Origin of the sequence: Pseudomonas sp. Eqa60, from assembly GCF_018326405.1 — a bacterium.
Taxonomy (GTDB): Bacteria; Pseudomonadota; Gammaproteobacteria; order Pseudomonadales; family Pseudomonadaceae; genus Aquipseudomonas; species Aquipseudomonas protegens.
This window is the reverse complement of sequence record NZ_AP024342.1, coordinates 4,383,150-4,495,395: the sequence shown is the minus strand read 5'-3', so window position 1 is coordinate 4,495,395 and position 112,246 is coordinate 4,383,150. Positions and strand designations below refer to the sequence as shown.

108 protein-coding genes and 3 pseudogenes (2 of these 111 only partly in view) are annotated in these 112,246 nt (G+C 61.4%); 46 read left to right on the top strand and 65 right to left on the bottom strand.

Annotated elements, in window-relative coordinates:
- Together KI242_RS20225 and KI242_RS20220 are read left to right on the top strand one after the other, a co-directional pair.
- Window positions 1-1,044: the 3' portion of an HlyD family efflux transporter periplasmic adaptor subunit gene (locus KI242_RS20225; RefSeq protein WP_077934493.1), read on the top strand. It extends 159 nt beyond the left edge of the window; only the last 1,044 of its 1,203 coding nucleotides appear in the window; its start codon lies off the left edge, out of view; the stop codon is at window positions 1,042-1,044.
- Between the two features lie 77 nt (window positions 1,045-1,121).
- Window positions 1,122-2,651: a DHA2 family efflux MFS transporter permease subunit gene (locus tag KI242_RS20220; protein ID WP_065363234.1), complete on the top strand. Its 1,530-nt coding sequence runs from the start codon at window positions 1,122-1,124 to the stop codon at window positions 2,649-2,651.
- A gap of 146 nt (window positions 2,652-2,797) precedes the next feature.
- On the opposite strand, the gene KI242_RS20215 is transcribed toward KI242_RS20220, so the two are convergent.
- From KI242_RS20215 to KI242_RS20200, 4 genes are all read right to left on the bottom strand, one after another.
- Entirely contained in the window at window positions 2,798-3,631 is an 834-nt protein-coding gene (locus tag KI242_RS20215) for an IS3 family transposase (protein ID WP_169894174.1), read from the bottom strand.
- Complete coding sequence (locus tag KI242_RS20210) at window positions 3,628-3,924, bottom strand: transposase (RefSeq protein WP_092308884.1); 297 nt, start codon at window positions 3,922-3,924, stop codon at window positions 3,628-3,630. The genes KI242_RS20215 and KI242_RS20210 overlap by 4 nt, the downstream gene beginning before the upstream one ends.
- A 147-nt stretch (window positions 3,925-4,071) precedes the next feature.
- On the bottom strand, window positions 4,072-4,824 hold the full coding sequence (locus KI242_RS20205) for a UDP-2,3-diacylglucosamine diphosphatase (protein WP_011062202.1): 753 nt from the start codon (window positions 4,822-4,824) through the stop codon (window positions 4,072-4,074).
- Window positions 4,821-5,324, bottom strand: coding sequence for a peptidylprolyl isomerase (locus KI242_RS20200; RefSeq protein WP_011062201.1), 504 nt, complete (start codon window positions 5,322-5,324; stop codon window positions 4,821-4,823). Before KI242_RS20200 ends, KI242_RS20205 begins: the two co-directional genes overlap by 4 nt.
- 270 nt (window positions 5,325-5,594) lie before the next feature.
- On the opposite strand from KI242_RS20200, the gene KI242_RS20195 reads away from it, so the two are divergent.
- Window positions 5,595-7,295, top strand: coding sequence for a glutamine--tRNA ligase/YqeY domain fusion protein (locus tag KI242_RS20195; protein ID WP_053159451.1), 1,701 nt, complete (start codon window positions 5,595-5,597; stop codon window positions 7,293-7,295).
- A gap of 18 nt (window positions 7,296-7,313) precedes the next feature.
- On the top strand, window positions 7,314-8,696 hold the full coding sequence (gene cysS / locus KI242_RS20190) for a cysteine--tRNA ligase (RefSeq protein WP_053159449.1): 1,383 nt from the start codon (window positions 7,314-7,316) through the stop codon (window positions 8,694-8,696).
- A gap of 68 nt (window positions 8,697-8,764) precedes the next feature.
- On the opposite strand, the gene KI242_RS20185 is transcribed toward cysS, so the two are convergent.
- From KI242_RS20185 to KI242_RS20070, 24 genes and pseudogenes are all read right to left on the bottom strand, one after another.
- Window positions 8,765-9,082: a transcriptional regulator gene (locus KI242_RS20185; RefSeq protein ID WP_053152691.1), complete on the bottom strand. Its 318-nt coding sequence runs from the start codon at window positions 9,080-9,082 to the stop codon at window positions 8,765-8,767.
- Window positions 9,069-9,419, bottom strand: coding sequence for a hypothetical protein (locus tag KI242_RS20180; RefSeq protein WP_053152689.1), 351 nt, complete (start codon window positions 9,417-9,419; stop codon window positions 9,069-9,071). The genes KI242_RS20185 and KI242_RS20180 overlap by 14 nt, the downstream gene beginning before the upstream one ends.
- 237 nt (window positions 9,420-9,656) lie before the next feature.
- On the bottom strand, window positions 9,657-11,120 hold the full coding sequence (gene nuoN, locus KI242_RS20175; protein WP_011062196.1) for an NADH-quinone oxidoreductase subunit NuoN: 1,464 nt from the start codon (window positions 11,118-11,120) through the stop codon (window positions 9,657-9,659).
- 7 nt (window positions 11,121-11,127) lie between these two features.
- Entirely contained in the window at window positions 11,128-12,660 is a 1,533-nt protein-coding gene (gene nuoM / locus KI242_RS20170) for an NADH-quinone oxidoreductase subunit M (protein ID WP_019092840.1), read from the bottom strand.
- Between the two features lie 39 nt (window positions 12,661-12,699).
- The gene (gene nuoL / locus KI242_RS20165) at window positions 12,700-14,553 is read right to left on the bottom strand and encodes an NADH-quinone oxidoreductase subunit L (RefSeq protein WP_011062194.1); all 1,854 of its coding nucleotides are present in this window, start codon (window positions 14,551-14,553) and stop codon (window positions 12,700-12,702) included.
- Complete coding sequence (gene nuoK, locus KI242_RS20160) at window positions 14,550-14,873, bottom strand: NADH-quinone oxidoreductase subunit NuoK (protein ID WP_011062193.1); 324 nt, start codon at window positions 14,871-14,873, stop codon at window positions 14,550-14,552. Before nuoK ends, nuoL begins: the two co-directional genes overlap by 4 nt.
- A gap of 4 nt (window positions 14,874-14,877) precedes the next feature.
- On the bottom strand, window positions 14,878-15,378 hold the full coding sequence (gene nuoJ / locus KI242_RS20155) for an NADH-quinone oxidoreductase subunit J (protein ID WP_011062192.1): 501 nt from the start codon (window positions 15,376-15,378) through the stop codon (window positions 14,878-14,880).
- Window positions 15,379-15,387: 9 nt separating this feature from the next.
- Window positions 15,388-15,936, bottom strand: coding sequence for an NADH-quinone oxidoreductase subunit NuoI (nuoI, locus tag KI242_RS20150; protein ID WP_003223795.1), 549 nt, complete (start codon window positions 15,934-15,936; stop codon window positions 15,388-15,390).
- An 11-nt stretch (window positions 15,937-15,947) separates the two neighbouring features.
- Window positions 15,948-16,955, bottom strand: a complete 1,008-nt coding sequence (nuoH, locus tag KI242_RS20145; RefSeq protein ID WP_011062191.1) for an NADH-quinone oxidoreductase subunit NuoH — start codon at window positions 16,953-16,955, stop codon at window positions 15,948-15,950.
- A pseudogene (nuoG, locus tag KI242_RS20140) lies at window positions 16,952-19,665 on the bottom strand (NADH-quinone oxidoreductase subunit NuoG). The gene nuoH and the pseudogene nuoG overlap by 4 nt, the downstream one beginning before the upstream one ends.
- A 137-nt stretch (window positions 19,666-19,802) precedes the next feature.
- Complete coding sequence (nuoF, locus tag KI242_RS20135) at window positions 19,803-21,158, bottom strand: NADH-quinone oxidoreductase subunit NuoF (protein ID WP_011062189.1); 1,356 nt, start codon at window positions 21,156-21,158, stop codon at window positions 19,803-19,805.
- Window positions 21,155-21,652: an NADH-quinone oxidoreductase subunit NuoE gene (nuoE, locus tag KI242_RS20130; RefSeq protein ID WP_011062188.1), complete on the bottom strand. Its 498-nt coding sequence runs from the start codon at window positions 21,650-21,652 to the stop codon at window positions 21,155-21,157. The genes nuoF and nuoE overlap by 4 nt, the downstream gene beginning before the upstream one ends.
- A gap of 2 nt (window positions 21,653-21,654) precedes the next feature.
- On the bottom strand, window positions 21,655-23,436 hold the full coding sequence (nuoC, locus tag KI242_RS20125) for an NADH-quinone oxidoreductase subunit C/D (RefSeq protein WP_011062187.1): 1,782 nt from the start codon (window positions 23,434-23,436) through the stop codon (window positions 21,655-21,657).
- Window positions 23,437-23,506: 70 nt separating this feature from the next.
- The gene (locus tag KI242_RS20120; RefSeq protein WP_011062186.1) at window positions 23,507-24,181 is read right to left on the bottom strand and encodes an NADH-quinone oxidoreductase subunit B; all 675 of its coding nucleotides are present in this window, start codon (window positions 24,179-24,181) and stop codon (window positions 23,507-23,509) included.
- Between the two features lie 10 nt (window positions 24,182-24,191).
- Window positions 24,192-24,605, bottom strand: a complete 414-nt coding sequence (locus tag KI242_RS20115) for an NADH-quinone oxidoreductase subunit A (protein WP_011062185.1) — start codon at window positions 24,603-24,605, stop codon at window positions 24,192-24,194.
- Between the two features lie 605 nt (window positions 24,606-25,210).
- Window positions 25,211-26,536, bottom strand: a complete 1,326-nt coding sequence (gene aceA / locus KI242_RS20110; RefSeq protein WP_011062184.1) for an isocitrate lyase — start codon at window positions 26,534-26,536, stop codon at window positions 25,211-25,213.
- Between the two features lie 515 nt (window positions 26,537-27,051).
- Window positions 27,052-27,807 carry a secretin N-terminal domain-containing protein gene (locus KI242_RS20105; protein WP_011062183.1) on the bottom strand — a complete coding sequence of 252 codons (756 nt, stop codon included), beginning with the start codon at window positions 27,805-27,807 and terminating at the stop codon, window positions 27,052-27,054.
- Between the two features lie 178 nt (window positions 27,808-27,985).
- A complete protein-coding gene (locus KI242_RS20100; RefSeq protein WP_041119052.1) occupies window positions 27,986-28,408 on the bottom strand; it encodes a GNAT family N-acetyltransferase in 423 nt (140 codons plus the stop codon).
- Entirely contained in the window at window positions 28,401-29,567 is a 1,167-nt protein-coding gene (locus KI242_RS20095) for a cupin domain-containing protein (protein WP_041119050.1), read from the bottom strand. The genes KI242_RS20100 and KI242_RS20095 overlap by 8 nt, the downstream gene beginning before the upstream one ends.
- 83 nt (window positions 29,568-29,650) lie before the next feature.
- Window positions 29,651-31,021 carry an adenylosuccinate lyase gene (gene purB, locus KI242_RS20090; protein ID WP_019092906.1) on the bottom strand — a complete coding sequence of 457 codons (1,371 nt, stop codon included), beginning with the start codon at window positions 31,019-31,021 and terminating at the stop codon, window positions 29,651-29,653.
- A gap of 119 nt (window positions 31,022-31,140) precedes the next feature.
- Window positions 31,141-31,764 carry a high frequency lysogenization protein HflD gene (hflD, locus tag KI242_RS20085; RefSeq protein ID WP_011062179.1) on the bottom strand — a complete coding sequence of 208 codons (624 nt, stop codon included), beginning with the start codon at window positions 31,762-31,764 and terminating at the stop codon, window positions 31,141-31,143.
- Window positions 31,761-32,894: a tRNA 2-thiouridine(34) synthase MnmA gene (mnmA, locus tag KI242_RS20080; RefSeq protein WP_053159443.1), complete on the bottom strand. Its 1,134-nt coding sequence runs from the start codon at window positions 32,892-32,894 to the stop codon at window positions 31,761-31,763. Before mnmA ends, hflD begins: the two co-directional genes overlap by 4 nt.
- 71 nt (window positions 32,895-32,965) lie before the next feature.
- A complete protein-coding gene (locus KI242_RS20075; RefSeq protein WP_053152686.1) occupies window positions 32,966-33,412 on the bottom strand; it encodes an NUDIX hydrolase in 447 nt (148 codons plus the stop codon).
- Window positions 33,413-33,559: 147 nt separating this feature from the next.
- A complete protein-coding gene (locus KI242_RS20070; protein WP_053159441.1) occupies window positions 33,560-35,785 on the bottom strand; it encodes an NADP-dependent isocitrate dehydrogenase in 2,226 nt (741 codons plus the stop codon).
- A 504-nt stretch (window positions 35,786-36,289) separates the two neighbouring features.
- Between KI242_RS20070 and icd the strand changes: the two genes are divergently transcribed.
- The gene (icd, locus tag KI242_RS20065) at window positions 36,290-37,546 is read left to right on the top strand and encodes an NADP-dependent isocitrate dehydrogenase (protein ID WP_011062175.1); all 1,257 of its coding nucleotides are present in this window, start codon (window positions 36,290-36,292) and stop codon (window positions 37,544-37,546) included.
- 79 nt (window positions 37,547-37,625) lie between these two features.
- Here icd and cspD read toward each other — a convergent pair whose 3' ends face one another.
- Window positions 37,626-37,889: a cold shock domain-containing protein CspD gene (gene cspD / locus KI242_RS20060; RefSeq protein ID WP_019092905.1), complete on the bottom strand. Its 264-nt coding sequence runs from the start codon at window positions 37,887-37,889 to the stop codon at window positions 37,626-37,628.
- Window positions 37,890-38,107: 218 nt separating this feature from the next.
- Here cspD and clpS point away from each other — a divergent pair, with 218 nt between their 5' ends.
- Together clpS and clpA are read left to right on the top strand one after the other, a co-directional pair.
- Window positions 38,108-38,470, top strand: coding sequence for an ATP-dependent Clp protease adapter ClpS (clpS, locus tag KI242_RS20055; protein WP_011062173.1), 363 nt, complete (start codon window positions 38,108-38,110; stop codon window positions 38,468-38,470).
- A 29-nt stretch (window positions 38,471-38,499) separates the two neighbouring features.
- Entirely contained in the window at window positions 38,500-40,770 is a 2,271-nt protein-coding gene (clpA, locus tag KI242_RS20050; protein ID WP_011062172.1) for an ATP-dependent Clp protease ATP-binding subunit ClpA, read from the top strand.
- 127 nt (window positions 40,771-40,897) lie between these two features.
- Here clpA and infA read toward each other — a convergent pair whose 3' ends face one another.
- The 4 genes from infA to trxB all read right to left on the bottom strand — a co-directional run bounded on the left by infA (window position 40,898) and on the right by trxB (window position 43,686).
- Window positions 40,898-41,116: a translation initiation factor IF-1 gene (gene infA, locus KI242_RS20045; RefSeq protein ID WP_002553999.1), complete on the bottom strand. Its 219-nt coding sequence runs from the start codon at window positions 41,114-41,116 to the stop codon at window positions 40,898-40,900.
- Window positions 41,117-41,216: 100 nt separating this feature from the next.
- Window positions 41,217-41,924 (bottom strand): arginyltransferase, encoded by a 708-nt coding sequence (locus tag KI242_RS20040; RefSeq protein WP_015636288.1) that lies wholly within the window; start codon window positions 41,922-41,924, stop codon window positions 41,217-41,219.
- 58 nt (window positions 41,925-41,982) lie between these two features.
- The gene (gene aat / locus KI242_RS20035) at window positions 41,983-42,663 is read right to left on the bottom strand and encodes a leucyl/phenylalanyl-tRNA--protein transferase (RefSeq protein WP_015636287.1); all 681 of its coding nucleotides are present in this window, start codon (window positions 42,661-42,663) and stop codon (window positions 41,983-41,985) included.
- Between the two features lie 72 nt (window positions 42,664-42,735).
- Window positions 42,736-43,686 (bottom strand): thioredoxin-disulfide reductase, encoded by a 951-nt coding sequence (trxB, locus tag KI242_RS20030; RefSeq protein WP_212805478.1) that lies wholly within the window; start codon window positions 43,684-43,686, stop codon window positions 42,736-42,738.
- Window positions 43,687-43,981: 295 nt separating this feature from the next.
- Here trxB and KI242_RS20025 point away from each other — a divergent pair, with 295 nt between their 5' ends.
- From KI242_RS20025 to cysG, 6 genes are all read left to right on the top strand, one after another.
- Window positions 43,982-46,390, top strand: a complete 2,409-nt coding sequence (locus KI242_RS20025; protein ID WP_015636285.1) for a DNA translocase FtsK — start codon at window positions 43,982-43,984, stop codon at window positions 46,388-46,390.
- Between the two features lie 68 nt (window positions 46,391-46,458).
- Window positions 46,459-47,082 carry an outer membrane lipoprotein chaperone LolA gene (gene lolA, locus KI242_RS20020; protein WP_011062167.1) on the top strand — a complete coding sequence of 208 codons (624 nt, stop codon included), beginning with the start codon at window positions 46,459-46,461 and terminating at the stop codon, window positions 47,080-47,082.
- A gap of 33 nt (window positions 47,083-47,115) precedes the next feature.
- Complete coding sequence (locus KI242_RS20015; RefSeq protein ID WP_015636284.1) at window positions 47,116-48,441, top strand: replication-associated recombination protein A; 1,326 nt, start codon at window positions 47,116-47,118, stop codon at window positions 48,439-48,441.
- The gene (gene crcB, locus KI242_RS20010; RefSeq protein WP_011062165.1) at window positions 48,438-48,812 is read left to right on the top strand and encodes a fluoride efflux transporter CrcB; all 375 of its coding nucleotides are present in this window, start codon (window positions 48,438-48,440) and stop codon (window positions 48,810-48,812) included. Before KI242_RS20015 ends, crcB begins: the two co-directional genes overlap by 4 nt.
- Before the next feature lie 16 nt (window positions 48,813-48,828).
- On the top strand, window positions 48,829-50,109 hold the full coding sequence (gene serS, locus KI242_RS20005) for a serine--tRNA ligase (RefSeq protein ID WP_015636283.1): 1,281 nt from the start codon (window positions 48,829-48,831) through the stop codon (window positions 50,107-50,109).
- A complete protein-coding gene (gene cysG, locus KI242_RS20000; protein ID WP_011062163.1) occupies window positions 50,110-51,504 on the top strand; it encodes a siroheme synthase CysG in 1,395 nt (464 codons plus the stop codon).
- A 71-nt stretch (window positions 51,505-51,575) separates the two neighbouring features.
- Here cysG and KI242_RS19995 read toward each other — a convergent pair whose 3' ends face one another.
- From KI242_RS19995 to tusD, 6 genes are all read right to left on the bottom strand, one after another.
- Complete coding sequence (locus KI242_RS19995; protein WP_015636282.1) at window positions 51,576-52,577, bottom strand: glutathione S-transferase family protein; 1,002 nt, start codon at window positions 52,575-52,577, stop codon at window positions 51,576-51,578.
- 88 nt (window positions 52,578-52,665) lie between these two features.
- Window positions 52,666-53,667: a glycosyl transferase family protein gene (locus KI242_RS19990; RefSeq protein ID WP_015636281.1), complete on the bottom strand. Its 1,002-nt coding sequence runs from the start codon at window positions 53,665-53,667 to the stop codon at window positions 52,666-52,668.
- The gene (locus tag KI242_RS19985) at window positions 53,664-53,999 is read right to left on the bottom strand and encodes a TusE/DsrC/DsvC family sulfur relay protein (protein WP_015636280.1); all 336 of its coding nucleotides are present in this window, start codon (window positions 53,997-53,999) and stop codon (window positions 53,664-53,666) included. Before KI242_RS19985 ends, KI242_RS19990 begins: the two co-directional genes overlap by 4 nt.
- Window positions 53,996-54,292 (bottom strand): sulfurtransferase complex subunit TusB, encoded by a 297-nt coding sequence (tusB, locus tag KI242_RS19980; RefSeq protein WP_015636279.1) that lies wholly within the window; start codon window positions 54,290-54,292, stop codon window positions 53,996-53,998. Before tusB ends, KI242_RS19985 begins: the two co-directional genes overlap by 4 nt.
- Window positions 54,292-54,654: a sulfurtransferase complex subunit TusC gene (tusC, locus tag KI242_RS19975; RefSeq protein ID WP_015636278.1), complete on the bottom strand. Its 363-nt coding sequence runs from the start codon at window positions 54,652-54,654 to the stop codon at window positions 54,292-54,294. The genes tusB and tusC overlap by 1 nt, the downstream gene beginning before the upstream one ends.
- A 1-nt stretch (window position 54,655) precedes the next feature.
- Complete coding sequence (gene tusD, locus KI242_RS19970; protein ID WP_019092899.1) at window positions 54,656-55,048, bottom strand: sulfurtransferase complex subunit TusD; 393 nt, start codon at window positions 55,046-55,048, stop codon at window positions 54,656-54,658.
- Between the two features lie 189 nt (window positions 55,049-55,237).
- Between tusD and KI242_RS19965 the strand changes: the two genes are divergently transcribed.
- On the top strand, window positions 55,238-55,984 hold the full coding sequence (locus KI242_RS19965) for an SDR family oxidoreductase (protein WP_220803054.1): 747 nt from the start codon (window positions 55,238-55,240) through the stop codon (window positions 55,982-55,984).
- A 15-nt stretch (window positions 55,985-55,999) separates the two neighbouring features.
- Here KI242_RS19965 and KI242_RS19960 read toward each other — a convergent pair whose 3' ends face one another.
- The 3 genes from KI242_RS19960 to KI242_RS19950 form a co-directional block, all read right to left on the bottom strand.
- Complete coding sequence (locus KI242_RS19960) at window positions 56,000-56,704, bottom strand: YoaK family protein (RefSeq protein WP_011062155.1); 705 nt, start codon at window positions 56,702-56,704, stop codon at window positions 56,000-56,002.
- 42 nt (window positions 56,705-56,746) lie between these two features.
- Window positions 56,747-57,082 carry a DUF6388 family protein gene (locus KI242_RS19955; protein ID WP_015636275.1) on the bottom strand — a complete coding sequence of 112 codons (336 nt, stop codon included), beginning with the start codon at window positions 57,080-57,082 and terminating at the stop codon, window positions 56,747-56,749.
- Window positions 57,083-57,143: 61 nt separating this feature from the next.
- Window positions 57,144-57,599: an RDD family protein gene (locus tag KI242_RS19950; protein ID WP_212805477.1), complete on the bottom strand. Its 456-nt coding sequence runs from the start codon at window positions 57,597-57,599 to the stop codon at window positions 57,144-57,146.
- Between the two features lie 184 nt (window positions 57,600-57,783).
- Between KI242_RS19950 and KI242_RS19945 the strand changes: the two genes are divergently transcribed.
- A complete protein-coding gene (locus KI242_RS19945) occupies window positions 57,784-58,536 on the top strand; it encodes an outer membrane beta-barrel protein (RefSeq protein ID WP_011062152.1) in 753 nt (250 codons plus the stop codon).
- 72 nt (window positions 58,537-58,608) lie between these two features.
- On the opposite strand, the gene KI242_RS19940 is transcribed toward KI242_RS19945, so the two are convergent.
- Complete coding sequence (locus tag KI242_RS19940) at window positions 58,609-59,517, bottom strand: LysR family transcriptional regulator (protein WP_011062151.1); 909 nt, start codon at window positions 59,515-59,517, stop codon at window positions 58,609-58,611.
- A gap of 125 nt (window positions 59,518-59,642) precedes the next feature.
- Here KI242_RS19940 and KI242_RS19935 point away from each other — a divergent pair, with 125 nt between their 5' ends.
- The 8 genes and pseudogenes from KI242_RS19935 to KI242_RS19900 all read left to right on the top strand — a co-directional run bounded on the left by KI242_RS19935 (window position 59,643) and on the right by KI242_RS19900 (window position 67,286).
- Complete coding sequence (locus KI242_RS19935; protein WP_011062150.1) at window positions 59,643-60,791, top strand: muconate cycloisomerase family protein; 1,149 nt, start codon at window positions 59,643-59,645, stop codon at window positions 60,789-60,791.
- A 10-nt stretch (window positions 60,792-60,801) separates the two neighbouring features.
- A complete protein-coding gene (gene catC, locus KI242_RS19930) occupies window positions 60,802-61,092 on the top strand; it encodes a muconolactone Delta-isomerase (RefSeq protein WP_011062149.1) in 291 nt (96 codons plus the stop codon).
- A 51-nt stretch (window positions 61,093-61,143) separates the two neighbouring features.
- Entirely contained in the window at window positions 61,144-62,073 is a 930-nt protein-coding gene (gene catA, locus KI242_RS19925) for a catechol 1,2-dioxygenase (protein ID WP_011062148.1), read from the top strand.
- A gap of 136 nt (window positions 62,074-62,209) precedes the next feature.
- Window positions 62,210-63,165 (top strand): annotated as a pseudogene (locus KI242_RS19920) (AraC family transcriptional regulator).
- 221 nt (window positions 63,166-63,386) lie between these two features.
- Window positions 63,387-64,751, top strand: a complete 1,365-nt coding sequence (gene benA, locus KI242_RS19915; protein ID WP_123430485.1) for a benzoate 1,2-dioxygenase large subunit — start codon at window positions 63,387-63,389, stop codon at window positions 64,749-64,751.
- On the top strand, window positions 64,748-65,236 hold the full coding sequence (gene benB, locus KI242_RS19910) for a benzoate 1,2-dioxygenase small subunit (protein WP_011062145.1): 489 nt from the start codon (window positions 64,748-64,750) through the stop codon (window positions 65,234-65,236). Before benA ends, benB begins: the two co-directional genes overlap by 4 nt.
- 10 nt (window positions 65,237-65,246) lie before the next feature.
- Window positions 65,247-66,260 carry a benzoate 1,2-dioxygenase electron transfer component BenC gene (gene benC / locus KI242_RS19905; RefSeq protein WP_041119025.1) on the top strand — a complete coding sequence of 338 codons (1,014 nt, stop codon included), beginning with the start codon at window positions 65,247-65,249 and terminating at the stop codon, window positions 66,258-66,260.
- A gap of 252 nt (window positions 66,261-66,512) precedes the next feature.
- Window positions 66,513-67,286, top strand: a complete 774-nt coding sequence (locus KI242_RS19900; protein WP_169893184.1) for a 1,6-dihydroxycyclohexa-2,4-diene-1-carboxylate dehydrogenase — start codon at window positions 66,513-66,515, stop codon at window positions 67,284-67,286.
- A gap of 75 nt (window positions 67,287-67,361) precedes the next feature.
- On the opposite strand, the gene KI242_RS19895 is transcribed toward KI242_RS19900, so the two are convergent.
- Both KI242_RS19895 and KI242_RS19890 read right to left on the bottom strand, forming a co-directional pair.
- Window positions 67,362-67,904, bottom strand: coding sequence for a hypothetical protein (locus tag KI242_RS19895; protein ID WP_015636266.1), 543 nt, complete (start codon window positions 67,902-67,904; stop codon window positions 67,362-67,364).
- A gap of 326 nt (window positions 67,905-68,230) precedes the next feature.
- Window positions 68,231-68,992, bottom strand: a complete 762-nt coding sequence (locus tag KI242_RS19890; RefSeq protein WP_169893182.1) for an SDR family oxidoreductase — start codon at window positions 68,990-68,992, stop codon at window positions 68,231-68,233.
- A 444-nt stretch (window positions 68,993-69,436) separates the two neighbouring features.
- On the opposite strand from KI242_RS19890, the pseudogene KI242_RS19885 reads away from it, so the two are divergent.
- A pseudogene (locus KI242_RS19885) lies at window positions 69,437-69,990 on the top strand (sulfatase-like hydrolase/transferase); the annotation flags it as partial.
- A 763-nt stretch (window positions 69,991-70,753) separates the two neighbouring features.
- The gene (locus tag KI242_RS19880; RefSeq protein ID WP_212805476.1) at window positions 70,754-71,389 is read left to right on the top strand and encodes a hypothetical protein; all 636 of its coding nucleotides are present in this window, start codon (window positions 70,754-70,756) and stop codon (window positions 71,387-71,389) included.
- A 22-nt stretch (window positions 71,390-71,411) separates the two neighbouring features.
- Here the strand turns inward: KI242_RS19880 and KI242_RS19875 are convergent, their stop codons facing one another.
- Window positions 71,412-71,825 (bottom strand): very short patch repair endonuclease, encoded by a 414-nt coding sequence (locus KI242_RS19875; RefSeq protein WP_212805475.1) that lies wholly within the window; start codon window positions 71,823-71,825, stop codon window positions 71,412-71,414.
- A 29-nt stretch (window positions 71,826-71,854) separates the two neighbouring features.
- Here KI242_RS19875 and dcm point away from each other — a divergent pair, with 29 nt between their 5' ends.
- From dcm to KI242_RS19850, 5 genes are all read left to right on the top strand, one after another.
- Complete coding sequence (gene dcm, locus KI242_RS19870) at window positions 71,855-73,456, top strand: DNA (cytosine-5-)-methyltransferase (RefSeq protein WP_212805474.1); 1,602 nt, start codon at window positions 71,855-71,857, stop codon at window positions 73,454-73,456.
- Window positions 73,457-73,544: 88 nt separating this feature from the next.
- Window positions 73,545-74,990, top strand: a complete 1,446-nt coding sequence (locus KI242_RS19865; RefSeq protein ID WP_212806392.1) for an ATP-binding protein — start codon at window positions 73,545-73,547, stop codon at window positions 74,988-74,990.
- A 13-nt stretch (window positions 74,991-75,003) separates the two neighbouring features.
- Window positions 75,004-77,820, top strand: coding sequence for a Z1 domain-containing protein (locus KI242_RS19860; RefSeq protein WP_212805473.1), 2,817 nt, complete (start codon window positions 75,004-75,006; stop codon window positions 77,818-77,820).
- Window positions 77,820-78,833 (top strand): PD-(D/E)XK motif protein, encoded by a 1,014-nt coding sequence (locus KI242_RS19855; RefSeq protein WP_212805472.1) that lies wholly within the window; start codon window positions 77,820-77,822, stop codon window positions 78,831-78,833. Before KI242_RS19860 ends, KI242_RS19855 begins: the two co-directional genes overlap by 1 nt.
- Window positions 78,833-80,641: an AIPR family protein gene (locus KI242_RS19850; protein WP_212805471.1), complete on the top strand. Its 1,809-nt coding sequence runs from the start codon at window positions 78,833-78,835 to the stop codon at window positions 80,639-80,641. Before KI242_RS19855 ends, KI242_RS19850 begins: the two co-directional genes overlap by 1 nt.
- A 531-nt stretch (window positions 80,642-81,172) precedes the next feature.
- Here KI242_RS19850 and KI242_RS19845 read toward each other — a convergent pair.
- Window positions 81,173-81,454, bottom strand: coding sequence for a fructose-bisphosphate aldolase (locus KI242_RS19845; RefSeq protein ID WP_212805470.1), 282 nt, complete (start codon window positions 81,452-81,454; stop codon window positions 81,173-81,175).
- A 528-nt stretch (window positions 81,455-81,982) separates the two neighbouring features.
- On the opposite strand from KI242_RS19845, the gene KI242_RS19840 reads away from it, so the two are divergent.
- The 5 genes from KI242_RS19840 to KI242_RS19820 all read left to right on the top strand — a co-directional run bounded on the left by KI242_RS19840 (window position 81,983) and on the right by KI242_RS19820 (window position 85,144).
- Window positions 81,983-82,951, top strand: coding sequence for a hypothetical protein (locus KI242_RS19840; protein WP_212805469.1), 969 nt, complete (start codon window positions 81,983-81,985; stop codon window positions 82,949-82,951).
- 37 nt (window positions 82,952-82,988) lie between these two features.
- Window positions 82,989-83,636 (top strand): hypothetical protein, encoded by a 648-nt coding sequence (locus KI242_RS19835; protein WP_244868145.1) that lies wholly within the window; start codon window positions 82,989-82,991, stop codon window positions 83,634-83,636.
- Between the two features lie 86 nt (window positions 83,637-83,722).
- Window positions 83,723-84,205, top strand: coding sequence for a DUF4265 domain-containing protein (locus KI242_RS19830; RefSeq protein WP_183001025.1), 483 nt, complete (start codon window positions 83,723-83,725; stop codon window positions 84,203-84,205).
- Window positions 84,206-84,552: 347 nt separating this feature from the next.
- A complete protein-coding gene (locus KI242_RS19825; protein WP_123430749.1) occupies window positions 84,553-84,870 on the top strand; it encodes a transcriptional regulator in 318 nt (105 codons plus the stop codon).
- Window positions 84,860-85,144 carry a helix-turn-helix domain-containing protein gene (locus tag KI242_RS19820; protein ID WP_015636246.1) on the top strand — a complete coding sequence of 95 codons (285 nt, stop codon included), beginning with the start codon at window positions 84,860-84,862 and terminating at the stop codon, window positions 85,142-85,144. The genes KI242_RS19825 and KI242_RS19820 overlap by 11 nt, the downstream gene beginning before the upstream one ends.
- A gap of 187 nt (window positions 85,145-85,331) precedes the next feature.
- On the opposite strand, the gene KI242_RS19815 is transcribed toward KI242_RS19820, so the two are convergent.
- The 3 genes from KI242_RS19815 to KI242_RS19805 form a co-directional block, all read right to left on the bottom strand.
- Window positions 85,332-87,515, bottom strand: a complete 2,184-nt coding sequence (locus KI242_RS19815; protein WP_212805468.1) for a TonB-dependent siderophore receptor — start codon at window positions 87,513-87,515, stop codon at window positions 85,332-85,334.
- A 231-nt stretch (window positions 87,516-87,746) separates the two neighbouring features.
- A complete protein-coding gene (locus tag KI242_RS19810) occupies window positions 87,747-88,025 on the bottom strand; it encodes an Arc family DNA-binding protein (protein WP_053152634.1) in 279 nt (92 codons plus the stop codon).
- 190 nt (window positions 88,026-88,215) lie between these two features.
- Window positions 88,216-89,079 (bottom strand): hypothetical protein, encoded by an 864-nt coding sequence (locus KI242_RS19805; RefSeq protein WP_212805467.1) that lies wholly within the window; start codon window positions 89,077-89,079, stop codon window positions 88,216-88,218.
- Between the two features lie 264 nt (window positions 89,080-89,343).
- On the opposite strand from KI242_RS19805, the gene KI242_RS31870 reads away from it, so the two are divergent.
- Both KI242_RS31870 and KI242_RS31865 read left to right on the top strand, forming a co-directional pair.
- Window positions 89,344-90,075, top strand: a complete 732-nt coding sequence (locus KI242_RS31870; RefSeq protein ID WP_244868144.1) for an alpha/beta fold hydrolase — start codon at window positions 89,344-89,346, stop codon at window positions 90,073-90,075.
- Between the two features lie 80 nt (window positions 90,076-90,155).
- Window positions 90,156-91,016: a hypothetical protein gene (locus KI242_RS31865; RefSeq protein ID WP_244868143.1), complete on the top strand. Its 861-nt coding sequence runs from the start codon at window positions 90,156-90,158 to the stop codon at window positions 91,014-91,016.
- Window positions 91,017-91,090: 74 nt separating this feature from the next.
- Here the strand turns inward: KI242_RS31865 and KI242_RS19795 are convergent, their stop codons facing one another.
- The gene (locus tag KI242_RS19795; protein WP_053152632.1) at window positions 91,091-92,482 is read right to left on the bottom strand and encodes an aldehyde dehydrogenase family protein; all 1,392 of its coding nucleotides are present in this window, start codon (window positions 92,480-92,482) and stop codon (window positions 91,091-91,093) included.
- A 101-nt stretch (window positions 92,483-92,583) separates the two neighbouring features.
- On the opposite strand from KI242_RS19795, the gene KI242_RS19790 reads away from it, so the two are divergent.
- Window positions 92,584-93,462 (top strand): LysR family transcriptional regulator, encoded by an 879-nt coding sequence (locus KI242_RS19790; protein WP_015636242.1) that lies wholly within the window; start codon window positions 92,584-92,586, stop codon window positions 93,460-93,462.
- A gap of 146 nt (window positions 93,463-93,608) precedes the next feature.
- Window positions 93,609-93,851, top strand: a complete 243-nt coding sequence (locus KI242_RS19785; protein WP_015636241.1) for a hypothetical protein — start codon at window positions 93,609-93,611, stop codon at window positions 93,849-93,851.
- 64 nt (window positions 93,852-93,915) lie between these two features.
- Here KI242_RS19785 and KI242_RS19780 read toward each other — a convergent pair whose 3' ends face one another.
- From KI242_RS19780 to KI242_RS19755, 6 genes are all read right to left on the bottom strand, one after another.
- Window positions 93,916-94,536: a LysE family translocator gene (locus tag KI242_RS19780; protein ID WP_011062117.1), complete on the bottom strand. Its 621-nt coding sequence runs from the start codon at window positions 94,534-94,536 to the stop codon at window positions 93,916-93,918.
- Between the two features lie 84 nt (window positions 94,537-94,620).
- Window positions 94,621-95,022 (bottom strand): hypothetical protein, encoded by a 402-nt coding sequence (locus KI242_RS19775; protein WP_015636239.1) that lies wholly within the window; start codon window positions 95,020-95,022, stop codon window positions 94,621-94,623.
- Between the two features lie 113 nt (window positions 95,023-95,135).
- A complete protein-coding gene (locus tag KI242_RS19770) occupies window positions 95,136-95,945 on the bottom strand; it encodes a type II CAAX endopeptidase family protein (RefSeq protein WP_244868142.1) in 810 nt (269 codons plus the stop codon).
- A 7-nt stretch (window positions 95,946-95,952) separates the two neighbouring features.
- A complete protein-coding gene (locus tag KI242_RS19765; protein ID WP_015636237.1) occupies window positions 95,953-96,597 on the bottom strand; it encodes a hypothetical protein in 645 nt (214 codons plus the stop codon).
- Window positions 96,598-96,735: 138 nt separating this feature from the next.
- Window positions 96,736-97,764: a hypothetical protein gene (locus KI242_RS19760; protein WP_212805466.1), complete on the bottom strand. Its 1,029-nt coding sequence runs from the start codon at window positions 97,762-97,764 to the stop codon at window positions 96,736-96,738.
- A 104-nt stretch (window positions 97,765-97,868) separates the two neighbouring features.
- Window positions 97,869-98,867: a bile acid:sodium symporter family protein gene (locus tag KI242_RS19755; RefSeq protein WP_015636235.1), complete on the bottom strand. Its 999-nt coding sequence runs from the start codon at window positions 98,865-98,867 to the stop codon at window positions 97,869-97,871.
- Between the two features lie 85 nt (window positions 98,868-98,952).
- Between KI242_RS19755 and KI242_RS19750 the strand changes: the two genes are divergently transcribed.
- Window positions 98,953-99,750 carry a helix-turn-helix transcriptional regulator gene (locus tag KI242_RS19750; protein WP_015636234.1) on the top strand — a complete coding sequence of 266 codons (798 nt, stop codon included), beginning with the start codon at window positions 98,953-98,955 and terminating at the stop codon, window positions 99,748-99,750.
- 174 nt (window positions 99,751-99,924) lie between these two features.
- On the opposite strand, the gene KI242_RS19745 is transcribed toward KI242_RS19750, so the two are convergent.
- From KI242_RS19745 to KI242_RS19730, 4 genes are read right to left on the bottom strand one after another with little or no spacing between them, the layout of a single operon-like run.
- Window positions 99,925-100,377: a response regulator gene (locus KI242_RS19745; protein ID WP_015636233.1), complete on the bottom strand. Its 453-nt coding sequence runs from the start codon at window positions 100,375-100,377 to the stop codon at window positions 99,925-99,927.
- Complete coding sequence (locus KI242_RS19740) at window positions 100,374-102,701, bottom strand: ATP-binding protein (RefSeq protein ID WP_174824011.1); 2,328 nt, start codon at window positions 102,699-102,701, stop codon at window positions 100,374-100,376. Before KI242_RS19740 ends, KI242_RS19745 begins: the two co-directional genes overlap by 4 nt.
- On the bottom strand, window positions 102,698-103,366 hold the full coding sequence (locus tag KI242_RS19735) for a response regulator transcription factor (protein ID WP_011062112.1): 669 nt from the start codon (window positions 103,364-103,366) through the stop codon (window positions 102,698-102,700). Before KI242_RS19735 ends, KI242_RS19740 begins: the two co-directional genes overlap by 4 nt.
- On the bottom strand, window positions 103,363-104,523 hold the full coding sequence (locus KI242_RS19730) for a sensor histidine kinase (RefSeq protein ID WP_019094128.1): 1,161 nt from the start codon (window positions 104,521-104,523) through the stop codon (window positions 103,363-103,365). The genes KI242_RS19735 and KI242_RS19730 overlap by 4 nt, the downstream gene beginning before the upstream one ends.
- 173 nt (window positions 104,524-104,696) lie before the next feature.
- On the opposite strand from KI242_RS19730, the gene KI242_RS19725 reads away from it, so the two are divergent.
- Window positions 104,697-105,218, top strand: coding sequence for an SgcJ/EcaC family oxidoreductase (locus tag KI242_RS19725; RefSeq protein WP_212805465.1), 522 nt, complete (start codon window positions 104,697-104,699; stop codon window positions 105,216-105,218).
- 46 nt (window positions 105,219-105,264) lie between these two features.
- Here KI242_RS19725 and KI242_RS19720 read toward each other — a convergent pair whose 3' ends face one another.
- Window positions 105,265-106,266: an AraC family transcriptional regulator gene (locus tag KI242_RS19720; RefSeq protein WP_011062109.1), complete on the bottom strand. Its 1,002-nt coding sequence runs from the start codon at window positions 106,264-106,266 to the stop codon at window positions 105,265-105,267.
- 246 nt (window positions 106,267-106,512) lie between these two features.
- On the opposite strand from KI242_RS19720, the gene KI242_RS19715 reads away from it, so the two are divergent.
- Window positions 106,513-107,286 carry an EAL domain-containing protein gene (locus KI242_RS19715; RefSeq protein ID WP_011062108.1) on the top strand — a complete coding sequence of 258 codons (774 nt, stop codon included), beginning with the start codon at window positions 106,513-106,515 and terminating at the stop codon, window positions 107,284-107,286.
- Window positions 107,287-107,313: 27 nt separating this feature from the next.
- Here the strand turns inward: KI242_RS19715 and KI242_RS19710 are convergent, their stop codons facing one another.
- Window positions 107,314-107,703, bottom strand: a complete 390-nt coding sequence (locus KI242_RS19710) for a YceK/YidQ family lipoprotein (protein WP_011062107.1) — start codon at window positions 107,701-107,703, stop codon at window positions 107,314-107,316.
- A gap of 60 nt (window positions 107,704-107,763) precedes the next feature.
- On the bottom strand, window positions 107,764-108,063 hold the full coding sequence (locus KI242_RS19705; protein ID WP_011062106.1) for a YceK/YidQ family lipoprotein: 300 nt from the start codon (window positions 108,061-108,063) through the stop codon (window positions 107,764-107,766).
- Window positions 108,064-108,155: 92 nt separating this feature from the next.
- On the opposite strand from KI242_RS19705, the gene KI242_RS19700 reads away from it, so the two are divergent.
- Window positions 108,156-108,467 (top strand): hypothetical protein, encoded by a 312-nt coding sequence (locus tag KI242_RS19700; protein ID WP_015636227.1) that lies wholly within the window; start codon window positions 108,156-108,158, stop codon window positions 108,465-108,467.
- On the opposite strand, the gene KI242_RS19695 is transcribed toward KI242_RS19700, so the two are convergent.
- Window positions 108,468-109,004, bottom strand: coding sequence for a DinB family protein (locus KI242_RS19695; RefSeq protein ID WP_123430499.1), 537 nt, complete (start codon window positions 109,002-109,004; stop codon window positions 108,468-108,470).
- Window positions 109,005-109,243: 239 nt separating this feature from the next.
- Between KI242_RS19695 and KI242_RS19690 the strand changes: the two genes are divergently transcribed.
- The 3 genes from KI242_RS19690 to KI242_RS19680 all read left to right on the top strand — a co-directional run.
- Window positions 109,244-110,518, top strand: coding sequence for a cystathionine gamma-synthase family protein (locus KI242_RS19690; RefSeq protein WP_123430500.1), 1,275 nt, complete (start codon window positions 109,244-109,246; stop codon window positions 110,516-110,518).
- A 153-nt stretch (window positions 110,519-110,671) separates the two neighbouring features.
- Entirely contained in the window at window positions 110,672-112,108 is a 1,437-nt protein-coding gene (locus tag KI242_RS19685) for an amino acid permease (RefSeq protein WP_041752397.1), read from the top strand.
- 41 nt (window positions 112,109-112,149) lie between these two features.
- Window positions 112,150-112,246, top strand: partial view of a LysR substrate-binding domain-containing protein gene (locus tag KI242_RS19680; RefSeq protein WP_011062101.1) — the beginning only. 794 nt of this gene lie beyond the right edge of the window; only the first 97 of its 891 coding nucleotides appear in the window; the start codon lies at window positions 112,150-112,152; its stop codon lies beyond the right edge, outside the window.

The following is a 112,246-nucleotide window of genomic DNA, read 5'->3' as shown; positions in this document are numbered from 1 at the left end:
ACCGATGACGCCTACGTCAACGGCAACGTCGTTGAAATCACTCCGCTGGTGACCGGTACCGTGGTCAGCATCGGCGCCGACGATGGTGACCTGGTCCACGAAGGTCAGGTGCTGATCAACTTCGACCCCAACGATGCCGAAGTCGGTCTGCAAAGTGCCCAGGCGAAACTGGCGCGTACCGTGCGTCAGGTTCGCGGCTTGTACAGCAATGTCGACGGCATGAAAGCCCAGGTCAACGCGCAACAGGCCGAAGTGCAGAAGGCTCAGGACAACTTCAACCGCCGGAAAAACCTTGCCGCTGGCGGCGCGATTTCCCAGGAAGAACTGTCCCACGCCCGCGACGACCTGACCTCGGCGCAAAACGCCCTGGCCAACGCCAAGCAGCAGTTGAAAACCACCAGTGCACTGGTCGATGACACCGTGGTCTCGTCGCACCCGGACGTGATGTCGGCGGCTGCGGATCTGCGCCAGGCCTACCTGACCAATGCGCGCAGCACCCTGATCGCGCCGGTCACCGGTTACGTTGCCAAACGCACCGTGCAGCTCGGCCAGCGAGTGCAACCGGGTACGGCGTTGATGGCGGTGATCCCGCTGGATCAACTGTGGATCGATGCCAACTTCAAGGAAACCCAATTGCGTGACATGCGCATCGGCCAGCCTGTGGACATCGAGTCCGACATCTACGGCAGCAGCGTGAAATACAGTGGCACCGTCGACAGCCTCGGCGCCGGCACCGGCAGCGCGTTTGCTCTGTTGCCCGCGCAGAACGCCACCGGTAACTGGATCAAGATCGTGCAGCGTGTGCCGGTACGGATTCACATCAACGCCGAAGAACTGGCCAAGCACCCATTGCGGGTTGGGCTGTCGACCAATGTTGAAGTGAACCTGCATGACCAGAGCGGCCCGGTACTGGCGCAGCAACCGCAGCAAAAGGCTTCGTTCAGCACCAACGTCTACGACCGGCAGTTGGCCGAAGCCGACGCGATGATCGCTCAGCTGATCCATGACAACAGCGCTGTGGTCAGCAAAACCGCGCAACGCTGATTCGCCACTGACCCTGTGGGTGCGAGCATGCTCGCCCCGCAGGGGCGCAGCGCCACCCCGGTTCCAAAGGATTCGCGATGAGCAATAACGCTTCTTTCACGCCGCCCAGCCTGTTGCTCAGCACCATCGGCCTGTCGCTGGCGACCTTCATGCAGGTGCTCGACACCACCATCGCCAACGTGGCGTTGCCGACGATTTCCGGCAACCTTGGTGTGAGTTCGGAGCAGGGCACGTGGGTGATTACCTCGTTTGCCGTGAGCAATGCGATTGCGTTGCCGCTGACCGGCTGGCTCAGCCGGCGCTTTGGCGAGGTAAAACTGTTTCTCTGGGCGACGATGCTGTTTGTGCTGGCCTCGTTTCTCTGCGGCATCTCGACCTCGATGCCTGAGCTGATCGGCTTTCGTGTGCTGCAAGGCCTGGTGGCCGGGCCGTTGTACCCGATGACGCAAACCCTGCTGATCGCCGTTTATCCACCCGCCAGGCGCGGCATGGCTCTGGCATTGCTGGCAATGGTCACGGTGGTGGCGCCGATTGCTGGTCCCATTCTTGGCGGCTGGATCACCGACAGTTACAGCTGGCCGTGGATTTTCTTCATCAACGTTCCGATCGGCATTTTTGCGGTGATGGTGGTGCGTTCGCAGCTGGCCAAGCGCCCGGTGGTCACCAGCCGTCAGCCGATGGACTACGTCGGGCTGATTTCGCTGGTCATTGGCGTCGGCGCGTTGCAGGTGATCCTCGACAAGGGCAATGACCTGGACTGGTTCGAGTCGAACTTCATCATCATCGGTGCGGCGATTTCGGTGATCGCGCTGGCGGTGTTCATCATCTGGGAAATGACCGACCAGCATCCGGTGGTCAACCTGCGGCTGTTCGCGCACCGCAACTTCCGCATTGGCACGATAGTGCTGGTGCTGGGTTACGCCGGGTTCTTCGGTATTAACCTGATCCTGCCGCAATGGTTGCAGACCCAGATGGGCTACACCGCGACATGGGCCGGGCTGGCGGTGGCACCGATCGGCATCCTGCCGGTGCTGTTGTCACCCTTTGTTGGCAAGTACGCGAACAAGTTCGACCTGCGCCTGCTGGCCGGGCTGGCATTCCTGGCCATTGGCCTGAGCTGCTTCATGCGTGCCGGTTTCACCAATGAAGTGGACTTCCAGCACATCGCCCTGGTGCAATTGTTCATGGGCATCGGCGTGGCGCTGTTCTTCATGCCGACCCTGAGCATCCTGATGTCCGACCTGCCACCGCACCAGATCGCCGACGGCGCTGGCCTGGCAACCTTCCTGCGGACTCTGGGGGGCAGTTTTGCGGCGTCGCTGACCACCTGGATCTGGATTCGCCGGGCAGACCAGCATCACGCTTACATGAGCGAAAGCATGAGCATCTTCGATTCGGTCACCCGGGATGCGCTGAACAATCTCGGAGGCGCGAGCACCAAGGCTTACGCGCAGCTGGATCAAGTCCTGACCAGCCAGGCATACATGCTCTCGACCGTGGACTACTTCACCTTGCTGGGCTGGGGCTTCATGGGACTGATTCTGCTGGTCTGGCTGGCCAAGCCGCCATTCGCTGCCAAGGCCGGCCCAGCCGCGGCGGGGCATTGATGCCTTTCGTCGCAGGCGCTGGCGTCCGAAAGGGTCATGCAAGGCTTGCTGGCCCCTTCGCCGGCAAGCCGGCTCTTACGGTAGGGCATTTGTTGTAGGAGCGGGCTTGTAGTGGTCCAGCTTTTTTGGACCACTCTGTAGGAGCATTAGGCCGCCAGCCTTTCAAAAGCAGCGGGCGGCAGATCGTTTGAGGCGCTGTGGCAACGCCGATGGTTGTAATGGGCAATGAAATCCATCACATCCTTCTGCGCCTCGAAATGATTCTGGTAGCCATTTTCAGGCGACCAGTCGTGTTTCAGTGTCCGGAAATAACGCTCCACCACCGCGTTGTCCCAGCAGTTTGCGCGTCGACTCATGCTCTGCACGATCTGCTTCTCAGCCAGGTATTCGACAAAGCGATCCGCGGTGTATTGGCAGCCCTGGTCCGAGTGGAATACCAGCGCTGAACCAGGTCGACGTATGCCAACAGCCAGCCGCAACGCCTTGAGCGACAGCTCGGCATCGGCGGTCCTGGAAAAGGCCCAGCCGACGATCCGACGTGAAAACAGATCCATCACGATTGCCAGGTACAGCCAGCTTCCACCGACGCGAATATAAGTGATGTCTCCGGCCCAAAACGTATTGGGCGATGCAGGATTAAAGCGACGATCAAGGACATTGGCTGCGGTATTGCTGGGCTTTCCGGTCCGACGATAGTGAGCGTAACGGGCTCGTCGTCTGACCAGACCAAGGTTTTTCATCAGACGGCCCATACGATGGCGTCCAACCACGACGCCCTGCTTTTTAAGCTCCCTGGCAAATCCCCGGGCGCCCAGGGCACCTCGATGCTCCCGGTGCAACTGCCGAATGGTCTTTTCCAGTTGCCGCTCGACCCCAGGCTCAGACCGGGCCAAGTGCTTGGCGTAATAGCTGCTGCGAGGCACGCCCAGAAGTCGGCAGCAGTGCCGAATGGAGAGCTGTCCTTTCAAACCCTCGATCATTTGATTCGGCTGAACAGCACCTTCAGATGAGAGGGCAATTGCTTTTTTAGGACGCTATTCTCGGCTTCCAGCAGGGCGAGCCTGGCCTGCAGTGAGTCAATCAGTTCCTGGTCCTGAGGGCGTGTGGGCAGCAAGGCTCCTTCATGCTCCTTGCGCCATCTGGCGACCCAGCGTCGCAGGGCTGTAGGCCCAACCCCGGTTTGCTCACACGCCTTAGGCACCGAGTAATTCATTTCCACGACCAGGCGAATAGCTTCAGCCTTTTCTTCAGCGCTAACAACCCGAAATCCCATGATGCTTCCTTAGGTTGAAACTCCTACAGAGTGGTTCAGGAATATTGAGCCACAACAGCTTGCCAGGGAAGGCGTCCGACAGGGCCATGCAAGGCTTGCTGGCCTCTTCGCTGGCAAGCTGGCTCCTACGGCAGCGAGGGCGTCCGTTCAGGGCGAACCGGGCAGCGCCAGTTGCGTCGGTACGAAATCGAACGCCGCCAGTTGGAAACCCTGCTCATCCACCTGCAGCGCCCAGCCCTGACGGTCCCAGTCCCCCAGCACAATGCGCTTGGCGGCTTGTTCGCCGATCTGCAGCTTGTGGATCGCCGGGCGATGGGTGTGGCCGTGAACCAGGGTGCGCACCCCGTGTTCCTGCATGACCTGCGGTACCTGGTCCGGGGTCACATCGACAATGTCGTTGGCCTTCATGCGGGTCTGGGCCCGGCTTTCGTTGCGCAGCTTGCGCGCCAGCTTGCGCCGGGTGCCCAGGGGCAGGTGGCGCAGAATCCACAGGCTCAGCGGGTTGCGCAGGTAGCGGCGCATACGCATGTAGGCTTCGTCACGGGTGCACAGGCTGTCACCGTGCATCAGCAATACCGGCTCGCCGTAGAAGTCGACGACGCTGGGATCCTTGAGCAGGGTGGCGCCGGCCGCCTTGCAGAAGGCCTTGCCGAGCATGAAGTCGCGATTGCCATGCATCAGGAAGATCTGCGTGCCGCTATCGCTGAGCTCGCGCAATGCCTGGCAAATGGAAAGCTGGTAGGGGGTCATGGCATCGTCGCCGATCCATACCTCGAAAAAGTCCCCGAGGATGTACAGCGCCTCGGCGGCGCGGGCGCGCCCACCGAGTAATTCCAGAAACGCCCGGGTGATGTCCGGGCGCTCCTCTTCCAGATGCAGATCTGAAATCAGCAGTATCACTCAATGATCTCGGCTTTCTCGATGATCACGTCGTCTGCGGGTACGTCCTGGTGGCCGGACTTCATGGTGGTGGCCACGCCCTTGATCTTGTCGACCACCTCGGTGCCGGCGATCACTTTGCCGAATACGGCGTAGCCCCAGCCCTGCACGGTCTTGCCGCTGTGGTTGAGGAAGCTGTTGTCGGCAACGTTGATGAAGAACTGCGCGGAAGCCGAATGCGGCTCCATGGTGCGGGCCATGGCAACGGTGTACTTGTCGTTGGAAAGGCCGTTGTCCGCTTCGTTCTGGATGCTTGGACGCTTGTCTTTCTTTTCTTTCATGCCAGGTTCGAAGCCGCCGCCCTGGATCATGAAGTTACCGATGACGCGGTGAAAAACGGTGTTTTCATAGTGACCGGCTTTCACGTATTCGACGAAGTTGGCCACGGTCAACGGGGCTTTCTCGGCGTTCAGTTCCAGCACGATCTCGCCGTGGTTGGTGGTCAGTTTGACTTGGGTCATGGTCGGTACTCTTTATAAGGAGAAGCGTTTTCAAGAAAATCCTGGGTGGCGGGGCACGCATGGGGTCCGCACCGATTTGGCCATCCAGCAGCCAAGGAGCGCAGTTTAGCGTGACCGCCACGAATTTCGAGGCTGTTTTTTCACTTGGGTGCCATTAATAGCCGCAGTTTTAAAGCTGCGCTCTGTCAGGCACTTGACAGCATCGGCTATGATATCCGTTTTGATTTATCAGGCCGCACCTGGCCGCGCACTTGTACGTTCAAGGATCCTATGAGCAAGCCCACTGTCGACCCTACCTCGAATTCCAAGACTGGACCGGCCGTACCGGTCAACTTCCTGCGCCCGATCATCCAGGCGGACCTGGACTCGGGTAAGCACACACAGATCGTGACCCGCTTCCCTCCGGAACCCAATGGTTACCTGCACATCGGTCACGCCAAGTCGATCTGCGTGAACTTCGGTCTGGCCCAGGAATTCGGTGGTGTCACGCACCTGCGTTTCGACGACACCAACCCGGCCAAGGAAGACCAGGAATACATCGACGCCATTGAAAGCGACGTCAAGTGGCTGGGTTTTGAGTGGTCCGGCGAAGTGCGTTATGCCTCGCAGTACTTCGACCAGTTGCACGACTGGGCCGTGGAACTGATCAAGGCGGGCAAGGCCTATGTCTGCGATCTGACCCCTGACCAGGCCAAGGAATACCGCGGCAGCCTCACCGAGCCAGGCAAGAACAGCCCGTTCCGCGAACGTTCGGTTGAAGAGAACCTGGACTGGTTCGCCCGCATGCGTGCCGGCGAATTCCCAGACGGTGCACGGGTGCTGCGGGCCAAGATCGACATGGCCTCGCCGAACATGAACCTGCGCGACCCGATCATGTATCGCATTCGCCACGCCCATCACCATCAGACTGGTGACAAGTGGTGCATCTACCCCAACTACGACTTCACCCACGGCCAGTCGGACGCCATCGAAGGCATCACCCACTCGATCTGCACCCTGGAGTTCGAAAGCCACCGTCCGCTGTACGAGTGGTTCCTCGAGCACCTGCCGGTGCCCGCGCACCCGCGCCAGTACGAGTTCAGCCGCCTGAACCTGAACTACACCATCACCAGCAAGCGCAAGCTCAAGCAACTGGTGGACGAGAAGCACGTCAATGGCTGGGACGACCCGCGCATGTCGACCCTGTCGGGCTTCCGCCGCCGCGGCTACACCCCGGCATCGATCCGCAATTTCTGCGAGATGGTTGGCACCAACCGCTCCGACGGTGTGGTCGACTACGGCATGCTGGAATTCAGCATCCGTCAGGACCTCGACGCGAATGCCCCGCGTGCCATGTGCGTGCTGCGTCCGTTGAAAGTCGTGATCACCAACTACCCGGAAGGCCAGGTCGAGAACCTCGAACTGCCGCGTCATCCGCAGAAAGAAGAACTCGGCGTGCGCCAGCTGCCGTTCGCCCGTGAAATCTACATCGACCGTGACGACTTCATGGAAGAGCCGCCAAAGGGCTACAAGCGCCTGGAGCCGAACGGCGAAGTGCGCCTGCGTGGCAGCTACGTGATCCGTGCCGATGAAGCGATCAAGGACGCCGAGGGCAATATCGTCGAGCTGCGTTGCTCCTACGACCCGGACACCCTGGGCAAGAACCCTGAAGGCCGCAAGGTCAAGGGCGTGGTCCACTGGGTGCCGGCTGCCGCCAGCGTCGAGTGCGAAGTGCGTTTGTACGATCGTCTGTTCCGTTCTCCGAACCCGGAGAAGGCCGAGGACAGCGCGAGTTTCCTGGACAACATCAACCCTGACTCCCTGCAAGTGCTCACTGGTTGTCGTGCCGAACCCTCGCTGGGCAACGCACAGCCGGAAGACCGTTTCCAGTTCGAGCGCGAAGGCTACTTCTGCGCGGATATCAAGGACTCGAAACCAGGCGCTCCGGTATTCAACCGTACTGTGACCCTGCGCGACTCCTGGGGTCAGTGATTCAGTCAAGGAACTAACGTGCTAACGATCTACAACACGCTCACCAAGAGCAAAGAAGTCTTCAAGCCGCTGGATGGCAACAAGGTGCGCATGTACGTGTGCGGCATGACCGTGTACGACTACTGCCACCTGGGGCACGGCCGCAGCATGGTGGCCTTCGACCTGATTACCCGCTGGCTGCGTTTCAGCGGGTATGACTTGACCTATGTGCGCAACATCACGGATATCGACGACAAGATCATCAATCGTGCCAATGAGAACGGCGAGGCCTTCGAGGCCCTGACCGAGCGCATGATCGCGGCGATGCACGAGGACGAGGCGCGGCTGAACATCAAGAAGCCGGACATGGAACCGCGCGCCACCGACCATATCCCCGGCATGCACGCGATGATCCAGACCCTGATCGACAAGGGCTACGCCTACGCTCCGGGCAATGGCGACGTGTACTACCGCGTCGGCAAGTTCATGGGCTACGGCAAGCTGTCGCGCAAGAAGATCGAAGACCTGCGCATCGGCGCGCGGATCGAAGTCGACGAGTCGAAACAGGACCCGCTGGACTTCGTCCTGTGGAAAGCCGCCAAGCCGGGTGAGCCGAGCTGGCCATCGCCTTGGGGTGACGGGCGTCCGGGCTGGCACATCGAGTGCTCGGTGATGTCCACCTGCTGCCTGGGCGAGACCTTCGACATTCATGGCGGCGGCAGCGACCTGGAGTTCCCGCACCACGAGAACGAGATCGCCCAGAGCGAGGCGGCTACCGGCAAGACCTACGCCAACGCCTGGATGCACTGCGGCATGATCCGCATCAATGGCGAGAAGATGTCCAAGTCCTTGAACAACTTCTTCACCATTCGCGACGTGCTCGACAAGTACCATCCGGAAGTGGTGCGTTACCTGCTGGTGGCCAGCCACTACCGCAGCGCCATCAACTACTCGGAAGACAACCTCAAGGACGCCAAGGGCGCCCTGGAGCGTTTCTACCATGCGCTCAAGGGCCTGCCGAAAGTGGCGCCGGCCGGTGGCGAAGCCTTCGTCGAGCGTTTCACCCAGGTGATGAACGACGACTTCGGTACTCCGGAAGCCTGTGCCGTGCTGTTCGAGATGGTGCGCGAGATCAACCGCCTGCGTGAGAGCGATATCGATGCGGCGGCCGGTCTGGCAGCCCGCTTGAAGGAGCTGGCCAGTGTGCTGGGCGTGCTGCAACTGGAGGCCGACGACTTCCTGCAGGCCGGTGCCGAAGGTCGGGTCGATGCGGCAGAAGTCGAGGCGCTGATCCAGGCCCGCCTGGCGGCCCGTGCCAACAAGGATTGGGCAGAGTCCGATCGGATCCGCGACCAGATCACCGCCATGGGCGTGATCCTGGAAGACGGCAAGGGCGGTACGACCTGGCGCCTGGCTGACTGAGCCTGCGTTCGCTGCAACAAGAAACCCGCCTGGTGCGGGTTTTTTGTTGCCCTTCGAACAGTGCAGGATCAGGCCAGCGAGGCGAGGCGCTCCACTGTATCGGGGTAGCGCTCCACCAGGCGTATCAAGGTCGTGGCCTGGGCGTTGGGTATGGCGCGGCCCTGTTCCCAGTTCTCCAGGGTGCGGGTGTTGGTGCGCAGGTACATGGCGAACACCGAGCGCGAGAGGTTGAGTTGCTGGCGGATGTTCATCACCTCGGCGGCGGTGATGGGGGGCAGCTTGTCGAGTTTCACTTTATGGCTGCGCAGGGTGATCTTGCCCTGGCGTTCCTGGGTGAGGGCGTCGATGCCTTCAACCAGTTCGGAAAAGATGTCACGTTTGGTCATGTCTTCTGGCCTCGATTTCACGTTCCAGCAGTTGTTTGAGCTGTTGTCGCTGCTGCGGTAGCAGGTCGTCCATCTGCTCCTTGTCGAACAGGGTGAAGAGCCAGAACTGTGCTCCTCCGGACCACCAGTAATAAATCACCCTCAGCCCGCCACGCCTGCCCTTATTGCGTCGCTCATCGATGAAACGCATCTTGCGCAAGCCGCCAGTGCCCTGAATCAGAACGCCCGCGTGCGGGTGGCGCAGCAACTCGATCTGCAGTTCGCAGAACAATTCGTCGTCAAGGAAGCCCTTTCGGTATCGCGCAAATGCCGGTAGTTCAATAAACAGAGCATTCATTTCATACGCTTCCTGCGTATAGAGTGGATGGAGATACAGCTTTGGTCAAGGCCCGCTAGGCGCCGCGTTTGATCTGGCAGCAGTCTATGCCTGCGGCAGCGGGCTGAATGTCGGACCGGGCCGACGTGGCAGGAAGGGCGATTCCGAGTTTTGCTGGGAAGAGGGGAGGGCAGGGCCCTGAAATGCAAAACGGCACCCGAAGGTGCCGTTCTGTTTGTTGCGTTGAAACCTAAGCGATCAACCTGCCAGGCCCGAATGCTGGACCAGGGTCAGCAGCGGCTGTGGGTATACGCCGAGGAAGAACGCCAGGAGCGCGATGGCCAGCAGCATGACGCCACCGGCTTTCTGTTCCCAGTGCAGTTGGGCATCGACGCGGCGCAGGTTCGGCTCGATCAGGTACAGGGTGACCATCACTCGCAGGTAGTAGAAGACGCCGATGGCGCTGCCCATTACCAGGGAACCGACCAGCCACCATTGGTGCGCTTCGACACCGGTAGCGATGATGTAGAACTTGCCGATGAAGCCGGCGGTCAGCGGGATACCGGCCAGGGACAGCATCATCACGGTAAGCACAGCCGTCAGGTACGGACGGCGCCAGAACAGGCCGCGGTACTCGTACAGGGCGTCGGCGTCACGGCCCTTGTACGGCGAGGACATCAGGGTGATCACGCCGAAGGCGCCCAGGCTGGTGATCACGTAGGTGACCAGGTACACGCCGATGGCTTCCATGGCCAGGCCCTTGCTCGCCACCAGGGCGATCAGCAGGTAACCGAAGTGGGCGATGGAGGAGTAACCCAGCAGACGCTTGAGGTTGCTCTGGGTCAGCGCCAACAGGTTGCCCACCAGGATCGAGGCAATGGCGATCACGGTCAGCACGTTGCTCAGAACACCGCTGCTGGCCACTGGCGACAGCTGGAACAGACGCACCAGTACCGCGAACACCGCCACCTTGCTGGCGGTGGCCAGGAAGGCGGCGACCGGGGCCGGGGCGCCTTCGTAGACGTCAGGAGTCCACAGGTGGAAAGGCACCAGCGACAGCTTGAAGGCCAGGCCGATCAGCATCATGCCCAGGCCCAGTTGCGCCAGCGGGCTTGGCAGGCCGGTGGCGGCCAGGGCCTGGCCGATACCGCTGAAGCTCAGGCTGCCGGCTTCTGCGTAGAGCAAGGCCATGCCGAACAACAGGAAGCCCGAACCGGCGGCCGAAAGCACCATGTACTTGATGCCGGCTTCCAGGGAGCGCTTGTTGAAGAAGGCATAGGCCACCAGGCCGTAGACCGGCACCGAGAGCAGCTCCAGGCCAATGAACAGGCCGGCCAGGTTCTGCGCGCTGACCAGTACCAGGCCACCAGCGGCGGCCAGCAGGATCAGCAGGTACAGCTCTTCACGGTTGCCCGGGTAACCGCTACTGCCATCGCCCAGGTAGGCGTGGGCCAGGGTGACGCAGGCCAGGGTGGCCACCAGGATCAGGGCCATGTACAGGCAGGCGAACTGGTCGATCTGCAACAGCGGGGTGACCGCCAGCGGTGCCACTTTCAGCACCGGGAAGATCGACAGCAATGCCAGGTTCAGACCGGCCACCGATAGCAGGAAGGTCTGGGCGTGGTTGCGCCGCCAGGCGATCGCCAGCATCACCACCACAAGGGTGGCGCTGGTGATCAGCAGCGGCGCCAGGGCTATAAAGTGTTGAATCGTAAAGTCCATAGCGCTCTTACCGGGCCGAAGCGAGTTGAGTGAAGGCGGTGCTGAGCCATTGCTGCACGCCATGCATGGTGGCGGCAGAGGTATCGAGGAACGGTTGCGGGTACACGCCGATGTAGATCAGCAGTACCGCCAGCCCCAGCACCATGATCAGTTCGCGAGCATCCATGCCGTGCAGCACCGCGTCCGACTTGGACGGGCCGAAGTAGGCACGGTGGATCATGATCAGCGAGTAGACCGAGCCGAACACCAGGCCCGAAGTCGCGATCGCGGTGATCCATGGAGCGCTGACGAAGGTGCCGATCAGGATCAGGAACTCGCCGACGAAGTTGCCGGTGCCCGGCAGGCCCAGGGAGGCGGCTGCGAAGAACAGACTGATGGCCGGCAGGTAGGCGATACGCGACCACAGGCCGCCCATTTCACGCATGTCGCGGGTATGGGTGCGTTCGTACAACTGGCCGCTGAGGATAAACAGCGCGGCTGCCGAAACACCGTGGGCCAGCATCTGGATCACCGCGCCCTGCAGAGCCTGCTGGCTGCCGGAGTAGATACCGATCAGCACGAAGCCCATGTGGGAAACGCTGGAGAAGGCGATCAGACGCTTGATGTCGGTCTGGGCGAAGGCCAGGAAGGCGCCGTAGAAGATCCCGACCAGACCCAGGGTCATGGCGATCGGTGCGAACTCTGCCGAGGCGTTGGGGAACAGTGGCAGGGCGAAACGCAGCAGGCCGTAGGCCGCCGTCTTCAGCAGGATGCCCGCCAGGTCCACGGAACCGGCGGTCGGTGCCTGGGCGTGAGCGTCAGGCAGCCAGGAGTGGAATGGCACCACGGGCAGCTTCACCGCGAAGGCGATGAAGAAGCCGAGCATCAGGATGTACTCGGTGGCGGTGGACATCTTGGTCTTCAGCAACTGGGCGTAATCGAAGGTGATAACCCCGGTGTTGTTGAAGTTCACCAGCACCAGGCCCAGGATCGCCACCAGCATGATCAGGCCGGAAGCCTGAGTGAAGATGAAGAACTTGGTCGCTGCGTAAATCCGGGTTTTCTTGCCGTCTGCCGAGCTGTGACCCCAGAGCGCGATGAGGAAGTACATCGGCACCAGCATCATTTCCCAGAAGAAGAAGAACATGAACAGGTCCAGCGCCAGGAACACGCCGACCACGCCGCCCAGGATCCACATCAGGTTCAGGTGGAAGAAGCCCACGTGGCGCTGGATCTCTTTCCAGGAGCAGAGTACCGAGAGGATACCCAGCAGGCCGGTCAGCAGGATCATCAGCAGCGACAGGCCGTCCAGCGCCAGGTGCACGTTGATGCCGAAGCGCTCGATCCACTGGTGCTTGAACTCCAGGGCCCAAGTCGGATCGACGCCAGGCGCCGGAGCATATGAATAGTTACCGTGGGCCCACAGCCAGAGGCCGAGGGCGAGTTCCAGGGTCATGGTCAACAGCGCAATCCAGCGGGGGAGGGTGGCGCCGAAGCGCTCACCCAGCCAGCACAGCAGGCCGCCGATGAAGGGGATCAGGATTAGCCAAGGCAGAATCATGACGGGCTCAATTCCTTTCGCAAGTTCGCAAGGTTCATATCAGACCGCTACCAGCACAATGGCGCCGATGACCAGCACGGCACCGGCTGCCATCGAGGCGGCGTACCAACGCAGTTGACCGGTCTCGGTACGGCTCAGGGAGGTGTGACCCCCTTTGGCCATACGCGGGATCAAACCGATGGTCTGATCGAGCGGGTCCTTGCGCAGTACGTGGCTGATGGCCAGGTATGGCTTGACGAACAGTTTGTCGTAGATCCAGTCGAAGCCCCAGGCGGCGAACCACCAGGCCGAGAGCAGACGCCCGATGCCGCTGTTGGCGATGGCGGTCACAACGCGACGCTTGCCAAGGAACAACAGGGCGGCCAGCAGGATACCGGCCAGGGCGATGGCACCCGAGGCGATTTCCAGGCTGTGCTTGGCTTCGCCACCGGCATGGCCGACGCTTTGCGGCAGCACGCCATGCAGGGGCGGGGTGATCATCGCGCCGATCGCAGTGGACAGCACGATCAGCACCACCAGCGGCAGCCAGTGGGAGATCCCGTGGCCGGCGTGGGCTTCGGTCTTGGCTTCACCGTGGAAGGTGATGAAGATCAGGCGGAAGGTGTACAGCGAGGTCATGAACGCACCCACCAGGCCAGCGTACAGCAGGCCATGGTTGCCGCTGGCGAAGGCTTCCCAGAGGATCTCGTCCTTGGAGTAGAAGCCTGCGGTCACCAGAGGCAGGGCCGCCAGGGCCGCGCCGCCGACGATGAAGCTGGCGTAGGCCAGAGGCAGTTTCTTCCACAGGCCGCCCATCTTGAAGATGTTCTGCTCGTGGTGGCAGGCAACGATCACCGCACCGGAAGCAAGGAACAGCAGGGCCTTGAAGAAGGCGTGGGTCATCAGGTGGAAGATCGCGCCGTCCCAGGCGCCAACGCCCAGGGCCAGGAACATGTAGCCGATCTGGCTCATGGTGGAGTAGGCGAGGATCCGCTTGATGTCGGTCTGCACCAGCGCGGCGAAACCGGCCAGTACCAGGGTCACGCCGCCGACCAGGCCCACCAGGTGCAGGATTTCCGGCGCCAGGGTGAACAGGCCGTGGGTACGGGCGATCAGGTAGACACCGGCGGTGACCATGGTTGCGGCGTGGATCAGTGCCGAAACCGGGGTCGGGCCGGCCATCGCGTCCGCCAGCCAGGTCTGCAGTGGCAACTGGGCAGATTTACCCACGGCGCCACCCAGCAGCATCAGGGTTGCCAGGGTGATCCAGAAGTCACCGGCCTGGAATTTCTGCGGAGCCAGCACCAGCAGTTCCTGGACGTTCAGCGTGCCCACCTGTTGGAACAGGATGAACAGGCCGATGGCCATGAACACGTCACCGATACGGGTAACGATGAAGGCCTTGAGTGCGGCGTTACCGTTGTTGCGGTTGCTGTAGTAGAAACCGATCAACAGGTAGGAGCACAGGCCCACGCCTTCCCAGCCGAAGTACAGAAACAGCAGGTTATCGCCCAGTACCAGGAACAGCATGCTGGCGATAAACAGGTTGGTGTAGGCGAAGAAGCGCGAGTAGCCGGCTTCACCACGCATGTACCAGGACGCGAACAAGTGGATCAAAAAGCCCACGCCCACCACCACGCCCAGCATGGTCACGGACAGACCATCCAGGTACAGGGCGAAGTTCGGCGCGAAACCGTCCACCGACATCCACTGCCACAGCACCTGGGTGTAGTGGCCACCCTCGGGCGGTGCGACGTTGAATTGCCAGATCACGTAGGCAGCAACGATGGCCGAAAGGCCAATGGAGCCGACACCGATCAGGGCCGAGAGGTTTTCCGAGAGGCGTCCACGGGAGAACGACAGCAGCAGGAAACCGATCAGGGGGAATACGAAAGTCAGAAAGAGAAGGTTCATCCGCGCATCTCGCTGGCTGCATCGATATCGAGAGTGTGGAAGCGGCGGTACAGCTGCAGCAGGATCGCCAGGCCGATACTGGCCTCGGCGGCTGCCAGGCTGATCACCAGGATGAACATCACTTGTCCATCCGGCTGCGCCCAGCGGGCGCCCGCAACGATGAAGGCCAGTGCAGAGGCGTTCATCATCACTTCCAGGCTCATCAACACGAAGAGGATGTTACGGCGGACCATCAGGCCGACCAGACCGAGGCAGAACAGGATGCCGGCAACCGCCAGGCCATGTTCCATCGGGATAGTACCGAGAGAGATAGTAGGCATCGTATTACTCCTTCGCCTCGTTGCGGCCCAAGTGGAACGCCGTGACGGCCGCGGCAAGCAGCAGCATCGAGGCGAGTTCGACCACCAGCAGGTAAGGGCCGAACAGGCTGATGCCCACGGCCTTGGCGCTGACGGTGGTTTGACCGATACCGGCACCGCTCTGATGGCTGAACAGTACGTACAGCAGTTCAGCCAGCAGCAGCGCGGCCAGGATGACCGGGCCGATCCAGATGCCGGGCGTGAGCCAGATGCGCTCTTGCTGAGCCGCGGCCGGGCCGAGGTTCAGCATCATCACCACGAACACGAACAGCACCATGATGGCACCGGCGTAGGCGATCACTTCCAGGGCACCGGCGAACGGCGCGCCAAGGCTGAAGAAGGTCATGGCCACGGCGATCAGCGAAATGATCAGGTAGAGCAGGGCGTGCACAGGGTTGGTATTGGTGACCACACGGAGTGTGGAGACAACCGCAACACCTGACGCGAAATAGAAAGCGAATTCCATCTTTCTTCCTTAAGGCAGCAAGCTCTTCACGTTGATCGGCTCGGCTTCATTCTGCGCGGAGCCTTTTGGCTTACCGGCAATGGCCATACCTGCAACACGATAGAAGTTGTAATCAGGGTTCTTTCCGGGACCGGAGATCAGCAGATCTTCTTTCTCGTAAACCAGGTCCTGACGTTTGAACTCGGCCATCTCGAAATCCGGTGTCAGCTGGATCGCGGTGGTCGGGCAGGCTTCCTCGCAGAGGCCACAGAAAATGCAGCGCGAGAAGTTGATGCGGAAGAAGTCCGGGTACCAGCGACCGTCTTCGGTTTCAGCTTTCTGCAGCGAGATGCAACCCACGGGGCAGGCCACGGCGCACAGGTTGCAGGCTACGCAACGCTCTTCGCCGTCGGGGTCGCGGGTCAGGACGATGCGGCCACGGTAGCGTGGAGGCAGGTAGACCGGCTCTTCCGGGTATTGCAAGGTGTCGCGCTTGCGAAAGCCATGGCCGAAGACCATGACCAGGCTGCGCAACTGGGTACCAGTACCCTTAACGATGTCGCCAATATATTTGAACATGGGTCAAATCCTCACTGAACCGCAACCGCAGGTGTGTTCCACAACACAACCGCAGCGGTTATCAGCAAATTGATCAGGGTCAGTGGCAGGCAGAATTTCCAGCTGAAGTCCATCACCTGGTCATAACGCGGACGCGGGATGGAAGCGCGCAGCAGGATGAACAGCATGATGAAGAACGCGGTCTTCAGTGCGAACCAGACGAAGGACAGTTGCGGCAGGATGCCGAACGGACCGTGCCAGCCACCGAAGAACAGGGTGACCAGCAGCGCCGAGATCAGGATGATGCCGATGTATTCACCGACGAAGAACATGCCCCATTTCATACCGGCGTATTCAATGTGGTAGCCGTCGGCCAGTTCCTGCTCCGCTTCCGGCTGGTCGAAGGGGTGACGGTGAGTCACGGCCACGCCAGCGATGAAGAAGGTACAGAAGCCGAAGAACTGCGGAATGATGAACCACAGGTTCTGCGCCTGGTACTCGACGATGTCGCGCATGTTGAACGAGCCGACCTGTACCACGATGCCCATCAGGGCCAGGCCCATGAACACTTCGTAGGACACGGTCTGCGCCGAGGCACGCAAGCTGCCGAGCAGGGCGAACTTGTTGTTGCTCGACCAGCCGGCGAACAGCACGGCGTAGACCGACAGACCGGCCATGGCGAAGAAGAACAGCAGGCCGATGTTCAGATCCGCCACGCCCCAGGTCGGGGTGATCGGGATGATCGCGAAGGCGATCAGCAGGGCGGACATGGCCACCACCGGCGCCAGGGTGAAGATCACCTTGTCGGCAAACGGCGGAGTCCAGTCTTCCTTGAAGAACATCTTCAGCATGTCGGCTGCGATCTGGAACATGCCGAACGGGCCAACACGGTTCGGACCGTAACGGTCCTGCCACCAGCCCAGCAGGCGACGTTCGACGAAGCTCAGCAGCGCACCGGCGATCACTACGGCCAGCAGGATGACGATGGCCTTGACGACCGTCAGGATCACGTCGATCACTTCAGGGGTAAACCAACTCATTGTGCCGCCTCCTGCAGACCATCAACGGAAATGCCTGCGATTGCCGGAGGAATACCCGCCAGGCCGGCAGGCAGGCCCACCAGGCCAGCACCCAGCTCTTCGTTGATGCGCAGCGGCAGACGCAGGGTCTGGCCAGCCACGTTCACCGCGAGCAGGGCACCGTCGTTGACACCCAGGCGATCCGCTTCGGATTTGGCCAGAGCAACGTACGGAGCCGGGATGCGCTCCTGCACCGGAGCGGCTTTCGAAGAGTTTTCCTCGCTGCCGAACAGGTGGTAGAACGGCACGGCCTGCCAGGTGCCCGGGCCGGGGAGAAGGCTCGCGGCACGCTGGCGAACCAGTTGAGGCGGTCGCCCTGGGTTTCGATCAGGCGAGTGCCCGGGTCACCGGCGCGCAGGTGGCCACCGACTTCGTCCTGGAACTTGTTCCAGGCCTGTGGCGAGTTCCAGCCCGGCGACCAGGCGAACGGCACTTGCGAGCGCGGTTCGGCGGAGCCCGAGTAACCTTCCATGGAGTAGGCGAAGGCGGTATCCGGGTCTTGCGAGGTACGTGGCTCGTGCACGCTCTGGTTGGCGCGCATGGCGGTACGGCCACTGTAGCGCAGCGGTTCGCGAGCCAGTTTCAGGCCCTTGATGCGGAACGCGGCGGATGGCGCGGCGTCAACGATGCTGGCCAGTTGCGGGGTGCTCGCGGCGCAGGCAGCGGTCACGTGGTCCAGCTGGGTCCAGTCCACCGGCTGGTTCAGCAAGGTACTGCGCAGGGCATGCAGCCAGCGCCAACCTTCGTGAACCATGATGCTGGCGTCCAGGTAGGTTGGATCGAAGACCTGGAAGAAGCGCTGGGCGCGACCTTCCTGGCTGACCAGGGTACCGTCGCCTTCGGCAAAGCTCGCCGCCGACAGCACCAGGTGCGCGCGCTCGACGGTAGCGGTTTGTTGATGATCGGCAACGATCACCACCTTCGCCGCGTTCAGCGCTGCATCCACCTTGGCCGCGTCGGTGCGGGTGTACAGGTCGTTTTCCAGTACCACGATGGCGTCGGCACGGCCGTCGATCACCGCCTGCAGGGCGGCGTCCACGGATTCGCCGCCGAGCATGGCCAGGCCGAGGCTGTTGGCCTCTGGCACCACCAGGCTGATGGAACCGGCTTTCTCGCGTTGCTTCAGGGCCTTGGCAATGTTGGCCGCGGCTTCGATCAGCGCCTTGGAGCCCAGGGAGGTACCGGAAATGATCAGCGGGCGCTTGGCTGCCAGCAGGGCGTCGGCAATGCGCTTGGCCAGTTCCAGGGCTTCGCTGTCCAGGCCTTCCACGGCAGGGGCGCTGGCGTCGATGGCATGGGCCACGGCAAAACCGATGCGCGCCAGGTCGTCTGGAGCTGCGTGTACACACTCCTCGGCCACGTCGTCGAGCTTGGTTTCAGCCAGGCTGGCGATGAACAGCGGGTTCAGCGCGTGCTGGCCGATGTTCTTCACCGCAGCGTCGAGCCAAGGCTGGACGCGCATGGCATCGGCCATTTCCTCGGCCTTGCCCTTGACCGACTGGCGCAGGGCCAGGGCCATGCGTGCGGCGGTCTGGGTCAGGTCTTCACCGAGGACGAAGACGGCGTCGTGGTCTTCGATGTCGCGCATGTTCGGAACCGGCAGCGGGCTGTCGTTCAGGACCTGCAGAACCAGGCGGATGCGCTCCAGCTCGGAGGCTTCGATACCGGAGTAGAAGTGCTCGGCACCGACCAGTTCCTGCAACGCGTAGTTGCTTTCCAGGCTGGCGCGGGGCGAACCGATACCGACGATGTTACGGCCGCGCAGCAGGTCTGCGGCCTGATCCAGTGCCTGGTCCAGGGTCAGCTTGGTGCCATCGGCCAGGCGTGGCTGGCGTGGACGGTCCTTGCGGTTGACGTAGCCATAGCCGAAGCGGCCACGGTCGCAGAGGAAGTACTGGTTCACCGAACCGTTGTAGCGGTTCTCGATGCGGCGCAGCTCGCCGTAGCGCTCGCCCGGGGAGATGTTGCAACCGCTGGAGCAGCCATGGCAGATGCTCGGCGAGAACTGCATGTCCCACTTGCGGTTGTAGCGCTCGGAGTGAGTCTTGTCGGTGAACACACCGGTCGGGCAGACCTCGGTGAGGTTGCCGGAGAACTCGCTTTCCAGGGTGCCGTCTTCAACGCGACCGAAGTACACGTTGTCGTGGGCGCCGTAGACGCCCAGGTCGGTGCCGCCGGCGTAGTCCTTGTAGAAGCGCACGCAGCGATAGCAGGCGATGCAGCGGTTCATCTCGTGGGAAATGAACGGGCCGAGGTCCTGGTTCTGGTGGGTACGCTTGGTGAAGCGATAACGGCGCTCGTTGTGGCCGGTCATCACCGTCATGTCCTGCAGGTGGCAGTGACCGCCTTCCTCACAGACCGGGCAGTCGTGGGGATGGTTGGTCATCAGCCACTCGACGACACTGGCACGGAACGCCTTGGATTCTTCATCGTCGATGGAGATCCAGGTGTTGTCGGTGGCCGGGGTCATGCAGGACATGACGATACGACCACGGGTGTCGTTCTCGTCGGTGTACTGCTTGACCGCGCACTGGCGACAGGCACCGACGCTACCGAGAGCGGGGTGCCAGCAGAAATAAGGGATGTCGAGGCCTAGTGACAGACAAGCCTGTAACAGGTTGTCCGCCCCATCGACTTCGAGCGCTTTGCCGTCTACGTGGATAGTGGCCATGGTTCAAAGTTCTTCGTTGGCCCGGTGTCAGCGGGCGTGGCTAATGGAATCTTGTTATGCGTGCGAATCAACACAGCCGTTCACGGCGTCATCGCACGTCGAGCGCAGGGCACGGACCCGGCGCCCTCATTTAAGCGTTACGCGCCGACTACGATCGGTCGGGCCAGAGGCGGGACGGCGGCGCTGGTGGGCGCGATGCCGGCTTCGAACTCTGGACGGAAATACTTGATGGCGCTGCCCAAAGGCTCCACGGCACCCGGTGCGTGAGCACAGAAGGTCTTGCCCGGGCCGAGGAAACCCACCAGGCCCAGCAGGGTCTCGATGTCCCCTTGCTGGCCCTGGCCTTTTTCCAGGGCCATCAGCAGCTTGACGCTCCAGGGCAGGCCGTCGCGGCACGGTGTGCAGAAGCCGCAGGACTCGCGGGCGAAGAACTGCTCCATGTTGCGCAGCAGGGACACCATGTTGATGCTGTCGTCCACCGCCATGGCCAGGCCGGTACCCATGCGGGTGCCCACTTTGGCGATGCCGCCGGCATACATCTGGGCGTCCAGGTGCTCGGGCAGCAGGAAGCCGGTACCGGCGCCGCCTGGCTGCCAGCATTTGAGCTTGAAGCCGTCGCGCATGCCGCCGGCGTAGTCTTCGAACAGCTCGCGGGCGGTCACGCCGAAGGGCAGCTCCCACAGGCCGGGGTTCTTCACTTTGCCGGAAAAGCCCATCAGCTTGGTGCCGTGGTCTTCGCTGCCTTCGCGGGCCAGGGATTTGTACCATTCCACGCCGTCGCCGATGATCGCCGGCACGTTGCACAGGGTCTCGACGTTGTTCACGCAGGTCGGCTTGCCCCACACGCCCACGGCGGCAGGGAAGGGCGGCTTGGAGCGCGGGTTGGCGCGACGGCCTTCCAGGGAGTTGATCAGTGCGGTTTCTTCACCGCAGATGTAACGCCCGGCGCCGGTGTGGACGAACAGCTCGAAATCGAAACCGCTGCCCAGGATGTTCTTGCCCAGAAGGCCTGCGGCCTTGGCTTCTTCCACGGCACGACGCAGGTGCTTGGCGGCGGTGGTGTACTCGCCGCGCAGGAAGATGTAGCCGCGGTAGGTCTTGAGTGCGCGAGCACTGATCAGCATGCCTTCGATCAGCAGATGGGGCAGTTGCTCCATCAGCATGCGGTCTTTCCAGGTGTTGGGCTCCATTTCGTCCGCGTTGCACAGCAGGTAGCGGATGTTCATGGATTCGTCTTTGGGCATCAGGCCCCACTTCACGCCGGTGGGGAAGCCCGCACCGCCGCGACCCTTGAGGCCGGCATCCTTGACGGTCTGCACGATGTCGTCCTGGGACAGGTCGGCGAAGGCCTTGCGGGCCGCCGCGTAACCGTTCTTGGCCTGGTACTCGTCGAACCAGACCGGCTCGCCGTCGTCGCGCAGGCGCCAGGTCAGGGGATGGGTTTCTGCGGTGCGCGCAATGCGGTTCGCAGGACCGAAAGAGGTCAGGGTCATACGTAGCCCTCCAACAGTTTGGCCACGCCAGCAGGCTGCACGTCGCCGAAAGTGTCGTCGTCGATCATCAGCGCTGGTGCCTTGTCGCAGTTGCCCAGGCAGCACACCGGCAGCAGGGTGAAGCGGCCGTCGGCGGTGGTCTGGCCGAGGCCGATGCCCAGCTCGCTCTGGATCTGGCTGACCACGGACTCGTGGCCGCCGATGTAGCAGACCATGCTGTCGCAGACGCGAATGATGTGGCGGCCCACTGGCTGGCGGAAGATCTGGCTGTAGAACGTCGCCACGCCTTCTACGTCGCTGGCGGGGATGCCGAGGATCTCGCCGATGGCGTAGACCGCGCCGTCAGGCACCCAGCCACGTTCCTTCTGGACGATCTTCAGGGCTTCGATCGACGCCGCGCGCGGGTCTTCGTAGTGATGCATCTCGTGCTCGATGGCCGAGCGCTCGGTTTCGCTCAGGGCGAAACGGTCTGTCTGGATAAGCGTGCTGTTCATGCTTAGCGGTCCACGTCGGCCATAACGAAGTCGATACTACCCAGGTACGCGATCAAGTCCGCGACCATGCTGCCGCGGATCACCGAAGGGATCTGCTGCAGGTGGGCGAAGCTTGGGGTACGGATCCGGGTGCGGTAGCTCATGGTGCCGCCATCGCTCGTCAGGTAATAACTGTTGATGCCCTTGGTCGCTTCGATCATCTGGAAGGATTCGTTGGCCGGCATCACCGGGCCCCACGAAACTTGCAGGAAGTGCGTGATCAAGGTTTCGATGTGCTGCAGGGTGCGCTCTTTGGGTGGCGGCGTGGTCAGCGGGTGATCCGCCTTGTACGGGCCTTCCGGCATGTTGCGCAGGCACTGGTCGATGATCTTGATGCTCTGGCGCATTTCCTCGACGCGAACCATGCAGCGGTCATAGGCGTCACCGTTGGCGGCCAGCGGGACTTCGAACTCGAAGTTCTCGTAGCCGGAGTACGGACGGGCCTTGCGCAGGTCGAAATCGCAACCGGTGGAGCGCAGGCCGGCACCGGTGACGCCCCACTCCAGGGCTTCCTTGGTGTTGTAGGCGGCAACGCCGATGGTCCGACCCTTGAGGATGCTGTTCTGCAGGGCAGCCTTGGTGTATTCGTCGAGGCGCTTGGGCAGCCATTCGACGAAGTCCTTGACTAGCTTTTCCCAGCCACGCGGCAGGTCGTGGGCGACGCCACCGATGCGGTACCAGGCCGGGTGCAGGCGGAAACCGGTGATGGCTTCGATCACGGTGTAGGCGCGCTGACGGTCGGTAAAGGTGAAGAACACCGGGGTCATGGCGCCGACGTCCTGGATGTAGGTACCCAGGAACAGCAGGTGGCTGGTGATCCGGAAGAACTCGGCCATCATGATGCGGATGACGTCGACCTTCTCCGGCACCTTGATGCCGGCCAGTTTCTCGACCGAAAGCACGTACGGCAGGTTGTTCATCACCCCGCCGAGGTAGTCGATACGGTCGGTGTAAGGGATGAAGCTGTGCCAGGACTGACGCTCGGCCATCTTCTCGGCACCACGGTGGTGGTAGCCGATGTCCGGTACGCAGTCGACGATCTCTTCGCCGTCCAGCTGCAGGATGATGCGGAAGGCACCGTGGGCCGAAGGGTGGTTCGGGCCCAGGTTGAGGAACATGTAGTCCTCGTTGGCACCGGAACGCTTCATGCCCCAGTCTTCCGGACGGAAGCGCGCGGCTTCTTCTTCCAGCTGCTGCTTGGCCAGGTTCAGGCTGAACGGGTCGAACTCGGTGGCGCGGGCCGGGAAGTCCTTGCGTAGCGGGTGACCTTCCCAGGTCGGCGGCATCATGATCCGCGAGAGGTGAGGGTGGCCGGCAAAGTCGATGCCGAACATGTCCCAGACTTCACGCTCGTACCAGTTGGCGTTAGGCCAGATACCGGTCACGGTGGGCAGGCTGAGGTCGCCTTCGGACAAGGCCACCTTGATCATCACGTCGCTGTTACGTTCGATCGACAGCAAGTGGTAGAACACGCTGAAGTCGGCACCTGGCAGGCCCTGGCGCTTGGTGCGCAGGCGCTCGTCCACGCCGTGCAGGTCATAGAGCATGACGTACGGCTTGGGCAGGTTGCGCAGGAAGGTCAGGACTTCAACGAGCTTGGAGCGGGTAACCCACAGCACCGGCATGCCGGTGCGGGTGGCTTGGGCGGTGAACGCCTCAGGGCCAAAACGGTTATTGAGTTCGACGACCACATCCTGGTCGTCAGCCTTATAAGGCGGGATGTACAGAGCACTGCCTGTAGTCATGGTTTTTTATCGCTTTCGGTCAACGTAAAGAGTGAAGCCAGGTTCGTTTCTTTGTAAGAACAGAACTGGATCAGACTTCGTCAGGGCTGCGCAGGTTGGTGACCTGTATACGCTGTTCGCGGCGCTGTTCCTTTTGCGACGGCATCTCGGCGCGATACACGCCTTGGTCGCCGACGACCCAGGAAAGTGGGCGACGCTCCTGGCCAATGGATTCCTGCAAGAGCATCAGGCCTTGCAGGAACGCTTCGGGGCGGGGCGGGCAGCCAGGTACGTAGACGTCCACGGGCAGGAACTTGTCCACCCCCTGGACTACCGAGTAGATGTCGTACATGCCGCCGGAGTTGGCGCACGAACCCATGGAGATAACCCATTTCGGCTCGAGCATTTGCTCATAGAGACGCTGGATGATTGGCGCCATCTTGATGAAGCAGGTCCCGGCGATAACCATGAAGTCCGCCTGACGCGGCGATGCCCGGATAACCTCGGCGCCAAAGCGCGCGATGTCGTGGGGCGCCGTGAAGGCGGTGGTCATTTCCACGTAGCAGCAGGACAGGCCGAAGTTGTACGGCCACAGGGAGTTCTTACGCCCCCAGTTGACCGCGCCGCTCAGCACGTCTTCGAGCTTGCCCATGAAGATGTTTTTGTGGACCTGATCCTCTAACGGATCGGAAACGGTTTCCCGTTCGCCGATCGGGTACTGATCGTTAGGAGCATCGGGGTCGATCCGGGTGAGATTGTATTGCATCGCCAAAGCCTCATTGTTTTAGCTTCGCCTGCCGCTTACGACGACCTTCCGGAGCCCAGTCAAGAGCCCCCACCCGCCAAAGGTAGACAAGACCTGCCAACAGAATTGCTATGAAAACGAGAGCTTCGACGAATCCGGTCCAGCCGCTTTCGCGGACGGACACAGACCAGGCAAAGAGAAAGAGGGCTTCGATATCGAAGATCACGAAGAGCATCGCGACCAGATAGAATTTGGCTGAGAGCCGCAAGCGGGCGCCACCGGTAGGTAGCATGCCGGACTCGAACGGTTCGTTTTTGCTGCGGCCCCAGGCTTTTGACCCGAGGAGGCTGGAGACGCCGAGCATGAAGGCGCAAAGGCCGACAACGCCCAGAAGGAAAATGGCAAAGCCCCAGTTGTGGGCCATGAGTCCTGTCGCTTCGGGCATGCTGGTAATCCTTAACAGAGAGCAAGAGTCTCTGAGCTTGATAAAGAAATAAAGCAGTGACGATATGTCGCAGCGCAATCAATCGCGCTGATTTTATGGCTAAACACCGGGCAAGTAAAATTTCTAAAGCGAAATTGTTTATCGTAATAAGGACATAGCTCACCCCGGTAGCCCCGTAAGCCGCGGCCTGCGGGCATTAGGGGAGGTTTTGTTAATTATGTTTTGTAGCTGCTGTAACGAAAGTTACAACCGCTAAATGATAATCAATATTGTTTAGAGGCTGTTTTAATCTGCTTTCCTTCGGGGAGTGGGAAAGTTGCTTGTTATATCCCTGTTACTGCAAGTAGCAGGGGCGCACCTTTTAACCTCTTTCGCCCTTGCTAACACCGCCCTGGATCAATGTTTGGCCAGCTTTTTTGCAGGGGCGGGCATGGCGAGGCTTTTGAGGAGGGCGCGCAGGGTAGAGGTTCGCCGGCAAGCCGGCTCCTACAGGAGGGGGGGGGGCAAAAAAAACGCCCCGAACCAGTCGGGGCGTCAGCTGTACAGCAATGCAGTTGTTTTTACCGGGTCTGCATTGGCCGCTCGATCAAGCCGTGAGGCCTAAATCAGTGGAACTGTTCTTCTTCGGTGGAGCCGGTCAGCGCGGTTACCGAGGACGAGCCACCCTGGATCACGGTGGTCATGTCGTCGAAGTAGCCGGTGCCCACTTCCTGCTGGTGAGCCACGAAGGTGTAGCCCTTGGCGGCGTCAGCGAACTCTTGCTCTTGCAGTTTCACGTAGGCGGTCATGTCGTTGCGGGCGTAGTCGTGCGCCAGGTTGAACATGCTGTGCCACATGTTGTGGATGCCGGCCAGGGTGATGAACTGGTGCTTGTAGCCCATGGCGGACAGTTCGCGCTGGAACTTGGCGATGGTCGCGTCGTCCAGGTTCTTCTTCCAGTTGAAGGAAGGCGAGCAGTTGTACGACAGGATCTGGTCCGGGTATTCCTTCTTGATCGCCTCGGCGAAGCGACGGGCTTCGTCCAGGTCCGGCTTGGCGGTTTCGCACCAGATCAGGTCGGCGTACGGAGCGTAAGCCAGGCCGCGGGCGATTGCCTGGTCCAGGCCGGCTTTCACTTTGTAGAAGCCTTCCTGGGTGCGGGTGCCAGTCACGAATGGCTGGTCGTATGGGTCGCAGTCGGAAGTCAGCAGGTCGGCAGCGTTGGCGTCGGTACGGGCCAGGATGATGGTCGGTACACCGGCAACGTCGGCTGCCAGACGGGCAGCGGTCAGCTTCTGTACGGCTTCCTGGGTTGGAACCAGAACCTTGCCGCCCATGTGCCCGCACTTCTTAACGGAAGCCAGCTGGTCTTCGAAGTGAACGCCGGCGGCGCCTGCTTCGATCATGCTCTTCATCAGCTCGTAGGCGTTCAGTACGCCGCCAAAACCGGCTTCAGCGTCGGCCACGATCGGTGCGAAGTAGTCGATGTAGCCGTCGTCGCCCGGGTTCTTGCCGGCTTTCCACTGGATCTGGTCGGCGCGACGGAACGAGTTGTTGATGCGCTTGACCACGGTTGGAACCGAGTCCACCGGGTACAGCGACTGGTCGGGGTACATGGATTCGGCGGAGTTGTTGTCCGCAGCCACTTGCCAGCCCGACAGGTAGATCGCCTGGATACCGGCTTTAACCTGTTGTACAGCCTGGCCGCCGGTCAGGGCGCCCATGCAGTTGACGAAATCTTTATCAGGACGGAAGGACGGCTTGGCACCTTGGGTGACCAGGTTCCAGAGCTTCTCGGCGCCCATGCGTGCCAGGGTGTGCTCGGGTTGAACCGAGCCACGCAGACGGACCACGTCGGCAGCGGAGTAGGTGCGAGTCACGCCTTTCCAGCGCGGGTTTTCAGCCCAGTCTTTTTCAAGGGCTGCAATTTGCTGTTCGCGTGTCAGTGCCATGGAGATAAACCTCGTCGCGTCTTGTGTAAAAAGTCGTTCTTGGTTGGAGAATTCCGGCTCCGCCGATCACGCGTCATAACGCTGCGTAAAAGGCTGCTCGCTGACCAGGAAGCTTATGGCGGTCAAGTCGGGTCTGGCGGGGATGGCGACGGGTGAACGATGGGCTCGAGGGGAAAGTGAGCAGGTGAAGGCGAGCTGCGGGGCGCATGCCGGCGTCGTGGGCCTTGGTGCGTTCCATCAGTGTGTTGCCGATCTACCTAATTACGCTTCCGTCCCTCGGGACAACTTCGTTCCAGTCGCAATCTCGTCAAACACACCTTGTGGGCGGTACAGACACGAATCGGCTCAGGTGGGTAGGTTAGAGCGGCGATCCGAAGGCCCTTGCCAGGGCCCCTGATTAGCGGGAGCGAGGCCATCATGCCCGCGGTTTTTTGGCTCGTCAAATGTTTTGTAGTGCTTTTTTTGCGGCACTACATCTTTGGTCTAATACGACTAATCAGTCAGTTTTTGGTGCTTTAGTCCAAGGCATCGACCTTGACCCGCAAGGTCATGTCGTCCCGGCCTTGAGTCGAGTAGCTGCGGCCCGGGCCCTGTTTATCGGCCTGGGTCTGGCGATTGACTCCGGCCAGGGTGATCCATTCGCCCAGGCGCCCGCTGACAGTTGTGTCGGTGCTTTGCACGTTCACTACATCGGGACGTTCCTGGCTCATGCGGTCACGGTTGGTGCTGATGCTCAGGTGCACGGTTTCACCGGTAACGCTGGCGGTGACATAGAAGCCCTGGGTGACGTTGCGGTACTGGGTCTGGTTCTGCAGGCGCCCGTAGGGGTCGGTCTGGGTGGTGGTCAACGGCACGCTCTGGCCGACCTGGATCAGCGCTGGCACGCCTTCGCTGGCCTGGATCTGCTGGATACCGCCGTCGCGGCTCTCGGTGCTGCGGTTGATGATCCGCGTCTGCGGTACGCCGTTGACCGAATAGCCCTGGTTGTCCTGCAGGTTGTTTTCGTTGGTGTCGACGGTGATCAGCAGGCGTTTGGCCGCGGTGTCCAGTTGGGCGATAAAGGCTCGCAGTTCGGCGATCTTGCCCGGCTCGGCGTTGACGATCAGCTGGTTGCCATAGGCGCTGACCTTGCCGTCCTTGCCGAGGAAGTTCTGCGCCACCGGCAGCAGGTCGGCACTGGTGCGGTTGTTGAGGGGCACGATCTCGGTGGCGGCCATGACCGAACAGCTGAAGGTCAGCAGCAGCGTCGTGAGCAGGGTGCGTAGGGACATATCCGTTATCTCCGCGAGTAGCTGGCGTAAAGCCTTGAGTTTGACACTTTGTCGGCTTTGGGTGGGGCAAGTTGAATCGCGCACGGCAAAACGCCCCGGCATCCTGGTCTCCAGCTTAGTTGCCGGAGGAGGGATGGCGGGGCGTTTTGGCTGGCCGTTGCCGCGAGCGGCGTGTCGGTCAGGCGCTGCGAACCATGTCGACGTGGGGAATGCCCGCTTCGAGGAACTCCTCGCTGACGATGGAGAAGCCCAGGCGCTCATAGAACGCCGTGGCCTGGACCTGGGCGCTGAGCATCTGCTGCTTCAGGCCGCGCTTTTCGGCTTCATCGATCACCGCGCGCATCAGCGCGTCGCCAACCTTCAGGCCGCGCCAGTCCTTGAGCACCGAAACCCGGCCCACATGGCCGTCGGGCAGCAGGCGCGCGGTGCCGATGGGGAAGTCGCCCTCGAAGGCCAGGAAGTGCACGGCGCTGTCGTCGTCGGCATCCCACTCCAGTTCGGGCGGCACCGATTGCTCGGCAATGAATACGGCTTCACGGATGCGCCGGATCTCGGCGTTGTCCTTTTGCCAGTCTGCGACACGTACGTGAATCTTATTCATCGGCAAACCCCAGGCTCCCTTGCTTGACCAGTTCACACAACAGGCCGCGCCCATCGTCATCCGCCAGCCACTGGCCGAGGTTGTCGATATGCAGGGCGTCGGCGGCGCAAATCATTTTCAGCAGTTCGCGCAGCTTACCGGGAAGCAGGCGGCTTTGGCCGCTGGCGAACAGTAGCAGGTCTTCATCCACTTCCGACCAGGCCAGGCGCGCGCTCGGGTTGCGGATCAGGATCGCGCCCTGTTCCAGGCTGCCCAGCAGGTCTTCTTCTTCCAGTTCGGGTCCGGTCACCAGTTCCGGGTAGCGTGGTTCGGTCATGAACTGGCCGAACCAGGTCAGCAGCAGGCGTTCATCGCTCATGTGCTCGGCCAGCAGGCCCTTGAGCCGGTCGAGGGCGTCCTGCTGGATCTGGTGCGGGTCGCTGGCCGGCTGCACGTCGGCGTCGGTGTAGCGGTCTTCGTCCGGCAGGAACTGGCCGAGGAAGTCGGTGAAGTGGGTCAGGACTTCGGCGGCGCTCGGGGCGCGGAAACCGACCGAATAGGTCATGCAATCGTTCACCGCAACGCCATAGTGGGCCAGGCGCGGTGGCAGATAGAGCATGTCGCCGGGCTCCAGGACCCAGCTTTCGGTTTCTTCGAATTCGGCGAGGATGCGCAGGTCTGCGTGCTGCAGCAGCGGGCTTTCGGAGTCGCACATCTGGCCGATCTTCCAGTTGCGCTTGCCGTGGCCTTGCAGCAGGAACACGTCGTAGTTGTCGAAGTGCGGGCCGACGTTACCGCCAGGTGCGGCGAAGCTGATCATCACGTCATCGATGCGCCAGCTCGGCAGGAAGCGGAAGTGCTCCAGCAACTCGGCGACTTCCGGAACGAACTGGTCCACGGCCTGGACCAGCAGGGTCCAGTCGCGTTCCGGCAGCTTGCTGAACTCGTCTTCGGCGAAGGGGCCGCGGCGCAGTTCCCATGGGCGCTCGCCGTTTTCGATCACCAGGCGCGATTCGACTTCTTCTTCCAGGGCCAGGCCGGCCAGTTCGTCAGGTTCGATCGGGCTTTCGAAGTCAGGCAGGGCCTGACGGATCAGCAGGGGTTTCTTCTGCCAGTAGTCACGCAGAAATTCCCGTGCAGTGATGCCGCCCAGAAGTTGAAGAGGAATATCAGGATTCATGTGTAACCTATTGAAAAAGTGTACTTTTCTAGCAGGAATAAAAACGCCCGGCGCGGCCGGGCGTCAAAAGGTCGAGCAATCGGTCAGATGCGCTTGGCCTGGGCTGCAGCATTACCGATGTAGCTGGCCGGGGTGAGCTGTTTCAGCTCGGCCTTGGCCGCGGCGGGCATGTCCAGCCCGTCGATGAAAGTCTGCAGCGCTTCTGGGCTGATGCCCTTGCCGCGCGTCAGTTCCTTGAGCTTTTCGTAGGGGTTTTCGATGTTGTAGCGGCGCATCACGGTCTGGATTGGCTCGGCCAGGACTTCCCAGCAGGCGTCCAGGTCTTCGGCGATTTTCTGGGCGTTGAGCTCCAGTTTGCTGATGCCTTTGAGGCTGGCCTCGTAGGCAATCACGCTGTGAGCAAAGCCCACGCCCAGGTTGCGCAGCACGGTGGAGTCAGTCAGGTCGCGCTGCCAGCGGGAGATCGGCAGTTTGCTTGCCAGGTGCTGGAACAGTGCGTTGGCGATGCCCAGGTTGCCTTCGGAGTTTTCGAAGTCGATCGGGTTGACCTTGTGCGGCATGGTCGAGGAACCGATTTCGCCGGCGATGGTGCGCTGCTTGAAGTAGCCCAGGGAGATGTAGCCCCAGATATCGCGATCGAAGTCGATCAGGATGGTGTTGAAGCGGGCGATGGCGTCGAACAGCTCGGCGATGTAGTCGTGCGGCTCGATCTGCGTGGTGTAGGGGTTGAAGGCCAGGCCCAGCTCGTCTTCGATGAAGGCGCGGGCGTTGGCTTCCCAGTCGATGTCCGGGTAGGCCGAGAGGTGGGCGTTGTAGTTGCCCACGGCGCCGTTGATCTTGCCCAGCAGCGGCACGGCAGCGACCTGGGCGATCTGGCGCTCCAGGCGGTACACGACGTTGGCCAGCTCCTTGCCCAGGGTGGTCGGCGAGGCCGGCTGGCCGTGGGTGCGCGACAGCATCGGCACTTCGGCGAAACGGATCGCCAGTTCGCGGATGGCGTTGGCGGTCTGGCGCATCAGCGGCAGCATCACTTCATCACGGCCTTCGCGCAGCATCAGGGCGTGGGACAGGTTGTTGATGTCCTCGCTGGTGCAGGCGAAGTGGATGAACTCGCTGACGTTGGCCAGTTCAGGCAACTTGGCAGCTTGCTCCTTGAGCAGGTACTCGATGGCCTTGACGTCGTGGTTGGTGGTGCGCTCGATCTCTTTGACGCGCTCGGCGTGCTCCAGGGAGAAGTTCTCCGCCAGGGCATTGAGGACAGCGTTGGCTTCGGCGGAGAACGCCGGCACTTCGCTGATGGCGCTGTGGGCGGCCAGGCGCTGGAGCCAGCGCACTTCAACGAGGACGCGAGCACGGATCAGGCCGTATTCGCTGAAAATGGGGCGCAGGGCCTGGGTTTTGCCGGCGTAGCGGCCGTCAACAGGGGAAACCGCAGTGAGCGAAGAGAGCTGCATGGGGTGTTCTCGGACAGTCGGGCAACGAAATGGGGCGCGTATCATACATGAAAATATCCGCCGGTCCGTTGCCAACTGACCAGCGTCTTACGCGCAGCTCTTGAAAAATCAGGCGCAGCTCAGCTGCTGCGCATCAACGGATAAAGCTCTTTGAGCAATTTGCGCCGGCTGATCACCAGTTGCCAGCGATGGCCGCCCAGCTGTCGCCACAGGCGTGCCGAGCGGATGCCGGCCAGCAGCAGGGCGCGGATCTTCGAGGCATTGCTGGGCTGCTGCAGGTTGCGCATGTCGCCGTGCACCTGAATGCGCTGGCGCAGGGTGCTCAGGGTGTCCTGGTACAGCCCGCCGCACGCGGCGATGACGTTTTCGTGGGCTGGACCGAAATGTTCTACCTGGGACTGGATCTGCGGCAGGCGTTTGCCGATGGTCTCCAGCAGGTCGTCGCGCTTGGCCAACTGGCGCTCCAGGCCGAGCATCGACAAAGCGTAGCGCAGTGGTTCGCGCTGCAGGGTGCTGGGGTCGCGCTCCAGGGCGCCGATCAGGGCCCGGTAACCCTCGCGCAGGTTGATGTCGTCGCCGCCGTAGACTTCCAGGGTGTCTTTCGGGTCGCGGATCAGCAGACTGCCGAGCATGCAGCTCAAGGCCGCTTCGCTGACCTGGCCGGTCTTGGCGATCCGGTCGACCAGCACGGCGGCCAGGAATACACCGCCCAGCGCCGTCAGTTGTTCCTGAATCGGGCTCATGGACGGGCGTCCTTGCTGCTCCAGGGTTCGGCCACTTCGATCACGCCGCCACCGAGGCAGATCTCGCCGTCGTAGAACACCACGGACTGGCCGGGAGTGACGGCGCGCTGTGGGTCGTCGAAGGTGGCGCGGTAGCCGTTGGCGGTCTTTTCCAGGGTGCAGGGCTGGTCGCTCTGGCGGTAGCGCACCTTGGCGGTCAGGCGTTGCGGCTGGCTCAGGTCGATGGGGTTGACCCAATAGATGTCGGAGGCCAGCAGGGCGCGGGAGAACAGCCAGGGGTGATCATTGCCCTGGCCCACGATCAGCTCGTTGTGCTCCAGGTCCTTGATCAGCACGTACCACGGCTCTTCGCCGGCGTCTTTCAGGCCGCCGATGCCCAGGCCCTGACGCTGGCCGATGGTGTGGTACATCAAGCCGTGATGGCGGCCGATGACTTCACCTTCGGTGGTCTTGATCTCGCCGGGCTGGGCCGGCAGGTATTGCTTGAGGAAGTCGCTGAAGCGCCGCTCACCGATAAAGCAGATGCCGGTGGAGTCTTTCTTCTTCGCCGTGGCCAGGTCGTGTTTTTCGGCAATGGCGCGCACTTCGGGCTTTTCCAGCTCGCCTACCGGGAACAGGGTCTTGGCGATCTGCTCGCCGCCAACGGCGTGGAGGAAGTAGCTCTGGTCCTTGTTCGGGTCCAGGCCCTTGAGCAGTTCGGTGCGGCCGTCGATGTCGCGGCGGCGCACATAGTGGCCGGTGGCGATCAGGTCGGCGCCGAGCATCATGGCGTAGTCGAGGAAGGCCTTGAACTTGATTTCGCGGTTGCAGAGGATATCCGGGTTCGGCGTGCGGCCGGCCTTGTATTCGGCCAGGAAGTGCTCGAACACGTTGTCCCAGTATTCGGCGGCGAAGTTGGCGGTGTGCAGCTTGATGCCAATCTTGTCGCACACGGCCTGGGCGTCGGCCAGGTCGTCCATGGCGGTGCAGTATTCGGTTCCGTCGTCTTCCTCCCAGTTCTTCATGAACAGGCCTTCCACCTGGTAACCCTGCTCCATCAGCAGGAGGGCGGAAACGGAAGAATCCACGCCGCCGGACATGCCGACAATGACGCGCTTCTTTTGGTTATCAGAAGGGGCTGGATCACGCATAGGAATTCAACGGGTGTCTTGAAAAAGGACGCGATTCTAACAGGCTGAGGCCTGCAAGGCTAAAACTGCGGTTAAAGCATTGGTCGGATCAGTGCCAGGCTGTGCAACTGGCCATCCAGGTAATCGTCCAGGCACTGCAGGATCAGCTCGCTGCGCCAGTTGGCCCGTTGCTCCAGCAGTTGCTCGCGGCTCAGCCAGCGCGGGCCGATGATGCCGTCATCCAACTGATAGTCCGGATGATGGCGCAGTGGCTTGGCGGCAAAGCACACGCGCTGGTAGGTCACGCCGTTGCTGGGGGCGGTGTAGAGGTAGATGCCGACCACGCCGGTCAACTCCACATCCCAGCCGGTTTCCTCCAGGGTTTCGCGTACGGCCGCCTGGAGCAGGCTTTCATTGGCATCCAGGTGCCCGGCGGGCTGGTTGAGCACGGCTTGTTCGCCCTGGTATTCCTCGACGAACAGGAAGCTGCCCTGGTCCTCGACGATGGTGGCGACAGTAATATGCGGTTGCCATTCCATAAAGGCACTCCTTTATAAAGGGTGGGCATTGTAGGAGCCGGCTTGCCGGCGAAGCGAGCGCTGTCTGTTTCGCCGACAGGCCGGTTGCTGCGGGCGCCAGAAGCACAAACCCCGGCGCGGGGCCGGGGTTTGTGTGTTCGCTCGTGCTTACACCAGCGCAGCGATGGCCGCGTTGAGGGTGGCGCTCGGGCGCATGGCCTTGCTCACCAGCTCGGGGTTGGCGCTGTAGTAGCCACCGATGTCCACGGGCTTGCCCTGGACGGCGTTGAGCTCGGCGACGATGGTCGCTTCGTTCTCGGTCAGGGTCTTGGCCAGGGTGTTGAACTGCGCTTGCAGGGCAGCGTCCTCGGTCTGGGCGGCCAGGGCTTGAGCCCAGTACAGCGCCAGGTAGAAGTGGCTGCCGCGGTTGTCGATGTTGCCGACTTTGCGCGATGGCGACTTGTTGTTGTCGAGGAACTGGCCGGTCGCCTGGTCCAGGGTCTTGGCCAGCACTAGGGCTTTCGGGTTGTTGTAGGTGTTGCCCAGGTGCTCCAGGGAGGCTGCCAGGGCCAGGAACTCACCCAGGGAGTCCCAGCGCAGGAAGTTCTCTTCCAGCAGCTGCTGTACGTGCTTGGGAGCCGAGCCGCCGGCGCCGGTTTCGAACAGGCCGCCACCGTTCATCAGCGGCACGATCGACAGCATCTTGGCGCTGGTGCCCAGTTCCATGATCGGGAACAGGTCGGTCAGGTAGTCGCGCAGTACGTTGCCGGTCACCGAGATGGTGTCCTTGCCGTCGCGGGTGCGGGCCAGGGTGAACTTCATGGCTTCAACCGGGGACATGATGCGGATGTCCAGGTCGCTGGTGTCGTGATCCTTCAGGTAGGCCTGAACTTTCTCGATCATCACGCCGTCGTGGGCACGCATCGGGTCCAGCCAGAAAATGGCCGGGGTGCTGCTGGCACGAGCACGGTTGACCGCCAGTTTGACCCAGTCCTGGATCGGCGCGTCTTTGGTCTGGCACATGCGGAAGATGTCGCCGGCTTCGACTTTCTGCTCCAGCAGCAGGCTGCCTTTGCTGTCAGTGACGCGAACCACGCCGTCAGCCTTGATTTCGAAAGTCTTGTCGTGGGAACCGTATTCTTCGGCTTTTTTCGCCATCAGGCCAACGTTCGGCACGCTGCCCATGGTGGTCGGATCGAACGCGCCATTGGCTTTGCAGTCTTCGATCACGGCCTGGTAGATGGTGGCGTAGCAACGGTCCGGGATCACGGCCTTGGTGTCGTGCAGCTGGCCGTCGGTGCCCCACATCTTGCCGGAGTCACGGATCATGGCAGGCATCGAGGCGTCGACGATCACGTCGCTCGGCACGTGCAGGTTGGTGATGCCTTTGTCGGAGTTGACCATGGCCAGGGCAGGGCGGGCTGCGTAGACGGCCTGGATGTCGGCTTCGATGGCGGCTTGCTGATCGGCAGGCAACGCCTTGATGCGGGCGTACAGGTCGCCGATGCCGTTGTTCAGGTTGAAGCCGATTTCCTGCAGCACGGTGGCGTGCTTGCTCAGGGCATCCTGATAGAACTCGGCAACGATCTGGCCGAACATGATCGGGTCGGAGACCTTCATCATGGTGGCCTTGAGGTGTACCGAGAGCAGTACGCCTTGCTTCTTGGCGTCTTCGATTTCAGCGGCGATGAAGGCGCGCAAGGCCTTTTTGCTCATTACGGCGCAGTCGAGGATCTCGCCGGCTTGCACGGCGGTCTTTTCCTTCAGGACGGTGGCAGTGCCGTCCAGGGCGATCAGTTCGATCTTGACGCTGTCGGCTGCTTCGATCAGGGCCGCTTTTTCGCTGCCGTAGAAGTCGCCGTTGCTCATGTGGGCAACGTGGGACTTGGAGTCCTTGGCCCAGGCGCCCATCTTGTGCGGGTGCTTGCGCGCATAGTTTTTTACCGACAGCGGAGCGCGGCGGTCGGAGTTGCCTTCACGCAGGACCGGGTTCACGGCGCTGCCCTTGACCTTGTCGTAACGCGCCTTGGCGTCTTTGTCGGCGTCGCAGGTCACGGTTTCTGGGTAGTCCGGCAGCGCATAGCCCTGGGCCTGCAGCTCCTTGATCGCGGCTTGCAGTTGCGGGACCGAGGCGCTGATGTTCGGCAGCTTGATGATGTTGGCTTCTGGGGTGACCGCCAGCTCGCCCAGTTCGGCAAGGTGGTCCGGCACCGCTTTGGTACCCAACTGCTCAGGGAAGCTGGCGAGGATGCGGCCGGCCAGGGAGATGTCGCGGGTTTCCACGGCGATATCAGCCGAAGCGGTGAAGGCTTCTACGATAGGCAGCAGGGAATAGGTGGCGAGGGCCGGGGCTTCGTCGGTGAAGGTGTAGATGATCTTCGAGCGGGTGGGCATATTCGGATTAACTCTCTTCTTTGCTAAAGCGTGCGCAGAAACTCGAGGTGCGCCGGGTAAGCGCTTTCGTTCAAAGGTCATCCATGAGCCGAATGTCGAGGTTTCTTCGCGGTGATGTTGGGTGCATCAGTCGAGCGTCAAGCGGGTGGGCTGCGGTAACAACCCGGCTTTGGGCGGCCATTCTCGGCTTGTTTTGTCGGTAGCAGAGCGTTCGGCCGTCGTGACTCTGTGGTCAGCGGCGGCATTATACATAGGTAGCTAGCAAAACGCCGATGCTTCATAGGCGCCCGTTCTCGTCCATTGGTCTAAAGGTCGCAGGCAGGGTGCAGGCGTAGAGTCGCTCGGGGTGCTTTACTTTGGCACTTTTCCCTTTGCTTTCAGGCTTGTAGGCCGCGAACTGTGCAGCTTTCACGGCATATGGGTGGAACATGAGGTTCCCGTCCAGATTCAACTGGGGTACGCTCGAACGCAGCCAGATGTTCAATCCACACAACGGAGTTCAGCATGGGATACAAGAAGATTCAGGTTCCAGCAGTCGGCGACAAAATCACCGTCAACGCAGACCATTCTCTCAATGTTCCTAACAACCCGATTATTCCTTTCATCGAAGGCGACGGTATTGGTGTTGATATCAGCCCGGTCATGATCAAGGTTGTCGATGCTGCGGTTAAGAAGGCTTACGGCGGCGAACGCAAGATTTCCTGGATGGAAGTGTATGCCGGGGAAAAAGCGACTCAAGTGTACGACCAGGACACCTGGCTTCCTCAGGAAACCCTGGACGCAGTGAAGGATTACGTGGTTTCCATCAAGGGCCCGCTGACCACTCCGGTCGGTGGTGGCATCCGTTCCCTGAACGTGGCCCTGCGTCAGCAACTCGATCTTTATGTATGCCTGCGCCCTGTGCGCTGGTTCGAAGGCGTGCCCAGCCCGGTGAAGAAGCCGGGTGACGTGGACATGACCATCTTCCGTGAAAACTCCGAAGACATTTACGCCGGCATCGAGTGGAAAGCCGGCTCGGCAGAAGCCACCAAGGTCATCAAGTTCCTCAAGGAGGAAATGGGTGTCACCAAGATCCGTTTCGACGAAAACTGCGGCATCGGCGTCAAGCCGGTTTCCCTGCAGGGCACCAAGCGTCTGGCGCGCAAGGCGCTGCAATATGTAGTGGATAACGACCGCGACTCGCTGACCATCGTGCACAAAGGCAACATCATGAAGTTCACCGAAGGTGCCTTCAAGGAATGGGCCTACGAAGTGGCGGCCGAAGAGTTCGGCGCGACCCTGCTGGACGGCGGTCCCTGGATGCAGTTCAAGAACCCGAAAACCGGCAAGAACGTCATCGTCAAGGATGCCATCGCCGACGCCATGCTCCAGCAGATCCTGCTGCGCCCGGCCGAATACGATGTGATCGCGACCCTCAACCTCAACGGCGACTACCTGTCCGACGCCCTGGCGGCGGAAGTGGGCGGCATCGGCATTGCACCAGGCGCCAACCTGTCCGATACCGTGGCCATGTTCGAAGCCACCCACGGTACCGCGCCCAAGTATGCCGGCAAGGACCAGGTCAACCCGGGTTCGCTGATCCTCTCCGCAGAGATGATGCTGCGCCACATGGGCTGGACCGAAGCAGCCGACCTGATCATCAAGGGCACCAATGGCGCAATCTCGGCCAAGACCGTGACCTATGACTTCGAACGCCTGATGGACGGTGCAACCCTGCTGTCTTCCTCGGCCTTCGGCGATGCGCTGATCTCGCACATGTAAGCTGTACGACGCCCAAAGCAAACCGGCCGACTCAATCCCTTGAGTCGGCCGGTTTTTTCATGACTGGATGTTGGTTGGATCAGCTCAGGGCACTTTCGGGCTGGGCCTCGGCAGTGACGATTTCGCCGGGCACCTTCAACGCGCTGATTTTGATCGCATGCAGGCCCTTGGGCCCTTGGATGATTTCGAAGCTCACAGCCTGTCCGGCTTTCAAGGTCTTGTAGCCATCCATATCGATGGCCGAGTAATGGGCAAACAGATCGTCAGTCTTGCCCTCCTCATTAATAAAGCCATAACCCTTGGCGTTGTTGAACCACTTGACCTTACCGCTAGCCATACTCATATCCCTCTGCAACAGACTCCATCACTGGAGTATCATCCAGTTCATCCGCCGCCAAGCTTGGTAAAAAGGTTGACGCCGCGGACGTTTATTACCCAATGTGGGCCCTATTGGTTGTAACACCGTTTTGCCGATAGTCAAGTTGACCCGGCGGTCGGAGTTGAAATCCTTCCAGGGCGCCCCCACCACTGTATTTGCACAACTGACGAACCTTTCTTTCCATGCATGCAATCAGCCAGATTCGACTAACATTCAATCAGGATCGCCCGGACTTGCACGACGACGATTCCGCTGGCTTGGCAGTACAGGAGGCTAAGCCTGCTCTCCAGGCGCCGCCGATGTACAAGGTGGTTTTGTTCAACGATGACTACACGCCGATGGATTTCGTCGTCGAAGTGCTCGAGATGTTTTTTAACCTGAATCGCGAGCTGGCGACCAAGGTCATGCTGGCCGTCCATACCGAAGGGCGGGCAGTGTGTGGATTGTTTACCCGCGACATCGCCGAGACCAAGGCCATGCAGGTCAACCAGTACGCCCGGGAAAGCCAGCATCCGCTACTCTGTGAAATCGAGAAGGACGGTTAACGCCGACCACTTGGGTATGAGGTGAAGCTATGTTAAACCGCGAGCTCGAAGTCACCCTCAATCTCGCCTTCAAGGAGGCCCGTTCGAAGCGTCATGAGTTCATGACCGTCGAGCATCTCCTGTTGGCTCTTTTGGATAATGAGGCCGCCGCCACCGTTTTACGTGCCTGCGGAGCAAACCTCGACAAACTCAAGCACGACCTGCAGGAGTTCATCGACTCCACAACGCCGCTGATTCCCGTGCACGATGAGGATCGCGAAACTCAGCCAACCCTGGGTTTCCAGCGTGTATTGCAACGTGCTGTCTTTCACGTACAGAGCTCGGGCAAGCGTGAAGTCACCGGTGCCAATGTGCTGGTGGCAATCTTCAGTGAGCAAGAGAGCCAGGCGGTGTTCCTGCTGAAACAGCAGAGCGTTGCCCGTATCGACGTGGTCAACTACATCGCCCATGGCATCTCCAAGGTGCCCGGGCATGGCGATCATTCTGAAGGTGAACAGGATATGCAGGACGAAGAGGGTGGTGAGTCGTCTTCTTCGGGCAATCCTCTGGATGCCTATGCCAGCAACCTCAATGAGTTGGCCCGTCAGGGCCGCATTGATCCGTTGGTAGGGCGCGAGCAGGAAGTCGAGCGCGTAGCGCAGATCCTGGCGCGCCGGCGCAAGAACAACCCGCTGCTGGTGGGTGAGGCAGGCGTGGGCAAGACCGCGATTGCCGAGGGCCTGGCCAAGCGCATCGTCGACAATCAAGTGCCGGACCTGCTGGTCAACAGCGTCGTCTACTCGCTGGATCTCGGGGCGTTGCTGGCCGGTACCAAATACCGCGGCGATTTCGAGAAGCGCTTCAAGGCGCTGCTGGGCGAACTGAAAAAACGCCCTCAGGCGATCCTGTTCATCGACGAAATCCACACCATCATCGGTGCCGGTGCGGCCTCCGGTGGGGTGATGGACGCCTCGAACCTGCTCAAGCCGCTGCTGTCCTCGGGTGATATCCGTTGCATCGGCTCGACTACCTTCCAGGAGTTCCGTGGCATTTTCGAGAAGGACCGGGCCTTGGCGCGGCGCTTCCAGAAAGTCGATGTGTCCGAGCCCTCGGTTGAAGACACCATTGGCATCCTGCGCGGCCTCAAGGGGCGTTTCGAGCAGCATCACAGTATCGAATACAGTGATGAAGCCCTGCGTGCCGCTGCAGAATTGGCCTCTCGCTATATCAATGACCGGCATATGCCGGACAAGGCCATCGACGTCATCGACGAGGCAGGGGCCTATCAGCGCCTGCAGCCGGCGGAGAAGCGCGTGAAGCGCATCGAAGTGGCCCAGGTCGAAGACATCGTGGCGAAAATCGCGCGGATTCCACCAAAACACGTCACCAGTTCCGATAAAGAGCTGCTGCGCAATCTCGAGCGCGATCTCAAGCTGACGGTGTTTGGTCAGGATGCGGCGATCGATTCGCTGTCCACCGCGATCAAGCTGTCCCGTGCAGGCCTGAAATCGCCGGACAAACCGGTCGGTTCCTTCCTGTTCGCCGGTCCTACCGGTGTCGGCAAGACCGAAGCGGCGCGGCAGTTGGCCAAGGCCATGGGGATCGAGCTGGTACGCTTCGACATGTCCGAGTACATGGAGCGGCACACCGTCTCGCGCTTGATTGGTGCGCCTCCCGGCTATGTCGGTTTCGACCAGGGTGGCTTGCTGACCGAGGCCATCACCAAGCAGCCGCATTGCGTATTGCTGCTCGATGAAATCGAGAAGGCCCACCCGGAAGTCTTCAACCTGCTGCTGCAGGTGATGGACCACGGGACCCTGACCGACAACAACGGGCGCAAGGCGGATTTCCGCAATGTGATCGTCATCATGACCACCAACGCCGGTGCTGAAACTGCGGCGCGAGCCTCCATCGGCTTCACGCATCAGGATCACTCTTCCGATGCCATGGAAGTGATCAAGAAGAGCTTCACGCCGGAGTTCCGCAACCGTCTGGACACTATTATCCAGTTCGGTCGCCTGAGCCACGAAGTGATCAAGAGCGTGGTGGACAAGTTCCTTACCGAGCTTCAGGCGCAGCTGGAAGACAAGCGCGTGCAGCTGGAAGTGACCGATGCCGCTCGCAGCTGGCTGGCCGCCGGTGGTTACGACGTGACCATGGGCGCCCGTCCGATGGCGCGCTTGATCCAGGACAAGATCAAGCGTCCCCTGGCCGAGGAGATCCTGTTTGGCGAGTTGTCCGACCATGGCGGTGTGGTCCACATCGACATCAAGGATGGCGAGCTGACCTTCGATTTCGAGACCACGGCGGAAATGGCTTGATCGCCGCATAACACAGCAGTACAGCCAAAGGCACCGGGAGGTGCCTTTGTGCTATCTGGCGTTTGAAACGTTTTTTTGCAGACGAACAAAAACGCCCGGCATAACCGGGCGTCTTGTATTGACTTGCTTAGCGAGCGCGGTAAGTGATGCGCCCTTTGCTCAAGTCATAGGGCGTCAGCTCGACGCGCACTTTGTCACCGGTAAGAATACGAATGTAGTTCTTGCGCATCTTGCCGGAAATATGCGCGGTTACGACGTGCCCATTTTCCAACTCCACACGAAACATGGTGTTGGGCAGGGTGTCGACGACAGTGCCTTCCATTTCGAAGCTGTCTTCTTTCGACATGCAGTAAAGCCCTCGGTGTCCAATGAATGGCCCGGTGCAACTGCGCCAGGCAAAAGCGGCGTGCATTGTGCCCGAAAAGTGGGGTTTAAGCCAAGACCTTCTAGTTGAGGATCACCCATCTCTGGTTAACCAGCAGCTCTATGGGGCGATATTGGGTCTTGTAGTTCATCTTTTTGCAGTTCTTGATCCAGTAGCCGAGGTACACCGCATCCAGCCCCAGGCGCAGGGTTTCGCCGATTTGCCAAAGGATCGCAAAGCGCCCGAGGCTGCGGCGCTCTTCGTCGGGTTCATAGAAGGTGTAGACCGCTGACAGGCCATTGGGCAGCAGGTCTGTGACCGCCACGGCCAGCAGGCGGCCGTCCAGGCGGAACTCGTAGAAGCGCGAGAAGGGCAGGTCTCGAACCAGAAAGGTCGAGAACTGGTCGCGGCTTGGGGGGAACATGTCGCCATCGGCGTGGCGTTGCTCGATGTAGCGCTGGTAGAGGTCGAAATACTCTTCGCTGAAGCAGGGTTTGGCCGCGTGTACGGTCAGGTCGCTGTTGCGTTTGAGAATGCGCTTTTGCTGGCGGCTGGGCAGGAACTGTGTAGCAGGAATGCGCGCCGGCACGCAGGCGTTGCAGTTCTGGCAGTGGGGGCGATACAGATGATCGCCGCTGCGCCGAAAGCCCATTTCCGACAGATCCGCGTAGACATGCACGTCCATGGGCTGGCTGGGATCGAGGAACAGAGTGGTCGCCTGTTCGTCGGGCAGGTAGCTGCAAGAGTGGGGTTGGGTGGCATAGAACTTCAGGCGCGCCAACTCGGTCATGAGTCAACCCTCGGAATAAGCTTTGCAATTAAGTGTAAGCCACCCCCGGCAAACCCGCCTAGGAAACCCATATGGCGCGGCTCGGCAGGTCCAGGTGGTGTTTCAGGTAATTCGCGAACTCTGGCCGGGAAATGGATCGGGCGCCGAGGCTGTGCAGGTGTTCGGTGGGCATCTGGCAGTCGATCAGCACAAATCCCCACGCCTTCAAGCGTTCCACCAGAGTGGCAAAGCCGAATTTCGAGGCATTGTCGGCGCGGCTGAACATCGACTCGCCGAAAAACAGCTGCCCCATGGCCAGTCCATACAAGCCGCCCACCAGCACTCCCTGATCCCAGACTTCCACCGAATGGGCGTAGCCGCGTTGATGCAGTTGCAGGTAGGCGCGTTGCATCGCTTCGCTGATCCAGGTGCCGTCGGCATAGGCGCGAGGCGCTGCACAGGCGCTGATGACTGCGGCAAAGTCCTGATCGAAGGTCACCTGATAGCGTTGTTTGCGCAACAGTTTGCCCAGGCTGCGGGAGACATGCAGTTCGTCCGGGAATAACACCGTGCGCGGATCGGGGGACCACCAGAGAATCGGCTGGCCTTCGGAAAACCAGGGAAAGCAGCCGTGACGATAGGCCTGGATCAGGCGGTCGGCAGACAAGTCTCCGCCCGCGGCCAGCAAGCCATTGGGCTCGCGCATGGCCTTTTCCAGCGGCGGGAAGTCGAGTGTGTTGCGTTGTAACCAGGTCAGCATGGCATCCAGACTTACGGCAGGGGAGGGCGGTGGCGGGCCGATGATGGCCCGCCACAAGCGTAGGGCGAGGGCTTAGTTGTCGTCGAGGAATTTTTCCGCATCCAGCGCTGCCATGCAGCCGGCGCCGGCCGAAGTGATGGCCTGGCGATAGACGTGGTCGGCCACGTCGCCGGCGGCAAATACGCCCTGGATGCCGGTGGCCGTGGCATTGCCTTCGCTGCCGCCACGCACCAGCAGGTAGCCGTCGCGCATCTCCAGTTGGCCCTGGAACAGATCGGTATTGGGCTTGTGGCCGATGGCGATAAACACCCCGGCCAGTGCCAGATCCTTGGTTTCTCCGCTGTGGCTGTCCTTGAGGCGGGCGCCGGTCACGCCGCTGGCATCGCCCAGCACTTCCTCCAGGTGCTGGTTCCAGTGCAGGCGGATATTGCCATTGGCGGCCTTGTCGAACAGCTTGTCCTGGAGAATCTTCTCGGCTCGCAGCTTGTCGCGGCGATGCACCAGGTGCACTTCTTTGGCGATGTTTGACAGGTACAGTGCCTCCTCCACGGCGGTGTTGCCGCCGCCCACCACGGCTACCACCTGATTGCGGTAGAAGAAGCCATCGCAGGTGGCGCAGGCGGAAACCCCCTTGCCGGCAAAGGCCTCTTCGGAGGGCAGGCCCAGGTATTGCGCCGAGGCGCCGGTGGCGATGATCAGCGCGTCGCAACTGTAGGTGCCGCTGTCGCTGATGAGGATAAACGGCCGCTGCTGCAACTGTGCGGTGTGGATGTGGTCATAGACGATCTCGGTGTCGAAGCGTTCGGCGTGTCTCTGCATCCGCTCCATCAGCACCGGGCCGGTCAGGCCTTCGACATCGCCGGGCCAGTTATCGACTTCGGTGGTGGTGGTCAGTTGGCCGCCGGCTTGCAAACCGGTGATCACCGTCGGTTTGAGGTTGGCCCGAGCGGCATAGACGGCAGCGCTGTAACCGGCAGGGCCAGAGCCCAGAATGATCAGGCGTGAATGCTTCGCATCGTTCATAAAAACACCTCATAAGCCTTTGTCACAAAAGAGAATGCATGCTCCAATTGAACAGTGCGTAACAGGCCGTTGACTATGCTGGTCGTCGGGTTCCGACGTGGCATGGCGTGAACAAACCCGTACAATACGACGCTGTACCGGGTTTATTCAGAATTGCACTGTTTCAGAAGCAAGGGGCAGAGTGTTAAAAGTAGCCCCAGTTACGCCGGTCAACTTTATTTACCTGCTCGGATTGAGCAGTATCTTGTAGTCAATCACCCGTTGGACGCGCCCTTGGCGCAGGAAAAGACGCGTTTTGAAGAAATCCACCGCAGCACCTAAACCTGTTGTTCCGCTCTGGCGTCAACAATTGCACTACCGGCTCAAGGAAGGTGCGTTGATCGCCATTGGCGCCCTGTGCCTGTTCTTGATGATGGCACTTCTGACCTATGGGAAAGATGATCCGGGCTGGAGTCATAACAGCAAGATTGAAGACGTGCAGAACTTCGGTGGCCCGGCCGGTTCCTACAGCGCCGATATCCTGTTTATGGTGTTGGGTTACTTCGCCTATATCTTCCCGCTGCTGTTGGCGATCAAGACCTACCAGATCTTCCGCCAGCGCCATGAGCCCTGGCAGTGGAGCGGCTGGCTGTTTTCCTGGCGGCTGATTGGCCTGGTGTTCCTGGTGCTGTCGGGCGCCGCCCTGGCCCATATCCATTTCCATGCCGCCACGGGCCTGCCGGCCGGTGCCGGTGGCGCCCTGGGCGAAAGCCTGGGCGACCTGGCCAAGAATGCCCTGAACGTGCAGGGCAGCACCCTGATGTTCATTGCCCTGTTCCTGTTCGGCCTGACGGTGTTCACCGACCTGTCGTGGTTCAAGGTGATGGACGTGACCGGCAAGATCACCCTCGACCTGTTCGAACTGTTCCAGGGCGCCGCCAACCGCTGGTGGGATGCGCGCGTGGAGCGCAAGCAACTGGTGGCTCAATTGCGCGAAGTGGATGCCCGGGTCGATGAAGTCGTGACCCCGAACGTGGCCGACAAGCGCGAGCAGGCCAAGGTCAAGGAGCGCCTTATCGAGCGCGAGCAGGCCCTGAGCAAGCACATGTCCGAGCGCGAAAAGCAGGTGCCGCCAGTGATCACGCCGATCGCCACCAAGGCGCCGGAGCCCAGCAAGCGCGTGCAAAAAGAGAAACAGGTGCCGCTGTTCGTCGACAGCGCGGTGGAAGGCACCTTGCCGCCGATCTCGATCCTCGACCCGGCAGAAAAGAAACAGCTGAACTATTCCCCTGAATCCCTGGCGGCGGTTGGCCACCTGCTGGAGATCAAGCTCAAGGAGTTCGGCGTCGAAGTCTCGGTGGATTCGATCCACCCGGGGCCGGTGATTACCCGTTACGAAATCCAGCCGGCGGCAGGGGTGAAGGTCAGCCGGATCGCCAACCTGGCCAAGGACCTGGCGCGTTCCCTGGCCGTGACCAGTGTTCGCGTAGTGGAAGTGATTCCCGGCAAGACCACCGTGGGCATCGAGATTCCCAACGAAGACCGGCAGATCGTGCGCTTCTCCGAAGTGCTCTCGACCCCTGAATACGACAACTTCAAATCCCCGGTCACCCTGGCCCTGGGCCACGATATCGGCGGCAAGCCGATCATCACCGACCTTGCGAAAATGCCTCACCTGCTGGTGGCCGGTACCACCGGTTCCGGTAAGTCGGTGGGGGTCAACGCGATGATCCTGTCGATCCTGTTCAAGTCCGGCCCGGAAGACGCCAAGCTGATCATGATCGACCCGAAGATGCTCGAACTGTCGATCTACGAGGGCATTCCGCATCTGCTGTGCCCGGTGGTGACCGACATGAAGGACGCGGCCAACGCCCTGCGCTGGAGCGTGGCGGAGATGGAACGGCGCTACAAGCTCATGGCCAAGATGGGCGTGCGCAACCTCTCGGGCTTCAACGCCAAGGTCAAGGAAGCGATTGAAGCAGGTACCCCGCTGGCCGACCCGCTGTACAACCGCGAAAGCATTCACGACGAAGCGCCGCTGCTGACCAAGCTGCCGACCATCGTCGTGGTGGTGGACGAATTCGCCGACATGATGATGATCGTCGGCAAGAAGGTTGAGGAACTGATCGCCCGTATCGCCCAGAAGGCCCGTGCCGCCGGTATCCACCTGATTCTCGCCACCCAGCGCCCATCGGTGGACGTGATCACCGGCCTGATCAAGGCCAACATCCCGACCCGCATGGCGTTCCAGGTGTCGAGCAAGATCGACTCGCGGACCATCATCGACCAGGGCGGTGCCGAACAATTGCTGGGCCACGGTGACATGCTCTACATGCCGCCGGGCACCAGCCTGCCGATCCGCGTCCACGGCGCCTTCGTTTCCGATGATGAAGTGCACCGCGTGGTGGAGGCCTGGAAGCTGCGCGGTGCGCCGGAATACAACGACGACATCCTCAACGGTGTCGAAGAGGCGGGCAGTGGTTTCGAAGGCAGCAGCGGTGGCGGTGACGGCGATGATCCGGAAGCCGACGCGCTCTACGACGAAGCCGTGCAGTTCGTCCTGGAAAGCCGCCGGGCCTCGATCTCTGCGGTACAGCGCAAGCTGAAGATTGGCTACAACCGCGCCGCCCGGATGATCGAAGCCATGGAAATGGCCGGGGTGGTGACGGCGATGAACACCAACGGCTCCCGCGAAGTGCTGGCGCCGGGCCCGACGCGCGACTGATCCCTGTTTCGCTTGCAGCGGCGTGAAGTCACGCCGCTCGTATACCCATCCAATTAATGAGGAATTCCATGCGCCTGATTCGCATGTTGCTGCTGCCGGTATTGGCTGTGACCACCTTGTCGGCCCACGCCGACCCCAAAGACGTGGCGCGCCTGACCCAGTTGCTGGAAAAGTCCCAGACCCTGACCGCGCGTTTCTCCCAGCTGACCCTGGATGGCAGCGGCACCCAGTTGCAGGAAACCGCCGGCGAGATGTCCCTGCAGCGCCCGGGCCTGTTCTACTGGCACACCGATGCGCCACAAGAACAGCTGATGGTTTCCGACGGCCAGAAAGTCTCCCTGTGGGACCCGGACCTGGAGCAGGTGACCATCAAGAAGCTTGACCAGCGTCTGACCCAGACCCCGGCCCTGTTGCTCTCCGGTGACGTGTCGAAAATCAGCGAAAGCTTCGACATCACCTCCAAGGAAGCCGGCGGCGTGATGGACTTCACCCTCAAGCCGAAAACCCGCGACACCCTGTTCGACAGCCTGCGCCTGTCGTTTCGCAACGGCATGATCAACGACATGCAGTTGATCGACAGCGTTGGCCAGCGCACCAATATCCTGTTCACCGGGGTCAAGGCCAACGAAGCCATCCCGGCGTCCAAGTTCAAGTTCGACATCCCCAAGGGTGCCGATGTGATCCAAGAATAAGCAGCCGCAACCGCAAGGTTTCGAAGGTAGTCCATGGACCTGTTTCGTAGTGCCCCGATTGCCCAGCCACTGGCCGCACGCCTGCGTGCGACCAACCTGGACGAGTACGTTGGCCAGCAGCACCTGTTGGCCCGGGGCAAGCCGCTGCGCGAGGCCCTGGAGCAGGGCGCGCTGCATTCGATGATCTTCTGGGGCCCGCCCGGGGTTGGCAAGACCACCCTGGCGCGGCTGTTGGCGGAAGTCTCGGATGCCCACTTCGAAACCGTCTCGGCGGTGCTGGCCGGGGTCAAGGAGATCCGCCAGGCGGTGGAAGTCGCCAAGCAGCAGGCCGGGCAATACGGTCGGCGAACCATTCTGTTTGTCGACGAAGTGCACCGCTTCAACAAATCGCAGCAGGATGCCTTCCTGCCCTACGTGGAAGACGGCACGCTGATCTTTATCGGCGCCACTACGGAAAACCCCTCCTTCGAACTCAACAACGCCTTGCTCTCCCGAGCGCGGGTCTATGTGCTCAAGAGCCTGGATGAAGCGGCCCTGGGCACCCTGGTACAGCGCGCCCTGACCGAGGAGCGGGGGCTGGGCAAGCGCCAGCTGAGCCTCAGCGATGAAGGCTTCCAGATGCTGCTGTCGGCCGCCGATGGCGATGGCCGGCGCATGCTCAACCTGCTGGAAAACGCCTCGGACCTGGCGGAAGACGGTGGCGAGATCAGTGTCGATCTGTTGCAAAGCCTGCTGGGTGACACCCGCCGGCGTTTCGACAAGGGCGGCGAGGCGTTCTACGACCAGATTTCCGCGTTGCACAAATCGGTGCGCGGCTCCAATCCCGACGGCGCCCTGTACTGGTTCGCGCGCATGCTCGACGGCGGCTGCGACCCGTTGTACCTGGCCCGGCGCGTGGTGCGCATGGCCAGCGAAGACATTGGCAACGCTGACCCGCGGGCCCTGAGCCTGTGCCTGGCGGCCTGGGATGTGCAGGAGCGCCTGGGCAGCCCCGAAGGCGAGCTGGCAGTGGCCCAGGCCATCACCTACCTGGCCTGTGCGCCGAAGAGCAACGCCGTGTACATGGGTTTCAAGGCCGCCATGCGCGCTGCTGCCGAGCACGGCTCGCTGGAAGTGCCGATCCACCTGCGCAATGCCCCGACCAAGCTGATGAAGCAACTGGGCTACGGCGACGAATACCGCTACGCCCATGACGAGCCGGATGCCTACGCCGCCGGTGAAGACTATTTCCCCGAAGAACTCGAACCCTTGCCGCTCTATCAACCGGTGCCCCGCGGCCTGGAACTGAAGATCGGCGAGAAGCTCAAGCACCTGGCCGCGCTGGACCGGGCCAGCCCCTTGCAGCGGAGAAAACCTTGATCCCCCTGATCCTCGCAGTCTCCGCCGGCGGTGTGGCTGGCACCCTGTTGCGCTTTGCCACCGGCAACTGGATCAACGCCAATTGGCCGCGGCACTTCTATACCGCGACGCTGGCCGTTAATATCGTGGGCTGCCTGCTGATCGGCGTGTTGTACGGGCTATTCCTGGTCCGTCCGGAAGTGCCGATCGAAGTGCGTGCCGGATTGATAGTGGGCTTCCTCGGTGGCCTGACGACTTTTTCATCCTTTTCACTGGATACCGTGCGTCTGCTGGAAAGCGGACAAGTGGCGCTGGCCCTGGGCTATGCGGCGCTGAGTGTATTCGGCGGGCTGCTTGCTACCTGGGCCGGCCTGTCCTTGACCAAACTTTGATAAACGAGAGAACGACATGCTCGATTCCAAACTGTTACGTAGCAACCTCCAGGACGTAGCGGATCGTCTGGCATCCCGCGGCTTTGCCCTGGATGTGGCACGCATCGAAGCGCTGGAAGAACAGCGCAAGACCGTGCAGACCCGCACCGAGCAACTGCAGGCTGAACGTAACGCGCGCTCCAAGTCCATCGGCCAGGCCAAGCAACGCGGCGAAGACATCGCCCCGCTGATGGCCGACGTTGAGCGCATGGGGAACGAGCTGAGCTCCGGCAAGGCGGAGCTGGAAAACATCCAGAGCGAACTGGATTCGATCCTGTTCGGCATTCCCAACCTGCCCCACGAGTCGGTGCCGGTGGGCGAAGACGAAGACGGCAACGTCGAAGTGCGCCGCTGGGGCACCCCGACCGCCTTCGATTTCCCGATCAAGGACCACGTGGCCCTGGGCGAAACCCACGGCTGGCTGGACTTTGAAACCGCCGCCAAGTTGTCCGGCGCGCGTTTTGCCCTGTTGCGCGGCCCGATCGCCCGTCTGCACCGCGCCCTGGCGCAGTTCATGATCAACCTGCACACCGGCGAGCACGGCTACGAAGAGGCCTATACCCCGTACCTGGTGCAGGCGCCGGCCCTGGTGGGTACCAGCCAGCTGCCGAAGTTCGAGGAAGACCTGTTCAAGATCACTCGCGAAGGCGAAGCCGATCTGTACCTGATCCCGACCGCCGAAGTGTCCCTGACCAACATCGTGGCGGGTGAGATCCTCGATCCGAAGCAACTGCCGCTGAAGTTCGTCGCCCACACGCCATGCTTCCGCAGTGAAGCCGGTGCCTCGGGTCGCGATACCCGCGGCATGATCCGCCAGCACCAGTTCGACAAGGTCGAGATGGTCCAGGTGGTCGAGCCGTCGACCTCCATGGAAGCCCTGGAAGGCCTGACCGCCAACGCCGAGAAAGTCCTGCAACTGCTGCAACTGCCGTACCGCGTACTGGCCCTGTGCACCGGCGACATGGGCTTCAGTGCGGTCAAGACCTACGACCTGGAAGTCTGGGTACCGAGCCAGGACAAGTACCGCGAGATCTCCTCGTGCTCCAACTGTGGCGATTTCCAGGCCCGCCGCATGCAGGCGCGCTTTCGCAACCCGGAAACCGGCAAGCCTGAGCTGGTGCACACCCTCAACGGTTCCGGCCTGGCCGTGGGCCGCACCCTGGTGGCGGTGCTGGAGAACTACCAGCAGGCCGACGGTTCGATCCGTGTGCCGGATGTGCTGAAGCCGTACATGGGTGGCCTTGAGGTCATCGGCTAAATGGAATATCTGCCGCTGTTTCACAACCTTCGCGGCAGTCGTGTGTTGGTGGTCGGCGGAGGGGAGATTGCCTTGCGCAAATCCCGTCTGCTGGCCGATGCCGGTGCGCAGCTGCGAGTGGTCGCACCTGAAATAGAAGCGCAATTGCAGGAACTGATCGTCGCCAGCGGCGGTGAGTCCCTATTGCGCGGGTATGTCGAGGCGGACCTCGACGGCTGCACCCTGATCATCGCCGCCACCGACGACGAATCCCTGAATGCCCAGGTCTCCGCCGATGCCCATCGGCGTTGCGTGCCGGTCAATGTGGTGGACGCGCCGGCCCTGTGCAGCGTGATCTTCCCGGCCATCGTCGACCGTTCGCCGCTGGTCATCGCAGTCTCCAGTGGCGGCGATGCGCCAGTGCTGGCGCGGCTGATCCGGGCCAAGCTGGAAACCTGGATTCCTTCCACCTACGGCCAACTGGCCGGGTTGGCGGCGCGTTTCCGTGCCCAGGTCAAAGGCCTGTTTCCGGATGTGCAGCAACGCCGGGCGTTCTGGGAGGACGTGTTCCAAGGGCCCATTGCCGATCGTCAGCTGGCGGGGCAGGGGGCGGAAGCCGAACGTCTGTTGCAGGCCAAGATTGCGGGCAAGGCGCCTCATGCGCCGGGCGAGGTGTATCTGGTGGGCGCAGGCCCGGGTGATCCGGACCTGCTGACCTTCCGCGCCCTGCGCCTGATGCAGCAGGCCGATGTGGTGCTCTACGACCGCCTGGTGGCGCCGGCGATTCTCGAGCTGTGCCGCCGCGACGCCGAACGCATCTACGTCGGCAAGCGTCGCGCCGATCACGCCGTGCCCCAGGAACAGATCAACCAGCAACTGGTGACCCTGGCCCAGCAAGGCAAGCGGGTGGTGCGCCTGAAGGGTGGTGATCCGTTCATCTTTGGACGGGGCGGCGAAGAGATCGAAGAGCTGGCGGCCCACGGCATTCCGTTCCAGGTGGTGCCGGGGATTACCGCGGCCAGTGGTTGCTCGGCCTATGCCGGGATTCCCCTGACTCACCGCGACTACGCACAGTCAGTGCGCTTCGTCACCGGTCACCTCAAGGACGGCACCAGCAACCTGCCCTGGAGCGACTTGGTGGCGCCGGCCCAGACCCTGGTGTTCTACATGGGCCTGGTGGGCTTGCCGACCATCTGCGAGCAACTGATCAAGCACGGTCGCGGCGCCGACACCCCGGCGGCCCTGGTTCAGCAGGGCACCACCAGCAACCAGCGGGTCTTCACCGGCACCCTGGGCAACCTGCCTGCGCTGGTGGCCGAGCATGAGGTGCACGCACCGACCCTGGTGATCGTCGGCGAAGTGGTCCAGCTACGCGAGAAGCTGGCCTGGTTCGAAGGCGCTCAGTCCGAGGTCTGAAAGGCTTCGCCGGCAAGCCGGCTCCTACACATCCCGCTGTTGTAGGAGCCGGCTTGCCGGCGAAAGCGTCCTCAACCCCTGCACCAAACCCCTTGCCCACTCAACCGCTGCCGATCATGGCCGCGGCTGAAGTCCTGTAACGGCCCCTTCGGCACAATCCCCGTCGGATTGATGGTGGTGTGGCTGGCGTAGTAGTGCCCCTTGATGTGGGTAAAGTCCACGGTCTGGGCAATCCCCGGCCACTGGTACAGCTCCCGCAGCCAGTTCGACAGGTTCGGGTAATCGGCAATCCGCCGCAGGTTGCACTTGAAGTGGCTGTAGTACACCGCGTCGAAGCGGATCAGGGTGGTGAACAGCCGCACATCGGCTTCAGTCAGGTACTCTCCGACCAAGTAGCGCTGTTTACCCAGCAACGCTTCCAAAGCGTCCAGCTCGGCAAAGACATCATCGAACGCCGACTCATAGGCCTTTTGTGACGTGGCAAACCCGGCGCGATACACGCCATTGTTCAGCGCGGGGTAGATGCGTGCGTTGAGTTCATCGATGCGTGCGCGCAACGGCTGCGGGTAGAAGTCCAGGGCGTTGCCGGTCAGGCCGTCAAAGGCGCTGTTGAACATGCGGATGATCTCCGCCGATTCGTTGCTGACGATGCATTGGCGTTGTTTGTCCCACAGCACCGGTACGGTAACGCGGCCGGTGTAGTCCGCAGTGTCGGCGGTGTAGCGCTGGTGCATGAAGTCGAAGTGGTCCAGGGGGTCGCCGCTGGAGCCGTAGGCGGTGTCGAAGGTCCAGCCGTTCTCGCGCATCAGCCAGCTGACCACTGAGACGTCGATCAGCTTTTCCAGACCCTTGAGCTTGCGCAGGATCAGCGTGCGGTGGGCCCAGGGGCAGGCCAGGGAGACATAGAGGTGGTAGCGCCCGGCCTCGGCGGCAAAGCCGCCTTCACCGCTGGGCCCGGGGCGGCCATCGGCAGTGACCCAGTTGCGACGTTGCGCCTGTTCCCGTTGGAAAGCGCCGTCCTTGCCGCTTTCGTACCACTGGTCATGCCAGCGCCCTTCGATCAGCAGACCCATGAAATGCTCCTCGGCTGTTTTGCGTTGGAGTGCAGTCTATGCCCCTGGGTTCGAACAAAAAGCGCAAAGCATGGGCGGTTTTGATCGATTAAATCGATCTGTCTCGGGCATCCCAATACTGCTGGGCCAGCGCGAAGGCCTGCTCCCGCGGCGTGCCCAAGCCGCGCAAGGCCAGGGCCATGGTCGCCAGCAGGGCCAGTTGCGGGTAGCTGTCTTCTACATCGCCGCGCCACAGCGCCTTGAGGTGCTCGGGTTCCAGGCTGGCAGGTTTCACATGGCGTTGCGCCGACAGTGCCGGCCATTCCTCGTCCCAACTGACGCCACCGGTGCTGCCGTACAGATGGCTGGCGGTGTCCGGGTTGATCTCGATCTCGCCGCCATCGCCCTTGATCACGATGACGTTGTCCCCCAGCAGGCCGCTGGCATCGCGGTGCACTGCCTGGTAGCCGGGGTGGAAGATGCTTTGCAGGCCGCAACGGGCGCCCAGGGGGTTGAGGATTCGCGCCAGGGAATGGATCGGTGAGCGCAGGCCGAGGATGTTGCGCAAGTCGATCATGCGCTGCAGTTGCGGCGCCCAGTCCCCCAGGGGCATGAAGGCCAGGTTGCCCTGGTCCAATGCCTGGCTGACCGCCTGCCAGTCACGGCACAGGGGAATCCCCAGGGGTTCCAGCAATTGCTCTGTGTACAAGCGCCCGGCGGTGTGGGCGCCGCCGCCGTGCAGCAGGATGCGCACGCCGTTCTGTGCCAGGCACTTGGCCGCCAGCAGGTACCAGGGCAGGTGGCGCTTCTTGCCGGCGTAGGTCGGCCAGTCGAGGTCCAGGGCAATCGCCGGGGCGTTCAGGCGTTCGCGCAAGGCTTCGGTGAAGCCCGCCAGCTCTTGCGGGCTTTCCTCCTTGTGCCGCAGCAGCATGAGGAAGGCGCCCAGTTGGGTGTCCTCGACCTTGCCGTCCAGCAGCATGCCCATGGCTTCCCGGGCTTCCTCGCGAGTCAGGTTGCGCGCGCCGCGCTTGCCCTTGCCGAGAATCCGCACGAATTGGGCGAAAGGGTGTTCTTCCGGGGTTTGGGTGAGCAGGGGGGCGAAATCGTTCATAGGCAGTTGGTCGGCTTGGGCAGGCCCGCCAGCTTGGCGGCAAGTTTGGCGGGAGTGCCTTTGAACAGACGGTTCAGGTGCAGGCTGTTGCCCTTGTCCGGGCCCAGCTTGAGGGCGGTGTACTTGATCAGCGGGCGGGTGGCCGGGGACAGCTGGAATTCCCTGTAGAAGCCCTGGAGCAGTTCGAGGATTTCCCAGTGTTCCGCGCTCAGCTCAAGCTCTTCGTTGGCGGCCAGCGCTTGCGCCACGTCGGCGGACCAGTCGTCGAGGTTGACCAGGTAGCCGTCCTTGTCCAGTTCGATGGCGCGAACGCCCACGGTCAAGGTATTCATAGCCAGGTGTTGACCTTGTCATGCTGAAGGGACAGCTCGACGAAGCCCGGGTAGTCCACCGCGCGGGCCCAGGCCGGCAGGGGCAGGCCGCGGGCATTCAGGTCTTCTTCCAGCACGTACAGATTCAAGCCGCTACGGGTGCTCAGTTCGCTGCAAATGGCGCTGCCCGGTTGCAGGGCATAGGCGGCGTCGCCGCACAGCAGCAGGCCGTCGGCGCTGCCCAGCAGGCGCAGGCAACTGCTCAGGCGGGTGTCGGTGAAGGGCGAGTGGGACAACACATGCAAGGTCGACATCAGAGGGTAATCACCTGGTCAAAACGGTCGATGATCCCGGCCAGTTCCGGGGCGTCCAGCAGCTGTACATCGTCAAGACTCAAGCTCGCCGGGTCGAGGCCGCGGGCAGCGAGGCTGGCGCTGCAGGCAAACAGTTCGTCGACGCCGAACAGCGACAGCGCCTGCAGGTTGGCGCTCAGGTCTTTCTGGCGCAGCAGCGAGGCCTGTTGCCCGGGCGCCAGTTGCAGCACGCCATCATCGAGAAACAGCAGGCCGATGGGCAGGTCGAAGGCGCCGCCGGCCAGGACGATATCCAGCGCTTCCCGGGCGCCGGGGCCGGACCACGGCGCCTGACGGCTGATCAACAACAGGGATTTGGCCATGTCACGCCCCTCCAAAACAGATCAGGCGGTCGGCGGCCTGTACCGCGTCATGCAATTGCCCGAGCCCCGAGAGCTCCCAGGGGGCTTCGACGCTCACCGACGTACGCTGATAGCGCTGGGCTTCGTCAGCATTCAACACACCCCGGCGCAGGGCTGCGGCGATGCACACCACGCCGTCCAGTTGATGCTGGCCGACAAACTCGCGCCATTCCCGAGGCAGGTCCTGTTCGTCCTGGGGCGTGACGATGCTGTTGGCGGCGTTGTAGACGCCGTCCTGGTAGAAAAACAGCCGGACAATTTCATGCCCGCCCGCCAGCGCCGCCTGGGCGAACAGCAGGGCGCGGCGCGAGGAAGGCGCGTGGGCGGCAGAGAACAGGGCGATGGCGAACTTCATGACGGACTCGATGGATAAAACTGCGGCCATGATAAAGCTTTCTCCGAACATCGGCTAAACCCGTTTCGCCCCTGGGGCTCTGGTTCCAGGCATGCAGGACATATCGGGTAAAGCTTTGCCCGGCCCCAAACCGCGAAGCGAGGGATAGACTCGCGCCTTCATTCAACCGGGGACAAGGAGCAAGGGATAATGGATCTGAATTCGGCGGTGGTAGTGGTCACGGGGGCCGGAAGAGGCTTGGGGGCCGCGCTGGCCATCAGCCTGGCGGACCAGGGCTGCAAGCTGATTCTCTGTGGGCGCAACCCCGAGGCCCTGGCGCAGGTCAGCGCGGCCATCGAGTCGCGTACCGGCAGCCCCGCCGATCAGGTGGTGGTGGACCTGGCCAGCAGCGACAGCGTCAAGGCCGCCCTGGCTGAGATCCACGTCCGCCACCCGCAAGTGGACATCCTGATCAACAACGGCGCCATGTGGCTGGAGGCCAGCGAGCAGCCCCACAGCGCCGCTGAAGTCACCGGGGTGATCGACGCCGCACTGAGCGGCACCTTCCTCCTGACCCAGGGCCTGCTGCCGGTGCTCAAGGCTTCCAAGCGCCCGGACATCGTCACCATCGGCTCCATCAGCGGCTTGCCCAATGCACCGCTGCATAGCGTGTCGCTGCCGTTCTACGCGGCCAAGCACGGGCAGCTGGCCCTGGCCGATGGCTTGCGGCAAATGCTCCGGGGCACGCCGGTGCGCTCGCTGTGCGTGCACCCGCCGTACCTGGAAGATGTCTCGCCGCTGGATGAGGCCTGGCAGCAGATTCCGGCGCGGCAGAAGGGCGAGCAGGGCACCAACCGTGATGTGGTGGAGGCCGTGATCTTCGCCCTGACCCGGCCGCGGCATATCAGCCTGTCGTCGATCGTGATCGATACCGACAGCGGCGGCCTGTTCAGCTGATAGCCATGCTCAATGTCAGCGGTTCTTGTAGCCCAGTTGCCAGCGGCGGGGGATCTTCAATGACGCCACACCCAGCAGCACGGCAAACAACCCGCTGACATACAGTGCCTTGAGCCCCAGGTGCTGTTCCAGCAAGGCGCCCAGCACCGCCCCGGCGAACATGCCGCTCCAGGGCACCAGTTGCACCCGCCAGCCGTTGCGCCGGTCGCCGAGCATCCAGCGCCCCAGGCCGCGGCCAAAGCGTGAGAGGGCGCCGGTGACGTAGGTCAGGCCGATGGGCAGGCCGTTCACTTCCTCCACCGCGGCGTTGAGCATGCCCATGGCAATGATGGCCGCCAGCAGGGCCGGCAGTTGCTGCTCGAAAGGCCAGGCAGCAGAGGCGCAGAGCAACGCGCCGATGCTCAGCAGCAAGGGCAGGGCACGGTGCCCGGCAAGGCGGCTGACCACCACGCCCAGGGCGTTACCGACGATAAAGGTCGCTACCAGGAGCAGCAGGCGCAGCACCAGGCCCGGTTCGCCATCGCTGATGGCCACGGCCATGCGCGTGGTGTTGCCGCTCATGAAGGAAACGAAATCCCCGGTGGCCATGAAGCCGATGGCGTCGGTCATCCCCGCCAGCACCGAAAGGCAGGCCACCAGCCCGAGGCCGACCCGCCCGCGCCATTTCTGCGTGTGCTGCAGGGCTGCGCTGGCCGATTGCGTGGAAGTCGAAGGCAACATCGTCGGTTCTCCTGAACAGGGACTGCGAGGGGCGCGTGCGGGTCAAGGCCGAGGGTCAAGGTGGTGCAGGGTGCAGTACTCGTCCCACGGCATGCCGGCCATCTCCGCCACTTCCCGGTGCACCTCAAGGCGCTGGACGTGGAATTCCTCGGGGCTGGCAGCGGTCAGTTGCAGGCTCAGTTCCCAGGCGAACAGCCCCAGGCGTTCGGCTTCGGCCTCGAAGGCTTCATGCAGGCGCTCGGCGCGATACTGCGCCGGGGTTTCGCCCCGGGCCCGGGCTTCCAGGGGGTTGAGGTTGTCCAGCTGTTCGCGCAGCTCGGGGCGCTGTTCGAGGAACGTGACCAAGGCCTGTTCATGCGGGTGTTGATCGATTGCCATGAAGACTCCCGGAAAAAGCGCCACGCCAGGGCGCAAGACTGAATGGGTTACGGCCGGATGCTCAAGGCAGGTTCGGCTGAGCGACCATCAAGCCACGCAGCCGCGCCAGATCCTTGCACGGGATGACATAGGTGCGCGCCAGCCGGTCGCCGATGCGCTGGCCGCGGCTTGATTCGCAGCAGATCAGCAGGGTCACCGGGCTGATGGCCGCTTCGAAGGGGCGGGTCGCCGAGCGGATCAATACCTGCAACAGCGAGGGGGGCTGGCCGATGCCATTGATCACTTGCAGGCCGCAAAGGGCCTTGCCGGCGGTGTAGCCACGCCACAGGTATTCGTTGAGGGGAAAATACAGGCACCAGGTGGCCAGCAGGCACCAGGTGGAGAATTGCTCCATATCCGGGTATTGGAGGCGTTCGGCCAGTCGGCACAGGACAAACCACAGCAGCAGTACCAGCAGGCAGTCGACCAGATAAGCCAGAATGCGCCGGACGATCAGGCCGGCTCTCGATACTTCCATGCACTGCCCCAAAGACTACGCCCTGTATTGAGCGCCCTATTGTAAGGCCTAAAGCCTCTGCGGGGGCGAGGCTTCACAGGGATGTGAAAAAAACGTGAAAAATAATTAGAACCTTTTGCTTTCGACTTCCCTCGAAAAGGCTCCTGCAGCATTTGCCTTATTCAAACAGGGAGATCTACACACGATGTCAAAGGTATTCGCAACCCTTCTGGCCAGCACCTCTGCAGCCACCTTGCTGGCCCTTTCCAGCAGCGCCATGGCCGCCCCGGCCACCGGGCCGATTTCCACCCTGGGTATCCTCGGTAGCTACAACGACTTCAAGCTCGAAGGCGGTAGTGAAAGCGACAAGGAGCACCTGGGTGAAGGGGGTGTGTTCTACAACTTCGGCAACAAGATGACCGCCGAATCGGGCCTGATCTACCAGGCCGGGGTCGAGGCCAAGTTCGGCAAGAAGCACGACAACAAGCTCAAGGAAGGCCAGGCCGACCTCGACCTGGGCTGGCGCGCCGCCCTGGACGCACGCAACTTTGTCGATGTGCTGGTGGGGGGTGGCTACACCTGGACCCGCTACGAGCCGGACACCGGCGACTACGACATGAAGCTCACCAACAAGTCGCCCTTCGCCAAGGCCGCCCTGGGCTACAACCACCAGTTCGACGACCTGACCATGCGCGTCGAGCTGGGCGCGCGACACACCATCAACGGCAAGGCGCGGCTCAAGGTGGATGACGTCGGCAGCGACACCGTGGACCTCAAGGACCGCACCAACCCTTACGCCGAGGTGAATTTCTTGATGAACCAGAACGGCTCGCTGCCGGTCATGGCCGGGGTCTATTACACCCGCACCGAGTACAAGCTGGACGAAGATACGCCTGTGGCTGACAACACCAAGCTCAAGCGTAACGAGTATGGCTTCAAGGTAGGCCTGACCTTCTAAGGGCAGCCGCCCGTTCCAAGCTGCAAGAGAGCCGCCGGTGCCCGTCTTTCGATGGGGCCGGCGGTTGTGCTTTCAGCTGACGATGGGGTGTTCGCGGCCGATCTCGCTGCGCAACTGGGCGATCAAGTGCAGGCAGTGGGTGAGGCCCGGCGAGGGCTCGCCGATGCGGCGGCTGAGGATGATCGGCGAGGTGGCCTCGGCCTCCAGTAGCGGGCAGAAGCCGATGTCGTCACGGTGCAGCACCTGCACCGAGGCCGGTACCAGGGTAATGCCGATGCCGGCGCCCACCAGGCCGATGGCGGTCTGCAGTTCATTGGTCCACTGGGCGATCTTCAGGTTCAGGCCGCGGGCACTGAACAGCGCGATCACATGGTCGGCGTAGCTCGGGCGCGGGTTGGCCGGGTACAGCACGAAAGGCTCGTCCGCCAGTTGCGCCAGGCTTACCGGTTGCCCCAGCAGCGGGTGGCCGGCGGGCAGGGCGACCACCAGGCGGTCTTCGGTCAGCACCTTCTGCACGATGGCCGGGTCGTCGATATGGATACGCCCGAAGCCGATATCGATGCGCCCGGCCTTCAAGGCTTCCACCTGCTGCAGGGTAGTCATCTCCGACAGGCCCAGTTCCAGTTCCAGGGTGCCGTTGCTGCGCAGGCGGCGGATCAGTTGCGGCAGCACGCCGTACAGGGTCGAGGGGGCAAAGCCGATGCCCAGCCAGGTCTTGTGCCCCAGGCCGATGCGGCGGGTGTTGTCGCAGACCTTGCCCAACTGCTCCAGTACCCGGTTGGAATGCTCGTAGAAAAACCGCCCGGCGGCGGTCAGGCGCAGCGGTCGGCCACGCTCCAGCAGCAGCACCCCCAACTCGTCTTCCAGTTGCTGGATCTGCCGGCTCAACGGCGGCTGGGCGATGTGCAGGCGCTCGGCGGCGCGGGTGAAGTTGAGTGTTTCCCCCAGCACCTGGAAATAGCGCAGATGACGCAGTTCCATGACAGCTCCCCAGTGGTTAAGTGCATACCTTAAAGGTATCAAGCCAGACCAATTCTATATTGGAACCCCGGAAAAAGCCGGGACAGAATCGCTGGCAGAACTTCAAGAACCTGATGGGTATGGAAATGCACGCTTCTGCCATTGAATCGATCGAGACGATCATCGTCGATCTGCCGACCATCCGCCCCCACAAGCTGGCCATGCACACCATGCAGAACCAGACCCTGGTGCTGATCCGCCTGCGCTGCGCCGACGGCATCGAAGGCCTGGGGGAATCCACCACCATCGGTGGCCTGGCCTATGGCAATGAAAGCCCGGATAGCATCAAGACCAATATCGACCGTTTCGTCGCGCCGCTGCTGATCGGCCAGGACGCCAGCAACATCAACGCCGCCATGCTGCGCCTGGAGCAGAGCATCCGCGGCAACACCTTCGCCAAATCCGGTATCGAAAGCGCCTTGCTCGACGCACAGGGCAAGCGCCTCGGGCTGCCGGTCAGCGAACTGCTGGGCGGCCGGGTGCGCGATGCGCTGCCGGTGGCCTGGACCCTGGCCAGCGGCGACACCGCCAAGGACATCGCCGAAGCGCAGAAGATGCTCGACCTGCGCCGCCACCGCATCTTCAAGCTGAAGATCGGCGCCGGTGAAGTGGACCGCGACCTGGCCCACGTGATCGCCATCAAGAAGGCCCTGGGCGACAGCGCCAGCGTGCGGGTCGACGTCAACCAGGCCTGGGACGAAGCCGTGGCCCTGCGCGCCTGCCGCATCCTCGGCGGCAATGGCATCGACCTGATCGAACAACCGATTTCGCGCAACAACCGCGCCGGCATGGTGCGCCTGAATGCCAGCAGCCCGGCGCCGATCATGGCCGACGAATCCATCGAGTGCGTGGAAGACGCCTTCAACCTGGCCCGGGAAGGGGCGGCCTCGGTGTTCGCGCTGAAGATCGCCAAGAACGGCGGCCCCCGCGCCACCCTGCGCACCGCGGCAATTGCCGAGGCAGCAGGCATCGGCCTATACGGCGGCACCATGCTCGAGGGCGGCATCGGCACCCTGGCCTCGGCCCACGCCTTCCTGACCCTGAACAAACTGAGCTGGGACACCGAACTGTTCGGCCCGCTGCTGCTGACCGAGGACATCCTCGCCGAGCCGCCGGTGTACCGGGATTTCCACCTGCATGTCTCAAAGGCACCGGGCCTTGGCCTGAGCCTGGACGAAGAGCGCCTGGCGTTCTTCCGTCGCGACAAAACCACCCCCGTGCTGCATCACACCTGAGGAGGGCTGCATGCTATTCCACGTGAAAATGACCGTGAACCTGCCGGTCGACATGAACCCCGAGCGCGCCGCGCAGCTGAAAGCCGACGAAAAGGCCCTGGCCCAACGCCTGCAGGCCGAAGGCAAGTGGCGCCACCTGTGGCGCATCGCCGGGCTGTACGCCAACTACAGCGTGTTCGACGTCGACAGCGTGCAGGAATTGCACGACACCCTGATGCAATTGCCGCTGTACCCCTACATGGCCATCGAAGTTGACGCCATGTGCAGGCATCCTTCGTCCATTCATGAGGATGACCGCTGAGCCCGTGCCAGCCCGTTCACCACTCTAATAAATACAAGATGAGGATTAATCATGAACGTCAGAATTTCCCACACTGCCAGCGCCCAGCAGTTTCTTGAAGAAGCCAGCGGCCAGTTCACCGAGGGCGGCAACCCCCGGGCCAAGGCCATCATCTACCGCATCCTGCGGGATTCGGTGAACATCATCGAAGACCTGGAGATCACCCCGGAAGAGTTCTGGAAGGCCGTCAATTACCTCAACGTTCTCGGCGCCCGCCAGGAAGCCGGGCTACTGGCCGCGGGCCTGGGCCTGGAGCATTACCTGGACCTGCTGATGGACGCCGCCGACGAACAGGTGGGCAAAACCGGCGGCACCCCGCGCACCATCGAAGGCCCGCTGTACGTGGCCGGTGCACCGCTGAGCCAGGGCGAAGCGCGCCTGGACGACGGCGTCGACCCGGGGGTGGTGCTGTTCATGCAGGGGCAGGTCCGCAACACCGCCGGCGAGCCACTGGCCGGGGCCATCGTCGATGTCTGGCACGCCAACACCGGCGGCACCTATTCCTACTTCGACGGCAGCCAGTCGGAGTTCAACCTGCGCCGGCGCATCGTCACCGACGCCGAGGGCCGCTACCGCTTTCGCAGCATCGTGCCGTCCGGCTACGGCTGCCCGCCGGATGGCCCGACCCAGCAACTGCTGGACCAACTGGGCCGCCACGGCCAGCGCCCGGCGCACATCCACTTCTTCATCTCCGCCGATGACCATCGCCACCTGACCACCCAGATCAACCTGGATGGCGACCAGTACCTGCACGACGATTTTGCCTACGCCACTCGCGACGAACTGATCGCCCAGATCACCTTCAGCGAAGACCAGGCTCGGGCCAAGGCCTTGGGGGTCAGCGGGCGCTTTGCCGAGATCGAGTTCGACTTCACCCTGCAGTCTTCGGCCCAGCCGCAAGAGCAGCAGCGCCACGAGCGGGTCCGCGCCCTGGAGGATTGAAGCGCCGACCGTGCCTGGCCCGGCCACGGAGCACCGACCCAGGTGCCCGTGGCTTTTGCCGTTATGCCGGGCCTGACGAGACTGCGCTGCGTGCCTGAAGCGCAGACCCAATAAGAACCATCAGAGTGACCCGATCATGCAGATGCATCTGTTGAGTGAGCGCAGCAGCGTGTTTGTTCAAGCCGATCCCTATGCCGTATCCGGTTACGTCAACCAGCACGTGGGCAGCCACTGCATCCGCCTGCCCCGGGCCGGCCATCCCCAGGCCAGCCTGCAGCACCGGGCCCTGGCCAGCCTGGATTTGTGCAGCATCAGCTACGGCGCCAGCGTGCGCGTCACCTCGCCGGCCCTGGAAAGCATCTACCACCTGCAAGTACTGCTGCGGGGCCACTGCCGGTGGCGTGGCCCGGGCCAGGAGCACTACTTCGCCCCGGGGAACTGCTGCTGATCAACCCCGACGACCCGGTGGACCTGACCTATTCCGACGACTGCGAAAAATTCATCATCAAGATTCCCACCCGCCTGCTGGAAAACGCCTGCCAGGAACAGCGCTGGCAGTACCCGGGGCAGGGCGTGCGCTTTCTGCGCCAGCGCTACCAACTGCAGGAACTGGAAGGCTTCGTGCCCTTGCTGAGCCTGCTGTGCCAGGAAGCCGAAGCCCTGGAAAGCATGCCCAAGGTCCAGGAGCACTACGCGCACATCCTGGTGGGCAAACTGCTGGGGCTGATGCAGACCAACGTGCAGCGCGGTGCCCTGGGCGCCTCGGCGGCGACCTTCGAACGGATTGCCGACTACATCGAACGCAACCTCAAGCACGACATCGGCTGCGAAGAACTGGCGCAACAGGCGCGCATGAGCCTGCGCTCGTTGTACGCGCTGTTCGAGCGCAACGCCCGCACCACGCCGAAGAACTACATCCGCCAGCAGAAACTGCAACGGGTGCACGCCTGCCTCAGCGACCCGCACAGCCCGGTGCGCAACGTCACCGAACTGGCCCTGGATTTCGGCTTCCTGCACCTTGGGCGTTTTGCCCAAAGCTACCGCCAGCAATACGGCGAACTGCCCTCCGACACCCTCAAGCGTCGGCACTGATCCTCAGGCATCGGCCTCTTGTAGGAGCTGGCTTGCCAGCGAAGAGGCCTGCAGGCTCAGCACCCCATCCAAGGGCCTTTTCGCCGGCAAGCCGGCTCCTACACAGGCCACGTCGGCGCTTTTGCAGAAAACGGATACAGGTCTGCAGGCATTGGCTATTGCCCGTTCCAAGCCCGCCCTAGCATGGCCCTGCCTGAATAAAAACAATGGAGGCGGCGGCCATGTCCCTGCGACCCGAATACCTGCATTCCCTGCTTGAAGAAGACCCCGACCAGGGCGTCTACCGCTGCAAGCGGGAGATGTTCACCGACCCCCGGCTGTTCGACCTGGAGATGCAGCACATCTTCGAAGGCAACTGGCTGTACCTGGCCCACGAAAGCCAGATCCCCAATCCCAACGACTACTACAGCACCACCATGGGCCGGCAGCCGGTGTTCATCGCGCGCAACAAGAACGGCGAGCTCAATGCCTTCATCAACGCCTGCAGCCATCGCGGCGCCATGCTCTGCCGGCACAAGACCGGCAACAAGGCTTCCTTCACCTGCCCGTTCCACGGCTGGACCTTCAACAACACCGGCAAGCTGCTCAAGGTCAAGGACCCGGCCGCCGCCGGCTACCCGGCCAGCTTCAACTGCGAAGGCTCCCACGACCTGACCCGCGTCGCGCGCTTCGAGTCCTACCGTGGCTTCTTGTTCGGCAGCCTCAACCCCGACGTGCTGCCCCTGGTGGAGCACCTGGGGGAGTCGGCGAAGATCATCGACATGATCGTCGACCAGTCCGCCGACGGCCTGGAAGTGCTGCGCGGCTCTTCCAGCTACATCTACGAAGGCAACTGGAAGCTCACCGCCGAGAACGGCGCCGACGGCTACCACGTCAGCTCGGTGCACTGGAACTACGCCGCCACCCAGAACCAGCGCAAGCAGCGCGAGGCCGGGGAAGACATCCGCACCATGAGCGCCGGCACCTGGGCCAAGCAGGGCGGCGGTTTCTACTCGTTCGACAAGGGCCACATGCTGCTCTGGACCCGCTGGTCCAACCCCGAAGACCGCCCGCTCTACGAGCGCCGCGACGAACTGGCCCAGGACTTTGGCCAGGCCCGCGCCGACTGGATGATCGAGAACTCGCGCAACCTGTGCCTGTATCCGAACCTCTACCTGATGGACCAGTTCAGCTCGCAGATCCGCATCGCCCGGCCGATCTCCGTGGACCGCACCGAAATCACCATCTACTGCATCGCCCCCAAGGGCGAGAGCGACGAAGCCCGGGCCCGGCGCATCCGCCAGTACGAAGACTTCTTCAACGTCAGCGGCATGGCCACCCCCGACGACCTGGAGGAATTCCGCTCCTGCCAGCTCGGCTACCAGGGCAGCATCACGGCCTGGAACGACATGTCCCGCGGCGCCGAGCATTGGGTCCAGGGGGCGGACGACGCAGCGAAAGAAATCGACCTGCAACCGATCCTCAGCGGCGTGCGCACCGAGGACGAGGGCCTGTTCGTGATGCAGCACAAGTACTGGCAGCAAACCATGCTCGCGGCTCTGGAGCTTGAAGCCTCTCGCCGGATCGACGTGGAGGCCGTGCAATGACCATTTCCTACGACGCCGTGCGCGATTTCCTGTACCGCGAAGCCCGCTACCTGGACGACAAGGACTGGGACAGCTGGCTGGAACTCTACGCCCCGGACGCCACCTTCTGGATGCCCTCCTGGGACGACAGCGACCAGTTGACCGAAGACCCGCAGCGGGAAATCTCGCTGATCTGGTACGGCAACCGCAGCGGCCTGGAAGACCGGGTGTTCCGCATCAAGACCGAGCGCTCCAGCGCCAGCATTCCCGACACCCGCACCTCCCACAACCTGAGCAATATCGAGCTGCTGGAGCAGGGCGACGGCCAGTGCAAGCTGCGCTTCAACTGGCACACGCTGAGCTTTCGCTACAAGACCGTGGACAGCTACTTCGGCTGCAGCTTCTACACCCTCGACCTGCGGGGCGAAAACCCGCTGATCCTGGCCAAGAAAGTCATCCTGAAGAACGACTACGTTCGCCAGGTCGTCGATATCTACCACCTCTGAGGCGACTGCCATGAGCCATCAAATCGCACTCAATTTCGAAGACGGCGTCACCCGTTTCGTCAACGCCAACCCGGGCGAAACCGTGGCTGACGCCGCCTACCGCCAGGGCATCAATATTCCCCTGGACTGCCGCGACGGCGCCTGCGGCACCTGCAAGTGTTTTGCCGAGGCGGGGCTCTACGAGCTGGGGGAGGACTACATCGAAGACGCCCTGAGCGCCGACGAGGCCGAGCAGGGTTTTGTCCTCACCTGCCAGATGCGCGCCCTCGGTGATTGCGTGGTACGGGTGCCGGCCTCGTCCCAGGTCTGCCGGGCCGGGCAGGCCACCTTCCAGGCCAGCATCAGCGCGGTGCGCCAGTTGTCCGCCAGCACCATCGCCCTGTCGATCAAGGGCGAGGCCCTGAACCAGCTGGCGTTCCTGCCGGGGCAGTACGTCAACCTTGGCGTGCCTGGCAGCGAGCAGACCCGCGCCTATTCCTTCAGCTCCCTGCAGCGCGATGGCGAAGTCAGTTTCCTGATCCGCAATGTGCCCGGCGGCCTGATGAGCAGCTTCCTCACCAGTCTCGCCAAAGCCGGCGACAGCATGACCCTGGCCGGGCCCCTGGGCAGCTTCTACCTGCGGGACATCCGCCGGCCCTTGCTGTTGCTGGCCGGCGGCACCGGGCTGGCGCCGTTCACCGCCATGCTGGAGAAGATTGCCGAGCAGGGCAGCGAGCACCCGTTGCATCTGATCTACGGCGTGACCAACGATTTCGACCTGGTGGAACTGGAGCGCCTGGAAGACTTTGCCGCGCGCATCCCCCAGTTCAGCTTCAGCGCCTGCGTGGCCAACCCCGAGAGCCAGTACCCGCGCAAGGGCTACGTGACCCAGCACATCGAACCGGCGCACCTCAACCAGGGCGATGTGGATGTCTACCTGTGCGGGCCGCCGCCAATGGTGGAGGCGGTGAGCCAGTTCATCCGCGAACAGGGCATCGCCCCGGCGAACTTCTACTACGAGAAATTCGCCGCCAGCGCCGCCTGAAGAGCGCCTCGCTGCTGTAGGAGCTGGCTTGCCAGCGAAGGCGTCCACAAGAGCGCTGCTAGGCTCAAGGGCTTCTTCGCCGGCAAGCCGGCTCCTACGGAATCCCACACGGCAAGCCATAGCGCTGTAGGAGCTGGCTTGCCAGCGAAGGCGTCCACAAGAGCGCTGCTAGGCTCAAGGGCCTCTTCGCCGGCAAGCCGGCTCCTACGTCGGGTGATGTTCTCCCTATCTTTTTGCATTCACGAGGTTTCCATGAACCGTTTCCACAACCAAGTCGCTCTGGTCACCGGCGCCGCCCAGGGCATCGGCCGTCGCGTTGCCGAACGCCTGGCCGAAGAGGGCGCCCGCGTGGTGCTGGTGGACCGCTCCGAACTGGTCTTCGAACTGGCCGCCGAACTCAGCCCCCGCTACCCGGTCCTGGCCCTCACCGCCGACCTGGAGCAGTACAGCGAATGCAGCCGGATCATGGCGGCGGCCATCGCCCACGTCGGCCGCCTCGACATCCTCATCAACAACGTCGGCGGCACCATCTGGGCCAAGCCCTTCGAACACTACGAGCCCGCGCAGATCGAAGCCGAAGTCCGTCGCTCATTGTTCCCCACCCTGTGGTGCTGCCACGCCGCCTTGCCGCAGATGCTGGAGCAGGGCAGCGGCGCCATCGTCAACGTCTCGTCCATCGCCACCCGCAGCCTCAACCGCGTGCCCTACGGCGCGGCCAAGGGCGGCATCAATGCACTCACTGCGTGCCTGGCCTTCGAAACCGCCGGCCGCGGCGTGCGGGTCAACGCCACCGCTCCCGGCGGCACCGAGGCACCGCCGCGGCGCATTCCGCGCAACAGCACCGAGCCCAGTACCGAAGAGCAGGCCTGGTACCAGCAGATCGTCGACCAGACCCTGGATAGCAGCCTGATGCACCGCTACGGCAGCGTTGACGAGCAGGCGGCGGCGATCCTGTTCCTGGCCTCCGACGAAGCTTCCTATATCACCGGCACGGTGCTGCCGGTGGGCGGCGGCGATCAGGGCTGAACGAGGGGCGAACTGGACGCCCCTACCTGTGGCTGGCCACGGCGGTGCTTATGCAGCTGGCCAGCCCGAAGGCCTCTATGGCTGCGGTGGAATGGGGTAGGGCAAGGTGATCGGCGGTGCATCCTGCAGTTGCCGCGAAGACTGCGCCATCAGATAACCGATGATCTGCGCCGAGCTCAGCTCGATATGCAACATATCTTGATCGCCAAACCACTCGTTGGGCCAGAAGATCAGGTCCGAGGCATTGGCCTCGGGGAAGTTGGTTTCCAGCAGGCTCAGGGCGTAGTCCGTATCAGATTCCGTGCCCTCGCACTGGCAGATGAAATCCGCCAGGGCGCAGGCCTCGGCGAAGCTCAGGTCGTCAACGTAGCGCTCCTGATGAAAGGCCGTGCGCAGAAAGTTCGCCGCGCTGGTATGGCTGTGCATATCGCGAAATTCGTGGAACTCGAAAGGCCGGCCGGCGTGGCTGTTCCACTGCTGGATCAGTGCATTGATCTCGGGGCTTTCCCGTTCCTGGTTGTCCCAGATGCGGTCGAGGATCTGCTTCAGCAAGCCCTTCATCAGCGCACGTATTTTCGGCGTGGCGGGTGTTGGTTTCAGCCGTTCCGGCATGGCCATGGGTGTCTCCCTGATTGTCATTTCGTTTGTAGGAGTCGGCTGCCGGCGAAGGCGTCATCAAGATCGCCACCAAAGCTTCCAACAAGCCACTCTGATTTGCGCTTAACGATTTTCTTGTCTCTTTCCCGTACCCGATGCACCCGGGTGAGCGCTTTGCCTTCCTCTGCCTCGAAGAAGCCCGGGTCATCCGCCGCACTTAAATCGATAGGGTATCCGCCCGCCGGTGTCCTCTAGCCCGCTCTGAAAACTATGGTGTCCATCCTTTGGGCGAGTCGGTGAAACAGAGTGACTCGTCTACTCACCTGCTACACCGGAGCACGCTAAACCTAGGTCAGATTCAACCCACCGTCTGAGAGGAGTATCTCGCCGGTCAAGTAGTCCGACTCGACCAGCATTACAACAGCTTTTGCGATGTCGTCTGGGCTAGCGGCCCTGCGCATCGGGGCGCGAGTTCGCCATAGCTCTTGGGCCCCCGTCCACTCTGCGGTCATAGGCGTGTCGACCAAGCCAGGCGCCACAGCGTTTACGCGAATATCTGGCCCCAGTGACAACGCGAGCAAGCGGGTCATGTGATTAAGCGCGGCTTTACTGACCGCATAGGGGATCGATGCGCCCTTAGGACGGATACCGGCATGGGAACTGATATTTACGACGCAACCTGCTCGACGGTAACGGGCGGCATCGCGCAATGCCAACTCGGCCAAAGTGACGAGATGGAACGGCGCCACGACATTCACCTCGTTAAGTTCGTGCCACACCGTCGAGTTGGCCGAGGCAAGGTCGCCGTGAGGAATAACTTGGCTAATACCGGCGTTATTGACCAATACGTCGAGCTGCCCCCACGCGGCGATCGCCTCGTTAATAAGCCTGACCCTGTCAGCTTCGACAGCAAGATCAGCCTGCACGTAAATCGCCTGCTGCATTTCGGCAGCCATAGCGCGTCCCGTATCCGCAGAGTTTCGCGAATGGAGCACCACCGCATAGCCTGCCTGGCTTAGTACATGTGCAATGGCTGCGCCGATACCGGAAGTGGATCCTGTAACCAAGGCGACGCGTAATACGTTATCGATTGTCGGATTGGGGTTCATATGGATTTCTCTAATGGGTTGCTGGAAAGCCAGCACCGGAGCACCAAGCGAGCAACATTGGCGTCAGGCGGTCACGATGGGCAGGTATCCATCTTCAAATCAGGTTGGCGCTTACCGGGTAAACCGTTGCGGTGAAGTAGACACAGGTTCAGGGCCAGAACGAGTTCGTCGCGGCTGCAAGCAGGGTTGGATTGATTGCGGGTAGGTACAGGGGGCATGCGGGAGCTATCCGTAGGTTTCCCGATTCGCTGTACGACACAGCGTAAGAGGTCGTAAGGATATTCTTTTCCCAACTGGTTTGGGAGTTCAGTAGTGAGTAAGAAAGGGGGCGAGTAGGGGAGAGAGGGGATGCTCTCACTACGCGGCCATGGGAGTGGCAGATCATCGAGAGAGCTTAAGCAATATCGAGTACCACAAGCTCTACCTGATCGGCGGCAACGCCGGCTGGACTTCAACATCGGCCGCCTGATGGAGATATCCAAGGCGGGCGGCTACTACGACAACACGATTTTCGTGTTCTTCGGCGACCACAACACCCGCATCAGCCAGATCCCCCACATGGCCCCGCGTTTGAACAGCTAGGGCTGGAAAGCAGCAACGTACCGCTGCTGATTCATGCACCGGGGATGTTGCAGCCCAAAGTGATCGAAGAAGCCGTCGGCCTGGCAGACCTGCTGCCCACTGTGGCCGGCATGGCCGGGATGCCCTTCACCCATGGCGCCATGGGGCGGGACATTCAGCAGCCAGCGCCGGAGGGGAAGCGGGTGGTGCCGCTGGTATTAAGGGAAGGGACCTTTCCGGTGATTGGCGGTGTGACCAAGGACTTTTTGTTGCAGATGCAGCACGACGGCAGTGGCGCGACGTTGCATGATTTGGCTTCGAATACCCCGCGTGAGGATGTGGCGCAGGAGCATCCGCAGGAGTTTGAACGGCTGTTGGAGTTGACGCGGGGGATGCATGAGGGGGCGCGGTTGATGCTTTATCGGAATGTGCGGTGACACCGCGTAGTCATCGGTTGACGCCAGCCCGTGTAGGAGCTGGCTTGCCAGCGAAGGCGGCCTAAAAGACACGGGGTAAATCGGCTTCTACCCCGTGCTCTTCTTTCTCGTACTTCTGATTGTTCAGCCCGCAGGCCTATTGGCATCCAGCAACGAATCCACCACCGCTCTAGCCATTTCCACCGAATGGACCATTGACCAAATCAACCCACGCTCCACACCGCTGGTGCGTTCGGTGATCTGCACAGTCCATAGTAGCGACACATGCACCAATCCATATGTGGCATTGATATCAGCTCGGAAATTGAACAGTTGGTGGCTACGGTTTAACTCTTCTTGGAGGTAGCGATTTTTCTAGGCATGATACGGCATGTGGCCAGCATTACGTTATCTAGTGTCGTTAGTCGACTGGCTAAACCATAGGTGTGATGTGTGGTAGGCAGGAGGTTGGCTGCATACACGCTCTTTCGGAAAGGATAGAGGCTGGCCCGTCGTCATTTAAAGAGAGCAGTTTTGGCTAGTGGAGGGCTGTTGTATTTACGTAGAAAGTGAAAGTGGTACAGCAGATGATAATAAGCGACTCGATTTCGCCGAATGGAGAGTGCTTGTAAAACGGTTGTTGCCTGATTCACTTCCAGTTCGGAGGGAAGAGTGTTTCTCAGTTCTTCGCACGCTGTTTGGAGAAAACCTACCTAACGGAGTCGTATCGGCACTATCTTCATTGGCATTCATGGGGCTTGAACATGAGGCCCGAGAACTGTTAGTGGATTTTCTATGCGAGAAGCATGATTCGAAAAAAATAAGTAGTTTGTTGCAGGCCCGTCTGCTTTCTAATGAGATATCTAGTTTGGTTGCTCTCAATGTTAACGAGCCCTCGGTAGTTGATGGTTCGGACTCGGAGTTTGAATGCAGGGTAGTTGTTGATGATGATAACTTGCAGGATTGGAACTGGACTGCGTCAGATGAAGTGCGCACTCCAGAAATAGACGACATTGGGCTGAGGGCTATTGCAAGCCAAGTTCAGGGTGCTATCGGTTCCTATGCTTCTGTGGAAAAAGGTGCGGTGATTCCTAGCCTTGCTGAGCCTTTTGACAGTGCTCTGTGGGCTGAAAAAACAACCCTTCCCACACCTACCTCTAAAATATCGCCTGCGGAAATTGCTCTTGTGGAGCGCACTGCCAAACTCGGTACGGTAGCGATGGATGTACTGAGATATTTTTCAGATAATCCGGGAGACCGAGCTGCTCACGCGGAACTTGTTCTGGGGTATCCCCTAACGGATATTAATAAGCTTCTATTAGGTTCTCTAAGTAATTATGTGAAGAAAACCGGATCTGGGGGTTGGGAGTGCTATTCATGGGTTTCAGGTCTATTGCTCATACTGGATGACGCTTTGTGAGCAAGTTATTAATTAAATACGGTCACTCAAGCGCTTTTAGACGTTTAAGTAATGCAGGCAATACTGTCTCTGGAGTTTTGAGTTCGCATTCCCATACGGTGAAAACTCGCCATCCTGCGCTACCCAACTCCTGCGCTACTTTGAGATCTCTATCTACATTGGAGTCCAGTTTTTTTGTCCAGAAGTCGGCGCGTGTCTTGGGCAGGACGGCGTATTTGCAGTCGGTGTGGCGATGCCAAAAGCATCCGTGAACAAAAATACATACTTTTAGTCGAGGTAGTACTATGTCGGGTTTCCCTGGCAGGTCTTTTCGATGAAGCCGAAAGCGGTAGCCATATGCATGCAAAAAGCGCCTGACAGCCAGCTCGGGTTTGGTGTTTTTGCCCTTTATGCCCGCCATCATGCGGGATCTTGTGGCTCGGTCAACGATATCCATTTCGTATTTTCTCAAAACAGCGTGGTTTCATGAGTCGTAGCTATCCCATTCAGGTTGTGGATCTCTTTGCCGGCCCCGGCGGTCTTGGGGAGGGTTTTTCCTCTCATTCGGACACTAATGGTGAGACCTTCGAGATAAAGGTCTCAGCCGAAATGGAGGTTTCCGCGCGTTCTACTCTCCGCCTCAGGGCCTTCTATCGACTGCTGAAGAATAGGCAACCCGAAGCCCTCGAGGATTACTACAACTTTTGTGAAACTGCAGGCGTACCGGAGCCTCATACACCCAGGAGTCTTGAGGCATGGCGGCATGCCGATAACGAAGCTCAGTTGTTGGAACTTGGTACCGAAGAGGGCAACACCAAGCTCGACAAAATGCTGGCGAACCGTCTCGATGAGACTAGGCCATGGGTTTTAATTGGAGGGCCTCCATGTCAAGCCTACTCAATCGTAGGTCGAGCCAGAAACCGTGGGAAAGTGGATTATCGTGCAGAAAATGATCATAGGCATTTTCTGTATCGTGAGTATCTGAGAATCATCCAGAAGAAGAGACCAGCAGTTTTCGTGATGGAAAACGTGAAAGGCATTCTTTCTTCACAGGTCGCTGGCGAGCAGATGTTCCCTCAGATATTGCGTGACCTAGCTGACCCAGATGCTGCGTTTGGAGAAAGCGGTAATGGTCCGAAGTACAGAATATGTTCTCTTGTCGCCGATGATATCTACGAAAGTGGAGCAGATCCTGACAGCATCGAGCCAAGCAACTACATCATTCGTGCAGAGGAGTATGGAGTTCCTCAGGCTAGACATCGAGTGATACTTCTCGGTGTTTCCGAGGAGTATTTGGATGCGCTTGGCAATCACAAACTGTCCCCAGTTTCTGGGCCGGCGGTGGATCAGATAATCGGCTGTTTACCGCCATTACGCAGTACTCTTACTCGAATGAAAGACTCGCCTGAGGCGTGGGCGGATATAGTGCGTCAGCACTTAAAGGAACTGAACCATGAGTGCCTTCAGTTGGTGAGTGATACACCTGAAAGACTCGCGCTGGCTGCTAGACTCGGCATTCTCGCTAGCAGTTATGACAGCCGTGATATGAACTCCGGTGGGTTGCGGGTGCTGAAAAAAAACACTTCGAATGGGGTGACGGGAACCCCTCTTGATAGCTGGTTGCAAGATCCGAGACTGAAGTATTGGCTCAATCATGAGGCTAGGGGGCACATGAGCTCCGATTTGCGCAGGTATGTTTATGCTGCCGCTTTTGCCGAGACTTATAGTGATTCGCCCAAGGGACACCAGCATTTCAACCTTCCTGGGCTGGCCCCCGATCATAAGAATTGGACGACGGGCAAGTTCAGTGACCGTTTTCGTGTCCAGAGAGCAGGTATTCCCTCTACGACAATAACCAGTCATATCGCGAAGGACGGGCACTACTTCATTCATTACGATCCCCGGCAGTGCCGAAGTTTGACTGTTCGAGAAGCTGCACGACTGCAGACCTTTCCCGATAACTACTTTTTCCTTGGCAATAGAACACAGCAGTTCCATCAAGTGGGTAATGCGGTTCCGCCGTTTTTGGCTTGGCAGATTGCCGATGTTGTATTCCGCATAGTTAGAAACGGAAATAGTTCAAAGTAGAGTCAAATTAATCATCGTAGACATGACAAGGAGCGTTATTTTGTCACCCTCATTCAAGAGTCGAAATGCTCCGCCCAAAGCCAGTGCAATGGTCGAGGCATTGCGAGGGCTGGGCTACAACACACAAACAGCATTGGCTGACATCATTGATAACAGCGTTGCAGCAGGGGCATCGGAAGTCAGAGTCGAGTTCGTCTGGGCTCAAGCAGAAAGTCGAATTACCTGCCAAGACAATGGAGCCGGAATGTCGGCAGCCGGACTTGATCTTGCTATGAGACTGGGGGAGCGCAATCCGTTGGAGCATAGATCAGAGTCCGATCTTGGTCGTTTCGGGCTGGGCCTCAAGACAGCATCATTTTCACAGTGCCGCAGGCTTACCGTAGCCACAGTAGGTGAGGAAGGCATGCAGTCTCTGCGCTGGGATCTTGACTATTTGGCAAACAGCTCCGACGGAGGCTGGCATCTGCTAGAGGGGCCCCATCCTGGTTCCGAAGGGTATTTGGGACCACTTTCTACAGCAGGTTGCGGGTCTCTGGTCCTCTGGGAGGAGCTTGATCGGATCATTACTCCTGGAAGCACTGTTCAGGACTTTCTGAACTTGGCCGACAAGGTCGAGCAGCATCTTGGAATGGTGTTCCATAGGTATCTGGAAGGTAGTCGGCCACGTCTCAAAATTCTGCTCAACGGACAGCCGGTAAAGCCCTGGGATCCATTTATGGCGGACCATCCGGGAAAGCCTTACAACCCTCCGGTATTCAAACACCCAACAATCAAGGGAGTCGAAGCCGAATGCCATGTTCTACCGCACAAGGACATGCTCTCGGGCGAGGACTTCGAAGTGCTGGGTGGCCCTGAAGGATGGACGGCCCAACAGGGTTTTTATGTTTACCGAAATGAGCGTCTTCTTGTTGCAGGTAGTTGGCTAGGTTTGGGGGCTGGTAGATCCTGGACAAAGGATGAGGCTCACCGACTGGCAAGAATTCGTCTGGATATACCCAACTCGGCTGATGCCGACTGGAAGATCGATATCCGTAAATCCACCGCCAGGCCCCCTGTTTACCTTCGCGACTGGCTGACCCGGCTTGCCGAAGCAACGCGTGGACGCGCGCGTCGAGCCTTTGCTCACAGGGGTAGGCCCACATTGCTTGGCAACAAACAGGTTGCCGAAGCCTGGAAGATAGAGCGTCTTACTAGCGGTATACGATACCGGATAGACAGCGACCACCCCGCGATAAGAGATGTGCTTGATGAGGCCGGAGGGCTGCTTCCGCAGATTAGAGCAATGCTTCGGGTCATTGAGGAAACGGTCCCTGTTCAGCGGATATGGATCGATACGGCGGAAAATAGAGATACCCCCTGCACAGGGTTTGAGACGGCCCCGTCTAGTGAGGTCAATGAGGTTTTGATGGTCATGTACCGCAGCATGATCGAAAAGAAGGGATATACCGCTTCTTCTGCCAAGGAGCAGCTTCGGATCACGGAGCCTTTCCACGCTTTCCCTTCATTGGTGGATGCTCTGCCCGACAATTTTTAAGGAGTTGCGACGAATGTCCGAAGACAACAAATGGAGTGTGGTCAAGTTCGTCCAAGAGATGATCGTGGACTTGCAGGGCAAGTCGGCGATTACTCCGGCGCTCATTTCACAAAAGATCGACATGGTACTAAAGATCATGCCGAACAAGGCCGAAGGACTTGATCGCGACGCAGTCACCGACGAACTCATCAGGCGGTTCAGTGTTTGGGTCGGTAAGGAATCTTCTCTTGTCGACATGGCCGGGCACGTCCCCTGGCTAACCAGTGAGGCCAAGAAGGAGTGGCGTTACTGGCGCCGTTACAGAGAGTGGCAGGAAAAGAAGTTGCCATGGAGTGCTGTGGAAGCACTCGATGAAACCACCGATAACGTTCTTTCCATGCTTGAGGACCCTCGGCGCGAAGGTCCGTGGGATCGTCGTGGCATGGTGGTCGGCCACGTGCAGTCGGGCAAGACCGGGAATTATACGGGGCTCATATGCAAGGCGGCAGACGCCGGATATAAAATCATCATCGTACTTGCGGGGCTCCACAACAATCTGCGCTCGCAGACGCAGATGCGACTGGATGAGGGGTTTCTCGGCTATGAAACCAGCCCAATTGAGGGGGAGGGGAACGTGGCTATCGGAGTTGGAAAAATTGACCCCTCTCCCGCGTTACGCCCTCAGTACGTTACCAACAGGACCGAGACTGGAGATTTCAACACCAGATTTGTGAGAAATCTTGGTGTCTCGCCTGAGCAGAAACCGTGGTTGTTCGTCGTCAAGAAGAACAAAACTGTTCTGCAGCGCCTGCTTAAATGGATTCACAAGCATGTTGCAGAAACGACTGATCCGGAAACCGGCCGCCCTCTGGTAACCCATCTCCCTTTACTGATAGTTGACGACGAGGCAGATCATGCGTCAGTGGATACCGGTGAGAAGGTAGTCGACGAAAACGGTCAGCCTGACCTCGAACATGAACCCACGGCAATCAACAGCCTGATTCGTCAGATACTGCACTCCTTCTCGAGGAAGGCCTATGTCGGCTATACGGCTACACCGTTTGCAAACATCTATATCCACGAGCAGGGTGAGACAGTAAAGGAAGGGCCGGATCTGTTCCCAGCGGCATTCATTACCAATCTCTCGGCGCCCTCAAGCTATATCGGTCCGTCAAGGGTATTCGGACTCGCGGGAGAGAATGGGCGCATAGGCGCTCTTGATTTGGTCCGCCCAGTCACGGATCACTGCTCCACCGACGGAAAGGGCGGTTGGATGCCTGTTGGTCACAAAAGCAATTACGTTCCTTCCGACGTCATGCCTCCTTCGCTGGTCGAGGCAATACAGGCATTCGTATTGGCAAGCACCATTCGTCAATTGCGGGGGCAGGGGGCCGAGCACAGCTCCATGCTAGTGCACGTAACACGATTCAACTTGGTTCAGCAGCATGTACATGGGCAGGTTCGTAATTACATCATGCAGTTGAAGCAGCGGCTTAGAAGACGCATCGACCATGAGGGGGTACTGGCCGAATTGCGCAGCCTGTGGAATAGAGACATCCGGACGACAAGCCACGAAATTGAAAAACAGATGGGCGAGAACTTTCGGCGTCAAGCCGATGACTGGTTCGAGATAGAGCAAGCGTTACCAGATCTGTTGGAGCAGATCGATGTGCGCATGATCAACGGTACTGCAAAAGATGCGCTGGACTATGTCGACAGCGCCACGGGGCTAAAGGTCATTGCAATTGGAGGAGACAAGCTGGCCCGAGGGCTCACACTTGAAGGTCTATGTGTCAGCTATTTTCTTCGGGCCTCCAAAATGTATGACACGTTGATGCAGATGGGACGGTGGTTCGGTTATCGACCTGGTTACTTGGACTTGTGTCGCCTCTATACCACAGCGGATCTGGTTGAATGGTTTGAACACATTGCAGATGCAGCGGAAGAGCTGAGAGCTGAGTTCGACTTCATGATGGAAAGCGGGCTGACCCCACGTCAGTACGGTCTCAAGGTTGTCTCTCACCCTGTATTGATGGTGACTTCACCACTGAAAATGAGGACCGCTAAAACCCTGTATCTGTCTTTCAGCGGAGATATTGTTGAAACGGTCAGTTTCTTCAGGGATCCGGCCCTGCTCAGACAGAATGTCATGGCTTTCAACTCTTTTGTATCCAACATGGGTAAGGCATCGGAGATTCCTCCGCAGGGCCGAAACGGCCGAATTGATAGCTGGAACGGTGTGAGTTGGAATGGTGTTGAAGCTCAGGCTGTTATTGAGTTTCTGAGGGCGTACCAGACTCATCCTGACTCCAGAAAAGTGAGAAGTGATCTGCTTGCGAACTTCATCGAAGAGATGAGTCGGTCTGGCGAGCTTACTTCCTGGACGGTTGCGGTTATCGCTGGTGGTACTGCCGGCACCGAAAATGTCGCAGGCTTTCCGATAAAACGAATGAAGCGCACAAACAAGTCTCGAGAAGCTGATAAATATTCCATAGGTCGCCTCCTCTCGCCTCATGATGAGGCTCTGGACCTTGACGAGTCATCGTGGAATGCCGCACTTGAATGGACTCGTAAAGACTGGAAACCCGACCCCGTTCGCTCCAGAAGTAAGGAGTTGCCCGAGACCCCAGGCGGACCTTACGTCAGGCGTGTCCGTGGCCAGGGGCGTGGGAAAGTAGCGCCGCATCCCGAAAGAGGACTTCTACTTATGTACCTTCTTGACCTAAAGGACTCTGGAATTTTGGGCGTTGAGGTGCCTGTCGTTGCATTTGCAATCAGCTTTCCTTCCAGCAATGCGGGAAAGTCGGTGCCCTATGTCGTCACTAACCTTATGTGGGAGCAGCAACAATAATGGCGGCAGTGAGTAGTTCCGAATTGCTTGGCATTTGGCGAGCTCTTCCCGGCAACGCCTGGGCTCAGGGGTGGCGATCGATTGATCTATTTCAGAAAGCAACAATCAGGGTTAAGGCAGCCAGGCATGCGCCGGGAAATGAGGAGTCTGTTTTAGTCGGCTTTTCAAGCTGTAGAACGGCACCTAACTCGCAATTGCCTCAGGGGCAAGGGTTTCGGATTGAAAGTGTAGGGTTGGGTGAGGCTGCGGGTGATCACCACTGGCTCGCGATCGTTCGTCAACCTGAAGGTAGCTTGGAGCTTTTTGCAGCCGTAGTCGCCGATTTATGTGGACTACTGGATTCCGATAACGGCTGTACCGAAGAACTTGTATATCAGCGACTGCTCGGAAGAGTGCGTGGGTGGCAGGAGTTCATGCGTAAAGGACGCGAGGGTTTGGGGCCCGAAGCTGAACTGGGGCTTATGGGTGAACTCTGTTTACTGCGGCATCTGATTGATGAGGGCGTATTGCTATTCTCAGCAGTGCAAGGGTGGAAAGGGCCGCTCGACGGGCTTCATGACTTTCAAATTGGTATGGGCGCAATAGAGGTCAAGTCCACAATGGCAACTGAAGGCTTCCCGGTGAAAATTACTTCCCTGGATCAGCTCGACGAATCCCAGTGTCCACCGCTCTTTCTCGCCGCACTTCGCTTCGGTTCAGCGGATTTGGGAATGTCACTTCCCGAGGCTGTGACTGATCTACGCTGTCTGCTGGAGCCTGACTCTGCAGCGACCAGACTCTTCGAGCAAGCACTTCATCAGGCCGGTTATTTGGACATGCAGGCAGAAAACTATACGCGTCGTTTTTCATTGAGCGAGATAAGGATGCATCTCGTTGATGCGGAATTTCCGAGGCTGACGCCTTTCAGTATCTCGACAGCTATTCGTCGAGCGCAGTACGAGCTCGATCTGGCATTGATACCAGCCGATAACCATCTGTTGGTAGATGTGCTTGAGCAACTTGGAGTCATTTGATGGAACTTGTGGATTTTTTGCGGGACACCCAGGCATCGGTCCGAGAGGAAGTTTTGAAGGATATTGCACCTGGTGAAGCCCCTGTGCCAGCAGAGGCTGTATTTACTGAGCATGTAATGGCTCATATGGCCGATGAAGGAATAACCTTCGAGCCAACAGTCTGCCATTACGGTGCCAAGGTCGGATCCTACAAAGTCAAAATCAGTGGTTATTCTGTCTCGGACACAACTGACGAACTGGGAAACCCCGACCGGCTGGATTTGTTCGTCAGCCTTTACAAGGGGCTCGAGGATATTGAGGACATCCCAGATACTGAAATCGGCAGGGCTGCCAAGCAAGGGCTGCATTTTCTCAAGTTTTGTGCGACGGGAAAACTTTCAGAGGCGCTAGATGAAACCAACGAGGCATACCCACTTGTTACGGAGGTTGAGCGTATATTTACCGCTCTGGATAGCATCCGGATTTTTGTAATTACCGATGGCCAGGTTAAGACAAGGAACTATGCACCTCAGGATATCGAGGGCAAACAGGTGCGCCTTGAGGTCATGGACATTCAGCGGTTATTCAACCATTGGCAGCAGGGCCGGCCCCGGGATGAGCTGGTAGTTAACTTTCAGGATCTCTGTGGTATGGCATTGCCTAGCGTATGGGTCCCTGGGGCAGGTGATGACGAATATGACTATGCTCTAACGGCAGTCCCCGGCGAGGCTTTGCGTTTTCTATACGAGAAGTACGGACCACGTATTCTTGAGGCAAACGTACGTTCATTCCTTGGTGTTGGTAGCAGAGGCGTAAACAAGGGGATTCGTGACAGTTTGCGGAGTAATCCGGATCGATTCATGGCTTATAACAATGGCATTGTTGTAGTGGCCGATGCTGCGAAGTTAGATCGCACACCAGACGGATCTACTGGCATTCTGTGGCTTCAGGGCATGCAGATCGTCAATGGTGGACAGACTACAGCCTCCATTTATTTCGCCAAGAAAAAAAACCCCGAAATAGATCTCAGTAGTGTCCGAGTTCCAGCGAAGATTATCGTGCTCAGAAATGGTCAGGGAGATGACGAGGAGTTGATCTCGAATATATCTCGCTATGCCAATAGCCAAAACGTAGTAAAGCAATCAGATCTTTCAGCAAACAAGCCATTTCATCGAGAACTGGAAAAACTGTCCATGCGTACATATTGTCCGGATGGTGTGGGGCGCTGGTTCTATGAACGATCGGCCGGCAGTTACAAGGTGATGCTTGAAAAAGAGGCGACAACGGTTGTTCAAAAGAAAAAACTTCAGGCAGCAATTCCTCCCTATCGCAAAATCACAAAACCGGACCTAGCTAAGTTTTTGTTCGCTTGGGATCAGAAACCCCACGTTGTAGGGCTGGGCAGTCAAAAGAATTTTCAGGCCTTCATGGATGAGTTGGGAGAGCGAGAAAGCTCCGGAGAGGATGTAATTCCTGATCAAAATCAGTTCAAGGAAATGATTGCAAAGGCCATCCTGTTCAAATCTGCTCAGAAATTGATAAGGCCTCTATTCCCGGCATTTCAGGGAAATATTACCGTATACACAGTTTCGGTTCTTGCACTTAAACTTGGGCTAGGTTTTGATTTTCAACGTGTCTGGCAGGCTCAGAATATTTCGCCTGAGCTACAAAGACAGTTGGCTACTTGGGCTTGTGAAGTAAATGAAGCACTTCATCGCGGTGCAAATGGGAAGATGATTTCCGAATGGGCCAAGAAGCTCGAGTGCTGGTCCTTGGTCAGGGACTTCAAGTATTCGGAGGCGAATACCAATATTCCGGAGATACGCTGAGTAGGTGTCATAGGCTTTAGGTATATTTATTATAAGTGCTTCTTATATTCCGGTCTCACTGTAACTCAGATTGGTTAGGCCGGATTTCGCTGATTGTTGTTGTGTTAATTGCGTGTCATGAGTTTTTCGTTAAATGTAGAATTATCTATCTGAGGGAGCCTACACATAGGTAGTTTCAGCTCGAGCTCGCAGTGTTAGCTTTATTGTTGGGTGATCGCGAAATGAGATTTTTCATGAGGATTTATGTGTGATTCTCCTACAGCTCGTAGGGCTTTTAGATTGTGCTGCCATTTGCGAGATGAAGGGTGTGGTGGGAAAGGTCTTTCCAAAAATGGGTGGCCTGATGTTCTGGCGGTGATATTCGATTTGTAGTCGTCTTCATAGAGTACTGAATTTTCAGTTTTTCGATTTTTTACGCTGCATTTTTCTCTGTTCCTATTCGGTTCTCAAAGAGTTAGATGAGATTGGAAGTGCGGGTAAGTGGGTGTGGGTTTTTAATAAGCCGGCATGTGCCGGCTTATTTGTTCTTAATTAAATATTTAAAGCCTGAGTTTCTATTGCTCTCAATAGCTCTCGCACATCCTGTAGTAACAACCTCGCTGTATTGGTCACCGTGCCAATGTCCTTATCGTTCGAGTCCCGCAACGTGGTGCAGCTCATCAGATTCAGATAATCAAGCGCAGTCACCAATCGCTCACTCGCACAAGCATGCAAATCCACCAACGGCGCCTGGCTGTCGACAAACAGCACCGGCCCATCGCTGGCGATTGGGATCATGGGAATAAATCGTTCGGATAGATCTCGAGCATTCATGGCATCGTCCTTTTCAAGAATAGAAAAGTTGCCACCTGCTGCTGCGAATCAACGGGTGGCAGCTGTACGCGGGTTCGCAGACCGAGGAAAAGAACAAACCCGGCAGACCCTGAGGTCTCCCACGTACAGCCGCCATAAAACGAAACGCAGGCGAAGTGTGCCTGAGTTGGCATGGGCGGTGTAGTTCGACTTTTCTTTTGGGCTGCGAAACCCTGCCGCTGACAAAATTCAGCGAACGAGAAAACTATAGGGACAGGGCAGGTCCGGGACAATGGCGCTTCTGTAGGAATGGTCTCTATTGCGAGTAAGGACCGGCTGAACTCTCCAGGGAATTCATATCCGCTGTGCCTGACCCTAACTGTATGGGCCTTTCAGCTTGGTAATCGGCAGCAGAGTGGGGCCCCCACGGCAATTGTCCAACAGCCTGTTGGACCATTTCAGATTCGGGCCAGGCCTCGGCAAATCCATCTGACCTTCAATCGATTTTGCTATCCTGCGCCCCTTTTCCCCACCGCAAGGAACGCAGGCATGATCCAGCCCATTGGCAGCAGTCCACAAACAAGGGCTGGCCAACAGCGTCACCTGCCACACCTGCTTTTCCGCCTGACCGCAGCACTCTTGCTCGGCCTCGGGCTAATCACCCCAACCGCCCAAGCCAACCCCACCACCACCTACCGCGGCACCCTCGGCGACACCCCGGTTGAACTGGCGCTCACCTACGACTCCCAATACGGCGGCGGTATGTCCGGCTATTGGTTCTCCGAGTCCGAGCGCCTGCCCATGGCGTTGGAATCCACCCCTTTCCATCCCGGCTCCGGGCTCTTGATCAACATCATGGACAATCCGACCCTGCCCGCAACGGCGGTGTCGTTGCAGCCGTTCGCCGAGGGGGCGCAGGCGTTGCAGGGCAGTCTGGTGGATTTGCGCACGGGCACGCAGCAGCCGTTGCAGTTGCAGCGGGTGACGCGCTTTGGTGGCAGTCAGCGGGAGGCCTTTGAGGGGGAGTTGTTGCAGCCGGTGTTCGATCGGGATTTCTATTTCAGTGTGCATGCCGCGCGCAAGGCCGGGGAGGAGGTGGCGCAGGTGGACAGTATCCGGGTGATCAGCCGGGCCACCGGTAAGCGGGTGCAGGAGATTAGCGGGCAGTGGTGTCTGTCGTCCGTGGGCACCAGGACGCTGACCTTCGGGCATTTTCATGCCGAGGCGCGGATGGACTTTCAGGTCCAGGGCTATCGCGTGGGGGAGGCGGATGGCCGGGTGTGGTGCTCGCCCACGCAGTACTACCTGTACAGCCGGGATCTGCGGACCTATCGGCGTCATCCGCAGTTGGAGCAGTTCGCGGTGGACGGTGATCTGCGTTTTTCCCCCAGTGGCCAGATGGAGTTCAGCAAGCAGGACTTCATCAACTACGACAAGCGCACTCGGCGTTGGGATTATTACCGGGTGATCAGCCCTGATCGGCTGGAATATCTGTCGTCGGGCGAGGAGCGTTTCTGATGCGTGGGTTTGATGTTGCTCGGGGCTGGCGGTGCTGGTGTTGGCGCTGTGGCTGTTGCCGGCGCAGGCGTCCCACGGGGTGTATGAGGGCACGGTGGGCAAGCAGGCGATTGTCTTGACCCTGGGTAGCCAGAATGCGGTCTACCAGGGCACCTATGCCTATCAGCGCTATCGCACGCCGATCCGCCTCAAGCCGACCTTCAGCTACAGCAACAAGACGCTGGCCATGGATGAGCTGGACGAGCAGGGCTTGCCGGTGGCGCGTCTGCAGTTCAATGACTTGCTGAACTCCCGCCAGCAGGAGCAGGTACGCGGCACCTGGACCAGTTATCGCACGGGCAAGTCCTTGCCCATTGCGCTGAAGCTGGTGGGCCTGGTGGATTCGGATCGCTCGTGGCCGCAGCCGGTCACCACGCTGCTGCAGAGTGCTTCCACCAAGCGCTGGTATTTCCAGGTGCCGATGCCGGGCAATGATCAGCGGATTACGACGGTGGAGGTGATGGACAAGGCCACCGGCAAGTTGCTGGTGAGCCTGGCGATCGCGGCACCGGGCTGTCCGAATCAGGGGGTGGATACCTTGCAGTTGCAGGGTGAGGGGGAGCAACTGCGGATTGCTTTCAAGGACTGCACGTTTCCGGGGTTTCGGTGGAATGAGGGCGGTGGGAGCTTTGCGCCGTTGCCTTGAGGCCCGTTCGTTTGCGCCCTTTGGGGACGTGGCGGCTGGTGGATTAGATGAGTCTGGTGTTGAACCTGGAAGTGGTGGAGCCTCGTATGGATGACAAGCAATCCCCTGTGCTGATTCAGGTGTACATGGCCGATGACGATGGCGCCGTTCGCGAGGAGTTGCTGGCGCGGCGCATCGATGAGGATACCTACGAGTTGCTGTCTTCACCGGGGCTGGCACAGAACCTGGCGCGGGGCGATATCGTTTCCATCCGCAATCCCGATGCTCCGGCGCAAGTGCTGAAACGGGGCGGGAATTTCTGCATTCAGATCTATGCCGATTACATTGATCCGGCGGTGATCAGTGCGCTTGAAAACGAGGTCGCTGGTGAGCTGGGTGGAACCCTGGATGGGCTGTTCGAGGGGAACCTGTCATTCGCTGTTCCTGCAAGGAATGGCATGGACCGTATCAATGCGGTGTTCGATCGCTTCCGCGAGCAAACCGGGATCGAGTGGTACTACGCCAATGTCTATAAAAACCTCGACGACGATGAGGATGAGACGCTGTTGAACTGGTGGTTGGACGTGTGATCCTCCTTGGGGCTGCCGCCAGAGCGACCAAGTAACCGACCAAGTAACCGATCAAGCAGGTTGGCAGCTTCGAGTCATTGCAGAGTGACGCGCCTTGGTTTACCACGGCTCTCTTGAGGACACCTTCGCCGGTAAATCGGCTCCGAGCCTGTAAGGCAAATCTGTATTTTCGGTAAGCAGTGGCTGCCCTCGATGATTGCGACCACCCTCGGTGATGAGTAGATCAAACGTCCACCCCTTGCGATGCCTGGTTGCGGCAGGGGTATTGGTCTTTCCAGCGCCAGCAGGTTGTGTCGGACGAATGCCTGTCTGTTCGTCTGTACGGCCTTGCCGTAGATGGTGGAGCCATGTATACCGTTATCGAAACCGAGGTCTTCAAGCGCTACGCCGAGCCTATCTGGAATGACGCCGAGCGCTTGGAATTCATCACCTGGTTGGTCGCAGACCCATGGGTTGGAGACGTCATCCCCGGTACCGGAGGGCTGCGCAAGGTGCGCTGGTCTTGCAGTGGCATCGGCAAGCGCGGCGGCACACGAGTCATCTACTACAACCTGCTTTCGGAAGGTCTTATTTGGTTGCTGATCGTCTACACCAAGGCGAAGTTAAACAATCTGCCCATCGGCTTTCTGAATCAATTGAAAGAGGGAATCAGTCATGGACCATGAACTGCAGCAGTTTCAGAAGGATTTGCTGACTTCGGTGGGCCAGATGAAAGCCGGCAAGGCGGCGCGTGCAACGGTGGTAAAACTGTCCGGGGCGGCAGAGGCCCGGGCTAAGGTGGGGCTCTCTCAGAGTGCGTTTGCCACGCTGTTGGGGGTCAGCCTGCGTACACTGCAGGATTGGGAGCAAGGCCGGCGCCAGCCGACAGGCGCGGCTCAAACGCTGCTGCGTGTGGCCAGCCAGTACCCTGAAGCCTTGCGGGCTTTGCAGCCGGTTTGATGGCGAGTAGACCAGGCGCTGACAAGTCGGTCTTGATGACCGGCTTTTTTGTGCATGCCTGACAGATTCGCATAGTCACTGGTTTGCCAGCGAAGGTGTCCTTGAGACCGCCTTCGCCGGCAAGCCGGCTCCTACAATACAGCGGCTAACTTGAGAGGCGTATTCTCGCTGGGCGGTTGGCGCTGCATCAGAAATTCACCGAAGCACTCAACCGAGCCGTCAGCGGCGCGCCCTGGAACAGGTAGTCGTCGCCCATGTATTCCCCGGTGTCGCGCCAGTAGCGCTTGTCGAACAGGTTGTCCACGGTCAGGCGGAACACGGTGTCGTAGCCATCGATGCGGGTGCTGTAGCGGCTGCCGATGTTGAAGATGGCGTAGGCGCCGGTGGCGACGTTGCCCTGGTGGTCGGCGTATTGGCTGCCGCTGTATTGCATGCCGCCCAGCAGGGCCAGGCCGTCGAGCCAGGGCAGGGCGTAGTCGCCCTGCAGGCTGGCCCGCAGGCGCGGGACGTTGAGGGTCTGGTGCCCCTCGTAGGCCGGGGTACCGGTGCCCTCGACCCGGGAGCGGATCGCCGCGACGCTGGCGGCAATCTGCAGGCGTTGGGTGGCCCAACCGTTGGCGGAGAGCTCCAGGCCAGTGTTCTTTTGCTGGCCCTGCTGGACGTAGGTGAACCCCCCGGAGGCATCGGGGCGCGAGTACTGGTAGGCCTGGCGCATCTGGAACAGGGCGGCGGTAAAACTCATGCGCTGCCAGTCATATTTGATCCCGGTTTCGATTTGGCGCGAGACGGTGGGGGCGAGGGTCTCGCCATTGTTGCTGGCGAACCAGGGGGCCTGGCCACCGAGGGACAGGCCCTTGCTGTACTGGGTGTACAGCGAAATGTTGTTGATCGGTTTGTAGATCAGCGCGGCCTGGGGCAGGAATACATAGCGTTGGGTGTGGCGATCGCGCACGCCGTCCTTGTCGAAGCTCTCTTCGTCCAGGCGTACTTCGCGCCCGCCGAGGACGGTCTGCCACTGTTCGTTGAAGCTGATGCGGTCGCTGAGGAACAGGCCGTATTGGCGGCTGTCCAGGCGTTTGTGGGTGTCGTTGAGGGCGCCGTCGTAGCGGCCGAAGTTCTCAGGCTCGCTCTGGATATTGCCCGTGCCAATCCATTGATTGATGGACTCGCGCCGGTCCACCACACGGCGAAACGCACTGGTCCCCACGCTCAACTCATGCCCCAGGCCCGCGGCGTCGAAGCGGCCATTGAGCACCGCCTGCACTTCATCATTGCGCCGGGTGTCGTCGGGGCTGCGGAAGTCGTAGATGTCGTAGTTGCCTTCGGGGCTGAAGTAGTTGCCGTTGGCGTTGATGCAGCCGGTGGTACAGCCGCCCCAGGCAAACGAACTGTAGTCATCGATCACCACCCGGCTGCGCGACGCACTGAGATTGCCCTTCCAGTCGTCGTTGAAGCGGTACTCGAAATTGCCGCCGATGTTCAGCGATTCATTGGTCACCGGCTTTGACCCGCTCTGGTGCCCCAGGAGTCTTTTCGGCGAGGCGTGGTGGGGCAGGCTGGAGCCCCCCAGCAGTTGATAGCCCGGTGCCGAGCGCTGCTGCTTGTTCTGGTATTCGATGTCCAGTTGCAGCAGGGCGTCGGGGCTGATGTTCCAGTCCAGGGCCAGGGAGGCGAAGTCGCGCTGGCCATTGGTGTGCTCGACGTAGGAGTGCAGGTCTTCATGGGCCAGGTTGGCGCGCAGGCCGAACTGCTGTTCGCTGCCGAACCAACCGCCGATATCGGTGGCCAGGTAGCCGTTGCCGCGGTCGTCGGTGGAAACGGTCACCGAACGAATGTCCGTGGGCCGCTTGGTCACATAGTTGATCAGTCCGCCGGGCTCGCTGACCCCGCTTTGCAGGCCGGAAAGGCCCTTGAGCAATTCCACCCGCTGCTTGTTTTCCAGGGCGACGTTCTGTTCGCCGGTGATGGTGCGGTTGTTGATCTTGTAGCTGCTGGCGGCATTCAGCGAGAAGCCGCGCACCTCGAAGTTTTCGTAATAGCCCACCGGCGCGTAGCTCTGGCCCACCGAGGCATCGTTCTTCAGCACGTCGCTGAGCAGGCGGGCCTGCTGGTCGAGGATCATGTCTTCATTGATCACGCTGATGGAGGCCGGGGTATCCAGCAAGGGCGCTTCGCTGAAACCACCCACCGAGGCGCTGTCGACGCGATAGCCGTAGGGCTCTTCGCCGCTGACGGTCTGGGTCGGCAACTGGGTGCCCGCGGCGTTGGCCACGGCGCTGCTGCCGGCCAGCAGCAGGCCCAGGGTCAGGCGGTTGAGGGGCAAAGCTGAGCTGCAGGTGCGCGCGGGGGCAGTCGGGTGAATCCGGCTCATGAACAATCCTAGAAGGCGACGCGGCCCCATGGCAGAAGCCGGGGGAGGTTCCTGGGAAGGCTAGGAGCGTCGACCTGCGTGTGTAGTGAGGAACAGCGGGGGAGCCCTGCGAGCATCAGGTCAGGGCCTGGCGGTTGCCGCTGGGTACTGTCGGGCAGGCGCCATCATACAAGCTGCAGCGAGGGGGTAAAGGCGGAAGAGGCAGAAGATCGCGTGGCGGGAGTGGCCGCTTCAAGTCCTTGCGTAACAAGGCCGTGGGCAATCCTGCTCGGGCTCCGGGTGGCCCATCTGCAGGTACTTGATCCGCTCCTCCATGGAATCGACCTTGCGCAGCAGCAGGCTGATGAGTTTCTCATTCATCTCACGGGTTTCATCGACGACCAGGGACTTTTCCAGGCGGTCGACGATTTCATTGTTCATGCTGCGGTTTTCTCGTTTGGCAATGTGTTTGAGCTGGTTGTGCAGGTCGCCTGGAAGACGAACGATGAACTTTTGCAGGGAGGAGCACATAGCGGACCTCAGAGTAATGCCAAAGAGCAGCATCATAAGAATGAGGCAGGCTTGCTTGCTTCAAGAAAATTCTTAAAAGAATGAAATATCTGAAGGCACTAGCGCTCAAGCCCAGGCACTCTCGGCCTTGCCCTAGGGGCAGGTTCAGCCGTGCGGGCGGCCTCCGGTGGGTATTGTGATGTGCTTTCGATCATCGCTCCGGCACGAAGCGCAGCCCCACGGATTCCCAGTCTTTCCAGGTGGGAGTGAAGCCTTTGCGCCAAGGAACATCGAAGCGATTCAGAGGCTTCTTGCTAGTGCCACAGTAATATCCGGCGTGAATCACCCCGTCTTTCTCCACTGCCAGCGGGAAGGCGCCCCGGACCCGGGGCAGGGGGATTTTCCAACCCCGCTCGATCTGGTTGAGGCTTAGGGCAAATCGACGATTCACCAGTGCCTTGAGCCTGAAAGGCAGTTGCTGATAGTCGCATGTCTGTTTTTGGGCCAGGGACAGCGACGAGAATTGATCGAAAGTCACATGGTTCTTGGTACCGGCCAAGGCCTCCAGATCATCCCTCGACAGTAGGTGGAAGCGAATGTTTTCAAAGGTCAGGGCGCCCTGGTCGGTCCGCGGGCTCTTTGTGAGTTCGGCGAGAATGTAGTAGTGAGCCTGGAAGCCTTTTCTCTTGAGATTCTTGTCCAGCAGCAGGTTCCAGTATGAGGTCTTGTTGATACGCCAATGCTTGGGCGAGGCGGTGCTTTTGATTTCGATGGTCAACCCCCAGGTCAGTTGCAGATCGAATACATCGCCTTGATGCTGGAACTCGAAACTCTTTCTCAGGCTTTTGCTCAGGTTGTCGGGGTAAGGGTTCTGAAAAGTGAAGTGCTCCACCAGCTTGCCGGCAATTTCCTCCGCATGGGAGATCAGGTGCTGGCATAGCAGGTATTCGATCAAGACGCCGCGCAGGAACGGGTCTCGTGCGTTGGAGAACGCCCACGACCAGAAATCCGGGGCACCGAGTCGGGTATCGACTTGATCAAATCTGAATTGAATATTCGGAGTCAGGGTCGGCATCGGCAAGTCCCTTGGCGAAAGAGGGTGCAGTCCTGGGGGGCGGACTGAATCAGGAGCGGCGCATTTGTAGCAGTTTTGCCGGCTGGTGCAACAATCGGATGGGACTTGGCAATGTCCGGGGAGGCCAAAAGGTGCTGGCCCTGAGCCTGCTGCGAAAAAGGTGGGGGGCTTGCGCGCAGGACCTGCAAAAGAACCTATACCTAAGGTGGCGCGACGCCAGCACCGTTCGCAGGTGGCGCAAGGCAATCCACAGGGAGGTGCTCCATGCGCGTAGAACCGCTCATTGTCGTGGTTGGTGGCTTGGGTAATCACGATGGGGCCTGGAGGCGGCTTGAGGATCGGCTGCGCGAGCAGGGGATCACTGGCCATTGGCATCATCACGATACTCGCGGTGTGAGAAACCTCTTTCGTGCGGCTCGGGTGCGGGATCTCTCGTTGGAACTGATGGCGAAAATCGATGCGTTGGCCCCGCAATACAGCCGAATCATTCTGCTGGGGCACAGCGCTGGCGGCATGATTGTGCGTGATGCCTATCTGCTGGCGGCAGGTGCCTACCTGGATCAGCCGTCACGAGGGGCATGGTGGAGCAAGGTCGAGTCGGTGCTGTTGTTTGCCTCCATCAACCGCGGCTTTCGCCCTTACGCAACCGCTACCTGGGCCTTGGGCATGGCGCTGATGAAGCTGGTTTCGCTGCAGTGGCTGCTGCTCAAGCCTCCCTCCTGGTTTACCCTGGGCTGGCTCATGGAGTTGGAAAAGGGCTCTTTTTTTGTTACCGACCTGCGCTTGTCCTGGATGCGTCATTTCCATGAACGGGACGATGAACACCGACCTTTTGTCGTGCAGTTTCTCGGTGATATCGATGGTGTGGTGGCCCGTGAGGATGTGCGCGATACCGAAGCGTTTGCCAACTCCTACACGGTGACCATCGAGGGGCCGATCACAGCAACCTATTCGATCCGGCGGCGCCTCCTGGGGCCGCGGGGTTTATGCGGATAATGGAGGTGTTCCGGAACCCGGACCCTCAACTACACGAGCCCGAGCAGGCCGGCGAGTTGCCAGCCACCGGACCTGGGCGAGTGGTGTTCGTACTCCACGGTATCCGTGACGGCAATTCGGGCTGGGTCACCGACATTGCCGAAGCCATAGAGCAACAGGCCAAGTCCGACGGGCAGGGCAAGCCACTGGCCGCTGCCTGCTCGGGTCATGAGTCGCCGGTGTTGGTGGATCGCTCCACTTATGGCTGGTTTTCCGCAATCAAGTTTGCCTTGCCGTGGGTGCGTCGCGGCAACCTGGCCTGGTTTCTCGACCGTTACAGCTACCACGTGGCGCGCAATCCCGACGTGCAGTTCCACTTTGTCGGCCACAGTAATGGCACCTATATCCTTGGCACCAGCCTGCTTGAGGTGTCGTCACTGAAGTTCGATCGGGTGTACCTGGCGGGCAGCGTACTGCCTCGGGAGTTTCCATGGCAGCGGATGATGTTGCGGTGTCAGGTGGCGACTGTGGCGAACCAGTGCAGTTCCGAGGACTGGCCCGTAGGCGGGTTGTGCCGGGGCCTGCACTTGATCGGCTTTCGTGACGTGGGAACCGGTGGCGTCGATGGCTTCGACGAACTGCGTGATTTGCCGACCCAGCCTCAGACCCTGTGGTTCAAGGGCGATCACGGCAAACCCCTGCAACGGCCGAACCAGCCGAATATCGTCAACTATGTGCTGGCCCCGCATATCGCGACCCCCTTGCTGCCTGCTCCGACAGGGGCCGATCTGTGCGAGCGTCCATCATTCTGGTTCAGGGCCAGGATGTATGGTTTTGCTCTGCTGACGGCTCTAGGCGTAGGGGCCGCGTTCTATGGCGCTTGGTGGGGGTTTACCCATGATCATGAGGGGCTGGTGATCGCCGGGATATTGCTGCTGTATTTTGTGCTGAACACCATTTGAGCCCTCCAGAAAACGGACCTGATCCAGGTCCGTTTTTTCATCCGGGCATTGCGCCCTTGGGTGGCCGCCCGGTCTTACCGGCGATCCAGCCACACCGTCTGCGCATTGCAGAATTCGCGTACGCCAAAGTGCGACAGCTCGCGCCCGAAGCCGCTTTTTTTCACTCCGCCGAAGGTCACCCGGGGGTCGCTGGCGCTATAGCCGTTGATGAACACGCCGCCGGTTTCCAGCTCGTCGGTCATCTGCCGGGCCCGTTCCAGGTCCTGGGTGAAGATCGTGGCGGTGAGGCCGAACTCGCTGTCGTTGGCCAGTTCCAGGGCGTGCTGCGCATCCCGGGCGCTGATGATGGCGGCCACCGGGCCGAACAGTTCCTGCCTGAAGGCGGTCATCTGCTCGGTGACGTTGGCCAGCACCGTGGGTTGGTAATAGTTGCCGGCGCCTTCGACCTTGTCGCCGCCCAGCAGCAGGGTGGCGCCTTCGGCCAGGGTCGCCTGGACCTGCTGGTGCAGCTCGTCACGCAGGTCGAAGCGGGCCATGGGGCCGATGTAGGTGTCGCTGGCCAGCGGGTCGCCGATTATCAGGGCGCGGGTGGCTTCGACGAATTTGCGGGTGAACTCCGCGACCACCCCTTGCTCGATGATCAGGCGCTTGGCGGCGGCGCAGACCTGGCCGGTGTTCTGGTAGCGGCCGATCACCGCGGCCTTGACCGCTTCGTCGAGGTCGGCGTCGTTGAGCACGATAAAGGGGTCGGAGCCGCCCAGTTCCAGCACGCATTTCTTCAGCGCGGCGCCGGCCTGGGCGCCGATGGCGATGCCGGCGCGCACGCTGCCGGTGAGGGTCACAGCGGCGATGCGGCGGTCGGCGATGGCGCCGGATACGCCGTCCGGGGTGACGTTGAGCAGCTCGAACACCCCTTCAGGGAAACCGGCGCGCTGCATGGCGTCCAGCAGCAGGTAGGCGCTGCCCATGACATTCGGGGCGTGCTTGAGCACGTAGGTGTTGCCCGCCAGCAGCGCCGGCACCGCGCCGCGCAGCACCTGCCAGATCGGGAAGTTCCACGGCATCACCGCGAGGATGGGGCCCAGTGGCCGGTACTCGATGCGTGCCTTGTCGTTTTCTACCAGGGTCGCTTCCGGGGCCAGCATGGCCGGGCCGTGCTCGGCATACCACAGGCACAGCTGGGCGCACTTTTCGATTTCGCCCCGGGCCTGGGGCAGGGGCTTGCCCATTTCCAGGCTGATCATGCGGGCCATGGCCTCGCTGTTGTCCCGCAGGGCCTGGGCCAGTGCGTTCAGGCGGCTGGCGCGCTCGGCGATGCTCTGGCGTTTCCACTGGGCGAAACCAGCGGCGGCACGGCTCAGCGCGGCGTCCTGCTCAGCCTCGGACTGGTAGGGGTAGGCGCCGATCTGCTCGCCAGTGGCGGGGTTGATCGACAAGGCGTGGGTGTGGCTGGAAACAAGGCTCATGGCACCGTCCTGCTCGGGTGGGAATGGCGGCAGGTTACGGTGCTGGATCTTTGCTGAAAACTGAATAATATTGAGCAAGTCGTTCACGTTTGGAGAATGCCGTGGATCTGGTCCAGCTGGAAATTTTCAAGGCCGTTGCCGAGCAGGGCAGCATCAGCGCCGCCGCGCAACTGATCCACCGGGTGCCGTCGAACCTGACCACCAGGATCAAGCAACTGGAGCAGGACCTGGGGGTGGAGCTGTTTATCCGCGAGAAGAGCCGCATGCGCCTGTCCCCCGCCGGCTGGAATTTCCTCGACTACGCCCGGCGCATTCTCGACCTGGTGGCCGAGGCGCGTCTGACCGTGGCCGGCGAGGAGCCTCAGGGACCGTTCGCCCTGGGCTCGCTGGAAAGCACGGCGGCGGTACGCATCCCGGCGCTGCTCGCGGCCTACAACCAGCAGTACGCCAAGGTGGAACTGGACCTGTCCACCGGACCCTCCGGGACCATGATCGACGGCGTGCTGTCCGGCCGCCTGGTGGCCGCCTTCGTCGACGGCCCGGTGCGCCACCCGGCTCTGGAAGGGCTGCCGGTGTTCGAGGAGGAAATGGTGCTGATCGCCCCGCTGGGGCATGCGCCGATTACCCGGGCGCGGGAGGTCAACGGCGAAAGCATCTATGCCTTTCGCGCCAACTGCTCCTACCGTCATCACTTTGAAAGCTGGTTCACCCAGGACGCCGCGGTGCCGGGCAAGATCCATGAAATGGAGTCCTACCACGGCATGCTGGCCTGCGTCAGCGCCGGCGCCGGGCTGGCGCTGATGCCCCGCAGCATGTTGGAAAGCATGCCCGGCTGCGCCACGGTCAGCGTCTGGCCGTTGTCCCCGCGTTTTCGCTTCCTGCGCACCTGGCTGGTCTGGCGGCGCGGCACCGTGTCGCAAAGCCTGAGCAGTTTCGTGAAGCTGCTGGAAGCGCGGGGCGTGGTGCTGGCCGAGGGGTGAATGGCGGGGGCGGGCAGATCGCCTGTGCTGTCCAGCCGTTGTGTGCGAAAGCGCCCCCGGCAGCCATTAATGTCCTTGTGCAATGGCTGCGCAGGGCCGATGTGTGTAGGCTTTTCGGCCCTTGCCTAACCCCTGGACACTGAGCCATGACCGATCAGCTTTGCCTGGTATTCGTACCTGCGTTGGTGGCCTTGCTGCTGAATGCCGAAAACACCAAGGGCATGCCCCTGACCGAGGCCGAAGTGCTGGAGATTCGTGATAACGCCGCCTGTATCGCGTTGCCGGTGGCCGTGGCGCTGAGCATGGAAAACCAGCGGGGTTACCGCGATCTGGTGGCCGAGAACTGCTGGGAACAGTGGCAACAGTTTAGGAGCGAGGCGCAAGCCTGAGTGGCGGCCTTGGCGTGATCTCGTGAGTTTGTCGGGGGCGTTGGCAGTGGCTGGGAGCGGCTTCTCAGCGCCTGCTCAAGGCCAATCGAGCGGCAAACAGTACGAAGATCATCCCTGTGGTGCGGTCCATCCACTGGATCACCTTTTCCCGCTGCAGCACACCGGCCAGGGGCCGGGTGGCGGCGATCAGCAGTAGCGACCAGACCAGCCCCAGCACCACGTGAATGCTCACCAGGCCGAAGGTCCAGGCCACCAACGGCTGGCCCTGGGGAATGAACTGCGGCAGAAAGGACACGTAGAACACTCCCACCTTGGGGTTGAGCACATTGCCCAGCATGCCCTTGAGAAACCAGTTGGTGCCGGGGTCGCTGTTCGCGCCTGTGGGAGCAAACGAGTGGCGCGGGCGCAGCAGCATGTTCAGTCCCAGCCAGGCGAGGTAGGCGGCGCCGCAGTACTTCAACAGGTTGAAGGCCAGTTCCGACACCGCTATCAAGGCCCCCAGGCCGAAGGCCACAGCCGCGCCCCAGATCAGGCAGCCGGCATTGATGCCCAACGCCGCGCGCAGCGCCTGCCGCCGGCCTTCCACCGTGGCGGTGCGCAGCACCAGGGCGGTGTCCAGGCCCGGGGTCAAGGTCAGCAGCGTGGCGGCCAGGGTGAAGGCCAGGAGATTCTCAGTGATGGACATGGGGGCTCCGGAGTTAGGGGCACAGGTTAAAAAGGGACCGGTAAGTGGCCTGAGGGCCTGATGCTGCGCTCGTACACTGGATACTCAACCGAGGCTGGTAATCGAGTCCTCATAGTTGAGCTTGCCACACAGTACGTACCTGGCCTCTTCCTTCAACCGTGCTCCGCTGGAGAGAACAGCGTTGGTGACAATGAAAACCTGCGGTGGCGAGGAGCCCATAAAGACCCTGACAATCACTGTTTCGCCACTTTCGAACAACTGCCTTTCGATTTTGGCGTTGAACACCAGCTGCGCGAAGATGTTACTGGGTCTGAGGTACCTGGCTTTGGTGGCCTTGAGTTCGACCTTTTGCCGGGGTTCGCCGTTCTGTTCCAGCCACAGATCAAAGCCACGGTCTCCCGGCTCCTTGGGATGAAAGCGATAATCGGCATGGGTGAACTGATTGAGCAGGTAGTGCCTAGCCAGGTCTTCGATTTTGCGTGTCATTGGGTTTGCCTGAGGGCGGGTAGGACAAAGGAAGGTCGGTGCTAATTGCTTGAGGCAGTTTCTGGCCTTGGGCCATCAGGACGAATGATCATTCGTCCTGACACTGCGGCTCCTCAGCCGAACAGCCCTGCCATTCTGAACAGCGTGTCCAGGGACATCCCGAGAACCTCGGCCATTGAATGCAGGAGGATCGGAACCAGAAGGCCGCCACTGACTATTCTGGCGACCGCGAAAATGCAGCCACTGGCAAAGATCAGGGCCATTGTCGTGCCGTTGCCGTACTGGGTGTGAAGCCCGGCGAAGATGGCCGCACTGACGATAACGGCGATCCATTTCCAGACTTGGCTGTTTTCATACGGAAACAGGCGCAGCAGGTAATGGCGGAAAAACAACTCCTCAACGATGGGGGGCAGCACCATCAGTGAGGCGATCTTGATCAGGGTTTGCCAGCCGTTCAGGCCCGCCAGCAATTCGGCCATGAACGCCTCTTCAGGAGATCCGAGCATGAGGATGGCGACCCCGCACAGCACATAGGCGGCCACCATGCATGCAGCGCCTATGCCCAGAGGATGGCGTATTACCCGTCCGCGCCAGGCGGCGCTGAAATGCTGGCGGTACTGCAGCCAGAACAGGCCGAGCAAGAGCAGCATGCCCAGGCCCTGGGTGCTGATGAATATCAGATAGGTTTGCATCTGTGGCGGCACCAGCAGGATGCCGGGTATTCCCGCCAGGATGTATAACAGGGTGGCCAGAATAAACAGGCCGACCCTGGGAAAGAACCGGTAGGTAGAACGCTCAGGGGCGCAGACCCCAGGCGGGGAAAACAGATGAGTCACAGTCACTCCATGAATGCGGGATAAATGGGGGCGGCATAGTGCCACTATCGTCGACCGCCGGGAACCGCTTTCAGGTGGCGCTTGCAAAGGGCATTCAGCCTTTGCGCTTGACCAGCGCCAGATACACCCCGGCCTCTTTCTTCGGTTCGACGTAGTGGGCGCCTTCCAGATCGGCGACCTGAATCGGCTCCATCGCCAGCTCCAGCTCAGGGGTACCCGTGTAACGGTCAGCGTCATCGCTCAGTGCATGCCTGAAGGCTTGGAGAAAGGCATCACGGTTGGCGAACTTGCCGTAGACATAGTTGCCTCGTTGGTCGCTGTAGAAGCGCGAGTAGGTCAGCAGCACGATGCCCCAGCGTTCGATGTGTTCGTCAGGCGCGGTGTGGGGAATGGGCTTGATCAGGTCCTTGCGAATTTGCCGAATCTTGTCATACGCATTCTTGTTGTTGTGTATCACTTTGAATTCGATAGCGGTGGAGGGATGTTCGCCGTAGCTGTCTTCAACCCAGATATCCACCTTGCGGCGTTCGGCAGCGATCAGCCAGCGAGGTACGTTGCGGCGTTCATCCAGCTGGCCGCCGAGGCCGAACTGGTCGCGGTTGATATCCAGCAGCGCCGCTGACTCCAGGCTCAGCCATAGCTCGGCAGCGACGCTGACTGCGATGGACTTGAGGATGTGCTGGCGCTCTTCTTTTAGGTGGTTTAGCAGGAACGGGGCAAATTCACGGACAAAGGACATGGGATCTCCAAGGAATAACACCGATCTGTAGGAGCGAGCTTGCTCGCGATGATTTCCAAAGCGCCGCCTGTTCCCTGCAAGTGCGCGTTATCGTTGACGTCCTTCGCGAGCAAGCTCGCTCCTACGAGAGGGCGGCGGTCAATAGGGGCCGCGGGGTTCAGGAATGCCCAGCTGCTGTTGCCGGGCGTCGAGCTGTTTGTCCACGGCGCGTTTGCCACTGATGAGCTTGAGGTGCTGCACGCTGGGCGGTAGCTGGCTGTCGATCAGTGTCAGCAGATCCATCTGTGGGGCCTTGATGATGCGCAGATCAGCGATGTTCGAGGTTTGCAGGCCGCTGAGTTCCCCCAGGCTCTTGAGGTTGATCAGGCTCAGCTGGTGCAGCCGCGCCAGCCCGGCGAAATCCAGCCGGCGCAGTTGCGCCTGGTCTTCGATCTTCAGTACCTCAAGCTGTGGAAAGCCATCCAGTTGCAGTTGGTGGAGGCCGCGCACCCGCAGGATCTCCAGATCCGTGACCTGGGGGTTGCGCAACTCCGGCATGCTCTCGCGGCTGCCAAAACTCAGCGCCAGGCTGCGCAGCCCGGCCATGCCGGCCACCATGCCCAGGGTGGTCTTGGCCGGCAGGCGATGCAGGCTCAGGTGCCTGATGCTCGGGCACTGGCTCAGCACATCCAGCTGATGGCTCTGCACGCTGATGCTCAGGCTGTGCAACTCGGGCATCCAGCCAATCGGCGCCAGTTCAATCGCCGGCCCATTGTCCATGGACAGCCGCAGGCTGCGCAGTTGCTCCAGATTGGGCATGCTGAGCAGTTCAGGCAGGTCGGCGCTGATCACCTGCAGGGCAAACTCCCGAAGCAGGGGCAGGCGGCCGATGGCCTCGTAGTGATCCAGGGTGTCGAGGCAGTCCAGGCTCAGGGACTGCACATGGGGCAGGGCCAGCAACACCCGGGCATCGAACGCGCTGCCCGGATAATGGCTGTAGAAACGCACATTGAGGCGCTCGCCGAAACGGGCGCAGAGCGTGTCGAGCTGACTCAGCAGTTCGCCGTCGTACTGTTCGGCCTTGGCGAACTGGACGATGACCCGGGCCTGGTCATCGGCCTCCAGCCGGGCGCTAACCTGCAGTTCCAGGTCGGCCTGGCTGGGGGCTTGAATTCGATGGGGAAACATCAGCGGTCCTTGATGATTTTCGCCGCGGCATCATGCCATTGCGCGATCTTCACCGCCATCTGCGCGCAGGCCCGGCCAGCCGCCGGGCCGCCTTGCAGGAAAGGCTACGGGTCGACCTGGCCCATCAGCTCGGCCACCGATTCCGGGCGCTTGGCGTAGCGCTGGGCCAGCACCGCGCAGACCATCAGCTGGATCTGGTGGAACAGCATCAGGGGCAGAATCAGCACGCCCATGGTGCTGCCGGCAAACAGCACCTGGGCCATGGGCACGCCGGTGGCCAGGCTCTTTTTCGAGCCGCAGAAGAGGATGGTGATGCGGTCTTCCTGGTCGAAGCCGAACAGCTTGCCGAGAAAGCTCGACGCCAGCAGCACCAGCGCCAGGAGGACGCAGCAGGCCACCACCAGGCCGGCCAGTTCCCACAGCGGGATCTGGTGCCAGATGCCTTCGTTCACCGCTTCGCTGAAGGCGCCGTAGACCACCAGCAGGATCGAGCCCTGGTCGACGAAGCGCAGCCAGTTCTTGTTGCGCCCGACCCAGGCGCCGATCCAGCGTCGGGCGATCTGCCCGGCGATAAAGGGCAGCAGCAACTGCACGCTGATCTTGAGGATGGCGTCCAGGGTCGAGCCGCCTTCGCCGTGCACGTTCAGCAGCAGGGTCACCAAGAGCGGGGTGAGGAAGATCCCGAACAGGCTCGACGCCGCAGCGCTGCAGATGGCTGCCGGGATGTTGCCCCGGGCCAGGGAGGTGAAGGCGATCGCCGATTGCACCGTGGCCGGCAGGGCGCACAGATACAGCATGCCCATGTACAGGTCGTTGCCCACCAGCGGTGACAGCAGCGGCTTGAGCGCCAGGCCCAACACGGGAAAGAGGATGAAGGTCAGGCTGAACACCAGCAGGTGCAGGCGCCAGTGGCCGGCCCCGGCAATGATCGCCTCGCGCGACAGCTTGGCGCCGTGGAGGAAGAACAGCAGGCCGATGGCGATGTTGGTCAGCCAGCCGAAACCTATGGCCACCTGGCCGCTGGCCGGAAGGAAACTGGCCAGCAGCACCACGCCGATCAGGGTCAGGGTGAAGTTGTCGGGCAAAAGACGCGAGCGAGTCATAGCGGGATCATCCGGGGGTTGCCAAGTGCGGTGGGGCGACTCTAACGTGGCTGCGTTTTACCGACTAACGCCAAGGAGCCAGTTAATGCCGCCTAAAGGACATGAAAAGATCGTCCGGCGCAGTATTCCCGGTTTGCCCAGCCTGCCGCGGCCGGTGTACGGGCGCACCGAATCCTTGCCCAATCGCGCCTTGACCCGGCGCCACAGCCACCCGTGGGTGCAATTGTCCTACGCCATTGCCGGGGTGCTGGAGATCCAGACCAGCGGCGGGCGCTTTATCGCCCCGCCGCAACGGGCGGTGTGGATTCCCGCCGGGGTGCCGCACCGGGTGTTCAGCTCGCCGCGCACCGAGATGCGCAGCCTGTACCTCGATTGCAGCGTTACCACCTGGGCGGCGCCGGACAGCTGCCAGGTGCTGGCGGTCAGCAGCCTGCTGCGGGAGTTGATCCGCGCCTTCAGTGAATTGCCGGTGGAATATGTCGAGGACAGCGCCGACGGGCGCCTGGCCCAGGTGCTGCTGGACCAGTTGGCCGCCGCGCCGCAGTTGGACCTGATGCTGCCGCTGCCCCACGACGTGCGCCTGCGGGCGATCTACCGCAGCCTGCAGGCGCACCCGGAGCAGGCCACGACGCTGGGCCAGTGGAGCCAGAAGCTCGGGGTGACGGAGAAGACCCTCAGCCGCCTGTTCCTCAAGGACACCGGGCTGACCTTCCGTGCCTGGCGCCAGCGCCTGCGCCTGCTGGGCGCCCTGACTCCCCTGGAGCAGGGCGAGCGGGTCACCGATGTGGCGCTGGCCTGTGGTTATGACTCGACCTCGGCATTTATCGCCGCCTTTCGCCAGCAGTTCGACGCCACCCCGGGGGAGTTCTTCCGCGACCTCTGACACCCCGAGCTTCCTGTAGCCGCTGCCGCAGGCTGCGATGGGCTGCGCAGCAGACCCGAACTGGGTTCCTGGCACACCGTGGCGCCCGTCCGGCGGTCGCTGCGCGACCGTTCGCAGCCTGCGGCAGCGGCTACAGGGGGCGGTGGTGGGGCCAGGTGCGATAGGTGCGGCGGGTCAGGTTCTTGGTGGGCGCAGCAGTTCGATGCGCTCCGGCGGCACCAGGGTGCGCAGGGTCTTGTACAGGGCCCGGGTCTCCAGCAGGTTCCAGATCCGCAGCAGGGTTTCCAGGGCATCCAGGGGTTTGCTGATGAAGTCCCGGGCGCCCAGGGCCAGCGCCCGCAGGCGGGTGTCGCGGGTGGCGTCGGCGGTGAGTACCAGGATCGGCAGGTAGTCGTTGGCCGGGATCCGTCGGTTGAGCTGTTCCAGTACCGCAAAGCCATCGAACTCGGGCATGTGCAGGTCGAGGATCACCAGGTCCGGCTCGAAGCTGTTGAACAGCTCCAGGCTGCGCAGCGGCTGGGTGCTGCTGAGGACGTTGTGCAGCCCTTCGCGGGCCAGCAGCTGTTCCATCAGGTCGAGGTTGGGGCGCTGGTCATCGATGATGAGGATGCGCAGATCGGCAGTCATGGGAGCTCCGGGAGACAGGCATCGAGGTGGGCGAAGAACACCGGGATGTGGATGGGCTTGGTCAGGATCGCCGTGGCCCCGGCGTCGAGCAGGGCGCGCCGGGTCGGTTCGCTGGCGTCGGCGGTGATCATCAGGATCGGGGTGTCGGCCGTGGCGCTGGAGGCCCGCAGGCGTTGCAGCACCTCCAGGCCGGGCAGGTCCGGCAGGCTGACGTCCAGCAGGATCATCTGCGGCGCGTGCTGGCGGGCCAGGTCCAGGCCCATCTGGCCTTGCATGCTCGACAGCAGCTGGATGCCCGGGCGCCGTTGCAGCAGGGTTTCGATCAGCGCCAGGCTTTGCAGGTTGTCTTCGATGCACAGCACCTTGCCCTGGTAGCGGCTTGCGGGCAGTGGCGCCGGCACGTTCAGCGCCGGGGCGTTGCAGGGCGCCACGGCGGCTGCAGCGGCCAGGCGCACGAAGGGCAGCTCCAGGGTGAAGCAACTGCCGCTGCCCGGGGTGCTCTGTACGCCCAGGCTGCCGTCCATCATTTCCAGCAGGCTCCTGCTCAGGGCCAGTCCCAGGCCGGTGCCTTCGACCCTGGGGTCGGCGTCCAGGCGTTCGAAGGGCTTGAACAGGCGCTCCAGGCGCTCGGCGGTGATGCCGGCGCCGGTGTCGAGCACGCTCAGGCGCAGGCGCGATGCCTCGATCGCCACGTCGATGCTGACCCGGCCACCCGCGCGGTTGTACTTGATGGCGTTGGACAGCAGGTTGAGCAGCACCTGGATCAGGCGCTGGCGGTCGGCGATCACGCCGCTGTCCGCCGCCAGTTCCGGCAGCGGCGCCAGGGTGATGCCGGCGTCCGCGGCCATGGGTGACACCAGGGTCAGGGCTTCGTGCAGCACCGCCGCCAGGGCCATGGGCTCGACGTTCAGCGGCAGGCGCCCGGCCTCGATACGGGCAATGTCCAGCACCTCGTTGATCAGCCCCAGCAGGTGCTGCCCGGCCCGCAGGATATGCCCGACCTGGGGCCGCTGGCCGGCACTGGAATCCATGTCCAGCAGTTGGGCGAAGCCGAGGATGGCGTTCAGCGGCGTGCGCAGTTCGTGGCTCATGCGCGAGAGGAATTCGCTCTTGGCGCGGCTGGCGCTTTCCGCTTCCTCGCGGGCGGTGCCCAGGGCGATTTCCGCGGCACGGCGATCGGTGATGTCCCGGGTGATCTTGGAAAAACCGCGCAGGGCGCCGCTGGCGTCGTACTGCGCGGTGATCACCACGCTGGCCCAGAAGCGGCTGCCGTCCTTGCGACAGCGCCAGGCCTCTTCCATGTAGTGGCCGTGGGCGGTGGCCTCGCGCAGGGCCATGTCCGGGTGCTGGGGGCACTCTTCGGGCAGGTAGAACAGGGAAAAATGCCGGCCGATGATTTCCTGCTCGCTGTAGCCCTTGATCCGTTCCGCGCCGACGTTCCAGGTGGTAACCCGGCCTGCGGTGTCCAGGGCGAAGATCCCGTAGTCCTTGACCCCGTCGATGATCAGCCGCAGGCGTTCCTCGTTGTCGCGCAGGGCCCGTTCGCGCTCGGCCAGCAGTTGCCCGGCCTCCACCAGGCGCGTGCCCAGCTGGCCGATTTCATCCTGTTCCGGCGCTTGCGGGCGCAGCGGCTGGCCCAGGGCCAGGCGCTGGGCATTGCCCTGTACCTGCTGCACCCGGGTGACGATGCCCCGGGACAGCAACAGCACCGCGACGATGGCGCCGAACAGCCCGCAGCCGGCGGCCAGCAAGGTGGCGAACAGCAGGCGCATGCGGGTTGCCGCGGCGGCTGCGCTACGTTCGGCCAGCAGCGCATCCTCGCGCACGCGCATGGCGCTGATCTGCTCGCGCAGCACGTCCAGTACCTGCTTGTTGTCGATCAGGATCGCGGTCACCGTGGCGGCGTCGTCGCGGCTGCCGTTGCGCAGGGCCACCAGGCCGTCGAGCTTGGTGCGGATCAGCGGGGTGATGGTCTGCAGGTAGTCGCGCATGCGCGGATCCTGGACATTCTGGTCCAGGCGTTGCAGCGCGGCCTCGATCTGCGGCCGGGCCTGGAGGTAGGCGGGCAAAAAGTCCTCGCGCCGGGTCAGCAGGTAGCCACGCACGCTGGCGGCGGCCTCGGCCAGGAGGGTGTGCACCGCCTGGATATCGCCCTGCACCAGCAGCACCCGGCGCACGTCCTCCTCGGCGCGGGCGGTCTGGCGCTCGGTGCTGTAGATCAGCACCAGCGACAGCAGCAGGATCACCAGCGGCAGGGAGATCACCACCAGCGCCTTGCCCCGCAGCGGCAGGTCGGCCCAGCGCCGGGCGCTGAGCAGGTTCACGGCCACTGCCCGGCAGGTTGCGCCACCAGCCCCAGGGCCATGCCGCGCACCGCGGCCTGGGTGCGGTCGGCGGCGCCGAGCTTGCCGATCACCCGTTCCACGTGGGCCTTGGCGGTGCCGGTGGTGATGCCCAGCTTTTCACCGATCTCGCGGTTGCTGAAGCCGCCGGCCACCAGCCCCAGCACCTGGCGCTCGCGGGCAGTCAGGGCCTGAGCCTGGGGCGCCTGGCCGTTGCCGCGCTCGCTCATGCGCCGCAGCAGGCGGGCGCTGACCGCACTGTTGAGCGCCTCTTCGCCGCGGGCCACGCGCTGCAGGGCGTCGAGCACCTCTTCGCGGCTGGCGTCCTTGAGCAGGTAGCCCACGGCGCCGGCGGCCATGGCGGCTTCCAGGTGATCGGGGCTGTCGTCCATGGTGAAGATCACCACCTTGACCTCGGGCTGGCGCTGTTGCAGCAGGCGCGCGGCCCCCAGGCCGTTGAGCAGGGGCATGCGGATATCGAGGATGGCCAGGTCCGGGCGCAGTTGCTCGCACAGGGCCAGGGCTTGCTCGCCATCCCTGGCTTGCCCCACCACCTCGAACTCCGGGTTGCCCGCCAGCAGGGCGATGAAGCCGGTGCGGGTGACTTCATGATCGTCCGCCAGGACCAGGCGTATCACCGCTGTCATACCGCGTGCTCCAGGGAGGGGACGGGGACGCGGGCGAGAATCCGCGTGCCGCTGCCGGGCCGGCTGTGGCAGGTGAAACGCCCGCCCAGCAAATGGGCGCGTTCCTGCATGGCCACCTGGCCCAACTGTTCGATGCCCTGGCCGGATGCCGGCTGGAAACCTGCGCCGTCGTCGCTGATGCCGAGCACCGCCTGGCCTGCTTCCAGGGCCAGGTTCAGGCTGACGCTGTGGGCCCGGGCATGCTTGAGGATGTTGTTGATGGCTTCCTGGGCGATGCGGAACAGGGCGATTTCCAGGGCCGCCGGCAGGCGCTCCGGGTAGCGCTGCTGCCAGTGCACCGCCAGCCCGGCGTCGCGCAGGCGGTCGGCCTCGCGGTCGATGGCCCGCAACAGGCCGAAGTCGTCCAGCACATGGGGGCGCAGGCCGCCGATCAGTTGCCGGCCTTCGCCGACGCAACCCTGGGCCAGTTGCAGGATGGTCTGCAGTTCATCGTGCAGGGGCTCCGGCAGCGGCGGGCAGCGCCCGGCGAAACCCTGCAGGCGCTGGTGCAACCCGGCCAGGGTTTGCGCCAGGCCGTCGTGCAGGTCGTAGGCGACGCGCTTGCGCTCATCCTCCTGGGCGCTGAACAGGCGCTGCACCAGCTCCGACATGCTGCGCTCCCGGGCTTGCAGGTCCTGCAGCAGGCGCTGGTTTTCCAGGTGCGTGGCCAACAGCGTGGCCAGCAGTTGCAGGGATTCCAGGTCTTCGCTGTCCGGCGCGCTGATGGGCACACTGTTGGCCAGCAGCAGGGCGCCGAAGGGCTGGCCGTCGGCGCGGTGCAGCAGTACGCGCAGCACCCCGGTTTGCGCAAGCGGGCGCTCCAGCCACTGGGCCTGCCCGGCCACGGCGCGCAGGGCTTGCAGGCATTCGCCGTGGCCCTGTTCGGCGCTGGCGTGGGCCACGCCGTCGCTGCTCCATTCCAGCAACAGCCCCTGGTCCATGGCGACAAAGGCGCAGGCCCGCTGCACCACCCGCTGGCGCATCTGTCCGGGGGGCAGTTGCAGCAGCTCCTGGCCGGTGTCCACCAGCAGCCGCAGGCGCGCGGCGCGGCTTTGCGACTGCCGGTACTGGCTGCGCAGGGCCAGGGCGCTGGCGGGATCGAGGGGCGGGCTGGGCATCGGGAAACTCCAGGGTGGGGGCGGTGCAGTGGCTCGGGGCAGGGTATTAGACCCCCGTGCCCGGTATCGCGCCTATCTGCCGAATGGCATAGGCCGCAGGCTCCAGTTGGCCGATGGCAGGGGCGACGGCCCGGGGCACAGTGGGGCTCATTGAAACCCACTGGAGTCCGTGAATGAAACTGAAAAGCACCGCCCTGGCCCTGTTCTTCGTGCTGAGCACGCCACTGGCTCAGGCCCTGGAAGCCACCCCTTACGTGTACCGCACCGTGGCCGAGCAGCCGCAGAACCTGAAGGACCGGGAAATCGCCGGTCTCTTCGACCGCTGGAACAGCGCCCTGCAGACCGGCAACCCGCAAGCCGTGGTCAGCCTCTATGCGGCCAATGCAGTGCTGCAACCCACGGTCTCCAACCAGGTGCGCAGCACCCACGCGCAGATCCAGGACTACTTCGAGCACTTCATGGCCTCGCGGCCGGTGGGCCAGATCAACTACCGGGAGATTCGTCACCTGGGCCCGGATGCGGCCATGGACAGCGGCGTCTACACCTTCACCCTGACTGCCGCCGACGGCAAGAAACAGCAGGTCCAGGCTCGCTACACCTTCCTCTACGAGCGCCTGGGCGGGCAGTGGAAAATCCTCAACCACCACTCTTCGGCCATGCCGCAAGTGCAGCCGCAGTTGCAAGCCAGCCACTGATCCAGGCTCCTGTCGCCTTGCGCCGAGCCTTTGCTCGGCGTTGCTGTCACTGCTCGCGGTAGCGCCCCGGGGTCATGCCGAACCAGCGCAGGCAGGCCTTGTGAAAGCTGCTCTGGTCGCGAAAGCCCAACAGGGCGCCGATGTACTTGACGCTGCGCATGGAGTTGCGCAGAAAACTGTGGGCCAGCATCAGCCGCGCCTCGTCCTGCAGCGCCGAAAAGTGCACGTCTTCATGGCCCAGGCTGCGTTGCAGGCTGCGGGTGCTGACCCCCACTGCCTGGGCGATATGCGGCAGGTCGCTGGGCGCGCCCTGGGCCAGGGATTCGGACAGGGCGCGGCGCACCCGCGCAGTCATCGAGCCGCTGAGCAGCACATTGAGGCGGTTGCGGGCGTATTCCATGTGCAGCACATCCAGCGCCGGGTCGGCGGTGGGCAGGGCGATGGCGCAGTCCTGGCTGCTGAAGGTCAGGCTGTTGTGGGGCGCGCAGAACTGCAGGTTGTCGCCCATCAGCCGGCGCAGCATGCGCGTGTCCGCAGGCTCGGGGTAGGTGAAGGCCGCCACCAGCGGCCGCGGCTTGTGCTGGGGCAGCAGCCAGTGCAGCAGGCCCAGGGTCTGGGCGGCGCCGGCGTCGATCACCGCCCGGGGGATCAGCGAAGGCTCGGCGGTGACGTCGAAACCGATCAGTTGCAACGCGTCGGGCTTGCGTTCCAGGCACATGCAGAAGCCGTTGCTGGTCAGCGCCTGGTAATCCACCAGGCGCTGCAGCGCTGCCCCCAGGGTCGCGCAAGACATCACCGCATAGCCCAGGGCCTCCAGGTTGGCCGGGTGGGCCTTGCTGTAGGCCAGCAGCCCGAGGTCCGGGTTGCCGGTGCGGCGGGTGGCTTCGCGCATTACTTGATAGACCAGTTCCAGCCTCACGCCCTTGGGATTTTCCTCAACGTCCTGGATGCTGCTGCCGAAGGTTCTGAGCAGGGCGTCGACATTCGCGCCGCCTTCTCTCATGACATCGGCAAGCACCCGAAAGCTGGCGCTGGTCATTCTGTGCATAGGTCTTCCTGGACTAGTGGCTAAATGATATCGATGAGGCCTTTTGCATGATTGCAATAAACAAAAGGCCACAGACGAATAAGCACCGGCCCAGGTTTCCGAGGACAAGCGAAAGGTATCCGGGAACACTTCCGGGTGGCCCGGGCAGGGTCGATCATGGTTGGGCAGGGACCCTTGGGCGAGTGCGGCGGCGGGCTCGTCGTGCCACGTTCGAGGGTGCGTCGTTGGCTTGCCTATGGATCTGTCATGCAAAGCATCAAAGACTTTTATCGTGAATTGGCCGAGGGCCATTTGATGCTGGCATTCCAGCCGGTGGTGTGGCTGCCCGACAGCAGCCGGGTGCTCTACCACGAAGGGTTGCTGCGCCATGTCGATGCCCAGGGCGGGGATGTCTACCCCCTGGCGCTACTGGAGAAACACCAGGTGATGCGCGAGCTGGACCGCAGCGTGGTGCTCTGTGTGATCGACAGCCTGCAACGGGACGAACGCCTGCGCCTGGGGTGCAATATCTCGGCCCAGAGCGCGATCATCGATTCATTCTGGTACCCCATTGTCCAGCAGTTGCGGGACTTTCCCGGCGTGGCCGCGCGGCTGGTCATCGAGATCACCGAAAGCGCCACGCCACCGAGCATCGAGGCGGCCAGCGAGTTTGTCCTGTGCCTGCGCGAACTGGGCTGCCGGGTGGCCATCGACGATTTCGGCGCGGGCCTGGGCACCCTGGAGTTCATCCGCCAGACCCGGCCGGACATCGTCAAGATCGACAAGGGCTACATCCAGCGCGCCCGCAGCGAACTCAACAGCGCCCAGACCCTCAGCCACCTGGTGCAACTGTGCAAGACCCTGGCGCCCTGCGTGATCATCGAAGGGGTGGAGACTGCCACCGACCAGGGCCTGGCCACGGCCTGTGGTGGCGAGTGGGGGCAGGGCTACCTGTTCGGCCGCCCCCAGGTGGATCGCCTGGGGCGACGTTGCCGCCTGGCGCAGCGGGTGCCCCAGCTGTGCACGCCGGATCAGGCGTAGCCCGGGTGCATGCCCGCCTGAAGGGGTTCAATCAGCCTGCGGGGTGATGGGCGGGGTGTGGGCCGTCGGGTCTTGCACCTCGGCACTGATGGGCAATGCCTGCAGGTCTTGCTCGGGAATCTCCTTCATATCCACGTGCATGTTGCGCTTGGGCCGCTCCGGCTGGAGCGCGTCGTAGGGCAGCAGCACGGTGTCGAGCGCCGCGTCCAGGGGCAGGCTGGCGATCATCAGGATCGGGCACACCACCATCACCCAGCAGCCGCCGGTGATCATGCGTGCGTAGCCCATGTCGTAGCCGGTGAGCACTTGGGCGTTGGTCTTGACGCTGCGGTAGTAGCGGTCGTCGCGAAAGTCCAGGGCATTGCCGCGAGTCATGTAGGTGCCGCAGCCGGACAGCAGCAGGGTGTTGAGCAGCAACAGGTAATTGATGATTCGGATGATCGCTCTTCCATTCAGGCCATTGGCAGGGGGCGCGAATCAGTGATTCATCGCGTCATAGGGCAGCAGCGCGGTGTCGGCCACGGCGTCCACCGGCAGGCTGACGATGGCCACCACCGGGCAGACAATGCTCATCCAGCAGAACAGCGTGACGTAGCCGTCGTAGCCGCTGGCTCCGCGCATGGTCAGCAGTTCGATATTGGCCTGGGTGCCTTTGTAGTAGTCGTAGCTGGTATGGGAATTGGGGGTGCGGGCGATCAGGGTGCCGCAGCCCACCAGGGACAGCAGGGACACAACGAACAGAGCATTGAGGGCTTTGATGGCGCCATTCCTTAGCAAGCGGGTTTTTCCGCGCGCATGGTCGCAGAAGCCCGATGCAGACGCTAGATTGGGCGCTGAATAAATACTGGGCGCAGTGCCGGGAGGGTTCGATGGAGGGAGAGCGCAGCGTCGCACGGCTGTTCGCCGAGGAACCGCTGTCCTGGGGGCTGCGGGGTGACCCCTATTTGTGGCGAGCCATGGCCACGCATCTGGCCCACACGCCCTGGCCGGCCACGGCGCAGCAGTTGGAAGCCCTGATCGTCCAGGCCTTCGAGCAACTGACCGGCAGGGCCTGGAGCTCGGCAGGGCACTTCTTCGTCGAGGCCTTTGCCCATGGCGGCATGTCCAGCGGCGGGATTTCCATGGGCTTCTGGCACGAGCGCGGCCTGCCCCTGTTGTGCGCCCGTTGGGCTCGAGCCTGATCAGATATCGCTGGGTATCAGCATAAGCAGGTCGGTATCGCCGATATCCACCCCGGCCTGGGTCAGCAGGGTGCTGGCCTGGCCGCGGTGGTGGGTCTGGTGGTTGAAGAAATGCACCAGCAGGCTATAGAAATCGCGCTCGGCGACCACGCCCCGGGTGTTGGCGTAATGCAGGCTGCTGTCCAGGTCTGCGTCGCTCAGGGACTGGCTGAAATCGAGGATCAACTGGTCCAGCCACTGACGCTGCTGCCAGAGCCCGCCCAGGTTTGGGAACAGCAGGGTCTTGAGGTCCTGTGGCAGGGCCACCTGCTGCAGCGGCGCCAGGGCCGCAAACCGCGCCGGGTGCTGGGCAAAGCGCTTGAGCCAGATGGTGTCGCCGGCCAGCAAATGATTGAGGGTGCCGAGGATCGAGCCGAAAAAGGCCTGCCGGTCCAGAGCCAGTTGCGCATCGGACAGGCCCATGGCGGCGCTGTACAGCTTGCTGTTCATCCACTGGTTGTAGCGAGCCATCAGGCCCAGGTGCTCGGTGCGGTTCATTGCGGTTCCTGTCGGGGTTTGCGGGCTGGCGCGCAGCAGCTTCGCAAGCCCCGGTGCCGCAATGCAAGAGGCGTCACAAAAGCCTCGTGCGCAGGCCGTTTGCAGGGCTGTGCAGCCATTAAAAAAACCGCCCCTTTGGCCCCGATAACATCGTTTCTCGGGGCTTGGGCTTTTCTCTATATTGGCCACCAGATCCAGCGCGGCAACAGGCCGCGCACCCTTTATGGTGAGCCGTTGCAATGAATAAAAAACCTGAACGCACAGGGCTGGAAAACCCCGGAACCGCTACCCGGGTGGTCTGGGGCGGAGAGCAAGTCCGTCATCCCTACAACGCCACGCAACCCCCGATTGTCGCCAGCGCCGCCTATGGCTACGACGACATCGACCAGTGGTACGACGTGGCCCTGGGCAAGGCCCCGGGCTTTATCTACAGCCGCATGAGCAACCCCACGGTGCAAACCCTGGAAGCCAAGCTGCAGGATCTGGAAAACGCCGAATCGGCGGTGGCCTTCAGCAGCGGCATGGCAGCCATCAGCGGCGTACTCTACAGCTTCCTGAGCCACGGCCAGCGGGTGGTGTCGACCAAGGACAGCTACGGTGGTACCAACAAGATCTTCGAGGAATTCCTGCCGCGCATGGGCGTGGCCGTGACCCTCTGCGAAACCTTCGACCAGCAGCAGATCGAGGCCGAGATCGCCAAGGGCTGCGACCTGCTGTACCTGGAGACGCCGACCAACCCGACCCTGAAGATCGTCGATATCCAGCGTCTGGTCGCCGCGGCGAAACAGGTCGGCGCCCTGGTGGTGGCGGACAACACCTTCGCTACGCCGCTGAACCAGAACCCCCTGGCGCTGGGCGTGGATGTGGTGATCCACAGCGCTACCAAGTTCCTCAGCGGTCACGGCGATGTGCTGGGTGGCGTGGCCTGCGGCAGCGAAGCGCTGATGAGCCAGGTGCGTCACTACCGGGAAATCAACGGTGCCAGCCTCGATCCGTTCTCGGCCTACCTGATCATTCGCGGGATCAAGACCCTGGCGCTGCGCATGCGCCAGCAACAGCACAGCGCCGCGCAGCTGGCGCAGTTCCTGCTCAACGAGCCGTTGGTGGAAGCCGTGAACTACCCGGGCCTGCCCAACCACCCGAACCACGCCGTGGCCTGTGCGCAGATGCGCGGTTTCGGCGCCATCGTCAGCTTTGTCCTGGTGGGTGGCATGGACAGCGTCAAGCAGCTGTTGCCACGCCTGCGCTATGCCCACTGCGCCGGCAACCTGGGGGCGGTGGAAACCATCTACGGCCCGGCGCGCACTACCAGCCATGTGGAGAACACCCTGGAAGAGCGCCAGGCCCTGGGCATTTCCGAAGGCCTGGTGCGGATTTCGGTGGGCATCGAAGACACCGATGACCTGCTGGCCGACCTGCAGCAGGCCTTCGCCTGGCTGCGCCAATCCCTCAAGCAGAATGCGGCGCCTGGCGCCATCCCATCCCTGGACCCGCGGGCCGAGGTCGCCCACTGAAAAGAGCGCGCAACACCCCCACAGCAAGGTAGCCAGTGGGGGCTTCATGAAGAGGAATAACAATAAAAACCTGGTGGCATCCGATTTGTTTTCTGCCCATTTCCACAGTCGCAGAAATTGAGACTTGCCCTGACAACTTTCATGAGAACCATCATGTCCCTACAAGAACAACAGACCGACTTGCGCGGCGGCTTCAAGCAAGAAATGCAGACCCGGCACATTGTCATGCTCGCCCTGGGCGGGGTGATAGGCACCGGGCTGTTCCTCACGTCCGGCTACACGGTGAACCAGGCCGGCCCGCTGGGTGCGGTGATCGCCTACATCATCGGCGCGCTGATGGTGTACCTGGTGATGATGTGCCTCGGCGAGCTGGCGGTGCAGATGCCCGAGACCGGCTCCTTCAGCACCTACGCCACGCGCTTTCTCGGCCCCGGCACCGGCTACACCGTGGCCTGGCTGTACTGGCTGACCTGGACCGTGGCCATCGGCTCGGAATTCACCGCCGCCGGGATCCTCATGGCCCGCTGGTTCCCCGAGACCCCGGTGTGGATCTGGAGCGCGCTGTTCGCCATGGTGGTGTTCTTGTCCAACGTGGTGTCGGTGCGGCTGTTCGCCGAGACCGAGTTCTGGCTGTCGCTGGTCAAGGTGATCACCGTGCTGGCATTCCTGGTGGTGGGCGGCGGGGCGATTCTCGGTCTTCTGCACATCGACCAGGCCCACAGCATCGGCCTGAGCAACTTCACCCGTGAGGGGCTATTCCCCACCGGCTTCATGCCGATCGCCATGACCCTACTGGCGGTGGCCTTCGCTTTCTCAGGCACCGAACTGATCGGCATCGCCGCTGGCGAAACCCGTGACCCGCAACGCAATGTGCCACGGGCGATCCGCACCACGGTGCTGCGCCTGGCGATCTTCTTCGTCGGCACCATCTTCGTCCTCGCCACCCTGTTGCCCCGGGAGCAGGCCGGCCTGGTGGAAAGCCCGTTCGTCACGGTGTTCACCTACATCGGCATTCCGTACTCGGCCGACATCATGAACTTTGTGATCATCAGCGCGTTGCTGTCCGCCGCCAACTCCGGGCTGTACGCCGCCTCGCGGATGCTCTGGACCCTGAGTGACCAGGGGCACCTGCCCAAGCAGTTCTCGGCCCTGACCCGCATGGGCACGCCGCTCAACGCGATCATCGTGAGCATGGCCGGTGGCGCCGCCTCGCTGCTCAGCAGCGTGTTCGCCCCGGACACCATCTACCTGGCCCTGGTGTCGATTTCCGGGCTGGCGGTGGTGGTGGTGTGGATGAGCATCGCCGCCAGCCAGATCGCCTTTCGCCGGCACTTCGTGGCCAACGGTGGTGACGTGCGCGACTTGAAATTCCGTGTTCGTGGCTACCCCTGGGTGCCGTTGGGGGCGCTGTTGTGCTGCACCCTGGCCTGTGTCGGCATCGGTTTCGACCCCGAGCAGCGCGTGGCCCTGTACTTCGGCCTGCCCTTCATCGCCTGGTGCTACCTGGTGTATTACATTACCCGCAGTAGCCGCCAGCGGCGCCTGTCCCTGGCAGCCCTGGCTCGGCCCTCCGATGCCCTGCAGGGTTGACGGGTGCGCCCGGCGCCCAGGGTGTCCATGAGAGCCAGGCCATGAAGCAGAAAAGCTTGCCCCCGCTGAACTGGCTGCGCGCCTTCGAGGTGTCCGCCCGTTGCCTTAACTTCACCCACGCCGCCGAGGAACTGTTCC

Excerpts from the sequence above, each read along its gene's own strand:
- KI242_RS20220 (WP_065363234.1), top strand. The coding sequence starts at position 1,122 with ATGAGCAATAACGCTTCTTTCACGCCGCCCAGCCTGTTGCTCAGCACC.
- KI242_RS20215 (WP_169894174.1), bottom strand. The coding sequence starts at position 3,631 with ATGATCGAGGGTTTGAAAGGACAGCTCTCCATTCGGCACTGCTGCCGA.
- KI242_RS20210 (WP_092308884.1), bottom strand. The coding sequence starts at position 3,924 with ATGGGATTTCGGGTTGTTAGCGCTGAAGAAAAGGCTGAAGCTATTCGC.
- KI242_RS20200 (WP_011062201.1), bottom strand. The coding sequence starts at position 5,324 with ATGACCCAAGTCAAACTGACCACCAACCACGGCGAGATCGTGCTGGAA.
- KI242_RS20195 (WP_053159451.1), top strand. The coding sequence starts at position 5,595 with ATGAGCAAGCCCACTGTCGACCCTACCTCGAATTCCAAGACTGGACCG.
- KI242_RS20185 (WP_053152691.1), bottom strand. The coding sequence starts at position 9,082 with ATGACCAAACGTGACATCTTTTCCGAACTGGTTGAAGGCATCGACGCC.
- KI242_RS20180 (WP_053152689.1), bottom strand. The coding sequence starts at position 9,419 with ATGAATGCTCTGTTTATTGAACTACCGGCATTTGCGCGATACCGAAAG.
- nuoN (WP_011062196.1), bottom strand. The coding sequence starts at position 11,120 with ATGGACTTTACGATTCAACACTTTATAGCCCTGGCGCCGCTGCTGATC.
- nuoM (WP_019092840.1), bottom strand. The coding sequence starts at position 12,660 with ATGATTCTGCCTTGGCTAATCCTGATCCCCTTCATCGGCGGCCTGCTG.
- nuoL (WP_011062194.1), bottom strand. The coding sequence starts at position 14,553 with ATGAACCTTCTCTTTCTGACTTTCGTATTCCCCCTGATCGGTTTCCTG.
- nuoK (WP_011062193.1), bottom strand. The coding sequence starts at position 14,873 with ATGCCTACTATCTCTCTCGGTACTATCCCGATGGAACATGGCCTGGCG.
- nuoJ (WP_011062192.1), bottom strand. The coding sequence starts at position 15,378 with ATGGAATTCGCTTTCTATTTCGCGTCAGGTGTTGCGGTTGTCTCCACA.
- nuoI (WP_003223795.1), bottom strand. The coding sequence starts at position 15,936 with ATGTTCAAATATATTGGCGACATCGTTAAGGGTACTGGTACCCAGTTG.
- nuoH (WP_011062191.1), bottom strand. The coding sequence starts at position 16,955 with ATGAGTTGGTTTACCCCTGAAGTGATCGACGTGATCCTGACGGTCGTC.
- nuoF (WP_011062189.1), bottom strand. The coding sequence starts at position 21,158 with ATGACCCTGACCTCTTTCGGTCCTGCGAACCGCATTGCGCGCACCGCA.
- nuoE (WP_011062188.1), bottom strand. The coding sequence starts at position 21,652 with ATGAACAGCACGCTTATCCAGACAGACCGTTTCGCCCTGAGCGAAACC.
- nuoC (WP_011062187.1), bottom strand. The coding sequence starts at position 23,436 with ATGACTACAGGCAGTGCTCTGTACATCCCGCCTTATAAGGCTGACGAC.
- KI242_RS20120 (WP_011062186.1), bottom strand. The coding sequence starts at position 24,181 with ATGCAATACAATCTCACCCGGATCGACCCCGATGCTCCTAACGATCAG.
- KI242_RS20115 (WP_011062185.1), bottom strand. The coding sequence starts at position 24,605 with ATGCCCGAAGCGACAGGACTCATGGCCCACAACTGGGGCTTTGCCATT.
- aceA (WP_011062184.1), bottom strand. The coding sequence starts at position 26,536 with ATGGCACTGACACGCGAACAGCAAATTGCAGCCCTTGAAAAAGACTGG.
- KI242_RS20105 (WP_011062183.1), bottom strand. The coding sequence starts at position 27,807 with ATGTCCCTACGCACCCTGCTCACGACGCTGCTGCTGACCTTCAGCTGT.
- KI242_RS20100 (WP_041119052.1), bottom strand. The coding sequence starts at position 28,408 with ATGAATAAGATTCACGTACGTGTCGCAGACTGGCAAAAGGACAACGCC.
- KI242_RS20095 (WP_041119050.1), bottom strand. The coding sequence starts at position 29,567 with ATGAATCCTGATATTCCTCTTCAACTTCTGGGCGGCATCACTGCACGG.
- purB (WP_019092906.1), bottom strand. The coding sequence starts at position 31,021 with ATGCAGCTCTCTTCGCTCACTGCGGTTTCCCCTGTTGACGGCCGCTAC.
- hflD (WP_011062179.1), bottom strand. The coding sequence starts at position 31,764 with ATGAGCCCGATTCAGGAACAACTGACGGCGCTGGGCGGTGTATTCCTG.
- mnmA (WP_053159443.1), bottom strand. The coding sequence starts at position 32,894 with ATGCGTGATCCAGCCCCTTCTGATAACCAAAAGAAGCGCGTCATTGTC.
- KI242_RS20075 (WP_053152686.1), bottom strand. The coding sequence starts at position 33,412 with ATGGAATGGCAACCGCATATTACTGTCGCCACCATCGTCGAGGACCAG.
- KI242_RS20070 (WP_053159441.1), bottom strand. The coding sequence starts at position 35,785 with ATGCCCACCCGCTCGAAGATCATCTACACCTTCACCGACGAAGCCCCG.
- icd (WP_011062175.1), top strand. The coding sequence starts at position 36,290 with ATGGGATACAAGAAGATTCAGGTTCCAGCAGTCGGCGACAAAATCACC.
- cspD (WP_019092905.1), bottom strand. The coding sequence starts at position 37,889 with ATGAGTATGGCTAGCGGTAAGGTCAAGTGGTTCAACAACGCCAAGGGT.
- clpS (WP_011062173.1), top strand. The coding sequence starts at position 38,108 with ATGCATGCAATCAGCCAGATTCGACTAACATTCAATCAGGATCGCCCG.
- clpA (WP_011062172.1), top strand. The coding sequence starts at position 38,500 with ATGTTAAACCGCGAGCTCGAAGTCACCCTCAATCTCGCCTTCAAGGAG.
- infA (WP_002553999.1), bottom strand. The coding sequence starts at position 41,116 with ATGTCGAAAGAAGACAGCTTCGAAATGGAAGGCACTGTCGTCGACACC.
- KI242_RS20040 (WP_015636288.1), bottom strand. The coding sequence starts at position 41,924 with ATGACCGAGTTGGCGCGCCTGAAGTTCTATGCCACCCAACCCCACTCT.
- aat (WP_015636287.1), bottom strand. The coding sequence starts at position 42,663 with ATGCTGACCTGGTTACAACGCAACACACTCGACTTCCCGCCGCTGGAA.
- trxB (WP_212805478.1), bottom strand. The coding sequence starts at position 43,686 with ATGAACGATGCGAAGCATTCACGCCTGATCATTCTGGGCTCTGGCCCT.
- lolA (WP_011062167.1), top strand. The coding sequence starts at position 46,459 with ATGCGCCTGATTCGCATGTTGCTGCTGCCGGTATTGGCTGTGACCACC.
- KI242_RS20015 (WP_015636284.1), top strand. The coding sequence starts at position 47,116 with ATGGACCTGTTTCGTAGTGCCCCGATTGCCCAGCCACTGGCCGCACGC.
- serS (WP_015636283.1), top strand. The coding sequence starts at position 48,829 with ATGCTCGATTCCAAACTGTTACGTAGCAACCTCCAGGACGTAGCGGAT.
- cysG (WP_011062163.1), top strand. The coding sequence starts at position 50,110 with ATGGAATATCTGCCGCTGTTTCACAACCTTCGCGGCAGTCGTGTGTTG.
- KI242_RS19995 (WP_015636282.1), bottom strand. The coding sequence starts at position 52,577 with ATGGGTCTGCTGATCGAAGGGCGCTGGCATGACCAGTGGTACGAAAGC.
- KI242_RS19990 (WP_015636281.1), bottom strand. The coding sequence starts at position 53,667 with ATGAACGATTTCGCCCCCCTGCTCACCCAAACCCCGGAAGAACACCCT.
- KI242_RS19985 (WP_015636280.1), bottom strand. The coding sequence starts at position 53,999 with ATGAATACCTTGACCGTGGGCGTTCGCGCCATCGAACTGGACAAGGAC.
- tusB (WP_015636279.1), bottom strand. The coding sequence starts at position 54,292 with ATGTCGACCTTGCATGTGTTGTCCCACTCGCCCTTCACCGACACCCGC.
- tusC (WP_015636278.1), bottom strand. The coding sequence starts at position 54,654 with ATGGCCAAATCCCTGTTGTTGATCAGCCGTCAGGCGCCGTGGTCCGGC.
- tusD (WP_019092899.1), bottom strand. The coding sequence starts at position 55,048 with ATGAAGTTCGCCATCGCCCTGTTCTCTGCCGCCCACGCGCCTTCCTCG.
- KI242_RS19965 (WP_220803054.1), top strand. The coding sequence starts at position 55,238 with ATGGATCTGAATTCGGCGGTGGTAGTGGTCACGGGGGCCGGAAGAGGC.
- KI242_RS19960 (WP_011062155.1), bottom strand. The coding sequence starts at position 56,704 with ATGTTGCCTTCGACTTCCACGCAATCGGCCAGCGCAGCCCTGCAGCAC.
- KI242_RS19955 (WP_015636275.1), bottom strand. The coding sequence starts at position 57,082 with ATGGCAATCGATCAACACCCGCATGAACAGGCCTTGGTCACGTTCCTC.
- KI242_RS19950 (WP_212805477.1), bottom strand. The coding sequence starts at position 57,599 with ATGGAAGTATCGAGAGCCGGCCTGATCGTCCGGCGCATTCTGGCTTAT.
- KI242_RS19945 (WP_011062152.1), top strand. The coding sequence starts at position 57,784 with ATGTCAAAGGTATTCGCAACCCTTCTGGCCAGCACCTCTGCAGCCACC.
- KI242_RS19940 (WP_011062151.1), bottom strand. The coding sequence starts at position 59,517 with ATGGAACTGCGTCATCTGCGCTATTTCCAGGTGCTGGGGGAAACACTC.
- KI242_RS19935 (WP_011062150.1), top strand. The coding sequence starts at position 59,643 with ATGCACGCTTCTGCCATTGAATCGATCGAGACGATCATCGTCGATCTG.
- catC (WP_011062149.1), top strand. The coding sequence starts at position 60,802 with ATGCTATTCCACGTGAAAATGACCGTGAACCTGCCGGTCGACATGAAC.
- catA (WP_011062148.1), top strand. The coding sequence starts at position 61,144 with ATGAACGTCAGAATTTCCCACACTGCCAGCGCCCAGCAGTTTCTTGAA.
- benA (WP_123430485.1), top strand. The coding sequence starts at position 63,387 with ATGTCCCTGCGACCCGAATACCTGCATTCCCTGCTTGAAGAAGACCCC.
- benB (WP_011062145.1), top strand. The coding sequence starts at position 64,748 with ATGACCATTTCCTACGACGCCGTGCGCGATTTCCTGTACCGCGAAGCC.
- benC (WP_041119025.1), top strand. The coding sequence starts at position 65,247 with ATGAGCCATCAAATCGCACTCAATTTCGAAGACGGCGTCACCCGTTTC.
- KI242_RS19900 (WP_169893184.1), top strand. The coding sequence starts at position 66,513 with ATGAACCGTTTCCACAACCAAGTCGCTCTGGTCACCGGCGCCGCCCAG.
- KI242_RS19895 (WP_015636266.1), bottom strand. The coding sequence starts at position 67,904 with ATGGCCATGCCGGAACGGCTGAAACCAACACCCGCCACGCCGAAAATA.
- KI242_RS19890 (WP_169893182.1), bottom strand. The coding sequence starts at position 68,992 with ATGAACCCCAATCCGACAATCGATAACGTATTACGCGTCGCCTTGGTT.
- KI242_RS19875 (WP_212805475.1), bottom strand. The coding sequence starts at position 71,825 with ATGGATATCGTTGACCGAGCCACAAGATCCCGCATGATGGCGGGCATA.
- dcm (WP_212805474.1), top strand. The coding sequence starts at position 71,855 with ATGAGTCGTAGCTATCCCATTCAGGTTGTGGATCTCTTTGCCGGCCCC.
- KI242_RS19865 (WP_212806392.1), top strand. The coding sequence starts at position 73,545 with ATGGTCGAGGCATTGCGAGGGCTGGGCTACAACACACAAACAGCATTG.
- KI242_RS19860 (WP_212805473.1), top strand. The coding sequence starts at position 75,004 with ATGTCCGAAGACAACAAATGGAGTGTGGTCAAGTTCGTCCAAGAGATG.
- KI242_RS19855 (WP_212805472.1), top strand. The coding sequence starts at position 77,820 with ATGGCGGCAGTGAGTAGTTCCGAATTGCTTGGCATTTGGCGAGCTCTT.
- KI242_RS19850 (WP_212805471.1), top strand. The coding sequence starts at position 78,833 with ATGGAACTTGTGGATTTTTTGCGGGACACCCAGGCATCGGTCCGAGAG.
- KI242_RS19845 (WP_212805470.1), bottom strand. The coding sequence starts at position 81,454 with ATGAATGCTCGAGATCTATCCGAACGATTTATTCCCATGATCCCAATC.
- KI242_RS19840 (WP_212805469.1), top strand. The coding sequence starts at position 81,983 with ATGATCCAGCCCATTGGCAGCAGTCCACAAACAAGGGCTGGCCAACAG.
- KI242_RS19830 (WP_183001025.1), top strand. The coding sequence starts at position 83,723 with ATGGATGACAAGCAATCCCCTGTGCTGATTCAGGTGTACATGGCCGAT.
- KI242_RS19825 (WP_123430749.1), top strand. The coding sequence starts at position 84,553 with ATGTATACCGTTATCGAAACCGAGGTCTTCAAGCGCTACGCCGAGCCT.
- KI242_RS19820 (WP_015636246.1), top strand. The coding sequence starts at position 84,860 with ATGGACCATGAACTGCAGCAGTTTCAGAAGGATTTGCTGACTTCGGTG.
- KI242_RS19815 (WP_212805468.1), bottom strand. The coding sequence starts at position 87,515 with ATGAGCCGGATTCACCCGACTGCCCCCGCGCGCACCTGCAGCTCAGCT.
- KI242_RS19810 (WP_053152634.1), bottom strand. The coding sequence starts at position 88,025 with ATGTGCTCCTCCCTGCAAAAGTTCATCGTTCGTCTTCCAGGCGACCTG.
- KI242_RS19805 (WP_212805467.1), bottom strand. The coding sequence starts at position 89,079 with ATGCCGACCCTGACTCCGAATATTCAATTCAGATTTGATCAAGTCGAT.
- KI242_RS31870 (WP_244868144.1), top strand. The coding sequence starts at position 89,344 with ATGCGCGTAGAACCGCTCATTGTCGTGGTTGGTGGCTTGGGTAATCAC.
- KI242_RS19795 (WP_053152632.1), bottom strand. The coding sequence starts at position 92,482 with ATGAGCCTTGTTTCCAGCCACACCCACGCCTTGTCGATCAACCCCGCC.
- KI242_RS19785 (WP_015636241.1), top strand. The coding sequence starts at position 93,609 with ATGACCGATCAGCTTTGCCTGGTATTCGTACCTGCGTTGGTGGCCTTG.
- KI242_RS19780 (WP_011062117.1), bottom strand. The coding sequence starts at position 94,536 with ATGTCCATCACTGAGAATCTCCTGGCCTTCACCCTGGCCGCCACGCTG.
- KI242_RS19775 (WP_015636239.1), bottom strand. The coding sequence starts at position 95,022 with ATGACACGCAAAATCGAAGACCTGGCTAGGCACTACCTGCTCAATCAG.
- KI242_RS19765 (WP_015636237.1), bottom strand. The coding sequence starts at position 96,597 with ATGTCCTTTGTCCGTGAATTTGCCCCGTTCCTGCTAAACCACCTAAAA.
- KI242_RS19760 (WP_212805466.1), bottom strand. The coding sequence starts at position 97,764 with ATGTTTCCCCATCGAATTCAAGCCCCCAGCCAGGCCGACCTGGAACTG.
- KI242_RS19755 (WP_015636235.1), bottom strand. The coding sequence starts at position 98,867 with ATGACTCGCTCGCGTCTTTTGCCCGACAACTTCACCCTGACCCTGATC.
- KI242_RS19750 (WP_015636234.1), top strand. The coding sequence starts at position 98,953 with ATGCCGCCTAAAGGACATGAAAAGATCGTCCGGCGCAGTATTCCCGGT.
- KI242_RS19745 (WP_015636233.1), bottom strand. The coding sequence starts at position 100,377 with ATGACTGCCGATCTGCGCATCCTCATCATCGATGACCAGCGCCCCAAC.
- KI242_RS19735 (WP_011062112.1), bottom strand. The coding sequence starts at position 103,366 with ATGACAGCGGTGATACGCCTGGTCCTGGCGGACGATCATGAAGTCACC.
- KI242_RS19730 (WP_019094128.1), bottom strand. The coding sequence starts at position 104,523 with ATGCCCAGCCCGCCCCTCGATCCCGCCAGCGCCCTGGCCCTGCGCAGC.
- KI242_RS19725 (WP_212805465.1), top strand. The coding sequence starts at position 104,697 with ATGAAACTGAAAAGCACCGCCCTGGCCCTGTTCTTCGTGCTGAGCACG.
- KI242_RS19720 (WP_011062109.1), bottom strand. The coding sequence starts at position 106,266 with ATGCACAGAATGACCAGCGCCAGCTTTCGGGTGCTTGCCGATGTCATG.
- KI242_RS19715 (WP_011062108.1), top strand. The coding sequence starts at position 106,513 with ATGCAAAGCATCAAAGACTTTTATCGTGAATTGGCCGAGGGCCATTTG.
- KI242_RS19700 (WP_015636227.1), top strand. The coding sequence starts at position 108,156 with ATGGAGGGAGAGCGCAGCGTCGCACGGCTGTTCGCCGAGGAACCGCTG.
- KI242_RS19695 (WP_123430499.1), bottom strand. The coding sequence starts at position 109,004 with ATGAACCGCACCGAGCACCTGGGCCTGATGGCTCGCTACAACCAGTGG.
- KI242_RS19690 (WP_123430500.1), top strand. The coding sequence starts at position 109,244 with ATGAATAAAAAACCTGAACGCACAGGGCTGGAAAACCCCGGAACCGCT.
- KI242_RS19685 (WP_041752397.1), top strand. The coding sequence starts at position 110,672 with ATGTCCCTACAAGAACAACAGACCGACTTGCGCGGCGGCTTCAAGCAA.